General features: G+C 72.4%; 59 protein-coding genes, 1 rRNA gene and 1 other RNA gene (1 of these 61 running past the window's edge). 27 read left to right on the forward strand and 34 right to left on the reverse strand.

Annotated elements, in window-relative coordinates; translation table 11 throughout:
• The 6 genes from ACFYP4_RS07930 to ACFYP4_RS07955 form a co-directional block, all read right to left on the reverse strand.
• Positions 1-59, reverse strand: partial view of an HU family DNA-binding protein gene (locus tag ACFYP4_RS07930; protein WP_007382399.1) — the start only. It extends 223 nt beyond the left edge of the window; the window shows 59 of its 282 coding nt (coding positions 1-59); its start codon is at positions 57-59; the stop codon falls past the left edge of the window.
• A 412-nt stretch (positions 60-471) separates the two neighbouring features.
• Complete coding sequence (locus ACFYP4_RS07935) at positions 472-1,905, reverse strand: NAD-dependent malic enzyme (protein WP_358853141.1); 1,434 nt, start codon at positions 1,903-1,905, stop codon at positions 472-474.
• 459 nt (positions 1,906-2,364) lie between these two features.
• On the reverse strand, positions 2,365-4,761 hold the full coding sequence (locus ACFYP4_RS07940; RefSeq protein WP_358853140.1) for a UvrD-helicase domain-containing protein: 2,397 nt from the start codon (positions 4,759-4,761) through the stop codon (positions 2,365-2,367).
• A gap of 105 nt (positions 4,762-4,866) precedes the next feature.
• On the reverse strand, positions 4,867-5,682 hold the full coding sequence (locus ACFYP4_RS07945) for a zf-HC2 domain-containing protein (protein WP_358853139.1): 816 nt from the start codon (positions 5,680-5,682) through the stop codon (positions 4,867-4,869).
• Entirely contained in the window at positions 5,679-6,299 is a 621-nt protein-coding gene (locus ACFYP4_RS07950) for a sigma-70 family RNA polymerase sigma factor (protein WP_358853138.1), read from the reverse strand. The genes ACFYP4_RS07945 and ACFYP4_RS07950 overlap by 4 nt, the downstream gene beginning before the upstream one ends.
• Positions 6,300-6,385: 86 nt before the next feature.
• Positions 6,386-6,973 (reverse strand): CGNR zinc finger domain-containing protein, encoded by a 588-nt coding sequence (locus ACFYP4_RS07955; RefSeq protein ID WP_388783718.1) that lies wholly within the window; start codon positions 6,971-6,973, stop codon positions 6,386-6,388.
• A 163-nt stretch (positions 6,974-7,136) separates the two neighbouring features.
• Here ACFYP4_RS07955 and ACFYP4_RS07960 point away from each other — a divergent pair, with 163 nt between their 5' ends.
• Positions 7,137-7,712 carry an anthrone oxygenase family protein gene (locus ACFYP4_RS07960; RefSeq protein WP_358853136.1) on the forward strand — a complete coding sequence of 192 codons (576 nt, stop codon included), beginning with the start codon at positions 7,137-7,139 and terminating at the stop codon, positions 7,710-7,712.
• Here the strand turns inward: ACFYP4_RS07960 and ACFYP4_RS07965 are convergent.
• The 3 genes from ACFYP4_RS07965 to ACFYP4_RS07975 form a co-directional block, all read right to left on the reverse strand.
• Entirely contained in the window at positions 7,661-8,812 is a 1,152-nt protein-coding gene (locus ACFYP4_RS07965) for a uroporphyrinogen-III synthase (RefSeq protein ID WP_358853135.1), read from the reverse strand. The genes ACFYP4_RS07960 and ACFYP4_RS07965 overlap by 52 nt on opposite strands.
• Before the next feature lie 114 nt (positions 8,813-8,926).
• Positions 8,927-10,309, reverse strand: coding sequence for a nitrate/nitrite transporter (locus tag ACFYP4_RS07970; protein ID WP_358853134.1), 1,383 nt, complete (start codon positions 10,307-10,309; stop codon positions 8,927-8,929).
• A 492-nt stretch (positions 10,310-10,801) separates the two neighbouring features.
• Complete coding sequence (locus ACFYP4_RS07975) at positions 10,802-11,785, reverse strand: LysR family transcriptional regulator (RefSeq protein ID WP_388783722.1); 984 nt, start codon at positions 11,783-11,785, stop codon at positions 10,802-10,804.
• Between the two features lie 84 nt (positions 11,786-11,869).
• Here ACFYP4_RS07975 and ACFYP4_RS07980 point away from each other — a divergent pair, with 84 nt between their 5' ends.
• Both ACFYP4_RS07980 and ACFYP4_RS07985 read left to right on the forward strand, forming a co-directional pair.
• Complete coding sequence (locus tag ACFYP4_RS07980; RefSeq protein WP_358853132.1) at positions 11,870-13,201, forward strand: MFS transporter; 1,332 nt, start codon at positions 11,870-11,872, stop codon at positions 13,199-13,201.
• A gap of 240 nt (positions 13,202-13,441) precedes the next feature.
• Complete coding sequence (locus ACFYP4_RS07985; protein ID WP_358853131.1) at positions 13,442-14,449, forward strand: LacI family DNA-binding transcriptional regulator; 1,008 nt, start codon at positions 13,442-13,444, stop codon at positions 14,447-14,449.
• 256 nt (positions 14,450-14,705) lie between these two features.
• Here the strand turns inward: ACFYP4_RS07985 and ACFYP4_RS07990 are convergent, their stop codons facing one another.
• From ACFYP4_RS07990 to ftsE, 6 genes are all read right to left on the reverse strand, one after another.
• The gene (locus ACFYP4_RS07990; protein WP_358853130.1) at positions 14,706-15,686 is read right to left on the reverse strand and encodes a PHB depolymerase family esterase; all 981 of its coding nucleotides are present in this window, start codon (positions 15,684-15,686) and stop codon (positions 14,706-14,708) included.
• Positions 15,687-15,839: 153 nt separating this feature from the next.
• Positions 15,840-16,228, reverse strand: a transfer-messenger RNA (tmRNA) gene (ssrA, locus tag ACFYP4_RS07995).
• A gap of 112 nt (positions 16,229-16,340) precedes the next feature.
• Positions 16,341-16,877, reverse strand: coding sequence for an SsrA-binding protein SmpB (gene smpB, locus ACFYP4_RS08000; RefSeq protein ID WP_358853129.1), 537 nt, complete (start codon positions 16,875-16,877; stop codon positions 16,341-16,343).
• An 82-nt stretch (positions 16,878-16,959) separates the two neighbouring features.
• Positions 16,960-18,126 carry a S41 family peptidase gene (locus ACFYP4_RS08005; RefSeq protein ID WP_388783726.1) on the reverse strand — a complete coding sequence of 389 codons (1,167 nt, stop codon included), beginning with the start codon at positions 18,124-18,126 and terminating at the stop codon, positions 16,960-16,962.
• A 68-nt stretch (positions 18,127-18,194) separates the two neighbouring features.
• Positions 18,195-19,115 carry a permease-like cell division protein FtsX gene (gene ftsX / locus ACFYP4_RS08010; protein ID WP_358853127.1) on the reverse strand — a complete coding sequence of 307 codons (921 nt, stop codon included), beginning with the start codon at positions 19,113-19,115 and terminating at the stop codon, positions 18,195-18,197.
• 29 nt (positions 19,116-19,144) lie between these two features.
• A complete protein-coding gene (gene ftsE / locus ACFYP4_RS08015) occupies positions 19,145-19,834 on the reverse strand; it encodes a cell division ATP-binding protein FtsE (protein ID WP_358853126.1) in 690 nt (229 codons plus the stop codon).
• A 283-nt stretch (positions 19,835-20,117) separates the two neighbouring features.
• Here ftsE and ACFYP4_RS08020 point away from each other — a divergent pair, with 283 nt between their 5' ends.
• A complete protein-coding gene (locus tag ACFYP4_RS08020) occupies positions 20,118-20,300 on the forward strand; it encodes a hypothetical protein (protein ID WP_358853125.1) in 183 nt (60 codons plus the stop codon).
• A gap of 101 nt (positions 20,301-20,401) precedes the next feature.
• Here ACFYP4_RS08020 and ACFYP4_RS08025 read toward each other — a convergent pair whose 3' ends face one another.
• From ACFYP4_RS08025 to ACFYP4_RS08040, 4 genes are all read right to left on the reverse strand, one after another.
• On the reverse strand, positions 20,402-21,064 hold the full coding sequence (locus tag ACFYP4_RS08025; RefSeq protein ID WP_358853124.1) for a hypothetical protein: 663 nt from the start codon (positions 21,062-21,064) through the stop codon (positions 20,402-20,404).
• A 303-nt stretch (positions 21,065-21,367) separates the two neighbouring features.
• The gene (prfB, locus tag ACFYP4_RS08030; RefSeq protein ID WP_358853123.1) at positions 21,368-22,474 is read right to left on the reverse strand and encodes a peptide chain release factor 2; all 1,107 of its coding nucleotides are present in this window, start codon (positions 22,472-22,474) and stop codon (positions 21,368-21,370) included.
• Between the two features lie 396 nt (positions 22,475-22,870).
• Entirely contained in the window at positions 22,871-24,169 is a 1,299-nt protein-coding gene (locus ACFYP4_RS08035) for a serine/threonine-protein kinase (RefSeq protein ID WP_358853122.1), read from the reverse strand.
• Positions 24,170-24,286: 117 nt separating this feature from the next.
• Positions 24,287-25,984 carry a serine/threonine-protein kinase gene (locus ACFYP4_RS08040; protein ID WP_388783732.1) on the reverse strand — a complete coding sequence of 566 codons (1,698 nt, stop codon included), beginning with the start codon at positions 25,982-25,984 and terminating at the stop codon, positions 24,287-24,289.
• A 459-nt stretch (positions 25,985-26,443) separates the two neighbouring features.
• On the opposite strand from ACFYP4_RS08040, the gene ACFYP4_RS08045 reads away from it, so the two are divergent.
• From ACFYP4_RS08045 to ACFYP4_RS08085, 9 genes are all read left to right on the forward strand, one after another.
• Entirely contained in the window at positions 26,444-29,956 is a 3,513-nt protein-coding gene (locus ACFYP4_RS08045) for an FHA domain-containing protein (protein ID WP_388783735.1), read from the forward strand.
• A gap of 450 nt (positions 29,957-30,406) precedes the next feature.
• Complete coding sequence (locus ACFYP4_RS08050; protein ID WP_358853706.1) at positions 30,407-31,798, forward strand: extracellular solute-binding protein; 1,392 nt, start codon at positions 30,407-30,409, stop codon at positions 31,796-31,798.
• Positions 31,799-31,868: 70 nt separating this feature from the next.
• A complete protein-coding gene (locus ACFYP4_RS08055; protein ID WP_358853705.1) occupies positions 31,869-33,149 on the forward strand; it encodes a sugar ABC transporter permease in 1,281 nt (426 codons plus the stop codon).
• Positions 33,146-34,054: a carbohydrate ABC transporter permease gene (locus tag ACFYP4_RS08060; RefSeq protein WP_388783740.1), complete on the forward strand. Its 909-nt coding sequence runs from the start codon at positions 33,146-33,148 to the stop codon at positions 34,052-34,054. The genes ACFYP4_RS08055 and ACFYP4_RS08060 overlap by 4 nt, the downstream gene beginning before the upstream one ends.
• Before the next feature lie 242 nt (positions 34,055-34,296).
• Positions 34,297-36,621: a CDP-glycerol glycerophosphotransferase family protein gene (locus ACFYP4_RS08065; RefSeq protein WP_388783743.1), complete on the forward strand. Its 2,325-nt coding sequence runs from the start codon at positions 34,297-34,299 to the stop codon at positions 36,619-36,621.
• A 123-nt stretch (positions 36,622-36,744) separates the two neighbouring features.
• Positions 36,745-38,928 (forward strand): CDP-glycerol glycerophosphotransferase family protein, encoded by a 2,184-nt coding sequence (locus tag ACFYP4_RS08070; RefSeq protein WP_388783745.1) that lies wholly within the window; start codon positions 36,745-36,747, stop codon positions 38,926-38,928.
• A gap of 1 nt (position 38,929) precedes the next feature.
• Entirely contained in the window at positions 38,930-41,131 is a 2,202-nt protein-coding gene (locus ACFYP4_RS08075; protein WP_388783748.1) for a CDP-glycerol glycerophosphotransferase family protein, read from the forward strand.
• 104 nt (positions 41,132-41,235) lie between these two features.
• Positions 41,236-42,531, forward strand: a complete 1,296-nt coding sequence (locus ACFYP4_RS08080) for a hypothetical protein (protein ID WP_388783867.1) — start codon at positions 41,236-41,238, stop codon at positions 42,529-42,531.
• Positions 42,532-42,696: 165 nt separating this feature from the next.
• On the forward strand, positions 42,697-44,283 hold the full coding sequence (locus ACFYP4_RS08085; protein ID WP_388783751.1) for a hypothetical protein: 1,587 nt from the start codon (positions 42,697-42,699) through the stop codon (positions 44,281-44,283).
• Between the two features lie 46 nt (positions 44,284-44,329).
• On the opposite strand, the gene ACFYP4_RS08090 is transcribed toward ACFYP4_RS08085, so the two are convergent.
• Positions 44,330-44,743 carry an organic hydroperoxide resistance protein gene (locus tag ACFYP4_RS08090; RefSeq protein WP_358853699.1) on the reverse strand — a complete coding sequence of 138 codons (414 nt, stop codon included), beginning with the start codon at positions 44,741-44,743 and terminating at the stop codon, positions 44,330-44,332.
• A 124-nt stretch (positions 44,744-44,867) separates the two neighbouring features.
• Here ACFYP4_RS08090 and ACFYP4_RS08095 point away from each other — a divergent pair, with 124 nt between their 5' ends.
• The 4 genes from ACFYP4_RS08095 to galE all read left to right on the forward strand — a co-directional run bounded on the left by ACFYP4_RS08095 (position 44,868) and on the right by galE (position 49,491).
• Positions 44,868-45,380, forward strand: coding sequence for a MarR family transcriptional regulator (locus tag ACFYP4_RS08095; protein ID WP_358853698.1), 513 nt, complete (start codon positions 44,868-44,870; stop codon positions 45,378-45,380).
• A 130-nt stretch (positions 45,381-45,510) separates the two neighbouring features.
• Positions 45,511-46,776, forward strand: coding sequence for a glycosyltransferase 87 family protein (locus tag ACFYP4_RS08100; RefSeq protein WP_388783755.1), 1,266 nt, complete (start codon positions 45,511-45,513; stop codon positions 46,774-46,776).
• A gap of 55 nt (positions 46,777-46,831) precedes the next feature.
• On the forward strand, positions 46,832-48,424 hold the full coding sequence (locus tag ACFYP4_RS08105; RefSeq protein ID WP_388783758.1) for a glycosyltransferase family 2 protein: 1,593 nt from the start codon (positions 46,832-46,834) through the stop codon (positions 48,422-48,424).
• An 86-nt stretch (positions 48,425-48,510) separates the two neighbouring features.
• Entirely contained in the window at positions 48,511-49,491 is a 981-nt protein-coding gene (gene galE, locus ACFYP4_RS08110) for a UDP-glucose 4-epimerase GalE (RefSeq protein WP_358853695.1), read from the forward strand.
• Positions 49,492-49,597: 106 nt separating this feature from the next.
• Here the strand turns inward: galE and ACFYP4_RS08115 are convergent, their stop codons facing one another.
• The gene (locus tag ACFYP4_RS08115; protein ID WP_388783762.1) at positions 49,598-50,236 is read right to left on the reverse strand and encodes a TetR/AcrR family transcriptional regulator; all 639 of its coding nucleotides are present in this window, start codon (positions 50,234-50,236) and stop codon (positions 49,598-49,600) included.
• 161 nt (positions 50,237-50,397) lie between these two features.
• Here ACFYP4_RS08115 and ACFYP4_RS08120 point away from each other — a divergent pair, with 161 nt between their 5' ends.
• On the forward strand, positions 50,398-51,318 hold the full coding sequence (locus ACFYP4_RS08120) for an ABC transporter permease (protein WP_358853693.1): 921 nt from the start codon (positions 50,398-50,400) through the stop codon (positions 51,316-51,318).
• A gap of 4 nt (positions 51,319-51,322) precedes the next feature.
• Positions 51,323-52,144, forward strand: a complete 822-nt coding sequence (locus tag ACFYP4_RS08125) for an ABC transporter ATP-binding protein (RefSeq protein WP_388783870.1) — start codon at positions 51,323-51,325, stop codon at positions 52,142-52,144.
• Between the two features lie 33 nt (positions 52,145-52,177).
• Here ACFYP4_RS08125 and ACFYP4_RS08130 read toward each other — a convergent pair whose 3' ends face one another.
• The 4 genes from ACFYP4_RS08130 to ACFYP4_RS08145 all read right to left on the reverse strand — a co-directional run bounded on the left by ACFYP4_RS08130 (position 52,178) and on the right by ACFYP4_RS08145 (position 62,063).
• The gene (locus tag ACFYP4_RS08130; protein ID WP_388783766.1) at positions 52,178-55,054 is read right to left on the reverse strand and encodes a CDP-glycerol glycerophosphotransferase family protein; all 2,877 of its coding nucleotides are present in this window, start codon (positions 55,052-55,054) and stop codon (positions 52,178-52,180) included.
• A gap of 223 nt (positions 55,055-55,277) precedes the next feature.
• The gene (locus ACFYP4_RS08135) at positions 55,278-60,224 is read right to left on the reverse strand and encodes an NAD-glutamate dehydrogenase (protein WP_358853691.1); all 4,947 of its coding nucleotides are present in this window, start codon (positions 60,222-60,224) and stop codon (positions 55,278-55,280) included.
• 592 nt (positions 60,225-60,816) lie between these two features.
• A complete protein-coding gene (locus ACFYP4_RS08140; RefSeq protein ID WP_388783769.1) occupies positions 60,817-61,482 on the reverse strand; it encodes an HAD family hydrolase in 666 nt (221 codons plus the stop codon).
• Positions 61,483-61,547: 65 nt separating this feature from the next.
• On the reverse strand, positions 61,548-62,063 hold the full coding sequence (locus ACFYP4_RS08145; RefSeq protein WP_388783772.1) for a DUF6912 family protein: 516 nt from the start codon (positions 62,061-62,063) through the stop codon (positions 61,548-61,550).
• Positions 62,064-62,410: 347 nt separating this feature from the next.
• On the opposite strand from ACFYP4_RS08145, the gene ACFYP4_RS08150 reads away from it, so the two are divergent.
• A complete protein-coding gene (locus ACFYP4_RS08150) occupies positions 62,411-63,034 on the forward strand; it encodes an Rv3235 family protein (RefSeq protein ID WP_388783775.1) in 624 nt (207 codons plus the stop codon).
• Between the two features lie 269 nt (positions 63,035-63,303).
• Here ACFYP4_RS08150 and secA read toward each other — a convergent pair whose 3' ends face one another.
• Positions 63,304-66,111, reverse strand: a complete 2,808-nt coding sequence (secA, locus tag ACFYP4_RS08155) for a preprotein translocase subunit SecA (RefSeq protein ID WP_358853687.1) — start codon at positions 66,109-66,111, stop codon at positions 63,304-63,306.
• A gap of 422 nt (positions 66,112-66,533) precedes the next feature.
• Here secA and ACFYP4_RS08160 point away from each other — a divergent pair, with 422 nt between their 5' ends.
• Complete coding sequence (locus ACFYP4_RS08160; protein WP_388783778.1) at positions 66,534-67,103, forward strand: GNAT family N-acetyltransferase; 570 nt, start codon at positions 66,534-66,536, stop codon at positions 67,101-67,103.
• A 71-nt stretch (positions 67,104-67,174) separates the two neighbouring features.
• Positions 67,175-68,350, forward strand: coding sequence for a DNA glycosylase AlkZ-like family protein (locus ACFYP4_RS08165; protein WP_358853685.1), 1,176 nt, complete (start codon positions 67,175-67,177; stop codon positions 68,348-68,350).
• Positions 68,351-68,432: 82 nt separating this feature from the next.
• Here the strand turns inward: ACFYP4_RS08165 and ACFYP4_RS08170 are convergent, their stop codons facing one another.
• The 7 genes from ACFYP4_RS08170 to mtnA all read right to left on the reverse strand — a co-directional run bounded on the left by ACFYP4_RS08170 (position 68,433) and on the right by mtnA (position 77,274).
• The gene (locus tag ACFYP4_RS08170) at positions 68,433-69,179 is read right to left on the reverse strand and encodes a response regulator transcription factor (RefSeq protein ID WP_358853684.1); all 747 of its coding nucleotides are present in this window, start codon (positions 69,177-69,179) and stop codon (positions 68,433-68,435) included.
• Between the two features lie 205 nt (positions 69,180-69,384).
• On the reverse strand, positions 69,385-70,077 hold the full coding sequence (gene hpf / locus ACFYP4_RS08175; protein ID WP_358853683.1) for a ribosome hibernation-promoting factor, HPF/YfiA family: 693 nt from the start codon (positions 70,075-70,077) through the stop codon (positions 69,385-69,387).
• A gap of 315 nt (positions 70,078-70,392) precedes the next feature.
• On the reverse strand, positions 70,393-71,337 hold the full coding sequence (locus tag ACFYP4_RS08180; protein WP_388783783.1) for a ComF family protein: 945 nt from the start codon (positions 71,335-71,337) through the stop codon (positions 70,393-70,395).
• Positions 71,338-71,529: 192 nt separating this feature from the next.
• Positions 71,530-73,356, reverse strand: coding sequence for an LpqB family beta-propeller domain-containing protein (locus ACFYP4_RS08185; RefSeq protein ID WP_358853681.1), 1,827 nt, complete (start codon positions 73,354-73,356; stop codon positions 71,530-71,532).
• Positions 73,346-75,430: an MtrAB system histidine kinase MtrB gene (gene mtrB / locus ACFYP4_RS08190; RefSeq protein ID WP_358853680.1), complete on the reverse strand. Its 2,085-nt coding sequence runs from the start codon at positions 75,428-75,430 to the stop codon at positions 73,346-73,348. The genes ACFYP4_RS08185 and mtrB overlap by 11 nt, the downstream gene beginning before the upstream one ends.
• A gap of 1 nt (position 75,431) precedes the next feature.
• Positions 75,432-76,121 (reverse strand): two-component system response regulator MtrA, encoded by a 690-nt coding sequence (gene mtrA, locus ACFYP4_RS08195; protein ID WP_199210776.1) that lies wholly within the window; start codon positions 76,119-76,121, stop codon positions 75,432-75,434.
• Positions 76,122-76,125: 4 nt separating this feature from the next.
• Complete coding sequence (gene mtnA / locus ACFYP4_RS08200; RefSeq protein WP_388783788.1) at positions 76,126-77,274, reverse strand: S-methyl-5-thioribose-1-phosphate isomerase; 1,149 nt, start codon at positions 77,272-77,274, stop codon at positions 76,126-76,128.
• 140 nt (positions 77,275-77,414) lie between these two features.
• Here mtnA and ACFYP4_RS08205 point away from each other — a divergent pair, with 140 nt between their 5' ends.
• The 5 genes from ACFYP4_RS08205 to ACFYP4_RS08225 are packed head-to-tail and all read left to right on the forward strand — an operon-like array spanning position 77,415 to position 83,106.
• Positions 77,415-78,809, forward strand: a complete 1,395-nt coding sequence (locus ACFYP4_RS08205) for a glycerophosphoryl diester phosphodiesterase membrane domain-containing protein (protein ID WP_388783791.1) — start codon at positions 77,415-77,417, stop codon at positions 78,807-78,809.
• Between the two features lie 4 nt (positions 78,810-78,813).
• Positions 78,814-79,620: a DUF4129 domain-containing protein gene (locus tag ACFYP4_RS08210; protein WP_358853677.1), complete on the forward strand. Its 807-nt coding sequence runs from the start codon at positions 78,814-78,816 to the stop codon at positions 79,618-79,620.
• A complete protein-coding gene (locus ACFYP4_RS08215; protein WP_388783794.1) occupies positions 79,617-80,807 on the forward strand; it encodes a DUF4350 domain-containing protein in 1,191 nt (396 codons plus the stop codon). Before ACFYP4_RS08210 ends, ACFYP4_RS08215 begins: the two co-directional genes overlap by 4 nt.
• Complete coding sequence (locus tag ACFYP4_RS08220) at positions 80,807-81,796, forward strand: AAA family ATPase (protein WP_388783872.1); 990 nt, start codon at positions 80,807-80,809, stop codon at positions 81,794-81,796. The genes ACFYP4_RS08215 and ACFYP4_RS08220 overlap by 1 nt, the downstream gene beginning before the upstream one ends.
• Entirely contained in the window at positions 81,796-83,106 is a 1,311-nt protein-coding gene (locus ACFYP4_RS08225; RefSeq protein ID WP_388783797.1) for a DUF58 domain-containing protein, read from the forward strand. The genes ACFYP4_RS08220 and ACFYP4_RS08225 overlap by 1 nt, the downstream gene beginning before the upstream one ends.
• A gap of 116 nt (positions 83,107-83,222) precedes the next feature.
• On the opposite strand, the gene rrf is transcribed toward ACFYP4_RS08225, so the two are convergent.
• Positions 83,223-83,339: ribosomal RNA gene (gene rrf, locus ACFYP4_RS08230) — 5S ribosomal RNA — on the reverse strand.
• Positions 83,340-83,505: the final 166 nt, after the last annotated feature.

Genomic DNA, 83,505 nt, shown 5'->3' on the forward strand with positions numbered 1-83,505 from the left:
TCCTTGCGGGTCACCTCGGCACGGTCGGCCAGCGCGGCCACCAGCTCACTGCGGTTCATGTTGTTACTCCCGTGTTCTTCTTGCCGTTGAGGCGTGCCACGCGGCGGTGCCGCACGTTCATGCGGCGTAGCCGATGCTGCCAGGGTCCTCGGTCGGTCCCCGGACCCGGGTCCGTCGCCAGACCCTCGCGCCCGAAGACGCATCCTGCCCCCACCTGCGGCGGGAAAGCCAATCCGGCACCCCTGGGAGTCACACGAACACCCTTGGGAGTCACGAAGAGCGCCACTGCCTCGGAGTGGTGACGCTCCGTCCGCTCCCGGCAGCGGACCGCAGGACCTGGGGAGGCCCGAGCCTGGCCGCCACCCTAAAGGCGGCCAGAGGCCGCGGGTTCCGCGACGCGCCGGGCCTCAGACGGTCGTGGTACCCGTCACAGCCGGTCTCACACAGTTGTGTTGCCCCGAAACGCGCGGTTCAGACGCTCGTGTTGTCCGTCACGGTCACCCCGGCCGCCTTCGCGGCGTTGCGGACCGCTCCGGCGACGGCGCCCGCGACCTTGTCGTTGAAGACGCTCGGGATGATGTAGTTCGGGTTGAGTTCGTCCTCGGTCACGACGTCCGCCAGGGCGGTCGCGGCGGCCAGCATCATCTCCGTGTTGACGGTGCGCGACTGGGCGTCGAGCAGGCCGCGGAAGACACCGGGGAAGACCAGGACGTTGTTGATCTGGTTGGGGAAGTCGGAGCGGCCGGTGGCCACAACTGCCGCGGTCAGCCGGGCGATTGCCGGGTCGACCTCGGGGTCGGGGTTCGCGAGCGCGAACACGATGGCGCCCTCTGCCATGGCGGCCACGTCGTCGCCGTCGATCACGTTCGGGGCGGAGACGCCGATGAAGACGTCGGCGCCGCGCACGGCCTCCTTCAGCGTGCCGGTGAGGCCCTCGGGGTTGGTGTTGTCGGCGATCCAGCGCAGCGGCGAGTCGGCGTGGGCGTCCACCAGGTCCGAGCGGTCCGCGTGCACGACGCCGTGGATGTCGGCGACGACCGCGTTCTTGACGCCGGCGGCGAGCAGCAGCTTGAGGATGGCCGTGCCGGCCGCGCCCGCGCCGGACATCACGACGCGGATGTCGCCGATCGCCTTGTGGGCCACCCGCAGGGCGTTCGTCAGGGCGGCGAGGACGACGATCGCCGTGCCGTGCTGGTCGTCGTGGAAGACGGGGATGTCCAGGGCCTCGCGCAGCCGGGCCTCGATCTCGAAGCAGCGGGGCGCGGAGATGTCCTCCAGGTTGATGCCCGCGAAGCCGGGGGCGATGGCCTTGACGATCTCCACGATCGCGTCGGTGTCCTGGGTGTCCAGGCACAGCGGCCAGGCGTCGATGCCGGCGAACCGCTTGAAGAGGGCGGCCTTGCCCTCCATGACCGGCAGGGCGGCCTTGGGGCCGATGTTGCCGAGGCCCAGCACGGCGGAGCCGTCCGTCACGACCGCGACGGAGTTGCGCTTGATGGTGAGGCGGCGGGCGTCCTCGGGGTTCTCGGCGATCGCCATGCACACGCGGGCCACGCCCGGCGTATAGATCATCGAGAGGTCGTCGCGGTTGCGGATCGGGTGCTTGGACTGCATCTCGATCTTGCCGCCGAGGTGCATCAGGAACGTACGGTCGGAGACCTTGCCCAGAGTGACGCCCTCGATGGTGCGCAGCTGCTCGACGATCTCGTCGGCGTGGGAGGTCGAGGTGGCCGCGATGGTGACGTCGATGCGGAGTTTCTCGTGCCCGGACGCCGTGACGTCGAGGCCGGTCACCGAGCCTCCGTGGGACTCGACGGCTCCGGTGAGCTGGGAGACCGCCGTTCCGCTGGCGGGCACCTCCAGCCGGACCGTCATCGAGTAGGAGACGCTGGGCGCCGTTGCCATGGCCGACTTCCTCTGCTTTCACCGTGTTCGCTGCGTACGCCGCGGACGAGCTGTCGTCCCGGCGGCGTCGTCCGATCGTCGCACCTACCGCGGAGTACGTGGTAGCCACCCCGGGTTGCGAACGTTTTGTTCGCAACGACCGAAGACTTTCGGAAAACTAATTCCACCATACGAGAAGCAGGAGACGGGAGGGAAGAGCGGAGCGGAACGCGCGGTGGCCGGGACGTGCGAGAGGCCCACGTCACCAGGTGACGTGGGCCTCTCGGACGTTCAATGACACCGGCCCGCCATGCTCGCCTCGCGGCAAGTGGTCGCTCGTAGCGACGAAGGTTGGGCCCGGGGGCTTGGATCGGGCCGGTGTCACGTCCAAGGTAACAAACGATCCCCGCAAGGCAATTCCCGTCCCGGAAGTTCCTTACCGGGTCACCGGGTCGGCCTCACGCGAGAACCCCTCGCTCCTCAGTCCCGCAGCAGGTCGGGCACCCCCTGGGCGTCCGGCTCGTCCCGGTCCGCCGAGACGATGGTGAGCTGCTGGGTCGCGCGGGTCAGGGCCACGTACAGGACCCGCAGACCGGCGGGCGACTCGTCCGCGATCTCCGCGGGCGACACCACGACCGTCGCGTCGTACTCCAGTCCCTTGGCCTCCAGGCTGCCGAGCGCCACGACCCGGCCGCCGAGCCCGGCGAGCCAGCGGGCCGCCTCCTCGCGCCGGTTCATGGCGACCACGACGCCGACCGTGCCGTCGACCCGCTCCAGCAGCCGGGCCGCCTCCGCCCGGACGCTCTGGGCGAGCGAGTCCCCCGCGACGGCGAAGCGCGGCTCGACGCCCGTGGACCGTACGGCCGACGGGGACTGCGAGCCGGGCATGGCGAGGGCGAGGACCCGGGCGGCCAGCTCGGCGATCTCGGCGGGGTTGCGGTAGTTCACCGTCAGGGTGAACCGGCGCCGGGGACGGGACCCCAGGGCCTCGTCGCGGGCCTGCGCGGCCTCCTCGGGGTCGGACCACGAGGACTGGGCGGGGTCGCCGACGACCGTCCATGTGGCGTGCCTGCCCCGGCGCCCGACCATGCGCCACTGCATGGGCGTGAGGTCCTGCGCCTCGTCGACGATGACGTGCGCGTACTCGGTGCGTTCCTGGGCGAGCCGCTCGGCCCGCTCGCGCTGGGACTCCTCGCGCGTCGGCATCAGCTCCTCCAGGCCGGTGAGCTGGTCCAGCGGGTCGAGGTCGCGTCTCCTGCGGGGCCGGGCGGGCGTCCCGAGGATCGCCTGGAGCTCGTCCAGCATGGCCACGTCGTGCACCGAGAGCCCGTCCCGCCGGAGCGAGCGGGCCACCTTGCGCACCTCGCCCGGATTGAGGATCCGCCGGGCCCAGCGGTTGAGGCGCTTCTCGTCGGCCATGGCGGCCAGCACGCCCCGCGGGGTCAGCTCGGGCCACCAGGCGTCCAGGAACTCGATGAAGCTGTCCTCGGACGTGATGTCCTCGTCGAACGACGACCGCAGTTCCGCGGCCAGCTCGGGGTCCGTGTGCCGTGTGCCCGCACCGGACCTGGCCCACAGGGCGTCCAGGAGCAGCTTGCGCGCCCGCGGGCGCAGCAGGTTCACGGGTGCCGTTCCGCTGAGCGCGTTCTGCCGGATGCGGTCCAGTTCGGCGGCCTCCAGCTCGACCCGCCGCCCGAAGGCGACGACCCGCAGCCGGACGGGCGCCCCCTGCGGCCGGCCGGGCTCCTCGCCGAACGCGAGCTGCTCCCCGCCGGCCGACTTCCCGGCGTCGCCCCCGAAGGACGTCTCCAGGGCGCCCCTGGCCGCCTTCCGCAGCACTTTCAGCATGCGGTGGGAGCCCTTGGCGCGGGCGACCGCCGGGGAGTCGTACTGGGTGGCCTCGGCGCCGTCGACCAGGGAGCCGATGGCGCGGATGGCGACCTGGCCCTCCTCGCCGAGCGAGGGCAGCACACCCTCCGTGTAGGCGACGAGCAGCGGGGTCGGGGAGACGATCAGGATGCCGCCGGCGTATCTGCGGCGGTCCTGGTAGAGGAGGTAGGCGGCGCGGTGCAGGGCCACCGCGGTCTTGCCGGTGCCCGGGCCGCCCTCGACGTACGTCACGGAGGCGGCGGGCGCCCGGATCACCAGGTCCTGCTCCGCCTGGATCGATGCCACGATGTCGCGCATGGAGTGGCTGCGGGCCTGGCCGAGGGCGGCCATGAGGGCGCCGTCGCCGATCACCGCGAGTTCCCGGCCGTCCAGGGTCGCGGTCAGCTCCGGCCGCATCAGGTCGTCCTCGACGCCGAGGACCCGGCGGCCCTTGGAACGGATGACCCGGCGGCGGACCACCCGGCCCGGCTCGACCGGGGTCGAGCGGTAGAAGGGCGCCGCCGCGGGGGCGCGCCAGTCGATGACCAGCGGCGCGTAGTCGGCGTCCAGGACGCCGATACGGCCGATGTGCAGCGTCTCCGCGATCTCCGCGGTGTTGTCCTCGCGGACGGCGCCCTCGGCCGGGTCCACCGCCGTGTACGCGCCGTCCGGGCCCTTCTGGCCGTCCTTGCCGAGGAGCAGGTCGATCCGGCCGAAGAGGAAGTCCTCGAACTCGTTGTTGAGGCGGTTGAGGTGAATTCCCGCGCGGAACACCTGGGCGTCGCGCTCGGCGAGCGCCCCAGGCGTGCCGACCTGACCGCGCTGGGCGGCGTCGTTCATCAGGAACTCGGCCTCGTGGATCTTCTCCTCGAGCCGCTGGTACACCCGGTCCAGGTGTTCCTGTTCCACGCCGATCTCCCGGTCGCGTACGGAATCCGCGGCCGAGTCGAGCGCGGCGGAACCCCCGACCGGACCGAGCGCGGCCTGCTGTTGAACCTGAGCGGCCACCGGGCCCCCTTCTGACGTGCTGGGCAGCCGTCAACCGTACGCGAAGGGGGGCCCGCCGGGCTACGTCCCGCCGCGGGTTCGCTCACGCGTCCCGTGGCGGGAGGGTCACACGCCCACTTCCACGAGCCGCTTGCCGTCGAAGGTCATGACCTCGAAGTGGTCGATCTCGTCCGGGGCGAAGGCGGCGCCGCCGTGCACGTAGAGCGGCTGCTGGGCCTGCTCCGTCTTGGCGTCGTCGATGCCGTACCCCCACTTCGGGACCGACCAGGAGGTGACGGTCTCGCGCTCGCCGTTCTTGCCGACGGCGATGAGGGAGCACTTGAGCGGGCCCTTGACGTTCTTGAGTTCCAGGACCGCGTGCGTGCCCCAGGGCTTCGGCTCCGTCGCGACCACGGCGTTGACCTTGGTGCCGGGGTCGGTGGCCTGGGACTTGTCCTTCATGACCTGGAAGGCCGCCTTGGCGGGGCTGGTCGGGTGCGCCATCCCGGCCTGGTTCCCCGTGGCGTCGTTGCCCCCGCTGACCGCCATCACGGTCAGCGGACCGCCGATGATCAGCGCGGCCGCGGCCGCCACCAGGTACATCCCCCGCCGGCGCTTGCGGGCGCGCCGCTCCGCGACCTCGTCGACCAGCCGCTCCGCGAGCCGCGGGCCGGGGCGGGCGGACAGGGACTCGCCGATGGACGGCGTGCCCTGGGAGCCGGGCAGGTCGGCCAGGGCCGCCAGCATCGGTTCCATCCCGGCCAGCTCGTCGAGCTGCTGGGCGCACCATTCGCAGGTGGCGAGGTGCGCCTCGAAGGCGGTCGCCTCCGCGTCGTCGAGGATGCCGAGCGCGTAGGCGCCGACGGTCTCGTGCTCGTTAGGGCCTTGTGATCCCTGCATGGATCCAGGACTACCCGTTCCGAATCCCCCGTAAATGCTCATGCCGTCACCCCCCGCTCCTCCAGTGCCAGCTTCATCGACCGCAGTGCGTAGAAAACTCTGGAGCGCACGGTGCCGCTGGGGATGCCGAGCGTCTCGGCCGCCTCATTGACCGTACGCCCTTTGAAGTACGTCTCGACCAGGACTTCCCTGTGGGCAGGGGTCAGGTCGTCCAGCGCGTCAGACAGTGTCATCAGCCACAACGCCTTGTCGATCTCGTCCTCCGCGGGGATGACCTCCAGCGGCGACGGGTCGACCTCCTGCGGCCGGGCCTGCCGGCTGCGGTGGCCGTCGATGACGATGCGCCGGGCGACCGTCACCAGCCAGGGGCGTACCGAACCGGTCGCTCGATTGAGCTGACCGGCGTTCTTCCAGGCACGGATGAGCGTCTCCTGCACGACGTCCTCGGCCCGTTGCCGGTCACCGGCCACCAGCCTCAGCACGTATGCGAGCAGGGGGCCCGCGTGTTCCCGGTACAGCGCACGCATCAGGTCCTCGTCCGGTTCCGAGGGCTGGGACGCACGATGTCGTGCCCTTGGCGGGCGTTCATCAGCCACTGCGGAATCCTTACGCACGCCTACCTCCGGTGTCCCCGATTCGACCGGGGTCCCCCAGTCCATCGCTCACCACCGGGTACGGACGCGGATACGCCTGTGTTCAAAGTGGTCGCACAAATTTCTTGGCAGGGATGTGACAGGAGGGTAGTTCACGTCCGGGCGAGCGCCGCCCGGCGCCGGTGGCGGGCCACTCTCTCCCGGTTGCCGCACACCTCGCTGGAGCACCACCGGCGCCGGCGCCCCCGCGACGTGTCCAGGTACACGATCCGGCAGTTGTCGCCCTCGCAGCGCCGCAGACCCGCCCGGGCGGCGGGGTCGGTGAGCAGCTCCAGCGCGTCACGGGACAGCGCCGACAGCACACCGGCGCGCAGCAGGGGTCCACGCAGCCGGCGCAGCAGCGTCCCGTCCTCCGCGCGCACGGCGCGCGGTACGGGCGGCGGGTGCTCGGCGCGCGCGTTGACCCGGGCGAGGGCCGCGTCGGCGGGGCGGCCGTCCAGCTCCGCGCCCACCAACCGCTCGATGTCGGCCCGCAGTTCGCGGCAGGCGGCGAGCCAGGCCTCGTCGACCGCCGCCAGCGGTGTGCCGGCCGGCACCAGGCCCGACCCGGCGATCCAGGCACGCAACCGCTCGGCCGAGCAGAGCCGTTCCCCGGGATGGGTGGTCGCCACCAGGTCCAGGCAGATCCGCCCGGAGTCGAACCGCATCTCGTACGAGGCCGTGGCCGTGCCCGATGCCATGTGCCTGTCACCGCCTTGGGTTACCGCGAGGGTCGGTGCGGGGTCCGTACCCCTACAGTGCCTCTCCCCGGCCGCCGCGGGAACCCCCGCGCTGGACGTCCGCTTATGCGCCCGCGCGCCTTGGCCATGGGCGCGGGCCGGCCGCGCCGGTTGACTGGCCGTCATGACACGAAACAACGGGGGGCGGCACACGGCCGCCGCAGGAGTGCTGGGTGCGGCCGCGGTCGCGACGGGCCTGAGCGCCGGAGTCTTCTACATATTCGCCTGCGCCGTGATGCCGGCGCTGGCCCGCAGCGACGACCGCGTCTTCATCGAGGTCATGCAGAACATCAACGAGGTGATCCAGAACCCCGTGTTCTTCCTGAGCTTCCTGGGCGCGCCGCTGCTCACCGCGGTGTCCGCGTGGCAGTCGCGCGGCAGGCCGGGACTCCGCGTGTGGGTGGCGGCGGCGCTGCTCGCCGTGGTCCTCGCCCTCGTCGTGACCGTGGCCGCGAACATCCCGCTCAACAACGGTCTCGCGGACGCCGGCGAACCGGCGCGGATCGCCGATCCGGCCGCCGTGCGCGAGGAGTTTGAGGACCCCTGGGTGGCGTGGAACGTCGTACGGGCGCTGCTGTCCACCCTCGCGCTGGGCTGCCTGGTCCGGGCGCTCGTCGTGTGCGGGCGGACCGGGCGGCCCCGGGAACCTCAGGAGTCGGCGTACTTGGCGTCCGCGGCCGGGTCGAGCGCGAGCCGGTAGCCGCGCTTGACCACCGTCTGGATCAGCTTGGGCGCGCCGAGCGCGGTCCGCAGCCGGGCCATCGCCGTCTCCACGGCGTGTTCGTCACGGCCCGTGCCGGGCAGGGCGCGCAGCAGGTCGGCCCGCGCGACCACCCAGCCGGGCCGCCGGGCGAGCGCCCGCAGCAGGGACATCCCGGCGGGCGGCACGGGCCGCAGCTCATCGTCGACCAGCACCGCGTGCCCGCGGATCTCCACCCGGTGGCCCGCGACCGGCAACGTACGGGCGCGAGCCGGGAGTTCCTGGCACAGCAGCTGGACGAGGGGCCCGAGCCGGAAGCGCTCGGGCTGGACGGTGTCGATGCCGTGGGCCTGCAACGGCAGGGCGGTGACGGGGCCCACGCAGGCGGGCAGGACGTCGTGGTGGAGGGCGGCGAGGAGTTCGGGCAGCAGGTTGCGGTCCTCGGCGCGGGAGAGCAGGGACGCGGCGGCGGGCGCGCTGGTGAAGGTGAGCGCGTCCACACCGCGGGTGACGGTCGCGTCGAGCAGCCGGTCGACGGGCCCGATGTCCTCCGGCGGCATCCACCGGTACACCGGGACGCCCACCACCTCGGCTCCCGCGGCCCGCAGTGACTCCACGAACCCGGGCAGCGGCTCGCCGTGCAGCTGGATCGCGATACGGCGCCCGTCCACGCCCTCGTCGAGGAGCCGGTCGAGCACCTCCGCCATGGACTCGGAGGACGGCGACCACGCCTCGGTCAGTCCCTGGGCCCGGATCGCGCCCTTGACCTTGGGACCGCGGGCGAGCAGCTCCACCCCGCGCAGCCGCGCCAGCAGGTCCTCGCCGAGTCCCCATCCGTCGGCGGCCTCGACCCACCCCCGGAATCCGATGGCGGTGGTGGCGACCACGACGTCCGGCGCCTCGTCGAGCAGTTCCTTGGTGGCGGTGAGCAGTTCGCTGTCGTCGGCGAGCGGCACGATGCGCAGGGCGGGCGCGTGCACCACGAGGGCGCCGCGGCGCTGGAGCAGGGCCCCCAGTTCGTCGGCCCGACGTGCGGCCGTCACGCCCACGGTGAACCCGGCGAGGGGGCCGTGGTCTGGTCGCTGCTGTTCGTCGTACATGGCTTTCGTCCCGGCTCTCGTCGTGCGCTCGAGTCGTCGTGCGGTTCGCGGCTGGCCCGAGCCTGTCAACGCCCCGTGACAGGCTCGGATCAGCCGCGTGTCGCGCGTGTAACGTCACACTTCGGCGTAGCTGAGCTGCGCGTTCGTGTCCGAGGCCGCCGCCGTGGAGGTCCGGGTGCCGGCCGGACGTCGAAGGTATACGGCCCAGGTGACCGCGAAGCAGACCCCGTAGAAGGCCAGGAAGGAGACGAACGCGCCCGTTCCTGAGCCGTAGGAGAGGAAGGACTGGCGGAAGGCGAGGTTGATGGCGACGCCGCCGAGCGCGCCGACCGCGCCGATGAGCCCCATGGAGGCCCCGGACAGCCGCCGGCCGTACGCGGCGGCCGCCTCACCGGTCAGGCCCCGGGCGAGGGCCTTGTTCTGGAAGATGCCGGGGATCATCTTGTACGTCGACCCGTTGCCGAGGCCGCTGAGCACGAACAGCGCGATGAAGGCGACGGTGAACAGCGGCAGCGACTTCTGCATCGAGGCGACGATGATGACGGAGGTCGCGGCGGCCATCGCGACGAAGTTCCACAGCGTGATCTTCGAGCCGCCGTACCGGTCGGCGAGCCAGCCGCCGACGGGCCGGATCAGCGAGCCGAGCAGCGGGCCGATGAAGGTGACGTAGGCCGCCTCCAGCGGAGTGCGCCCGAACTGGTTCTGCAGCACCTGGCCGAACGCGAAGCTGTAGCCGATGAACGAGCCGAACGTCCCGATGTAGAGGAACGCCATGATCCAGGTGTGGCGGTCCTTCGCGGCGTCCCTGGCGGCGCCGGTGTCGTTCTTCACCGACGAGATGTTGTCCATGTAGACGGCGGCGAGGGCGGCGGCGACGAGGATGAGCGGGATGTAGATGCCGAGCAGGACCCGCGGCCCGCCGCCCGCCCCGATGATCGCGAGGGCCACGAGCTGGATCACCGGCACGCCGATGTTGCCGCCGCCGGCGTTGAGGCCGAGCGCCCAGCCCTTCTTCCGCAGCGGGAAGAACGCGTTGATGTTGGTCATGCTGGAGGCGAAGTTGCCGCCGCCGATGCCCGCGAGCAGGCCGATGAGCAGGAAGGTGGAGAAGGAGGTCCCCGGTTCCATGACGACGAACGCGGCGATCGTCGGGATGAGCAGCAGGCTCGCCGACACGATCGTCCAGTTCCGTCCGCCGAAGATCGCCACCGCGAAGGTGTACGGCACCCGGACGACGGCACCGACCAGGGTCACCACCGACGTGAGCAGGAACTTGTCGGCGGGGGTCAGGCCGTACTCCGGGCCCATGAACAGCACCAGCACGGACCACATGGTCCAGATCGAGAACCCGATGTGCTCGGACAGCACGGAGAAGAGCAGGTTCCGCCGGGCGACCTTCTCACCCGTCTCCTTCCAGAAGGTCTCGTCCTCGGGGTCCCACTCGTCGATCCAGCGGCCTCCCCTGCTCAGTGCGGGGGCTGTGCTCGGGGCTGTCATGACGCCTCCACGGTTCTCCGGTGCTCAGGTGTCGTACGGGTGACGACTCCTGAAGGTAGGGATAGCGCGTTTCCGGACTGTGGCTGTGGGTGACCGGAAGGGAACGTTGCTCTCACGCACGGCCGGACACGGCGGTGAGGCCCGGCGGCACGGCCGGGCGGGTGGCTTACGGCGGGCCCGGGCCTGCCGTCACGGCGGGCCTGGCCGTCGTCACGGCGGGCCTGGCCGTCGGTGCGGCGGGCCTGACCCTCGGTGCGGCGGGCCTGACCCTCGGTGCGGCGGGCCTGACCCTCGGTGCGGCGGGAGCTGTAGTCAGCCGCGGTGGCTTCCGGCCCGCTTGCGCGGGGAGCCGTCCGGCCGGAGCCGGGGTGCGCGACCGGCCGCCAGGTCCTCCACCCACCCGAAGCACGCGAGGCAGCCGCCGACCGCGTGTCACACGGCGCCCGGGCCATGACTCAGCGCACACGGGTGACACCCGTGAGCGCTGAGTCATCAATGGCACTTCATGATGAGCGCATCGGTGGCCGGAATCCATCCATGAGCCGGGCGGTGCAACCACCCTTTCTCGCCGGCCAGTTCGCGGGCCGCGCGACGCAGCGCGTCGAGCCCCGAATGCACCAGCCCCTTTCGCCACACGAGCGATACGGGTGACAGCGGCACGGGATCGACGAGCGGCCGCAGCACCGACTCCGGCATGGCCGGAAAGTCCACCACGGCGAGAACGGGGGTCCGGGTCCTGGCCATCACCCGCCGGAACTCCTCGGCGCCGATGGCCACCGGCGCGGGCGACGCCACCTCGATCCCGCGTCCGTCGAACAGCCGGACGGCGAGGTCGGTCCACTCCAGCGTCCTGGGGTTGCCCGCGCCCGCGTACACCGTCTCGCCCGCGAGTGCGTCCAGCGGCACCGCGTCCAGAGCGGCGAGGCGGTGGTCCGCGGGCAGGACGACGGCCATCGGCTCGTACCGGACGGGCTGCTGTTCCAGGCGCGCCCGTACCGCCGGGTCGAGGCCGGCGAAGCGCCCGAACGACGCGTCGAGCCGCCCGGCGAGCATCTCCTGGGCCGCGCCCGTCAGACCGCTCTCGAAACGGGCCATCAGCTCACTGTCCGGGGCGAGTTCGCGGGCACGGTCGAGGACGAGGCCGGAGATGAGACCCGCCGAGTTGATGTCGACGAGCAGGGGTGCTTCCGGCGCGGACCGCTGCCGCGCGGGACCGCCCCGGCCGAAGGCGGACAGCAGCGCGTCCTGCGCCTCGACGACCCGGCGCGCGTACGGCAGCAGCCGGACCCCGTCGGACGTCAGGGTCACCTGCCGGGTCGTCCGGGCGAACAGCTCCGACCCCAGCTCGCGCTCCAGGCGGCGGACGTCGCGGCTCAGCGCCTGCTGGGCGACGTGGAGGCGGGACGCGGCGCGGGTGAAGTGGAGTTCTTCGGCGACGGCCAGGAAGGCGCGCAGCAGGCGGGGGTCGGCGGGCATCGGGTGAACTTACAACCGGGGTGCGTCAATCACCACCGAAATAGGTGTTGGACCGCCGCCGGCCCCGCGGGCGACCGTTGATCCATGCCGCAACCGCCCTCCGAGGGGCCTCCCCCGCTCCTGTTCACCGTCACCGGGGACACCCTGGTCGTCGCCGACTTCGGCCCGCGCCGCCGGCGTTCCGCGCGGCCGGAGGACGGCCCGGGGCGGAAGATCCCCCCGCGCAACCCCTACCGCCGGCTCCTCGCCGTGCCCGGCGCCCGCGCCTTCACGGCGGGGAACCTGCTCGCCCGCCTGCCCATGGGCATGTTCAGCGTCAGCGCGGTCGTCATGATCGCCGGCTCGCGCGGGTCGTACGCGCTGGCCGGTGCCGTCACGGCCACCGGTCTGGCCGCGACGGCGGTGGTCGCCCCGTGGACGGCGCGGCTCGTGGACCGGTACGGGCAGGCCCGGGTCGCCGTCCCCGCGACGGTGTTCGCCGCGCTCGGCTCACTCGTGCTGCTGCTCTGCGTCCGACTGGACGCGCCGGCCTGGACCCTGTTCGCCGCGTACGCCGCCACCGCCACGACACCCAACACCGGCGGCATGTCGCGCGCTCGCTGGGCCCACCTCCTCGACGGCGACGCCGCGGCGCTGCACACCGCGAACTCCTTCGAACAGGCCGCGGACGAGCTGTGTTTCATGCTCGGCCCGGTGCTCGCGGCCTTGCTGTGCGGGACGTTCTTCCCGGAGGCCGGCACGCTGACCGGCGCCGTCCTGCTGGTGACCGGCGTCCTGATCTTCGCCGCCCAGCGCTCCACCGAGCCGCCGCCGCGACGGGGTGCGGGCACGGGTGGCGTGTCTTTGCTGCGTGCGCCCGGCATGGTCCCGCTGCTTCTCACGTTCCTGGCCGTCGGTGCCGTCTTCGGCTCGATGGAGATCGTCACGATCGCGTTCGCGGAGGCACGCGGTCACCGGTCCGCCGCCGGGGTGATCCTCGCCCTGCAGGCGGCCGGTTCCTGCGCCGCCGGCCTGCTGTACGGGGCGCTGAAGCCGGGCGGTCCTGCCGGGCGCCGGTACCCGTGGTGCCTGGCCGCCATGACCGCGCTGCTCACCCTGCCGCCGGCCGCCGCGTCCCTGACCGGCTCCCTCCCGGTCCTCGCCGCCGCCCTGTTCGTCGCCGGGCAGGCCACCGCTCCGACGATGATCACCGGCATGGCCCTCGTCCAGGGCCGCACGCCCGGGGGACGGCTGAACGAGGGCATGACGCTGGCGGTGACGGGCCTTCTCGGAGGCATCGCGTGCGGCTCGGCCGCGGGAGGCTGGGCGGTGGAGCACGCGTCGGCCACGGCGGCCTTCGGAGTGCCGGTCGCCGGGGCCGCCCTCGCGCTGCTGATCGCGACGACGGGGGCGGTACGAGAGGGAGACGGCCTCTGACAGCACGGCCGGCCGGGACCCAACCGCCCGGACGCCGTCCGGCCCGTCGGACCGCCGGGCGAATCCCGCCCATCCCATTGACGTGCCCACGCCCCCCACATACCTTCCCCCGTCGAAGCGCTTCGACAGGGTCCCGTCCCCCGGAACGGCGGGGACGGACGCGCGATGCGGGCGAGGACGGGGGCGGGACCCCCCGTTCCCGCGGCCGGCCGGAGCAGGAGCGGAAACGGGGACCCACCGATGGTCAGGATCACCGATGTGGCGCGGCACGCCGGCGTGTCCGCCAGCACCGTCTCGTACGCCCTGAGCGGCAAGCGCCCGATCTCCGCGGCGACCCGGCAGCGCGTCGAGGCGTCCGTACGCGAGTTGGGTTACCGCCCGCACGCGGGCGCCCGCGTGCTCGGCAGCCCGTGCAAGGTGCTTGCGCTGGTGGTGCCGCTGCGGCCCGGCGTTCAGGTGCCCGCGGTGATGCGGTTCGCGGGGGCGGTGGTGACGGCCGCGCGCCGGCACGACCACGACGTGCTGCTGGTGACGCGGGAGGAGGGTGAGGAGGGCCTGCGGCGGGTCGCGGACACCGCACTGGTGGACGCACTGATCGTGATGGACGTCCAGCTGCGCGACGGACGGCTGCCGCTGCTGCGGACCCTGGACCGGCCCTCGGTACTGATCGGATTTCCGGCCGCGGCCGACGGCTTCACCTGCGTCGACCTGGACTTCCGAGCGGCCGGCGAGATCTGCGTCGAGCATCTGGCAGGGCTCGGGCACCGGGTCGTGGCACTGGTCGGGCCCCCGCCCGAGGTGTACGCGCGGGAGACGGGGTTCGCGCGGCGCGTCGTATCGGGTTTCACCGCCGCGGCCGACCGGCACGGGCTGTCGTCCTCGGTGCACCCGTGCGAGGCAGCGCCCGCCGCCGCCCGCGCCCTGGCGGAGCGGCTGCTGCGGGAACGGCCCTCCCTCACCGGCGTGGTGGTGCACAACGAGGCGGTCCTGGAGCCCCTGACCGACGCCTTCGAGACGCTCGGGCTGCGGATCCCAGGCGATCTCTCGGTGACCGCGATCTGCCCGGACGAGGCGGCCGAGCGGACCCGGGTGCCCCTCACCTGCGTACCCGTCCCGGTGGCCGAGGTGGCCACCGGCGCCGTGGACCTGCTGATGAGAAAGCTGCGCGGCGCGGCCGTCCCGGCGGCAACCCTGCTGGCGCCCCGGCTGACGGAACGCTCCAGTACGGCCCGCCGGGCGGCCCCGTGACGCGGCTGTCGCCCGGCCCGCCGCGCTCATTGCGGCGCGGGGAGGATCAGCGGGGGGGGCTCGCGCCACGGGCACCGCCGCGTTCCTGGAGCGCGCCCGTGGGTGCGCTCCAGCCGAGGCCGCCACCGCCAGGACCGGCACGGCGCCCCGACTCCACAGCCGTGCGCGGGAAGCGACGCGTCTCGCGCATGTGTCTACGGGTCTCCTCCCGCCTCGGCAGCACCCCGAAGGCGGTAGCCCGACGGGGTGCCGCGTCTCAGCCGAGCCCCCACGCGTGCCCGAGCGCATGGGCGGCACACAGGTTCACATCGAGGAGGTACGCCCCCGCCGTCCCGCACTGCGCGCTCCCGGTGCCCGGGTCGACGGGCTGCCCGTGTCCCATCCCGGTGATGCCGTACGTCTCCACGACCGTGCGGCCCGCGCCGTCGCGGAAGACCTGGTGCGGGTAGCCGGCGACGGTGTCGGCGGCGTCCGCCGTCTGGTCGGCGCCGTGGACGTCGGTCCACTGCTTCATCAGGTCGGTCATGTTGACGGGCTTCACCGTGTAGTCGGCGGTGCCCTGGAGCACGGTCAGCGCCGGCCAGGGCCCGCTGTGGCCGGGCCGCGCGGCCCGCACCCGGTCGCCCCACTGCCGCGCGGTCTGGGTGGCACCGACGTACATGCACACGTACGGCGAACCGGCGGCCTGCGCGCAGCCGTACGGCAGGCCCGCGACGACGCCGCCCGCGGCGAACTTCTCGGGATACGCCGCCATCATCACGGTGGTCATCCCGCCGCCCGCGGACAGTCCGGTGACGTACACGCGCGCGGCGTCGCCCGACACGTCGGCGAGCTGCCGGTCCACCATCTGCGCGACGGACGCGGCCTCGCCCTGACCGCGCCCGATGTCACCGCTCTGGAACCAGTCGAAGCAGGACGAGGGGTTGTTGGCGCTCTGCTGCTGCGGCAGCACGACGGAGAAGCCCCAGCGGTCGGCGAGCCGGAGCCAGCCGCTGCCGGTGCCGTACCCGGCGGCGTTCTGCGTGCAGCCGTGCATGGCGACGACGACGGGCCGACCGGCGGGCAGGCCTTCGGGAACGTAGCGGTACATCTTCAGCGCTCCGGGATTCGACCCGAAGCCCGTAACTTCCTGGAGGGAGGCCGCCGAGGCTTTCACGGGCGCCAGCAGGACGGAGAGGAGGGCGGCCAGCACGGCCACTAGGACGAGAGGGGGTGATGCGGCTCTGGTCTGCGTCATGGAGAGGGACGGTAGAAGCGTGAACGACCCTCGGATATGGGGTGCGACACCACAACCAAGGCCCCGCGACTGGTGCCCGGCCCCGGGAAAGCGGCATGACGAAGGCCCGCTGCCGGGGCAACGGGCCTTCGTCACTGTGTCACAAACATGGGGTGGTGGAGATGGCGGGAATCGAACCCGCGTCCAACGGTGCAGAATCAGGGCTTCTCCGAGCGCAGTTCGCTGCGATTTTCTCAGCCCCGGAGATCACGCGAACAAGTCTCCGACGGGCTCAGTCACTGTTTGATTTCCCATCGGACCCCGTGACCGGGCCCGATGGTTTAGTTCCCTAGATTATGCCAGGATCCGGGTCGGGAACACTCCCGGGCTGACACCCATTAAGGGTCCTTCACTCACTGCTTATTAGGCAGCGAGGGCGAAGGACTGGGAATCGCTCTTGGAATTGGCGATTATTTGTTGCGACATATGGTTAACGAGATCATTGCCGCTTCCTCGGCTCGCTTCCCCTGCTTCGACAGCCGCTGTCGAAACCGATCATCCCCATGTTGATTTTTCAAAGCCGGACCTCGCGGTCCACGCACCCGCTGTGAGGTGCAGTGCCATCGTACGTGACCGACGCACCGCGATGCCAGCGCATTCCCCGCGGCGGGCCCGTTACTGGGCGCGCTGCTTGCGCTTGGCCGCCGCGATCGCCCGGTCCGACTCCCGCCGGTCCTGCTTCTCCCGCAGCGTCTGGCGCTTGTCGTACTCCTTCTTGCCGCGGGCCAGCGCGATCTCGGCCTTCGCGCGCCCGTCCTTGAAGTACAACGCCAGGGGCACGATCGTGTGACCCGTCTCCTGCGACTTCGACTCCAGCTTGTCGATCTCCTCGCGGTGCAGCAGCAGCTTGCGCTTGCGGCGCACCGTGTGGTTGGTCCAGGTGCCCTGGCTGTACTCCGGGATGTGGGCGTTGTGCAGCCACGCCTCGTTGCCGTCGATCTGGACGAAGCCGTCGGTGAGCGACGCCCGCCCCTGCCGCAGCGACTTCACCTCGGTGCCGGTCAGCACGAGGCCCGCCTCGTAGGTGTCGACGATCGCGTAGTCGTGCCGCGCCTTCTTGTTCTGCGCGACGATCTTCTTCTTGCCGTCCTTGGGCCTGCCGGCCGCTCCCTGGCTGCCCTGCTTCTGCTGGGACTCTTTCGGTACGTACATTCCCTTGGCCATAGTGCTGGCCATTTTCGCACTACAGGGGGGCTGCGGGGGAACCGGATTTCGGCGGCCGTCCCCCGCCCCGCTACGAAGGGTCGCCGAGCCCGCTCAGTACGGTCACCGCGCGGCGGACGGCCTCGTCGTCCGCCTCCAGGTCAGGGGTGATGCCGCGACCGTCGACGGTGCGTCCCGCGGGGGTCCGGTAGTGCCCGACGGTCAGCTCGGCGACCGAGCCGTCGGGGAGCCGGCTCGGCAACTGGACCGAGCCCTTGCCGAAGGTCCTTGAGCCCACGACGACCGCCCGGCCGCGGTCCTGGAGGGCGCCCGTGAGGAGTTCCGCGGCGCTCATCGTGCCGCCGTCGACGAGTGTCACCAGGGGCCGGTCGGTGTCGCCGCCCGGATCGGCGTGCAGGGCGCGCTGCGCGCCGCGCACGTCGTACGTCGCGACCAGGCCGCCGTCGAGGAAGGCGGAGGCGGCGGTGACGGCCTCGGTGACCAGGCCTCCGGAGTTGCCCCGCAGGTCGAGGACGGCGCCGGCCCGCCGCGGCGCCGCGGCGACCGCGGAGCGCACCCGCTCTCCCGAGCCCTTGGTGAAGGCGGCGACCTTGATCACGGTGACACCGCCGGAGAGCCGGTGCACCGTCACGGAGTCCGTGGACAGCCGGGCCCGGCGCAGCGTCTCGCTCCACGCGCGCGTGCCGCGTTCGAGGCCCACGGAGACCTCGGTGCCCGCGGAGGCGTCCTCGGTGTCCCCGCGCAGCAGCGAGACGACCTCCGTCACCGGGCGGCCCTCGACCGCGCGGCCGTCCACGCTGCGCAGCCGGTCGCCCTTGCGGATCCCGGCGGTGGCGGCGGGCGAGCCGCTGCGCACGCGGGACACCTGGATACGGCCGTCCCGCTCGCGCCTGGCCCACAGCCCGACGCCGGTGTACTCGCCGTCGAGGGCCTCTTCGAACTCCTCGTACTCCCCCTGGGAGTAGACGGCGCTCCAGCGGTCCCCGCTGCGGCTGACCGCGCGTTCGGCGGCCTCCTTGGGCGACTTGCCGTCGGCCATGGCCTCGGCGGCGGCCCGGGTGACGTCCTCGCGGTGGCCGGCCGGCTGCGGCCGCGCCGCGGCGGACGGAGTTTTCCGGCCGTGCTCGGGGAGGGATCCGGTCGCGGCGCCGGCGGCGAGGACTCCGGCGAAGACCAACGTCAGGGCGGCCCCGCGGCCGATGCGGCGGGGCTGACAGAACAGGTCACGACCTGACATGCCGGTGAGTCTAGGACAACGCGAGAGGGCCGTACCGCCCGTTGGCAGCACGGCCCTCTTGGCATGTGTCACACCTTCAGGTACTTGCGCAACGCGAAGAACGCGGCCAACGCGGGCATCACCAGACTCGTCGCGAGGATGAGCGGCAGTTTGGTGAACACCGCGTCCCAGCCGATGAAGTCGATCAGATTCAGCTTCTCCGACAGGGCCACGCCGTGGTCGATGATGAAGTACCGGGCGACCACGAGGAAGCCGCACGCCACACCGCCGCCGATGAGCCCGGCGACCGCGGCCTCCATGATGAACGGCGCCTGGATGTAGAAGCCGGACGCGCCCACCAGCCGCATGATGCCGGTCTCTCGGCGGCGGCTGAACGCCGAGACGCGCACCGTGTTGACGATCAGCATCAGGGCGACGACGAGCATCATCGCCATGACCGCGCGGGCGGCCCAGTTCATGCCGTTCAGCAGCTCGAAGAGGTTGTCGAGGGTGCTCTTCTGGTCCTGGACGGACTGCACTCCGGCACGGCCGTCGAAGGCGGTCGCGATGACCTGGTACTTCTCCGGGTCCTTCAGCTTGATGCGGTACGACTCCTGCATCTGGTCCGGCGTGAGGGAAGCGGCCAGCGGGGAGTCGCTGAACTGCTCCTTGTAGTGCTTGTAGGCCTCGTCCTTGGACTCGTAGGTGACCTTCTCCACGAGGGTCGACATCTTGTCCAGGTCGGCCTTGACCTGTTCCTTCTGCTCAGCGGTGACCGCACCCTTGGCGCAGTGGGGGTCGGACTCCGCGTCGCTCTTGTTGCAGAAGTAGATGGAGACGTTGACCTTGTCGTACCAGTAGCCCTTCATCGTGTTCACCTGATCGCTCATCAGGAGCGAACCGCCGAACAGGGCGAGGGAGAGGGCGACCGAGACGATGACCGCGAAGGTCATCGTCAGATTGCGACGGAGACCGACACCGATCTCCGACAGAACGAACTGGGCGCGCATGGCGTTCGTTTGAGCCTTTCCGTGGATCGTCAGTGCTGGTAGCCGTAGACGCCGCGCGCCTGGTCGCGGACGAGACGGCCCTGCTCCAGCTCGATGACGCGCTTGCGCATCTGGTCCACGATGTTCTGGTCGTGGGTCGCCATCACCACGGTCGTGCCCGTGCGGTTGATGCGGTCGAGCAGTTTCATGATGCCGACGGAGGTCTGCGGGTCGAGGTTTCCGGTCGGCTCGTCGGCGATGAGGAGCTTCGGCCGGTTGACGAAGGCGCGCGCGATGGCCACACGCTGCTGCTCACCGCCCGAGAGCTCGCCGGGCCTGCGGTCCTCCTTGCCGCCCAGTCCGACGAGGTCGAGCACCTGGGGCACGGACTTGCGGATCTCGCCGCGCGACTTGCCGATGACCTCCTGCGCGAAGGCGACGTTCTCGGCGACCGTCTTGTTCGGCAGGAGACGGAAGTCCTGGAAGACGGTCCCCAGCTGGCGCCGCATGTGCGGCACTTTCCAGTTGGAGAGGCGCGCGAGGTCCTTGCCCAGGACGTGCACCTGACCGTGGCTGGCCCGCTCCTCGCGGAGCACCAGCCGAAGGAAGGTGGACTTCCCGGAGCCGGAGGACCCCACGAGGAACACGAACTCGCCGCGTTCGACCTCCAGGGAGACATCCCTGAGAGCGGGCCGGGTCTGCTTGGGGTAGACCTTGGAGACGTTGTCGAATCGGATCACGGATGCACCACGGGTCGCCGGGGGTAGGTGTGCGTGACCATACGCGAACCGGGTGCGCGAGCGCAGTCGGCGAACACGGTTGCGCGAAGCTTGCACTTTTTGTCCCGGATCTGATGGTCCGGAGGGGCAGCTTCAGGCCGGGAACGGGCTTCGATCCCGCCAGGACCGGGCAGGACAGGGCGAGCCGCGCCGAAATCCCCGGAACCTGGCACAGTGGAGGGGGAACGGTCGCGTTCCCCGCAGCGTTATACACGCGGAGAGACAGCGCAAGGAGGGCCGGCGCATGACGTACGACCGATTGGTGTGCGCGAACTGCGCGTCGCCCGTGAGCGAGGGCCGCTGCCACGTCTGCCGCGCGAACCGGGAGCGTCTCCAGCAGGAGAGCCCCTTCGCCGGAATGAACCCGATGGCACTGATCGCACTGCTTGCCGTGCTGATCGCCGCGGTGGCGCTGCTGACCCACTAGGGCTCGCAGGACCGGGGACGACGTTCCCGGCACCGTGACACGGGAGGGCCCGGAGCCGTTGGCTCCGGGCCCTTCTCACGCGTGTCCCACGCGGTCGTGCGTCAGGCTGCGGCACCGCCGCGGCCGCCCGCGAGGCGCGGGAGCATCCGGAAGCCGATACCGCCGGCGATCATCGTGGCGGCGCCGACCAGCAGGAACGCGGTCTGTCCCGCGCCCGTCTCGGCCAGCTCGCCGTCGCTCTCGCCCTGCGCCGAGGTGTCGGAGGAGGTGTCCGAGCCGGTGTCGGTCAGGGCAGAGGAGCCCTCACCCTGCTCGACGGGCCTGGAGCCGCCGTCCGGGTCGGTGTCGTTGCCGCCGGTGCTGTCGCCGCCGCCGCCGTTGCCGCCGTTGCCGCCGCCGTTGCCGTTACCGCCACCGTTGCCGTTACCGCCGCCGTTGCCGTTGCCCGGCTCGGTGGGGTCGGTCGGCTCGGTGGGCTCGGTGGAGGGCTCCGGCGGTTCCTCGGTGGGCGGCACGACCGTCGGAGTCGGGTCGACGGTCGGAAGCCCTGTGTCGGACGGCGTCGGGACCGGCGGCGTCGGGTCGTCGCCGTCGACGTTCACGCCGACACCGTCGCCGTCGGCCGAGGCGCCCACGTTCAGGCCGGCGACGTTCACGCCGACGTCGAGGGCCGAGGCGGCCCCCGCGGCGGTCAGCGAAGCACCGGCTGCGATCACCGCACCGGCGGCTATCCGCGCCACGCGGATCCGCGTCTTCTTGGTCATCTGCCTGCTACCCCCAGTAGCTCATCGTCAGTGGAGCAGCGCACGGGGCCACGGCGTCACAGGCGGCCTTTCGAAGCCCCCCGGTTCACATGCACCCCGAACATACGCATGCCACGCGTCACCATTCCCACTTTTCATAGCAACGTCAAGGTCGTTGCGTACGCGATGTCCGGATGAACGGCATTTGCCTGCCGTGCGGACATGTGACTGTGACGTAAAACCCAGACAACCCACACACACAAGGCAACTGCCGTCCGGAGAACGGCAGTTGCCTTGTCGACAAAGCAGCGTGAATTCGCCCGCTTACTTCTCCTGCTGCTTGCGCCAGCGAATTCCGGCCTCGAGGAATCCGTCGATCTCACCGTTGAACACGGCCTCGGGATTGCCTACTTCGTGCTCGGTCCGCAGGTCCTTGACCATCTGGTACGGGTGCAGGACGTACGAACGCATCTGGTTGCCCCAGGAGTTGCCGCCGTCGCCCTTGAGGGCGTCCATCTTGGCCTGCTCCTCCTGCCGGCGCCGCTCGAGCAGCTTGGCCTGCAGGACGTTCATCGCGGACGCCTTGTTCTGGATCTGCGAGCGCTCGTTCTGGCAGGAGACCACGATGCCGGTGGGGAGGTGGGTCAGGCGGACCGCGGAGTCGGTCGTGTTGACGCCCTGGCCGCCGGGACCCGACGACCGGTACACGTCCACCCGGAGCTCGGACTCGTCGATCTCGATGTGGTCGGTCTGCTCGACCACCGGCAGGATCTCGACACCGGCGAACGAGGTCTGCCGGCGTCCCTGGTTGTCGAAGGGCGAGATCCGCACCAGGCGGTGCGTGCCCTGCTCCACGGACAGCGTGCCGTAGGCGTACGGCACGTGGACGGCGAAGGTGGTCGACTTGATGCCGGCCTCTTCCGCGTACGAGGTCTCGTAGAGCTCCGTCTTGTAGCCGTGCCGCTCCGCCCAGCGCAGGTACATGCGCTGGAGCTTCTCGGTGAAGTCGGAGGCGTCGACGCCGCCGGCCTCGGCGCGGATGGTGACGACGGCCTCACGGGAGTCGTACTCGCCCGAGAGCAGCGTACGGACCTCCATCTCGTCCAGCGCCTTCTTGACCGCGGTGAGCTCGGTCTCCGCCTCGGCGCGGGTGTCCGAGTCGTCCTCCTCCTCCGCCATCTGGAAGAGGATGCTCAGGTCGTCGATCCTGCTGCGCAGGGCCTCCGCCTTGCGGACCTCCGCCTGGAGGTGGCTCAGCTTGCTGGTGATCTTCTGCGCCGCGTCCGGGTCGTCCCACAGGGACGGCGCGGCCGCCTGCTCCTCGAGCACGGCGACATCTGCCCTCATCTTGTCGAGGTCCAGGACGGCCTCGATCGACTCCATGGTCGAGGAGAGGGACTTGAGCTCTTCGGATACATCGACGACTGCCACGCCTCCAGCGTAACGGCTACGCCAACCGACCCCATCGCCTCGACCCCCCGGACGCCGGGGAGCACCGCCCGACCAGGGCGGCCCGCCCCGGTTCCCCGGGCACCCGGCGCTGCCAGGAGCCGCCCGCGCCGCAGCCGGAACGACCCGCACCCGCCCTCGCACGGAAGGGGCCGTGCCGGTACATCAAATGCCCGTTGCTGGCCGGGCAGAGAACCCCGTCCACCCCGTGACCCACGAGCACGCCCGGCCTGCGACGGGCGGATGTACCGGCACGGCCCCGACCCACCCACCGCGGAATGGCGCCCCACCGGAGCGAGCCCGGCCCACCGGACCCAAGACGCCCCACCGGAGCGAGCGCGACCTACCCGGTCATGGCACGCCCGACGCCCAGGACAGTCACGGCGAAGCCGGAGCCGACGTCTCCTTGTCGTCGCGGGGCGTGGCTCCCGCGCCGTCATCCGACGTGGCGACCCACGTCCCCACTCCCACCGCGGCGAGCAACGCGACCGCCGCCACCCCCAGGGTGATCCTCCGCCGCCGGGCGGACGCCCGATGCCGGGCCGACCCCGGCCGCGGCGCCCCCGCGGCCCGCGGCGCCCGCGCCGTCCCCCGCGCGCCCCCCGCCAGTTCGTCCGGCCCCGGCACCCGCATCGACGTGTGCGTATCCCGGTTCGAGTCCGGCGCGGCCCCCGGCACCAGCGGCACCGCCCCCCGCCGTACCCGGCCTCGCCCCCGCTCGCTCTCGCGTCCCACGACGGCCTCGGCCGTCTCCCCGTATCCGGGCCGCCGGGAGCCCTCGCCGCCCTCCGCCTCGGACTCCGCCTCCGCCTCCGACTCCGCGTCGGGCTCGTCGACGTCCAGCGGCGGCATCCCGGCCAGCAGCGGCAGCTGCTCCCGCAGCCGCGCCCCCAGCTCGGACGCCCGCAACCGGGACGCCGGAGCCTTGGCCAGACACTGCACGATCAGCTGCCACAGCTCGTCGGGGATACCGGGCAGCGGCACCACCCGCTCCGTGACGTGCCGCCGCAGCACCGCGCCCGGATGCCCGCCCCCGAAGGGGGTGAAGCCGGCCAGCAGCTCGTACAGCACCGTCGCGAGCGCGTAGATGTCGACGGCGGCCCGCGGCGGCAGCCCCTCGATGATCTCCGGGGCGAGATAGTCCGGCGTGCCGATGATCTTCGTCGCCCGGGTCCGCCGCGGTGAGTCGATGAGCTTGGCCACCCCGAAGTCCGTCAGCAGCGCGGGATGGGCACCGCCGGGCCCGAGGGGCCCCTGCATGTCGAGCAGGACGTTCTCCGGCTTGACGTCCCGGTGGACGACACCGGCCGCGTGCGCGGCGGCGAGCCCGTCCGCGACGTCCGCGACGATGGCGACCGCGGCCTCCGGGGCCAGCCGCCGCTCGCGGTCGAGCCGGGTCCGCAGATCGGTGCCGCGGACGAGGTCCATGACGAGCGCGAGGTCGTTGCCGTCCACGACGAGGTCGCGCACCGCGACCACGTGGGGATGGTCGAGCCCCAGGAGCGCCGTGCGCTCCTGGACGAAGCGCCCCACCAGCTCCTGGTCGGACGCGAGGTCCTCGCGCAGCAGCTTGATGGCGACGGGCCCTTCGGGACCCTCACCCAGCCACACCGTGCCGGCGCTTCCCCGCCCCAGAATCTGGTTCGCGGTGTACCGGCTCCCGATCTTCCGTGCCAAGGCTGCTCCTACAGACGCGTGTTGTCGTTAAAACTACGCGCCGGAAGAGCCAACCTTCACCGCGGAGACGGAAATCACCCCTCAGGTGTCGACAAATCCCCAGAGTGGCCGCCCGGGCTACTGCCCGGTCTTGGCTCCCAGGTCCCCGATCCACCCGCTCACGGTGTCGAACCAGTCGCTCAGCTGCTCCCAGTAGCCCTTCGTCGTCCCGATCCACTCCTGAAGGGGGCTCAGCTCCCAGACCAGCCACCCGGCGACGAACAGGATGACGACCGTGAACAGGCACCCCTTGAGGCAACCGAGCCCGGGGATCTTCATCGGGTTGGCGCTGCGCGGCCGTGGCTCGCGCGGCTGCCGGGGCGCGGGCTGCTGCGGCTGCTGCGGCTGCTGAGGCGCGGGCGCGTACCGCTGCGGCTGCTGCTGTCGCTGCGGCGCGTACTGCTGGGGCTGCTGCTGCGGATACCCGTACCCGGGCTGCTGCTGCGCCTGCCGGCCCCGATGCCCCTGCTGCCCCTGGGGTGGCTGCTGGGGGCGCTGCTGCTGGGGCTGCTGCTGCGGCCGGGCGACCTGCCGCTGGGGGCGCCGGCGCAGCGGGTCCTCGTTCGGGTCGAGATACGACTGGACCTGCGTCTGTTCGTTGCGGTCGCGGGCGGCGCGCAGCTGGCTCTGCCAGGGATGCGGGTCCTGGGGCCCGCCGGGCCCTCCCTGCTGGTGCGGCGGCACGGGCGGCAGCACGGCGGTGGGATCGGCGGCGCCGCGGTGGGGCAGCACGGACGTCGGGTCGGCGTCGCCCGAGGTGTGCGGCAGGACGCTGGTCGCGCCGTTCGGGTCGTAGGCGCCGGCGCCGTGCGGCAGCACCTGTGTCGCGTCGGCGGCTCCGGGGGTGTCCGGTACCGGCGCGGGGGCCGGATCCGGCGCGAGCAGCGCGCCGACCCCGTCGGCGGCGGCGATCTGCGCGGCGCTCGCGTGCACGCCGACGCCGTGGGCGACCGTGCGCAGCCCGTGGGCCAGGTTCTCGGCGCTCGGCCGCTCGTCCGGGTTCTTGCGCAGGCAGCGCTCGATGACGGTCCACAGCGGGTCCGGGACGGTCGACGGCCGGCGGGGCTCGGCGCTGAGGTGCTGGTGCAGCACTTCGAGGGCGGACCCCCCGGAGAAGGGCGGGCGCCCGGTCACCAGCTCGTAGAGCAGGATCCCGGCGCCGTAGATGTCGACGGCGGACGTCTGGGGGCGGCCCTCCGCGGACTCGGGCGCGACGTACGCGGGCGTGCCGACGAATTCGTGCGTGCGGGTGAGGCCGGGCGAATCGGCCAGCCGGGCGATGCCGAAGTCGGTGAGCATCGGGTGCATCCCGCCCCCGTCCTGCTTGAGCAGGACGTTCGCGGGCTTGAGGTCGCGGTGCACGACGCCGTCGGCGTGGCTGGCGGCGAGCGCGTCGGCCACCTGTGCGGTGAGGAGGGCGGCGGCGACCGGCGAGAAGGGTCCGTTCTCGCGGAGGTAGCGGTGCAGGTCGGGGCCGTCGACGAGGTCCATGACCAGCGCCAGCAGTTCGCCCTCGACGACCAGGTCGCGGACCCGGACGATGTTCGGGTGGGTGAGGCGGAGCAGGACGGAGCGCTCCCGCAGGAACCGCATCACGATGTCCGGGTCGCCGGCGAGCTCCTCCTTGAGGACCTTGATCGCGACGGTCTCGCCGGGCTGCCCGGCGACCGCCGCCTCCGCACCCGCGGTCTCCCTCTGGCGGGCGCGCCAGACGGTGCCTGTGGCGCCGCGTCCCAGCGGCTCCTCAAGGAGGTACTTGCTCCCTACCGGCCGCACGTCATGCGCTCCCTGCTGCTTGCTTGACTGGTCCGTCCACCGTCGACCACCGTGCTCGGGGTGTTCCGACCCACTGTAGTGCCGTGGAACGTGGGACCGGGCTGTCGTCATGCTGTGCTTCGCGTCCCGCGCGGACGCCGTTCCGGGCGTGCGGCGGGCACTCCTGCTCGTGTCCGGAGGGAAGACGCTCACTTCGGTCCATTGGTTGCCGCCCCCCGGACGTGACCGATCTCAAAGCGGGTTCCGGCCGCGCACTGGTCAGGCACTTTTGCGGGCAGAGCCGACCAATCAAGATCACTTGTTCGTGGGTACCGGGCGTGTTGTCGGCGGCAGGTGCGAGGATGCCTCCAGTACTGGCCGACGCGCCCGTGCGCGGTGGGGGAGTCTGCGGTGGGGGACCGCAGCGCAGTCTCGTCCTTCTCGTCGCGGGTGCTTGCGCGGAAGGGACCCCGGACGGCGATGCAGATCCGGCTGACCGTCGTAGACCCGCTGGGCCCGCCCTCGGAGCCGCGGGGGCGAGCCGCCGCCTGCGATGTGCTGGTCACCGCGCCCGCCGGGACGGCGCTGGCCGCGGTGCAGTCCGGACTGGCCTCGGCTCTCGCGGGAGGGGACGCTCCGCTCGTCCTGTACGCCGGTTCCGAGCGGCTCGACGCGCAGCGCTGCACGCTGGGCGAGCCGCCGCTGACCGACGGCGCCGTGCTGTCGCTGGGCGCTCCCGCCGAGCCCGGGCCCGACGAGACCGACGTCGCGGCCCAGCTGCACGTGGTCGCGGGTCCCGACGCGGGCGGTGTCCACCTGCTGCACGGCGGCCGGATCCACATCGGCCGTTCGGCCGACGCGGACGTCCCGCTGGACGACCCGGACGTCTCCCGCCTGCACTGCGCGGTGACGGTCTCGCCGGACGGCCGTGTCGCGGTCGCCGACCTCGGCTCCACGAACGGCACGACGCTGGACGGCACCCGGGTGGGCGAGCGTCCGGTGCGGTTCGGGGCCGGGGCCCTGCTGCGGGTCGGCGAGTCGGCGCTGCGGCTGGCCCCGGCCGCCGGGGTGGGTGCCGTCCCGACGGCTCCCGACGGCGAGGGGCACGTGCGGGTGAGCGCCGCCGGGGCGAGCGGCCCGCCCGGTGCCGCGGGCCGGACCCAGGGGCCGGGACCGACGGCCGCCGTGCCCCACGCGCGCGTGGGCGGCGGCACCGAGACCGCCGCCACGGGCACCCGCACGGACGCGGGCACCGGCCGGTTCGCCCCCGCGGGAGACACCCATCACGGCTACGGCTCCGCGGGATGGGGATCGGCCGGCGGCCTCCCGGGCGCCCAGGAGCACGCGTCCGCCGCACCGCCCGTCGTCCCCGGCCAGGGGCGGGCACCCCGGACGGAGAGCAGGCGTCCGGACTCCCCCGGCGGGCCGGTGCCCGACCGGGACGGCGACACCCGCGGACGCGGCGAGGCGGCCCCGGGACGGGCGACGGCCGCCGGTGCGGGCGGTCCTGAGGACGGCGCGCCGGACCCGGGCACGCGCAAGGGCACGCCCACCCGTGGCACCGACGTACCGCCCGGCATCCGCAGGCGCGGCCTCTCCGCCTGGGCACGCAGGCTGACCGGCGCCCGCGACGAGCCGTGGGAGCCCGGCCGGGACGCGTACGGCGCTCAGGACGCCGAGCCGGCCGGCCTTCTCCCGGCCCCCGCGCAGCTGCCGGACACGTGGCCGGATCCCGCGACGCTGCTGCTCACGGCGCTCGGCCCGGGGCTGCGGCTGTGGGAGCGCGAGCCGGGACACCCGGAGATGCTCACGGTCCGGCTGGGGACGGCCGACCGCGCCGCACCGGGCGGCTCCGGCCTGCTGCCCGCGGTGCCCGTGACGGCCGGGCTGCGCGAGGTCGGCTCGCTGGGCCTGGCCGGTCCCCGGGCGCGGCTGGCGGGGCTGGCCCGCGCGGTCGTCGCCCAGCTCGCCGCGCTGCACTCCCCCGACGCTCTGGAGATCGTCCTGCTCAGCACGGACCGTGCGCGGACCGTGGAGGAACGTACCTCCGAGTGGTCCTGGCTCGGCTGGCTGCCGCATGTCCGCCCCACCCACGGCCAGGACTGCCGTCTCCTCCTCGCCTACGACCGCGACCAGGCGATCGCGCGCGCGGACGAACTGCTGCGCCGCCTGGAGGACCATCTGACGGAGGCCGGGAGCACGGCCGCGGGCGGCGGCCGCGGCCGGGGCGCGGCGGCGCCCGGCCCCGTCCGCGGAGGGGCCCGGCGTCCCTCGTGGGCCCGGGAGGACCCGGAGGAGGGCTTCCCGGGGCCGTACACGGTCCTCGTGGTGGACGGCGACCCGGGCGGCGCGGGGGTGCGGGACGCCGTGGTGCGGCTGGCGCGGGAGGGCGCGCAGGCCGGGATCCACGTGGTGTGCCTCGCCGAGACCGCGGCGGCGTCGCCGGCCTCACCGGTGACGGAGACGTACGAGGCGGCCTGCGAGGCGGCGCCCGGTTTCCGGGAGTGCGGTGCCGTCGCCCTGCTCAGCGGCGACGTGGCCACGGCCCTGCGGCTGATGCGGGTGGCCCCGGCCGGCCCGCCCCCGGAGCTCCGCGCGAGCGCGCCCGACACGTCCCGGACGGCGCCCGCCCGGGACGGCCGCCCCGCCGACGGCGGGCGCGAGCGCCCGTCCGCTTCCGGCGGCGGCCGGTCCCGCCCGCAGGGCGCTCCGGGCCCTGACTTCGTCGGACACGGGACGGTGGCCGCGGTGGACGCGGTGTCGGCGGCGTGGGCCGAGCGGTTCGCACGGGCGCTGGCGCCGTTGCGCACGGACGGCACCGGGGACCGGCACGCGCGCGTGTCCGCTCCGCTGCCCCAGGCGGCCCGTCTGCTGGACGAGTTGGGGCTCGCTCGGGCCACGCCCGCCTCCCTGCTGGCGCGTTGGGCGGACGCGGCGGACGACACGCAGGCGCTCGGCGGCCGCGCGCGTGCGGTGCTCGGAGCCGGCCCGCGCGGACCGGTCTGCGTCGACCTCGCCGCCGAGGGCCCGCACCTGCTGATCGAGGGCCCCCCGGGCAGCGGCCGTACGGAACTGCTGCGGTCGATCGCCGCGTCGCTCGCCGCGGCGGAGCGGCCCGACCGGCTGGGCATCGTCCTGATGGACGGGCGGGACCACACGGGCGGCAAGGGCGGCAGCGGGCCCGCCGAAGGTCTCGCCGCCTGTACGGACCTTCCGCACGTCTCCACCCACCTGACCGCCAACGACCCGGTGCGGATGCGGGAGTTCGCCCAGTCGCTGAGCGCCGAGCTGAAGCGGCGGGCCGAGCTGCTCGGCCGGCAGGACTTCGCCGAGTGGCACACGAACCGCGAGGTGTCCGGCCGTCTGGTCGCCCAGCGCTCGGCGGACGGTTCGTCCGGCACCGGGGATCTCGACAGTCCCACCACGTCGACGATCCGGCTGCGCCCGGCGGCGGCGCGGCGGCGTACGGAGCCGGGGCCGCCGCTGGCCCGGCTCGTGGTGCTGGTCGACGACCTGGACTCCCTGCTGTCGCCCGCGCTGGGTTCGCCGGGCCGGCCCTCGGCGGGTTCCGTCGTACGGGCGTTGGAGGCCGTGGCCCGGGAGGGCGAGCGGCTCGGGGTGCACCTCGTGGCGACGACCGGGATGTGCGGGCGGGTGACGGACACGGAGCTGGCGCGTACGGCGGCGCTGCGCGTCACGCTGGACGTGCCCACGCCGGGGCCGGACGAACCGGCGCCGGGGCGGGGCCGGGTGTCCGGGGCGGACGGGAGGGTCACGCCCTTCCAGGGCGGGCGGGTGACGGGGCGGATTCCCCGTACGGCGACGCTTCGGCCGACGGTGGTGCCGCTGGAGTGGCAGCGGATGGGGGATCCGCCGGCGCGGCGGCCCGTGCGGGAGCTGGGCAACGGTCCCACCGACCTCGCGCTGCTCGCCAGTGCGCTGGAGCGGGCGGCGCGTTCGGTCTCCGCCACGGAGGTCCCCTCGCTCCTGTGACGGGGTCCCCGGGCCCACGCGCCCGGGGACAGGCGTTTCCTCCCCCTGCCCGTCCCCGGGCCCCCTATCGGCCTGCGGCCTCGTCCCCCGCGCCGCGGGGGCTGAAATCACCCCCGGCCGGACTGAAGTGCCGTAACCGCCATCCGGCCGAAGAGGACGTGCCGGTACGTCAGATGCCTCTCGCGGACCGGGCGTTGAGTGTCGTCCGCCCGTGTGACGGGGTCTCACGCCCGGCCGGCGAAGGGCGGACGCACCGGCGCGGCCCCGACCCAACCCCCGCACGGGGCGCCCCGTCGGCCCCCGCACGTCACGACGCGGTCACGATCACTCCTCGGACACGGTATGCGCTCTTGCCGCCCTCAAGCACCCGGGCGTACACCAGACCGCACGGGACAGGTTCCAGAGGGACAGCGCTCAGACGTTCGATGACGAACGAAGAACGGGGCACAGATGCACAGCACTGCTCAGTCACGCCAGGCACGCCGACCGGGCACGGCCGCCGCGCGGGCCGCGGCCGCGGCGCTCACGGCCGGCGCCCTCGCCCTCACGCTCACCGCGTGCGGTGGCGACGACGACGGCGACGGTGACGGCGGCAAGAAGAAGGAAAGCAGCGGAGCGACCGTCACGCTCCCCAAGCTGGACGGCGAGAGTCTGGAGGTCGCCGCCGTCTGGACCGGCCCCGAGCAGGCCAACTTCAAGAAGGTGCTCGCCGAGTTCGAGAAGCGGACCGGCGCCAAGGTCACCTTCGTACCCGCGCAGGACCCGATCATCAACTTCCTGGGATCGAAGATCGCGGGCGGTGAGCCGCCGGACATCGCGATGCTCCCCCAGGTCGGCGCCATCAAGCAGGCCGTCGAGAAGAACTGGGCCAAGCCCGTCGGCAAGGACGCCGAGGAGCAGCTGCGGAAGAACTACTCGCAGGGCTGGCAGGACCTCGGCAAGGTCGACGGCAAGCAGTACGGCGTCTACTACAAGGCGGCCAACAAGTCCCTGATCTGGTACAACGCGAAGGTCTTCGAGAACGCGGGTGCCAAGGAGCCCAAGACCTGGGACGAGCTCCTCAGCACCGCCCAGACCGTCTACGACTCGGGCGTCACGCCCGTCTCCGTCGGCGGCGCGGACGGCTGGACCCTCACGGACTGGTTCGAGAACATCTACCTCTCCCAGGCCGGCCCGGAGAAGTACGACCAGCTGGCCCAGCACAAGATCAAGTGGACGGACCCGTCCGTGAAGGACGCGCTCACCACGCTCGCCCAGCTGTGGGGCAAGAAGGACTACCTCGCGGGCGGTGCGAGCGGCGCGCTGCAGACGGAGTTCCCGGCGTCCGTGACACAGACGTTCACCGGCGGGGACCAGCCGAAGGCGGGCATGGTCTTCGAGGGCGACTTCGTCCAGGTCAACATCACGGAGACCAAGGCGAAGGTGGGCACGGACGCGAAGGTGTTCCCGTTCCCGGCGGTCGGTGACGAGGCGCCGGTCGTCAGCGGCGGCGACGCGGCCGTCATCCTGAAGGACTCCAAGGCGGCCCAGGCACTCGCCACGTTCCTCGCCTCGCCCGACGCGGCGAGCATCCAGGCGAAGCTCGGCGGCTACCTGTCGCCGAACAAGAACGTCGACGCGTCGGACTATCCGAACGCGGTGCAGCGCAAGATGGCGCAGGCCCTGATCTCGGCCGGCGACGACTTCCGGTTCGACATGTCGGACCAGGCCCCGCAGGCCTTCGGCGGCACGCCCGGCAAGGGCGAGTGGAAGGAGCTCCAGGACTTCCTGAAGAATCCCAAGGACATCGCGGGGACGCAGCAAAAGCTGGAGTCGGACGCCGCCAAGGCGTACAAGGACTGATCCGGGGATGACGTCGGTATCGGCGGGAGGGGCCGCTCCGGCCCCTCCCGCGGCTCACTCACGCAAGAGCGTGACCGGCACCCGCAAGGCCGTGGCAGCGCTGTTCCTGCTGCCCGCCCTGGTGCTGCTCGGCGCGCTCGTGGTCTACCCGATCGGGTACTCGCTGGTCCGGAGTTTCTTCGACCAGTCCGGCGACGGCTTCGCCGGCGTCGACAACTACCGGGCGCTGTTCACCGACGACGGCATCCGCACGGCCCTGAAGAACAACGTGCTGTGGGTGGTGTTCGCGCCGACGATCTCGACCGCCCTCGGTCTGGTCTTCGCGGTGCTCACCGAACGGGTGCGCTTCGGGACCGCGTTCAAGCTGGTCGTCTTCATGCCGATGGCGATCTCGATGCTCGCGGCGGGCATCATCTTCCGTCTGGTGTACGACCAGGACCCGGAGAAGGGTGTCGCCAACGCGGTCTGGGTGGGGGTGCACGACACCTTCGCGGAGTCGTCCGCGTTCCCGAAGGCCCACCCGGGCCGGGAGTCGCCCCTCAAGCCGGACGGCGGCGGCTTCGTCACCCGCACGACGGTCAGCGCGGGGCAGCCCGTCACGCTGCCCCTGGTGGGGGTCGCCCCCGACCAGATGCCCGGCAGCGCGGAGAAGGCCGCACCGGCGAAGGCCGAGCCCGGCAAGGTCACCGGCACGGCCTGGCAGGACTTCACCCGCGGCAAGGGCGTCGGCGAACTGGGCGGCGTCGACAGCTCGGAACTCGGCTACGCGGGCATGCGGATCGAGGCCGTGAAGGACGGCGAGGTCGTCGACTCCACGAAGGTCGCGGGCGACGGCACGTTCACCCTGTCCGGCAAGGCGGACGGGGCGGTGCTGCGGCTCCCGGCGAGCAACTTCCGCGAGGCGTACAACGGCGTCGACTGGCTCGGTCCGTCGCTGGTCACCCCCGCCGTCATCGGCTCGTACGTGTGGATGTGGGCGGGCTTCGCGATGGTGCTCATCGCGGCGGGGCTCGCGAGCGTGCCGCGCGAGCTGCTGGAGGCGGCGCGGGTGGACGGCGCGAGTGAGTGGCAGGTGTTCCGCAGGGTCACCGTGCCGCTGCTCGCCCCGGTCCTCGCGGTCGTCACGGTCACGCTGATGATCAACGTGCTGAAGGTGTTCGACCTGGTCTTCATCATTCCGCCGGGCTCGTCCCAGGACGACGCGAACGTGCTGGCCCTGGAGCTGTACCGCAAGGGCTTCTCGGAGGACCAGCCGGGCATCGCGAGCGCGATCGCCGTGTTCCTGCTGCTGCTGGTCATCCCCGTGATGCTGTTCAACGTCCGCAGGCTGCGGCGGGAGGTACGACGATGACCACGCAGGCCGACAGTCCTGTGAAGACGGCGCCCGTCGAGGTCGTCCGGCCGAAGCGGTCGCTCGGCTCGCGCCTCGCGAGCGGCGTCAGCGGGGGCGTGCTGCGGCTCTTCCTCATCCTGGTCGGCCTGTTCTGGCTGGTGCCGACCATCGGGCTGCTGCTGTCGTCGCTGCGCAGGCCCGAGGACATGAGCGCGAGCGGCTGGTGGAAGGTCTTCAGCGAACCCTCGCAGCTGACCGTGGACAGCTATCAGAAGCTGCTGGAGAACAGCGACATCACCAGTTCCCTGGTGAACACGGTGCTGATCACCGTCCCGGCGACGGTGCTGGTGGTGGTGATCGGCTCGCTCGCCGGATACGCCTTCGCCTGGATGGAGTTCCCGGGCCGCGACTGGTGGTTCCTGGGCGTGGTCAGCCTGCTGGTCGTGCCCGTGCAGGTGGCGCTCATCCCGATCGCCGAACTCTTCGGCAAACTCGGTCTCTTCGGGACGATCCTCGGGGTGATCCTTTTCCATGTCGGCTTCGGACTGCCCTTCGCGGTGTTCCTGCTGCGGAACTTCTTCGCGGAGATCCCGAGGGAACTCCTGGAGGCCGCCCGTCTCGACGGCGCGGGTGAACTGCGCCTGTTCCTGCGCGTCGTGATGCCCCTGGGCGGACCCGCGATCGCCTCGCTGGGCATCTTCCAGTTCCTGTGGGTGTGGAACGACATGCTGGTCGCGCTGGTGTTCACCAAGTCCGGCACCCAGCCGATCACGGTGGCGCTGCAGACGCAGGTACGCCAGTTCGGCAACAACATCGACGTGCTGGCGCCGGGTGCCTTCATCTCGATGGTGGTCCCGATGGCCGTGTTCTTCGCGTTCCAGCGGCAGTTCGTGTCCGGTGTGATGGCGGGCGCCGTGAAGTAGGCGCACCCGGTACGGCGGCGCGTGCAGCGGGCGCCGCGGTACGGCAGTCGAGGGGCGGGCCCGGGCGGTCCGCCCCTCGGCGTGTGCGCACCCCTCCCGCGGGAGCGCGCACCCGGCGTCCCGGGCGCGTGGACGCCCGCACGTCCTCGCGCCCGCGTCCCCCGGATGCCGCATGTGGCGTAACCAGGTCACCCCTTCGGCCGTTCCCGGGCAGTGTGCCCGCGCCGACCCATGGATGTCCCTTGCCCAGGTTCAGTGTCATCGTCCCCGCGTACAAGGTTCAGGCATACCTGCACGAGTGCCTCGAATCCGTGCTTGAGCAGTCCTGCCCGGATCTCGAACTCATCGCGGTCGACGACTGCTCACCCGACGCCTGCGGCGCGATCATCGACGAGTTCGCGGCCCGCGACGCCCGCGTACGCCCGCTGCACCTGCCCGAGAACGTGGGCCTCGGCCGGGCCCGCAACGCGGGCCTCCAGTGCGCCACCGGGGACTACCTGATCTTCCTGGACAGCGACGACACCCTCACCCCCGACGCCCTGCGGTCGATCGCGGACCGGCTGAAGGAGACCTCCGAGCCGGACGTCCTGGTCTACGACTACGCGCGCACGTACTGGTCGGGCGAGATCGTCCGCAACCAGCTGGCGGGCCAGCTCACCGAGGAGGGGCCCGCGCCGTTCCGGCTGGCGGACCGGCCGGGGCTGCTGAAGGTCCTGATGGTGGTCTGGAACAAGGCCTACCGGCGGGAGTTCGCCGAGCGGGAGGGCCTCACGTTCCCGCCGGGGCTCTACGAGGACACCCCCTGGACCTACCCGGCGCTGATGTCCGCGGCGACGATCGCCACCCTGGACCGGGTCTGCGTGCACTACCGGCAGCGCCGCCGGGGCAGCATCCTCGGCACGACCTGCCGGGGGCACTTCGACATCTTCGACCAGTACGACCGGGTCTTCGCGTACCTCGACGCGCGCCCGGAGCTGGCGCACTGGCGTCCGGTCCTGTTCCACCGGATGGTCGACCACATCGCGACGGTGTTCACCCGGCGCGGGCGGCTGCCGCGCGGCTCCCGCGCCGAGTTCCTGCGCCGGGCCCGCGCCCACTACGCGCGGTACCGCACGCCGGGCGCCCCGGTGCGCCCGCGCGTCCGGCTCCGGCACACGATGATCCGCCTCGGCAGCCACCGCACCTACCGGCTGCTGTCGCTGGCGTCCCGCCTCCGGCGGCGGGCACGGCGGCTGGCCGCGCGCGTGGGACACCGGACGCGCGAGGCGGCGCTCCAGGTCCACTACCGCGTCCAGCGCCGGCTGCCGCTGCGCGCCGACCGCGCCGTGTTCGCCAGTCACGGAGGCCTCGGGTACGGCTGCAACCCGGGCGCCCTGGAATCCGCGTTCCGCACGCTCGCCCCGCAGATCCGCACCACGTGGATCGCGCACGCCGAGCACCACCACACCGTGCCGCCGGCGACCCGCCGGGTGCGGCCCGGCTCGGCCGCGTACTGGACGGCACTCGCCCGCTCCGCCTACCTGGTCGACAACACCGGCTTCGACCGCCGTCTGGTCAAACGCCGCGGCCAGGTCGTCATCCAGACGCAGCACGGCACCCCGCTCAAACGGATGGGACTCGACCTCCAGGACCGGCCGGCGGCCGCCCGCGGCACGGACTTCGCCGCGCTGCTGCGCACGGCCGACACCTGGGACTACTGCCTCTCCGCCAACCGCCACTCCACCCTGGTGTGGGAGCGCGTCTTCCCCTGCGCCTACACGACGCTGGAGTACGGCCAGCCCCGCAACGACGTGTTCCAGCGGGCGACTTCCGCGGACGTGGCCCGGGTGCGGGAGTCCCTCGGCATTCCGGAGACGTCCGTCGCCGTCCTGTACGCGCCGACGTACCGCGACTACCGCCGCGGCCCGCTCCACACCCTCGACCCGGAGCGCGTGCTGCGCCGGCTCGGCCCGCGCTTCGTGCTGCTGACCCGCGCGCACCCCTCCCACGGCGGCCCGCTCACCCCGGGCTCGGGGGGCCGCCTCATCGACGTCAGCGACCACCCGAGCGTCGAGTCCCTGTGCCTGGCCGCGGACGTGCTGGTCACCGACTACTCGTCCCTGATGTTCGACTACGCCAACCTGGACCGGCCGATCGTCGTGTACGCCGACGACTGGGAGGCGTACGAGGCGGCCCGCGGCACCTACTTCGACGTGCGGTCGTGTCCGCCGGGCGCGGTCGCGCGCAGCGAGGACGAGCTGGTCGACGTCTTCGCGAGCGGCCTCTGGCGCGGTGCGCGCTCGGCCCGGCTGCGGGCCGCGTTCCGCGAGCGGTTCTGCCCGCACGACGACGGACGTGCCGCCGAGCGGGTGGTGCGCCGGATCGTGCTGGGCGAGCGGGCCGGGCTGCCCGCGGTGGTGCCGCTCGCCGAGCGCCGCCCGGTGCCGTCGGCCGCGGCGAGCCGTCCCGCCGCCGCGCTCACCACGTCACCGTCCGGACCGGCCGGTGCCACGCAGGTCCCGCCCCTGCCGTCCGTGCCGGCGCCCGGAGCGGGGGTCGCCGCGCCCGTCGCCCCCGACAGCCTCTGAACCGGAGTACGCATGCCCCGCAGTTCGTCGCGGCCCACGCCGACCCGGCCCGCCACCTGGCGCCCCGCCGGCCGGCCGGGGCGATGACCCACCGGCTCCGCGTCCCTCGAGAGAAAGAGCAGCATGCCCCGCTTCAGCATCGTCGTCCCCACGCACGAAGTCGCCGGGCGCCTGTCCCAGGCGCTGGATTCGGTCCTCGCCCAGTCCTTCGGCGACTTCGAGCTGATCCCCGTCTGCGACGCGCCCCACTCCCCCGCGGGCGCCGTCGCCGCCGCGTACGCCGGACGGGACCCCCGGGTCACCCCGGTCCACTCCCCGCCGTCGGCGGGGCTGGGTGCGGCCCGCAACTCCGGGGCGGCGGCGGCCACCGGCACGTATCTGCTCTTCCTCGACGGCGACGACGAACTGGCACCGGGCGCGCTGGCCGCCCTGGACGCGGGGCTGCGGGACGAGGAGGTGGACGTCCTCCACTTCGCGCACGAGCGGGTCCACTGGTGGGACGCGGAGACGGCGACGCCCCCGCTGCCCCGGACGCCAGCGGGTGCCTTCGACCCCGGCCGGGCGCCGGGACTCACCGGCGTCACGCTGCCCGCCTGGAGCGCGGCCTACCGCCGCGCCTTCCTCACCGAGCACGGCCTCGCCTTCCCGGGCAGGCACTTCACGGACCTCGGCTGGGGCGGCCTGGTGACCCTCGCCGCCCGCCGGGTCGCGGTGCTGCGCACGGTCGTCGTACGGCATCTGCTGCGCCGGCAGGGCAGCCGGCTGAACGCGCCGGGCGAGCATCAGCTGGACCTCCTCGACCAGGTGGAGCTGGTACTCACCCGGGCCGCCGGGCAGGGGCTCTCGGCCGACCGGACGAAGCCGCTGTTCGAGCAGCTCTTCACCGTGGTGCTGAAGACGGCCGCCCACCCCGAGCGGCTGCCCGCGCACCGGCGCCGCGCCTTCTTCCGCCGGGCGGCCCGGCTCCACCGGTACCACCGCCCGGCCGGCTTCCGGCCGCCACCGGGCAGCCTCGGCGTGCAGCACCGGCTGCTGGCGGCCGGCGCGTACAGCGCGTTCCGGGCGCTGCGCGGCGCCAACCGGCTGGCGGCCGCGGTGAACCGGCGGCTGCCCCGGCCGCGGATGCTGCGCACCCGGGCGCTGTACGCGCTGAACCTGCGGCGCTCCCTCGACGAGAACCTGGCCGTGTACTGCGCGTACTGGGGGCGCGGCTACGCCTGCAACCCGGCGGCGATCCACGCCAAGGCCCGCGAACTCGCCCCGCACATCCGCTCGGTGTTCCTGGTCGAGGCGGACGCGGTGGACGCGGTGCCAAAGGGGCTGGACCACGCGGTGATCGGCAGCCACCGCGCCTGGGAGGTGCTGGCCCGCGCCAAGTACCTGATCAACAACGCCAACTTCGCGGACGGCGTCGTCAAGCGTCCCGGCAGCGTGCACCTGCAGACCCAGCACGGCACCCCGCTGAAGAAGATGGGCGTCGACCAGTCGACGTATCCGGTGGTGGCCGCGGCGACCGGCAGCTTCGCCAAGCTGCTGGCCCGGGTGGACCGCTGGGACTACAACCTGTCCGCGAACCCGCACTCCACCCAGATGTGGGAGCGCGCCTTCCCCGGCTCGTACGAGACCCTCGAGTACGGCTATCCGCGCAACGACGTCTACTACACGGCGACCGCCGAACACGTCGCCCGGGTCCGGCGCACGCTCGGCGTCCCGGAGGGGAAGACGGCCCTGCTGTACGCGCCCACGCACCGCGACCACAGCACCGGCTTCGACACCCGGCTGGACCTGGAGGCGTTCTGTGCGGCGGCCGGGGACGACTTCGTCGTGCTGCTGCGCGCCCACTACTTCTACGACGAGGGCCGGCCGAGGGGCGGCGGGCGGATCATCGACGTGACCCGGCACCGCTCCTCCGAGGACGTCTGCCTGGCCGCGGACGCGCTGATCACGGACTACTCGTCGATCATGTTCGACTACGCCAACCTCGACCGCCCGATCGTCGTGTACGCCGACGACTGGGAGGTCTACCAGGAGACGCGGGGCAGCTACTTCGACCTGATGAAGAGCCCGCCGGGCCGGGTGGCCCGCACCCCGGACGAGTTGACGCGCCTGTTCCTGGACGGCTCCTACGCGGACGCCGAGTCGGCCGCGCGGCGGGCCGCGTTCCGGGAGCGCTTCTGCCGGTTCGACGACGGGCGGGCCGCCGAGCGGGTCGTGCGGCGGGTGCTCCTCGGCGAACCGCCGGAGGCGATCCCGCCCGTGGTCCCGCTCAACCGGCGCACCCCGGCCCCCACCCTCGTAAGGAGCTGACGTGCCCCGCTTCAGCGTCATCGTCCCGGTCTTCAAGGTGCAGGGCTTCCTGCGCGAGTGCCTCGACTCCGTCCTGGAGCAGTCGTACCCGGACCTGGAGGTGATCGCCGTCGACGACTGCTCCCCCGACGGCTGCGGCGCGATCCTCGACGAGTACGCCGACCGTGATCCGCGGGTGACGGTGCTGCACCTGCCGCGGAACGTGGGGCTGGGCCGGGCCCGCAACGCCGGAATGCCGCACGCCACCGGGGACTTCCTGTTCTTCCTCGACAGCGACGACACGCTCACGCCGGGCGCGCTGCGCGCCATGGCCGACCGGCTCGACGAGACCGCCGACCCGGACGTGCTGGTCTTCGACTACGCGCGCACCTACTGGTGGGGCGGCACCCGCCGCAACGTACTGGCGCGGGTGCTCGCCGAGGGCGGCGACGGCACCTTCACCGCCGCCGAACACCCGGAGATCCTCGAACTGCTGATGGTGGTGTGGAACAAGGTCTACCGCCGCGACTTCGTCGAGGGGCACGGCTTCCGGTTCCCGCCCGGCTACTACGAGGACACGCCGTGGACGTTCCCGGTGCTGCTCAGCGCGGAGCGGATCGCCACGCTGGACCGGATCTGCCTCGCCTACCGGCAGCGCCGCCAGGGCAACATCCTGTCCACGACCAGCCGCAAGCACTTCGACATCCACGAGCAGTACGAGCGGGTGTTCGCGTATGTCGACTCCCGTCCCGAGCTGTCCGGCTGGCGCCCGTATCTGCACCGCAAGATGGGTGAGCACTGCCTGGACATCCTGGCCAAGCCGGACCGGCTGCCCGAGGCGGACAAGGGTGAGTTCTTCCGGCGTACGGCCGCCCTGTTCCGCACGCACGGCGGCGGCCCGATGCCGCCCGAACTGCGCGTCCTGGACGGCGGTTACACCCGCTACCGGGTCCGCCGGCAGGCCGCGCGCGCCGCGAAGGCGCTCGACGAGCGCGGGCAGCGGATGCGGGCGGCGGCCGCCGGACGGATCCGGCACGGCTGGTCCGCCGTGCAGGAACTGCGGCCGCTGGACCCGGACCTGGCCGTCTACTCGGCGTTCTCGCACCGCGGGGTGCTCGGCGATCCGGCCGCCGTCCACCGCGCCGCCCGTGAACTCGCCCCGCACATCAGGGCGGTGTGGGTGGTGCGCGAGGACCAGGTGCCGCTGCTGCCGCCCGGCATCGAGCACGTCACGCCCGACTCATCGCGCTACCACCAGGTCACCGCACGGGCCACGTACTTCGTCAACAACGTCAACTGGCCCGGCACACTGGCCAAGCGGCCCGGAAGCGTCCACATCCACACCCACCAGGGCACCCCGCTGAAGTACATGGCGGCCGACCTGCTCGGCAAGCCGGGCGCCCGGCACGGCTTCGACGTGCCGCAGATGCTGCGCCGCGCCGACCGCTGGGACTACAGCCTGGTCGCCAACCGGCACTCGGAGCTGGTCTGGGACCGCGCCTACCCGTGCCACTTCACCTCGCTGCGCACCGGCAGTCCCCGCAACGACGTCCTCGTCCGGGCGCGGCCCGAGGAGGGCGCCGCCGTCCGCGCCAGGCTCGGCATCCCGGCCGGCCGGACGGTGGTGCTGTACGCGCCGACGCGCCGCGACTACGTCCGGGGCGGACACGTCGACCGCGTCGACCTGGCCCGGTTCGCGGACGACCTCGGCGCGGACCACACCCTGGTCGTACGGCTGCACCCGTCGCTCGCGGACGGGCCCGCGCGCGGTCTCGGCCTCGCCGAGCTGCACCGGCGCGGGGTGCTGGTCGACGGGACGGACGAGCCGCACGTCGAGGAGCTGATGCTCGCCTCCGACGTGCTGGTCACGGACTACTCGGCCCTGCTCTTCGACTACGCCAACCTGGACCGGCCGATCGTGGTCCACGCGGACGACTGGGGCGCCTACCGGGCGAGCCGGGGCACCTACTTCGACATCACGGCAGATCCGCCCGGCCATGTGTCGTCCTCCTACCGGGAGCTGGCGTGGCTGTTCGCGTCCGGGGCGTGGCGGGACGGGGAGTCGGCGCGGCTGCGGGCCGGGTTCCGGTCGCGGTTCTGCGAGTTCGACGACGGCCGGGCGGCCGAGCGGGTGGTCCGGACCCTGATGCTGGGCGAGCGGGACGCCCCGGCGCCGGTCCGGGTGCCCGCGCCCGCGGGGCACGACGTCCGGGTGTCCTCGTGACGTCCGACGCCCCGGCCGGCCCCGGCGGGCCGCCGCGTCCGCGGCTCCGCGGCGGGCGGGCCCTTCGCGCCCGGCTCCGGGACCGGGCTGGGCCCCGGCACTGGGTGGTCCTGGTCGCGGTGGTCTTCGCGGTGCTCCAGCTCGCCAACGTCACCGGCCGGGACACCCCCGACACCAAGAACTACCTCTCGTACGCCCTGGGCCTGCGCGGCGAGGACAAGCGCGGGGCGGCGGCGACGACCATCGACTACGTGTGCGCGGGGAAGGCGTCCATCGCGCGCCGCAACCAGAGCGTCGACGTGATCCGCTTCCACCTGCCGAGCCCCACCCGGCGGGTCACCGAGGAGTGCCGGCGCGAACAGTGGCGGCAGGTCGACGGGCGGCTGCGGGCCGGGCAGACGGCGGGCCACACGGTGCCGTTCATGCCCTCCCGGTTCATGCGGATCTTCGAGGCGCGCCCCGGATATCCGGTGCTGCTGGTGCCCTTCGTCACGGTGCTCGGCGTGACGTGGGGGCTGTGGGCGGCGGGCGTCCTCGTCACCGTCGTGGGCGGCGTCTTCGCCTTCCTGGTCCTGCGCACCGTGCGCGCCCCCGCCCGGGTGGCCCTGACCGGGCAGGTGCTGTTCCTCGTCCTGCCGTGCGGCACGACCGCCATGCGGCCCATGACCGAGGGCCTGCTCCTCGCACTGACCCTGGCGGCGCTCTGGGGCTGTGCGCTGGCGCTGGAAGGCCGGGTGCGGACCGGCGCCGCCCTGGTGGGCGGCTCACTGCTGCTGCTGTTCACGGTGAAGCACTCGCAGGCGCTGTTCCTCGGGGTCTGTCTGGCGGGCGCGTGCGTGGTGATCGGCGGACGGCGGGCCCGGCGGCGGGGGGCGCGGCCGGTGCTCAGGGGGGTGTGGCAGGAGCTCGGGCGGCCGTTGCGGACGGTCGCGGCGGTGGCGGGCTGTGCGGTCCTGGCGACCGTGCTGGCGGCGCGGGTGCTGCGCTACCCCTCGGAGTCGGAGAGCCTTCAGGACCTGCTCACCGGCCACTTCGGGCGCCCCGACCGGAGCCGGCCGTGGCGGGAGTTCCTCCACCTGGAGGCGAACTTCTGGGTGGAGTGGCTGCGCCGCCGGCTGTGGGACCCGCTGTTCCTCGCGGCGCTGGCCGCCGGTGCGTGGGGGGCGCTCAGGCAGCGCCCCGCCTTCGGTGTCCTCGTCCTCGCGGCCGCTTTCACCGGCGTCCTCAACCAGGCCGGGCACCCGGACATCAACATCTACGGGGACCGGCTGATCGTGCTGGCGTGGCTGCTGCCGGTGCTGGGGCTTCCGCTGCTGCTCGAGCGGGCCGCGGGGCCCCGGGCGCAGCTCTCCGGCACGGTCCCCGGACCAGTGCGCAGGGACGCGTCCGTGTCCCGGTAGGCCTTGTCCGGCGGCGGGAAAGCGGCGGGAAAGGGGAAAGAGCGCATCCCCCGATGAGGTGACTCGCCGCTAGGGCGTTGACGCCAGCGGGAACGTACGTCAAATGCCCCGAATCGCTCCGCCCCGCTCGCTGCCCGCTCCGCCCCGCCCGACCCCTTCCGCCCGGTGAGCGCCGGCCTTCTCGTCCGGCGCGCCGTGCACGGCGCCACGGCGCTGCGCGGCGGCCCGTCCTGGCGCCCGACCCCGTACCAGGTCGTCGGAGGCCTGTTCTGGCTGGTGATGTCGCTCGCCTACTGGCGGGTCCCGATGTGCTGCGACTTCGGCCAGCACGCGGCGGTCGTGGAGCGGCTCAGGGCGCGGCTGCTGCACCCGCGGCACCCGATGGCCGACCTGCCGGGCGCGGGCAGCCCGTACTACTCGCCGTACGCCGTCGTGCAGGGGGCCTTCGCCCGGGTGACGGGGCTCCCGGGCTGGGAGGTCGTGCGGCTGTCCGCGCCGGTCAACCTGCTGGTGCTGCTGACCGGCATCGGGCGTTTCGTGCGGGTACTGGCGCCGGGCCGCCCCTGGGCGCCCGTGTCGGCGCTGCTCGCGATGGTGCTGCTGTGGGGCACCGAGCGGGCCTGGTGGAGCGGCTACCTCGGGCTGATGTCGATGACGGGCAACCTCGGCTACCCGTCGACGTTCGCCATCGGTCTCGCGTTCTGGGCGTGGGCGCTCACGGGGTCGCGCGCGGCCGGCCTCGGCGGACCCGTCCGGTACGTCGGGCCGAGCGGCCTCAGGAGCTTCTCCGGGTACGCCGGGGTCGGTGTCCTGTACGGCCTGATCCTGCTCGTCCACCCGATCACGTCGGTGGCGGCGGTGCTCGGCGCGGTGGCGTTCGTGGCGGCCTGGCAGCGCGGGTGGCGCGGGGCGGTCGTGGGCCGGTGGGCCGTGGCGGGCGGCGCGGCTCTGCTGGTCGCCGCGTGCTGGCCGTACTTCGACGTCTTCGCGCTGGCCGGCGACACCAGCGTGGACGCGATGCACCGGCGGCTGTACCAGGGGGTGCCCGACCAGTTCTGGCTGGCGCTGATCGGGGTGCCCGCGCTGTGGGTGCGGGGCCTGCGGGCGCGGGGCGGCGGGCGCTGGTGGCGGGCCGGCCGGGATCCGCTGGTGCTGATGTTCGTCCTGGAGTGCCTGGCCGTGGCGTACGGCTGGGTCAGCGGGCACTACACGTACGGCAGGATCCTCGGGCTGACGCTGGTGCCGCCGCAGTTCGCCCTGGCGGTGGAGCTCGCGGCGCCGCGGCCCTGGCCGTTCTGGCGGCGCGCGCTCGGCGGGACGGCCGCCGTCGGAGCCTGCGTGGGGTTCCTCACCGTGCAGGCCGGGGCGGTCGTGCCGCGCTCGGTCGACCCGGTCGGCTTCGCGCAGCCGCCGCACTGGCCGACGTACGAGTGGGCGGCGCGGCACATCGGTCCCGGCGAGGTCGTCATCACCGACGGGTACTACGCCGTCCACTCCATCGCCGGGTACGGGCCGAACCTCGCGGCGCCCGCCTGGCCCGACGCCTCCCTCGACGAGGGGGCCCGGCTGCGGCGGCTGGCCGCGGTCCGCGCCTACCTCGACCCGGCGTCGACGCGCGCCGAACGCGCGGCCGTCGTGCGGCGCTACCACGTGCGCTGGCTGCTGCTGACCCGCTGGAAGCGGGTGCCGCGGGAGGCGGTGGTGGTGGCGTGGAGCCGGACGACGGGCGAGGTGCTGGCGCGGGTCGCGTGAGCGCCCGGGGCCGAGGGCCCCGGGCGCTCACGGTGTCGCGGATCCGTTACTCGACGACGATCTCGACCGGGATGTTGCCGCGGGTGGCGTTGGAGTAGGGGCAGACCTGGTGAGCCTGGTCGACGAGCTTGCGGCCCGTCGCGGCGTCCACGGAGTCGGGCAGCTCCACGCGCAGGGTGACGGCCAGGCCGAAGCCCTCGCCCTGCTTGCCGATGCCGACCTCGCCGGTCACCGCGGCGTCCGTGACGTCTACCTTCGCCTGCCGACCGACGAGGCCGAGGGCGCTGGCGAAGCAGGCGGCGTAACCGGCCGCGAAGAGCTGCTCCGGGTTGGTGCCCTCGCCGTTGCCGCCCATCTGCACCGGTATGGCCAGCTGGAGGTCCAGGCGCCCGTCGGAGCTGACGGCGCGGCCCTCACGGCCGTGGGTGGCGGTGGCGACAGCGGTGTAGAGCGTGTCCATGGAAGACCGTCCCTCTCACATCGTGGTGGTGACGGGCGGCCGGTCCGGCCGCCGCACAGCCACTATTAGAGCACGCAATTTAGTTGTGCACAACTTAATGATGGGCAAGAGCTATCCTGGAGGCATGACCGCCACGCCCTCCCCGGCCCCTCAGACGTCGCCCGACGGGGACTTCCTCCGCCTCGAACAGCAGATCTGCTTCTCCCTGAACGCCGCCTCGCGCGCGTTCGGCGGGGTCTACCGCGTGCTCCTGAAGGACCTCGGGCTCACCTACCCCCAGTACCTGGTGATGCTGGTGCTGTGGGAGCACGGCGAGCTGCCCGTGAAGAAGGTGGGCGAGCATCTGCGCCTCGACTCCGGGACGCTGTCCCCGCTGCTCAAGCGGCTGGAGGCGGCGGGTCTCGTACGGCGTGAGCGCAGCGCCCGCGACGAGCGGTCGGTGCACGTCCACCTCACCGGCGAGGGCACGGCCCTGCGCGAGCGCGCGCTGCTCGTGCCGCGCCGGATCGCCGCCGCGACCGGCTTCGAGCTCGGCGAGATCAACGAGCTGCGCTCCCGTCTGGACCGGCTGACGTCGGCGCTGGACGAGGCGGCGCTGACGGTACCGGCCTCCGGGGAGACACCGGGCTGCTTCTAGAAGCCCCCGCGCCGGTATGGCCAGCGCGAGCGGCAGCAGGGCCGAGCTCGTGGTGTTCCCTCAGCATCCGTGCGCATTGCCCACGTATCGGACGGTAATTCCCATCCGTGCGGCTTACGATCCCGTCCTGATGAGCGCCTCGACGAAACTCCGCCGCCTGGTCCCGCTCGCCGTCGCCTGGTCGGCCGCCCGCGCCCTGATGCTGTGGATGCTGGCCCACGACCACCTCGCCCCGCTCGGCAGGGGCGGCGTCTCGCGCGAGGTGGAGAACCTGTACTTCCGGTGGTACGGCGTCCTGTCGCACGGCTCGTACCCCTCGGGCGACCACCTGTGGCAGTACCCGCCCGGCGCGGGCCCGGTACTGCTGTCGCCCGCGCTGCTGCCGGCGCTGACGTACCTTCAGGCGTTCGTCACCCTCACGCTCCTCACGGACGCGGTGATCACGGCGGCTCTCGCGCGCGCGGGCACCCGGCCGGGCCGCAGCACGGCCGGCGCGTGGCTGTGGACGGCGAGCCTGCCGCTGCTGCTGCACATCCCGCTGGCCCGCTACGACGTGCAGGTCACGGCGTTCGCCGTCATCTCCCTGTTGACCGTGTCGCGGTCCACGCGGGTGTGCGGCGCGTTCGCCGCCCTGGGCGCCCTGGTGAAGGTCTGGCCGGCCCTGGCGCTCATCGGTCTCCCGCGGGGCCGCACGACCCGGGAGGCGTGGACGTCGGCCGCCGTCACGGCGGTCGCCCTGCTCGCCGTGCTCGCCGCCCTGTTCGACCACCCCTTCGACTTCCTGCGCCAGCAGGGTGGCCGCGGGGTGCAGATCGAGTCGCTCGGCGGCACGGTCCTCGGCCTCGCGCGCCACGCCGGCTGGCCGGGGCGGGTGCGGTACCGGTACGGCGCGATGGAGTTCGTCGGTCCGTACGTGCCGCTGGTCGCCGCCGCCTCGCTCGCGCTCACGGTGGCCGCCTTCGGCCTGCTGCTGCTGTGGCGGGTGCGGGCCCGGCGCTGGACGCCGTCGACGCCGTACGACGCCGCGCTCGGTGCCGTCCTGCTGTTCACGGTCACCAGCCGGGTGATCAGCCCCCAGTACATGGTGTGGCTGCTCGGCCTGTCCGCCGTGTGCCTGACGGCCCGGCACACCACCCAGCGGCCCGTCGCCGCGCTGATCGTGGCGGCGACCGCCGTCAGCTCGGTCGCGTACCCCGGTCTGTACGGGGAGGTCGTCGACAGCACCTGGACGGGCTGCCTGCTGATGGTCGTACGCAACGGACTGCTGGCCGGCGCCGCGGTGCTGTCCTTCCGGCGCCTGTGGCGGTCCGGGCTCCCGGCACCGGACCGGGCGACGCCCGACACGCCCCCGCGGAACCTCCGGCAGGTTCCGCTCGTCTTCCGCACAAGACACTAAACGGCTACAAACGGTACATTGCCCACAACTCCTACCGTTCCGGTCGTGGACTGCCATGCACCCTCATCCCGCCCAGGTCTGTGTCGTCGTCATCGGCTACGACGACGCCCCGCACGTGACGGACGCCGTGCGCTCGGCCCTCGCCCAGGGTCCGGCCGTCCGCGAGGTGATCGCCGTCGACGACTGCTCCACGGACGGCAGCGCGGAGCTCCTCGACGCCCTGGCCGCCGGTGAGCCGCGGCTGACGGTGCTGCGCCGCGCCGTCAACAGCGGCGGCTGCGGCACCCCCCGCAACGACGGGATCGACGCGGCGACGGCGCCGTACGTGATGTTCCTGGACAGCGACGACGTACTGCCGCCCGGCGCGGCCGACGCGCTGCTGACGGCCGCCGCCGAGCACGGCGCCGAGGTCGCGGCGGGCCTGTGCGTGCGGCGCGAGCTGCCGTCGGGCCGCGAGACCCGGTGGCAGCCCGAGCTGTACGCGAAGCCGGCGGTGGTCGCCCGCCCCGCGCGGCGGCTCCGTCTCGTCCACGACACGCTCTGCGTCAACAAGCTCTACCGCACCGGTTTCCTGCGCGAGCACGGCATCCGCTTCCCCGACGGCCGCTGCACCTACGAGGACTTCGTGTTCAGCGCGCGCGTCCTGGCCGCCGCACCGCGCGTCGCGCTCGTCCCCGACCGGGTGTACGTGTGGCACGTCCGCAGGTCGGCGGCGCACCTGTCCATCTCGCTCGACCGCGCCGGCATCGACAACTGGCACGCGCGCACGGAGGCGAACCGCGCCGCGTACGAGATCCTCCTCGGGGCCGGCGAGAAACGGCTCGCGCGGGCGGTGCGCGCCAAGTTCCTCGACCACGAACTGCGGATGTACGCGCGCGAACTGGAGCTGCGCGCCCCCGAGTACCGGCACGCGTGGTGGGAGAGCACGCGCGCGTACCTCGCGGACTTCGACGCGGCCGACTTCGCGCGGGCACGGGCACCGGGCCGGGTGATCGCCCGGGTCGTCCGGGCCGCCGCCGAACCGCGCGACCTGGCCCGCCTGAAGGAGCTGGCGGCCCGCCCGGCGCGGCTGTGCCCTCCGTACGCGCGCGCCGCCGACGGCACACCCGTCTGGTCGGCGGACCTTCCCGAGGTGGAGCTGGAACACCTGCTGGAGCGGCCGGTGCGGCTGCTTCCCGCCGCTGTGGACGCGGAGCTGCGTCCCCGCGCGCGCGGCACGCGCCTGCGGCTGCGCCTGCACGAGCTGTACGGGCGGATGGCGGAGGCGGGCCCCCGCTCGGTGGACGTCGAGTTCGTGCGCCGGGAGGACGGGCGGGCGGGGCCGCGCCGCACGGCCTTCCTCGCGGCGGACCCCGGCGCCGGCACCTGGTCCGCCGAGACTGCGGTGGACCTGCCGTCGCTGGGCTCGGGCACCTGGGACCTGCGCCTGCGGCTGCGGTTCGCCGACGGGACGAGCCGCGACACCACCGCCCACGCGGTCGCGGGGCCGGGGCTGCTGCGCCGCTCGGCCGTCCCGAGCGCCCGGCACGGCGTCCTGCTCGTCCAGCCGTACGCCACGCACTCGGGCGCGCTCGCGGTGCGACTCGCGCCGGGCCCGCGAGGCACGGCGGCAGTCGTCCGCCGCAGGCTGGCGCGCCTGCTTCACTGATACGCGACCGACCACCGGCCGGGCACCGGCCGGGCACCGGCCGGGCACGCACTCACCCGGAGCTCACCGACGAGGGGACGACCGACATGACCTGGCTGATCACCGGCGGCGCCGGTTACATCGGGGCGCACGTGGTGCGTGCGATGACCGAGGCGGGCGAACGGGCCGTGGTCTACGACGACCTGTCGACCGGCATCGCCGACCGGGTCCCCGCGGACGTCCCGCTGGTCGTGGGCTCGACCCTGGACGGGGAGTTGCTGGCCCGCACCTGCACGGAGCACCGGGTCACCGGCGTCGTCCACCTGGCGGCGAAGAAGCAGGTCGGCGAGTCGGTGGAGCTTCCGCTGCACTACTACCGCGAGAACGTCGAAGGTCTGCGGGTGCTGCTGGAGACGGTCACGGCCGCCGCCGTCCCCTCCTTCGTGTTCTCCTCCTCCGCCGCGGTGTACGGCATGCCCGGCGTCGACATGGTCACGGAGGAGACCCCGTGCGCGCCGATGAGCCCGTACGGCGAGACGAAGCTGGCAGGCGAATGGCTGGTCCGCGCGACCGGCCGCGCCACAGGGCTGTCCACGGCTTCGCTGCGCTACTTCAACGTGGCGGGAGCGGCGGCTCCCGAGCTGGCCGACGTCGGCGTCTTCAACCTGGTCCCCATGGTGTTCGAACGGCTGACGGACGACGCGCCGCCGCGGATCTTCGGCGACGACTACCCGACCCCGGACGGGACGTGCGTCCGCGACTACATCCACGTGGTGGACCTCGCGGAGGCCCATGTGGCCGCGGCCCGGGCGCTGGAGGTGTCGCCCGGCAGGGACCTGACCCTCAACATCGGCCGGGGCGAAGGCGTATCGGTACGCGAGATGGTCGACCGCATCAACGCGATCACCGGCTACGACACTCCCCCGACGGTCACCCCGCGCCGCCCCGGCGACCCGGCCCGGGTCGTCGCCTCCGCGGACCGCATCGCCACGGAGCTGGGCTGGAAGGCGAAGTACGACGTCCAGGACATGATCACCTCCGCCTGGGACGGCTGGGTCCGCCTGCACCCCGCCGCCGCCCGCAGCTGAGCACCGGCTCCTCGCGCGGTCGGATCCTGCGGGCGGTGGACCCGGCCGCACCGGCCCGCCGGCGGGACCGGACGAGATAGGGCCCGGACGTCACAGGGCCCGGACGTCACAGGGCCCGGAGCGCCGCCGCCGTGGCCCTCGCCAGACCGGCCAGGTGGTTCTCGGGCGGTTCCGGGTCGCGGACCACGACCGTGCGCCAGTAGAGCGGGCCGGACATGAGGTCGAGCGCGAGGTCCTCGTCGGCGTCCTCGCGGATCTCGCCGCGGGCGACGGCCGCCGCCACGATGCCGCTCGCGACGCCCTGCTGACCCTCGCGCAGCGCCTTCTGCATGGCCTCCGCGATGTCGGGGTTGCGGGCCGCCTCGGCCTGGAGGTCGGGGATGATCTGGCCGGCGACGGGGTGGCGCAGCGCGCGGGAGGCGACCTCGTACAGCAGGCGCAGGTCGCCTTCGAGGGTGCCCGTGTCGGGGGCGGGCAGGCCCTGGACCGCGACCGCCGAGACCAGGTCGAGCACGAGGTGGAGCTTGGAGCGCCAGCGCCGGTACACCGCCGTCTTGCCGACACCGGCGCGACGGGCGATGCCCTCGATGGACATCCGGGCGTAGCCGACGGCGGCGAGTTCCCCGAAGACGGCGGAGCGGATGGCCTCGGTGACGTCCTCGCGGAGCACGGCGGCCCCGGCGGGGGGCCTGCGGCGCGGCGCCGTGCCCGTGCCCGGTCCGGTGGAGTCGGCGTTCGTCGTCATGCCGACCAGCATAGGCCGTGACGACGAAACGGTTGCGTTCCGACGTCGAATCGCTCTACGCTCGCGTTGCGACGATACGGTCCCGTCCCGACGTGAACAGCCGGCAGCGCGCGGGTGACGGGGGCCTTCGCGTACCCCTCCCCCGAGCGAAAGCAGCGGATGTGAGCCAGGTCCTCCACGCACCGCCCCCCGCGACCGTGACCACCCCGGCGGCCGAGACCCCGGCGCAGCTCGCCGCGCGTCACGGCCTCACGGTCAGCGGCGCCCGCCCCACGCTGCCCGCGTACGTGCGCCGGCTGTGGGAGCGGCGGCACTTCATCACCGCCTTCGCCACCGCCAAACTCACCGCCCAGTACAGCCAGGCGAAGCTCGGCCAGGTCTGGCAGGTGGCGACCCCGCTGCTGAACGCGGCGGTGTACTACTTCATCTTCGGCATCCTGATGGGCACCAAGCACGGCGTGCCGGACTTCGTGCCGTTCCTGGTGACCGGCGTCTTCGTGTGGACGTTCACCCAGAGCTCGATCATGGCGGGCACCCGCGCGATCTCCGGCAGCCTCGGGCTCGTGCGGGCCCTGCACTTCCCGCGGGCCGCCCTGCCGGTGTCGTACTGCCTGCAACAGCTCCAGCAGCTGCTGTTCTCGATGGCCGCCCTGCTGGTGATCCTGCTCGGCTTCGGGGTGCCGGTCCGGGCCTCCTGGCTGCTCGCCGTGCCGGCACTCGCGCTGCAGTTCGTCTTCAACGCGGGCGTGGCGATGACCGTCGCCCGGATGGGCGCGAAGACGCCCGACATCGCGCAGCTGATGCCGTTCCTGCTGCGCACCTGGATGTACGCCTCCGGTGTGATGTGGAGCATCGACCGGATGCTGCACGACCGGGACGTCCCGCACGCGGTGCTGGTCGCCCTGCAGAGCAACCCGGCCGCCGTGTACATCGACCTCATGCGGTTCGCGCTGATCGACAGCTTCTCCGGGAGCCGGCTCCCGGCCCACGTGTGGGCGCTGGCGGCGGGCTGGGCGCTGGTCGCCGGTGTCGGCGGCTTCATCTACTTCTGGAAGGCTGAGGAGACCTACGGCCGTGGCTGACATCGTGACGAAGGAAGCCGAACTCCCGCACGGGGCCGGAGCCGCCGCGAGCGACTCCGCCCCCGTCCCCACCGTCATCGCCGACGGCGTCGACATCGTCTACCGGGTCAACGGCACGGGCGCCGGCCGCGGCACCGCCACCGCCGCGCTCAACCGGATGCTGCGGCGCGGGAAGAGCGAGCAGGCGGCGGGCGTCCGCAGGGTGCACGCCGTCAGGAACGTCTCCTTCACGGCGTACCGCGGCGAGGCCATCGGTCTGATCGGCACCAACGGTTCCGGCAAGTCCACACTGCTCAAGGCAGTCGCGGGCCTGCTCCCGGTGGAGAACGGCAGGATCTACACCGACGGCCAGCCGTCCCTCCTCGGCGTCAACGCGGCCCTGATGAACGACCTCACCGGCGAGCGCAACGTGTTCCTCGGCGGCCTCGCGATGGGCATGTCCAAGGAGCAGGTGCGGGAGCGGTACCGGCAGATCGTCGACTTCTCCGGCATCAACGAGAAGGGCGATTTCATCACCCTCCCGATGCGCACGTACTCCTCCGGCATGGCGGCACGCCTGCGCTTCTCCATCGCGGCCGCCAAGGACCACGACGTCCTGATGATCGACGAGGCGCTGGCGACGGGCGACCGCTCCTTCCAGAAGCGCTCCGAGGCGCGCATCCGCGAGCTGCGCAAGCACGCGGGCACGGTCTTCCTGGTCAGCCACAACAACAAGTCGATCCGCGACACCTGCGACCGCGTGCTCTGGCTGGAACGCGGCGAGCTGCGGATGGACGGACCGACGGCGGAGGTGCTCGGGGAGTACGAGAGGTTCACCGCGAAGTAGCGGACCGGGGGGCGGCGGCGCGGACGCGCACGGTCACCCGCGCCGCCACCCGGCGAAGAACTGGTCGACGACGCTGCGCGCGGCGGTCCCCCGGTCGTACTCGCCGAACGCGGCGACGAACCGCTCCCGCGCGGCCGCGTACTTCACGGTCTGCTCGTCCAGCGAACCGAGGGCGGCGTGCAGTTCGTCCTCGGTGCGCACGACGGGACCCGGCGCCCGCTCCAGCAGGTCGAAGTAGGTGCCGCGGCCCTCGTGCACGTACTCCTCGTAGTCGTGGACGAGGAAGAACATGGGCCGGTCCAGGAGGGCGTAGTCGAACATCACGGACGAGTAGTCGGTGATCAGGGCGTCGGCGAGCGCCAGCAGCGGCGTCATGTCGTGGTGCGCCGTGACGTCGACGACCCGGCCCCGCACGGACGGCGGGAGCACGACGTGGTTGAGGTAGTGCGAGCGGACGAGGAGGACGTACCGGTCGCCGAACGCGTCGGCGAAGCGCTCCACGTCGAAGGGCAGCTCGAACCGCTGCCGCCCGCCACCGCGCCGGCGGAACGTCGGGGCGTAGAGCAGCACCGTCCGGTCGTCCGGGATGCCCAGCTCGGCGGCGAGCGGGCCGCGTTCACGCACCCCGCCGGACGCCTCCTCACGCTGTCTGGCGTGCACGAGCGCGTCGTTGCGCGGGTAGCCGACCCGCAGGAGCGTCTTCTCCTGGAGCCGGAAGGCGCGCGCGAGGGTGCGGACGTCGTGTTCGGAGCGGATCAGGAACCGGTCGAAGCGGTCCAGGGTGCGCTGCTGCGCCTCCTGTTCGGCACGGGACCTGAGCTTCCACTCGGCGTCGTCGAAACCCATCCGCTTGAGCGCCGAGCCGTGCCAGGTCTGGAGGTACGTGGTGCCCGGCCGCTTGGTGAGCTTCAGCGGGTAGCTCTGGTTGTCGATCCAGAATTCGGCCTGTGCGAGGGCCCTGAGGTAGGGCAGCGACCAGCGGCGCAGCAGGGTCGCGTCGGCGGGGAATCCGTCCGGGCGGCCCGCGTACGACCACACCGCCTCGAACCGCAGGCCCTGGCGGCGCATCTCCTCGTAGACGGCCCGGGGGCTGTCGCTGTACTGGCGGCCCAGGTGGCTCTCGAAGACGACGAGGCCCTTCCTGACGGGCAGGCGGCTGAACACCTCGTGGTAGATCCGGAGTTTGGTCTCGCCCGAGGCGAGCTTCTTCCGGAGTGACCTGGACCTGCGGTACCCGGACTTGGCGAGCCGGCCGGCCGGTCCGTGCACGCCCCGCAGGACGAGCGCGGCGGCCTTCTTGTCCGGCACGAGCCGGAAGGCGAGGTGACCGCGCGCGGAGACCACCGGTTCGATGCGGTCGGCGACCAGCCGGGTGAGGCGGGGCCGCACGGGCAGCGCCCCCGAGCCCAGGTCCACGTCGGCCGCCGTGAGCCTGGTCGAGGTGCGCTTCCCGTCCACGTCGAGGTGGAGCCGGACGTCCCAGACGGCGTCCACGATGCCGAGGGGCCGGACGGCACCGAGGTCGGCCCTGGCCTCCCAGGCGAGAAAGCCGCCCTCGTGCCGCAGGGTCGTCACCGGGAAGCGGTGGGTGCGCAGACGGACGCCCTTGCGGCGGGCGTAGAACTCCAGCTCCCCGGCGAGCCGGGCGCCGGGCGGGACGACGCCGAGGGGGTTGACGATCCGCCCGCTGAGCCGGAGGGTGCGGCCGGACCGCGCGTACCCGGTCAGCGCGTTGCGCAGGAACATCCGCTCGACGGGCCGGGCGTGGCAGCCGAGCTCGGTGACGTCCAGGACGTGCCGGCCGAAGTCGTCGTCGAGGTGCTCGGCGCACCAGTACACGCGCCCGTCGCGCTCCACGAGCGAGGAGGAGATCTTGTCGCGGTTGGTGAGCGTGTCCACGGCGGGCAGCAGGTTGTCCCAGTCGCTCATTTGGAGGAGGTAGGCGCAGATGGCGTGGACGGGCTCGGTCCGGTCGAAGGCGGCGCGGTCGATGGACTCCAGGTACTCCCGGGCGATCGCGGCGAACTCCTGCCGGTAGGCGGCGTCCCGGAAGGGCAGGTCACGCAGGTGCAGCACGAGGTCGTGCTTGAGGAACTTGACGTCCTTGTGGAACTTCAGCTCCAGCAGGCCGCTGTCCGCGAGGAGCCGGTCGACGCGGCGGTGGATCTCCATGCGGTGGGCGAAGTTGGCGATCTCGTGACGCCGGTTGCTGATCGACTTCACGCCGGTCGGGGCCGGCTTCTCCGTGACGTGCCAGTCGTAGACGCGGTCGGGGATCAGGGTGATGCGGCGGGCGGCGACGTACGCCCGGGCGGAGAAGAGCAGGTCCTCGTAGTGGATCCCGACCGGGAAGCGGAGCCCCTCGTCGAGCAGGAACCGCCGCCGGTAGCACTTGTTCGTCGAGAGGGTGTCGTAGACGAGCAGGTCGGGCAGCTCGGAGATCGATTCCAGGGTGCGGGTGCGCTCGTACAGCCAGGGGTACCACTTGCCCTCCTTGCCCGTGCGCGAGTCGACGTGCACGCGCACGCACAGGCCGCAGACGAGGTCGGCGCCGGTGGTCTCGGCCGCCTCCAGCAGGTTGCGGCAGGCGTTGCGCTCCAGCACGTCGTCGCTGTCGAGGAAGACGACGTGCTCGCCGCGAGCCTCCTCGATGCCGCGGTTGCGCGGGGCGCCGCAGCCGCCGCTGTTCTCCGGCAGCCGCAGGACGCGGATGCGCCCGGGGTCCCCGGCGGCCATCTCCCGCGCCACCTCGTACGAACCGTCCGTGCTCCGGTCGTCGACGATGACGATCTCGATGTCGCGCAGGGTCTGGTCCAGGACGGAACGTACGGCCGTGGGCAGTCTGGCCGCGTCGTTGTAGACGATCACGATCACGGACACGGCGGGCGCACGGAGCTGATCCCTGTTCATCCCATTGATCCTAAATAGTCCCGCCGCCAATGGCCCGGCGGACTGGGCCGGTGGTGTGCCGCCCGGGCCGGCCACCGGGACCGGGGCAGGCAAAAGGGGGCGCCCCGGACCGGCCGGCCCGGGGCGCCCCCTTCGACGTGCGCGGGGACTACGTGCGCGGGGACTACGTGCGCAGGGACTACGTGCGCGGGGACTACGTGCGCAGGGACTACGTGCGCGGGGACTACGAGTGCGTGCGCAGCAGCGTCCTCATCGTCCGCATCGCCACCGACAGGTTCGCCAGGTCGAAGGAGTCCGAGCCCCGGATCTCCTCCAGGGTCGTGCGGGCCCGGCCGAGGATCGCGGCGTTCTTCTCCTCCCACGCCTTGAAGCGCTGCTCGGGGGTCGACGTGCCGTTGCCAACGGCGAGGACGTCCGCGGTGAGCGCCGCGTGGGCCGCGTACAGGTCCTCGCGGATGGAGGCGCGGGCCATGGACTGCCAGCGGTCCGCACGCGGGAGCTCGATGATGCGGTCCATGAGCTGGGTGATGCTCAGCCGGTCGGCGAGGTCGTAGTACACCTCTGCGACGGCCATCGGGTCCTTGCCCGTGCGGTCGGCCACCGCGACGATGTCCAGCGTCGGGAAGGCCGAGGAGAACCCGGCCACCCGCGAGGCGAGCCCGTCCGGGACACCGGCGCCCGACAGCTCGTCGTAGATCTGCTGGTACCACTCGAGGTCCGCGCCGCGCACCAGCTTGGGCAGCTCGCCCCAGACCTGCTGGACGCCCTCGCTGAAGAAGGAGATCGTCTCGGCGAGCTGCAACGGCTGCGGACGGTTGTTGAGCAGCCAGCGGGTGCCCCGCTCGACGAGCCGGCGGGAGTGCAGGCGGATACGGGTCTGCACGTCCGCGTCCACGACGTTGTCGAGCGCCTCGACCGCGTCCCACACGGCGCTCGAGTCGAAGATCGCACGTGCCGCGGTCTGCGCCCGGACGATCTCCTCCAGGGAGGCGCCCGTCTCCTCGCGCAACCGGTGCAGGAAGCTGGTGCCGCCGGTATTGACGGTGTCGTTGACCAGCACCGTCGTGACGATCTCGCGGCGCAGCGCGTGCGCGTCGATCTGCTCGCGGAACCGCTCGCGCAGCGCCGTCGGGAAGTACGCGTGCGCCAGCTTCTGCAGATACGGGTCGTCGGGCAGCGAGGTGGCGAGCAGCTCGTCGGACACGGTGATCTTCGTGTACGCGAGGAGGACGGCCGTCTCGGGGCCGGTGAGCCCCTGCGCGCTGTTCAGGCGCTCGCGGATCTGCCGGTCGGTGGGCAGGAACTCCAGGGCCCGGTTCAGATGGCCCTCGCGCACCAGGTGGCGGATGAACCGCTGCTGGGCGTGGAGCATGCTGCCGGACTGGGCGAGCGCGTTGGAGATGGCCGTGTTCTGCGCGTAGTTGTTGCGCAGGACCAGGTGGCCGACCTCGTCGGTCATCTCGGCGAGCAGCTTGTTGCGCTGCTTGACGGTCAGATCGCCGTTCGCCACCACCGCGTTGAGCAGGATCTTGATGTTCACCTCGTGGTCGGAGGTGTCCACGCCCGCGCTGTTGTCGATGGCGTCGGTGTTGATCCTGCCGCCGGACTGCGCGAACTCGATCCGGCCGAGCTGCGTCAGGCCGAGGTTGCCGCCCTCGCCGACGACCTTGACCCGCAGGTCGGCGCCGTCGACGCGGATGGCGTCGTTGGCCTTGTCGCCGACGTCGGCGTGCGACTCGGCGGAGGACTTCACGTATGTGCCGATGCCGCCGTTCCACAGCAGGTCGACCGGCGCCGTGAGGATCGCCTTCATCAGGTCGGCCGGGGTCATCTTGGTGATGCCGGCCTCGATGCCGAGGGCCTCGCGGATGTGCGCGTTGACCGGGATGGCCTTGGCGGTGCGCGGGAAGACGCCGCCGCCGGCCGAGATCAGCTCGCTGTTGTAGTCGGCCCAGCTGGAGCGCGGCAGCTCGAAGAGGCGGCGGCGCTCCGCGTAGGACGTGGCGGCGTCCGGCTTGGGGTCGATGAAGATGTGCCGGTGGTCGAAGGCCGCGACGAGGCAGATGTGCTCGGAGAGCAGCATGCCGTTGCCGAACACGTCGCCCGACATGTCGCCGACGCCGACCGCCGTGAAGTCCTCGGTCTGGGTGTCGTGCCGCAGCTCCCGGAAGTGCCGCTTCACGGACTCCCAGGCGCCGCGGGCGGTGATGCCCATCTTCTTGTGGTCGTACCCGGCGGAGCCGCCGGAGGCGAAGGCGTCGCCCAGCCAGAAGTCGTACGACTCGGCGACCTCGTTGGCGATGTCCGAGAAGGTGGCGGTGCCCTTGTCGGCGGCGACGACGAGGTAGGTGTCCTCGCCGTCGTGCCGGACCACGTCGGCCGGGGGCACGACCTCGCCGGCGACCATGTTGTCGGTGATGTCGAGCAGCGCCGAGATGAAGGTCCGGTAGCTGCGGACGCCCTCGGCCATCCAGGCGTCGCGGTCCACGGCCGGGTCCGGCAGCTGCTTGGCGACGAAGCCGCCCTTGGCGCCGACGGGCACGATGACGGTGTTCTTCACCATCTGCGCCTTGACCAGGCCGAGGATCTCGGTACGGAAGTCCTCACGCCGGTCGGACCAGCGCAGACCGCCGCGCGCGACCTTGCCGAACCTGAGGTGCACACCCTCGACGCGCGGCGAGTACACCCAGATCTCGTACGCCGGGCGCGGCGCCGGGAGGTCCGGGATGGCCTGCGGGTCGAACTTCATGGAGACGTACCCGTGCGGCTCGCCCTCCTCCGTCCGCTGGAAGAAGTTGGTGCGCAGGGTCGCCTTGATGAGGTTCAGGAAGGACCGCAGGATCCGGTCCTCGTCGAGCGAGGCGACCTGGTCGAGGGCGGCGTCCAGCTCCTCCATCAGCGCGTCGGTCAGCTCGACACCGGCCCGCTGCCGCTCCGGCGACATGCGCGCCTCGAAGAGGGAGACGAGCAGCCGGGTGGTGTGGACGTTGTTGCGGAGGGTGTCCTCCATGTAGTCCTGGCTGAACGTGGAGCCGGCCTGGCGCAGGTACTTGGCGTAGGCGCGGAGCACCATCGCCTGACGCCAGTTGAGCCCGGCGCTCAGCACGAGGGCGTTGAACCCGTCGTTCTCGGCCTGGCCGGTCCAGGTGGCGGCGAAGGCCTCCTGGAACCGCTCGCGGCCGTCGTCACCGAGGTAGTCCCCGCTGCCGCTCTGCGACTTGGGCAGGCGCAGTCCGAAGTCGTAGATCCACGCGTTCGTGCGGTCCGAGCAGCGCAGCTCGTAGGGGCGCTCGTCGGTGACCTCGACGCCCATGCGGTTCAGCGCCGGGAGCACGGCGGAGAGCGAGACCTGCTCGCCGGTGCGGTAGATCTTGAAGCGGCGCTCGCCGGGGGCGGCGCCCACCGGCTCGTACAGGCTGAGCGCGAAGTCCTTGGGCTGGTCGCGCTGCTCACGGGCGAGCTGCTGGAGGTGGACCAGGTCGGCGACGGCGGCGCGCGGGGTGTGGTCGGCCTTGTAGCCCTCGGGGAAGGCGTTGCCGTACCGGCGCAGCAGTTCGGCGGCGCGCTCCTCGCCGCACTCGGCGGTCAGCGCCTCCGCGAAGCCGTCGGCCCAGGAGCGGGCGGCGTCGACGAGCCGCGCCTCGATGCGCTCCTTGTCGCTGTCGGACAGCTGCGGCAGCTCGGTGCCCTGCGGGACCCGGACCACGAAGTGCAGACGGGAGAGGATCGACTCGGTGTTCCAGGCGGTGAAGTCGACGCTGATGCCGCCGAGTTCCTCCTTGAGGATGTCGATGATCCGCAGCCGGACGCCGGTGGTGTAGCGGTCGCGCGGCAGGTAGACGAGCGCGGAGTAGTAACGGCCGTACTCGTCCTGGCGCAGGTAGAGCCGCAGCCGGCGCCGCTCCTGGAGGTAGAGGACGCTGGTGGCGATGGCCCGCAGCTCGTCGACCGGGGTCTGGAACAGCTCGTCGCGCGGGTACGTCTCCAGGATCTGGAGCAGGTCGCGTCCGTCGTGGCTGTTGGGCGAGAAGCCGGCGCCCCTGAGGACCTCTTCGACCTTGCGGCGGATGACGGGCACCCGGCGCACGGACTCGGTGTACGCGGCGGAGGAGAAGAGGCCGAGGAAGCGCCGCTCACCGACGACGTTCCCGTTCGCGTCGAACTTCTTGACGCCGACGTAGTCGAGGTACGAGGGGCGGTGCACGGTGGCCCGGCTGTTGGCCTTGGTCAGCACGAGGAGCTTGTGCTCGCGGGCCTTGGCGCGGGCGTCGGCGGGCAGCCGCTCGAAGGACGGGCTGACGGGGTGGCTCTCGTCGTCGCCGTGCTGCGGGTCGGAGCGCAGGATGCCGAGGCCGGTGCCGGGCACGGCGGCCAGGGAGTCGTCGTCCCGCAGCTGGTACTCGCGGTAGCCGAGGAAGGTGAAGTGGTCGTCGGCGAGCCAGCGCAGCAGCTCCCGGGCCTCCTCCACCTCCTGGTCGCGCAGGTCGTCGGCGGTCGGCTCCCTGGGCAGCTCGTCGGCGATGCGCAGCGCCGAGTCGCGCATCTTCTCCCAGTCCTCGACCGACTCCCGCACGTCGGACAGGACGCGCAGCAGGTCGGCGGTGATCTGCTTCAGGTCGGCCCGGTCGGTCTCGCGGTCGATCTCGACGTGGATCCAGGACTCGACGAACGCGTCGTGGGGGAGCTCGGCGCCCGGCCGGTCCGGCAGCACCTCGATCAGCCTGCCGGTCAGATCGCGCCGTACGACGAACTGCGGGTGGATCACGACGTGGATACCGCGTCCCTGCCGCGACAGTTCGTTGGTCACGGAGTCGACGAGGAAGGGCATGTCGTCGGTGACGACCTCGACGACCGAGTGGGTGCAGGTCCAGCCGTTCTCCTCCACGGTCGGCGTGTGGACCCGTACGTTGGCCGTGCCCTGCGGGCGGTTCTCCGCCAGCCGGTAGTGCGAGAAGGCGGCTCCGAAGATGTCGACCGGGTCGCGGTCGGTGAGGTCCTCCGGGGCGGTGTGCAGGTAGTAGCGCTGGAGGAACGCGAGCACGGTGTCCCGGTCGGGGGTGCCCTCGCCCGTCGTCCCGGTCGGTAGGTGCCCCCCGACCGGGCTGTTCTCAGCTACCCGGGCGGCCCGTTCGAGCAGCTCGGCCTTTGCTTCGTCCAGCTTGGTCTGCATTGTCCTCTGGCTCCTGTCGCGCGCCGTTGCGTGACGTTGAAGGAAGTTCGGTTGCTTCTGTGACGTGACGCCGAGACGCGGGGTGTCCGGTCTGCTCCGACGCTATGCCGCATGAAGACACGGGCGAGGGCTTATCGTCCAATTTCGGCGCCCCCGCCGACTGTGACGCTGCTCTCGGCAGCGCCGGTACACCACGGGTACCGGGGGCACGGGAGGCGCTGGGCGCCATGGGCGTACCGGCTGTCGGTGCCGCCGGGGACCGTCCGACCCGCCCGCGAGGACCAGCGAGCGCCGCCCGGACACGGATGTCGTCCGTGCTCTCCGGGCGCAGGGCAGGGGCGACGACGCCCCCGCGAGATATCGCGCTGATCACGCCACCAGGCTATCGCCCCGCCCCGGGGCTTAGTCATGAGCCGTATGTGTACAAAAGCAGGGGTCGAACTTTGACACTCTGCACAGGGACGAGAGTCGTGGATGTGCGCATGCGGTCAGCGGGAGGGCGGCGGGTGCCCGCGCCGGTGCGGGGCCGGGCACGGGCGCGGGCACCCTGCCCCGCCCTCGCGCTGAGCGGTCGCCACGATGTCACCGCACGTCAGGCCGCCAGCCGCTGGGCCTCCTCGACGGCCTCCGCCAGCGTGTCCACCACCGGCACGCCCACCACTTCGAGACTGGCCCGGTTGTGGGAACCGCCGGTGTAGAGGACCGCCTTCGCTCCGACGTGCAGGGCGGCGAACGCGTCGTCGGCGGCGTCCCCGATCACCACCGTGCGCGCGGGGTCCACCCCCGCGAGCGCCCCGATGTGCCGCACCATGTGTTCGGCCTTGCTGCCGCCGGACGGCCCGGTCCGCCCGTCGACCCGGAGGAAGTGCGGCTCGATGCCGAAGCCGCGCACCAGCGGGACCAGCTCCTCGTGCCCGTACATGCTGAGGATGGACTGGCTGCGGCCCGTGGACCGCCAGCCCGCGAGCAGGTCCGGCACCCCTTCGGTGAGCGCGCACGCCGTCCGGTGCTCCGCGTAGTACCGGTGGAAGGCCTCGTCCATGACCAGCCACTCGGCTTCGGTCGGCAGCCGGCCCATCAGCCGCTCGTAGAACTTCGGCACCGGTACGCAGTACAGCGACCGGTAGCGCTCGATGGTGATCGGCGGAATCCCCAGCTCGGCGAACGCGGCGTTCGTCGCCGCGATGATCGCGGCGTTGTCGTGGAAGAGCGTCCCGTTCCAGTCCCACACGATGTGCGCTGCTTCGTGCTTCCCCATGGACAGAAAATACCCGGCCCCACCGACAGCCGACCGCTCGCGGTCCGACTTCGCCGGCGACCTCGTCAGTCGCCGAGTCCCACCAGACCGGGGATCTCCTGCGTCGCGTACCAGAGCAGCTCGTGGTCCTCGGCGCCGTCGACGGTGAACCGGGCGTCGTCGTCCCCGAGGTCCGCCGCGCCCAGCGCCTCGGCGGCGGCGACGACATCCGTCTGCGCCTCGTCCGAGTCGACGTGCACCGCGGCCGCGTCGGCGAGCCGGACGGGTCCCGCGACCCGCACCTCGCCGAGCGCCGACGCGTCGAGCCCCCGGTCGGGGTCGGCCTGCGCGGCGCCGTCGGCCACGTCGACGGCGACGACGACCCGCCGGCGGGGAGCGGCCGGGTCGACCGCGATCAGGCGCAGCGAGGCGAGGGCGGCCCGGTTCAGCGCCGCGTACTCCAGCTCCTCCATGTCGTCCGAGACGTACCACTCGCGCAACGCGGGCGTGACGGCGTAGGCGACGAGCGGTCCCGCCCCCAGCTCTCCCGTCCTGTACGCCTCGGCGAGACCGGAGAGGGTCAGGGGGACGTAGACGCGCATGGCTGGCCGCTTTCGTAGTCGGAGGGCCCCCGGGCGAGAGCGGTTTCCCGCACCTTCGGGAGGGCCTTCAGGATACGTGCGGGCGTCCCCTTTCGGGTTCCGGCCCGTACGCCGCCGGACGTCCACCCCGGTCCCGGATGTCACCCGGTGCACCCCTGCCGCGCCTTGCCCCGGCGCCCGGCCGCTCACACTGATAGGTGAACCCGCCTGCCCGCTCCGACGCGCGCCACGGTCCTTGCCGCGGTCCCGTACCGCCCCGTACAAGATCCCCACCAGCAAGTTACCGCCCGGTATTCATCGGGCTCCGGCAGACGGGGACGGCACATGACCAGGAACGGGGACGGCGCATGAACAAGGTGATGACCAGGGCCGGGCGCAGTCCGGGCGGCCGCCCGCCGGTCCGCCACGACACGCGCCGGCCGGGCGGCACCCCGCCCCGCGCCCCGGGCGGCGGCGCACCGCGCTCCCAGCCCCGGGGCAACCGCTCGCCGTCCCCGGCCCCCGTCCGCACGGCCCCGACGCCGGCGGTCCCGAGGCGGGCGGCTTCCACGGCAGCGGTCCCGTCCACGACGGCGCCGGCCTCCCCGGGGCGCACCGGCTCCCCCGCAGCGACGCCTGCCCCCGCTCCCCGGTCCCGCCCGACGGATGTCTTCGCCGAGCGCCTCCTCGCCGTGCTGAGCGGCTGCCGCCCCGTCCACTCCATGCTGCGCCACACCGCGGGCCGCGCCTACGACGAGCTGGCATGGCTGGCCGAGCACAACCCGCTGCGCACCCGCGGGGCACGTCCCGTCGTCCGCGACATCGGGTACTACGTCCCGCGCGCCGGTGCCGTCGAGGTCTTCGCCCGGATCGGCGCGGGCGAGCGGCTGCGCGCCATGGCCTTCCGCCTGGAACAGGGGCCCGACCTGCGCTGGCGCTGCACGGCCGTGGAACTCGGCGGCCCCCGCATGCCCCGCCCGGACGACGACTGAGGGCCCACGACGGCCGAGGGCCGGACAACGGCCAAGGGCCGCACAACGGCCAAGGGCCGGACAACGGCCAAGGGCCGCACAACGGCCAAGGGCCGCACAACGGCCAAGGGCCGCACAACGGCCAAGGGCCGCACAACGGCCAAGGGCCGCACAACGGCCGAGGGCCGGACACCCCGAAAGGTGCCCGGCCCTCGAAGACCACTCCCGCCCGCCCGCCCGCAGCGGCGCACCGGCGGCGCCTGCTGCCGACGGCGGACTGCCGACGGCGCCTACTTCTTGCGGCGCCGCCCGCCCTTCTGCTGCTGCTTGCGGCGCTCGGCGCGCGTGAGGCCGTCCGCCTCGGAGCGCACCGGCTCGTCGTCGACGAAGTCGCCCTCGACGATGCCGCCCTCGCCGTCCACGGTGGGCGCGGAGAAGTGCAGCCGGTCCGGCCGCTGCGGCGCTTCGAGCCCCTTGGCGCGGATCTCGGGACGCGCGCCCGCGGGGACGGCGTCCTCCTTCCGCAGCGACGCCGCGGCATCCTGGACCGGGACCTCCTCGACCTGCTGCTCGACCTGGACCTCCAGGTTGAACAGGTAGCCGACGGACTCCTCCTTGATGCCGTCCATCATGGCGTTGAACATGTCGAAGCCCTCGCGCTGGTACTCGACCAGCGGGTCCTTCTGCGCCATGGCCCGCAGGCCGATGCCCTCCTGGAGGTAGTCCATCTCGTAGAGGTGCTCGCGCCACTTGCGGTCGAGGACCGACAGCACGACCCGTCGCTCCAGCTCACGCATGATCTCGGAGCCGAGCTGCTCCTCGCGGGCCGCGTACTGCTCGTGGATGTCGTCCTTGATGGACTCGGAGATGAACTCGGCGGTGAGACCGGCCCGGTCGCCTGCCGCGTCCTCCAGCTCGTCGACGGTGACCTTCACCGGGTAGAGCTGCCTGAAGGCGCCCCACAGCCGGTCCAGGTCCCACTCCTCGGCGAAGCCCTCGGCGGTCTCGGCCGCGATGTAAGCGTCGATCGTGTCGTCCATGAAGTGCTGGATCTGCTCCTGCAGGTCCTCGCCCTCCAGGACGCGGCGGCGCTCGCCGTAGATGACCTCACGCTGGCGGTTGAGGACCTCGTCGTACTTCAGGACGTTCTTGCGGGTCTCGAAGTTCTGCTGCTCGACCTGCGACTGCGCGGAGGCGATGGCGCGGGTGACCATCTTGTTCTCGATCGGCACGTCGTCGGGGACGTTCGCCATCGACATGACGCGCTCGACCATCTGGGCCTTGAACAGACGCATCAGGTCGTCGCCGAGGGAGAGGTAGAAGCGGGACTCGCCGGGGTCGCCCTGACGGCCGGAACGACCGCGCAGCTGGTTGTCGATACGACGCGACTCGTGCCGCTCGGTGCCCAGCACGTACAGCCCGCCGAGGTCCTTGACCTCCTCGAACTCCGCCTTCACGGCCTTCTCGGCCCGCTCCAGGGCGGCGGGCAGCGCGGCGGCCCACTCCTCGATGTGCTCCTCGGGGTCGAGGCCGCGCTGGCGCAGCTCGGCCTCGGCGAGGTCGTCGGGGTTGCCGCCGAGCTTGATGTCCGTACCGCGTCCGGCCATGTTCGTGGCGACGGTCACGGCGCCCTTGCGGCCGGCCTGGGCGATGATCGGCGCCTCACGGTCGTGCTGCTTGGCGTTCAGCACCTCGTGCTGGATGCCCCGCTTGCTGAGCTGCTGCGAGAGGTACTCGGACTTCTCGACCGACGTCGTACCGACGAGGATCGGCTGGCCCTTCTCGTGCTTCTCGGCGATGTCGTCGACCACCGCGTCGAACTTGGCCACCTCGGTGCGGTAGATCAGGTCGGACTGGTCCTTGCGGACCATCGGCCTGTTCGTCGGGATCGGGACGACACCGAGCTTGTAGATCTGGTGGAACTCGGCGGCCTCGGTCATCGCCGTACCGGTCATGCCGGAGAGCTTGTCGTAGAGGCGGAAGAAGTTCTGCAGGGTGATCGTGGCGAGGGTCTGGTTCTCGTCCTTGATGTCCACCCCTTCCTTCGCCTCGATCGCCTGGTGCATGCCCTCGTTGTAGCGGCGGCCGGCGAGGATGCGGCCGGTGTGCTCGTCGACGATCATGACTTCGCCGTCGATGACGACGTAGTCCTTGTCCTTCTTGAAGAGCTCCTTGGCCTTGATGGCGTTGTTCAGGTAGCCCACCAGCGGGGTGTTCACCGACTCGTACAGGTTGTCGATGCCCAGCCAGTCCTCGACCTTGGAGACACCGGGCTCGTGGATGGCGACGGTGCGCTTCTTCTCGTCGACCTCGTAGTCGCCGGTCTCCTCGATGCCCTTGAGCGGGTTGCCCGGCTCGCCCCTCTTGAGGCGCGTGACCAACTTGGCGAAGTCGCCGTACCACTTGGTGGCCTGGTCGGCGGGGCCCGAGATGATCAGCGGCGTACGCGCCTCGTCGACGAGGATGGAGTCGACCTCGTCGACGATGGCGAAGTTGTGGCCGCGCTGGACGAGCTCGTCCTTGGACCAGGCCATGTTGTCGCGCAGGTAGTCGAAGCCGAACTCGTTGTTCGTGCCGTAGGTGATGTCACACGCGTACTGCTCGCGGCGCTGGGCCGGCGTCATGTTGGCGAGGATGCAGCCGACGTCCAGGCCCAGGAACTTGTGGACGCGGCCCATCATCTCGGAGTCGCGCTCGGCCAGGTAGTCGTTGACCGTGATGAGGTGGACGCCCTTCCCGGAAAGGGCGTTCAGGTACGCGGGCAGCGTGCCGACCAGGGTCTTGCCCTCACCGGTCTTCATCTCGGCGACATAGCCGAGGTGGAGCGCGGCGCCACCCATCATCTGCACGTCGTAGTGACGCTGGCCGAGGACGCGCTTGGCGGCCTCGCGGACGGTGGCGAACGCCTCGGGAAGCAGGTCGTCGAGGCTCTCGCCGTCGGCGTACCGCTGCTTGTACTCATCGGTGAGGGCCCGCAGCTCGGCGTCGGAGAGGTCGACGAAGTCCTCTTCGATGGAGTTGACCTGGTCCGCGATGCGGTGCAGCTTGCGCAGGATCTTGCCTTCGCCTGCACGCATGATCTTCGAGAGGACGGACACGGGGGTTGGTCTCCTTGCCGGTCGGGCCTGGGACGGTCGGTTTTCCCTTGATGCAACTGAGCAACGGCCATCGTATGCGAGGACCCCGCCACGCCGGGAGGTCTGCTCTCGTGACAGCTACAGGGACAACGGGCGGGGGCCGCGGATGGTGCCGCGTCCGCTCGCGAAATGAACCGGATGTGGTCGCCCGCTCACGTACAGTCCCCACCTTCCGGTCCACTACTTCCGGTCCACTACTCCCGGTCCCCGCACCTTCCGGTCCCGTGCCTTCCGGTCCCGTGCCCCCGGGCGCACCGGCGCCGCGCCCGGCCGTCCCCGGGCGCCCCCGGCCGGGCCCACCGAGCCCGTACCCACGGCGCACATTCGGCTGGGCGCCGCCCAAAGGAATGGCGCCCCTGCACGCGCCCGAGCAGAATCGGCCGATGGAACCCGTCACGCTGACCACCCGCCGTCTTCTTCTGCGCGCCGTGGGCCCGCACGACACCGACCCCGTGTACGCGGCCGTGCAGGACGCCGACATCCAGCGCTGGACGACGATCCCCTCGCCCTATCTCCGTGAGCACGCCGAGGCGTTCGTCGCGCAGATCTCCCCGGACGGGTGGACGCACGGTTCGATGTTCACCTTCGGCGTCTTCCTCCCCGCCGGTGACCTCGCCGGCATGCTCAGCCTCACGGTGCGCTCGCCGGGAGTGGCCGAGGTCGGCTTCTGGACCGCCAAGGAGCACCGGGGCAACGGGTACATCACCGAGGCCGTCCTCGCCGCGTCCCGCTGGGCCTTCACCCAGGGGAGCGTCGACCGCGTGGAGTGGCGCGCCGAGGTCGGCAACGCCGGGTCCCGCGCGGTGGCCGAACGGGCCGGCTTCACCGTGGAGGGCACCCTCCGGTCGGCCATCAACAACAAGGGCGTGCGCCGCGACTGCTGGGTGGCGTCCTTGCTCCCCTCCGACCTCGGCCTGCCCTCCACGGCGCCGTACCTGCCCGGCCCGTCGTGACCACCGCGACCGGCGCGGCAGGTCCTTTCGGCGCACGACCGGATGTCAGTGGCACCGCCTACCGTGTGGGCATGACGAGTCTTCCGCGTCCCGCCGCCGCACTCTCCGCCGACGAGGCCCGCCGGATCGCCCTGCGCGCCCAGGGGTTCCTCGGCGCCCCCGACCGCAGGGGCGGAGTGCGGGGCGTCCTGCGGCACCTGGGCGCGGTCCAGCTCGACACGATCTCGGTCCTGGCCCGCTCCCACGAACTCGTCCCGTACGCCCGCCTGGGAGCCGTCGGCCGCAGGACCGTGGACGCGGCCTACTGGACCGACACGCACGCCTTCGAGTACTGGTCCCACGCGGCCTGCATCCTGCCCATCGAGGAGTGGCCGCACTTCGCCTTCCGCCGCCGCGCCTATCGCGCCCGCCCGCACTGGAACCACGCGCTGCCGGACGGCACCTACGAACAGGTCATCAAGCAGCTGCGCACCGAAGGACCGCTCACGGCCACCGAGTTGGGCGGTGCGAAGAAGACCAGCGAGTGGTGGGACTGGTCGGGCACGAAGGTCGCCGTGGAGCGCGCGCTGATGCACGGCGAGGTGGTGTGCACCGAGCGCCGCGGCTGGAAGCGGGTGTACGACCTCGCCGAGCGCGCCGTCCCCGAGGCCCTGCTCCACGACGAGTTGGACGACGCCGAGTGCCTGCGCCGCCTCGTCCGCCTGGCCGGGCGCTCCCTGGGCGTCGGCACGCGCGCGGACATCGCCGACTACCACCGCCTGAAGGGCGAGCAGGTCGACGCGGTGATCGCGGATTCGGGCCTGGTGCCGGTGACGGTGGAGGGCTGGGGCAAGCCGGCCTGGGCCGATCCGGCGGCCCTGGAGACGGCTCCGCGGGGCCGGCACCGTACGACACTGCTGTCCCCGTTCGACTCCCTCATCTGGGAGCGGGCCCGCACGGAGCGGATCTTCGGCTTCACCCACCGCCTGGAGGCGTACGTCCCCAAGCCCAAGCGGGTGTACGGCTATTTCGCGATGCCGGTGCTGGCGGGCGGCCGTCTCGTCGGCCGCGTGGACCCCGCCCGCGAGGGCGCCACCCTCGTCGCCAAGCACGTCACACTGGACGGTCCGAAGGCAGTGCCGGCCGTCGCGCAGGCTCTGGTGGAGGCCGCGAGCTGGGTGGACTGCACGGACGTGCGCGTGGAGCGGGTCGACGCGCCGGAGCTGCGCGGGCCGCTCGCGGCGGAGCTGGCACGGGCAGTCGCCTGAGCATCCGGCCCGGGCTCGGCACGGGCAGTCGCCTGAGCACCTTGCCCCGGGCTCGGCGCCTCCGGGCCCGAAGGCCCTCGGGTCAGCGGATTTCGAGGATCTTCTCGCGCATCGCGTACACGACAGCTTCCATCCTGGAGTGCAGCTGCAGCTTCTCCAGGATGTTGCGCACGTGGTTCTTCACGGTGTTCTCGGAGATGAACAACTGCTTGGCGATGTCGCGGTTGTTCATGCCCGTGGCGACCAGCTTGAGGACCTCGAGCTCGCGGTCCGTGAGCCGGGGGGCGGGCACCAGTCGCCGCTCGTCCGTCCGCTGGATCATCGACTTGAACTCGGTGAGCAGCTTCGACGCCATGGACGGGCTGATCTGCGACTGTCCGTCGGCGACCGCGCGAATGGCGGTGGCCACCTCGTCCGTGGAGATCTCCTTGAGGAGATAGCCGGTGGCCCCGGCCTTGATCGCGTCGTAGAGGTCGGCCTCCTCGTCGCTGATCGTCAGCATGATGATCTTCGCGCTGGGGGCCACCTCCTTGATGGAGGTGCACGCCTCGATGCCGCCGCGCTTGGGCATCCGGACGTCCATCAGCACGATGTCGGGCAGCAGGTCGGCGGCCTTGTCGACCGCCTCGGCCCCGTCACCGGCCTCACCGACGACCTGGATGTCCTCCTCGGCCGCGAGCACGATCTCCAGACCGCGGCGGAAAAGTGCGTGGTCGTCCACGACCAGAACCCGGATGGGCTCCTTGCGCGGAGGACCCGCGTCCGGGCCCATGCCGACGACGCCGTCGTCGGCGCCCTCGTCACGCATCGGTCCGAAGCTGTCCGGCATCGTTCCTCCCCCTGAAGGCCGTGGCCTGCGTTCCTGTGCCATCGCCAACCCAAGGCTACGGCCCACGGGTTGAGCCGGTGCGGCCATGATTCCATGCCCGGACGGCACTGCGGTGACAGAGCGGGGCGTGAAGTGGTCGCACACCGGTGCCCCTGGGGGCGCACGCGCTCACCAGGGGCACCGGTCGGCCTGTCAGCGGAAGGGGTCAGCCGCCGAGCGCACCACCCGGCGCGGCCGAATCGGCCTGGGCGACCATCGGGTCCGTGTTCAGGTGGATGACGCCGTAGTCGTACGCGTGCCGCCGGTAGACGACACTCGGCTCCTTCGTCTCGGAGTCGACGAACAGGTAGAAGTCGTGTCCGACCAGCTCCATCTCGTAGAGCGCCTGGTCGAGCGTCATCGGGGCGGCCACGTGGGTCTTCTCGCGGACGACGAGGGGGCCTTCGCCCACGACCTCCAGCGAGCCGATCTTCTTGGTGGGCACGGCGTCCGACGGCTCGTCATGGACGATGCTGCCGTCGACGTTCAACGTCGCCGCGTCCGGCACCGCGTCGGCGACCTCGGCCGCCGGGATCCGGCCGGCGCCACGGCGCGTGTGGCGCTTGTCGTGCTGCTTGCGCAGCCGGGCCTCCAGCTTGTCCGCCGCCAGGTCGAGAGCCGCATACGGATCGCTTGCCGCTGCCTCCGCCCGAATGACCGGACCACGCGAGCGGAGTGTGATCTCCACTCGGTCACATCGGTCCGCCTGTCGAGGATTGGGCTCCTTGGACACCTCCACGTCGAGGCTGATCACCTTGCCGTCGAGCTTCTGGATCTTCTCCAGCTTCAGCTTCTCGGCCACGTGCTTGCGGAACCGCTCGGGCACCTCGGTCTTGCGGCCCTTGACGACGATGTCCACGCAGAACTCCGTTCCCGGATCGCTCCGCGCGTCGGCGGAGCATCTCCCTCTTGCACCAGACTCCGGTAAGTGCCGGAACCTCGGACTCGGTGACTGTCACCTCCTCCTCCCCCGCGGACAAGATCTCCACCCCACCGGTGCGGGTGATTGAGGAGAAACCCGCGACACGGCATTCGGATCCGCGAGGTACGGCCTGCGCCATTGCCTCACAACCGAACATATCTCGCCCGGACGGATGTCGTCACCCTCTACTGCGGTACACCTCCGTTCAGGTGAAGTACCTGTCTCATTACCTGCAACGATGCAACTTCTTGCTCAGTTCCGGTTTATTTCGAAAGCGTCCGGTGAGGCCGCGACCACCGCTGCACGAATCCGGTCTCTGCCGAGATCCGTGCCTGCCATGTCCGGCCGGGTCCTGGTTCGATTTTCCCTCTCATCGGCCGTCACCGCCCTTTCGTCGATCATTGGTACTTCCGCTCGTGCCCATGTTCGCGAGACGTACGCGCGTGTGTCCGCAGGCGGTGCCGCGCACGCCTCCCGGACCGCCCGCGCCGCCTCCGCCAGCGAGGCACCGGTGGTCATCAGGTCGTCGACCAGGACCACCCGCCCGGCACCGGCCAGCAGCCGGCGGCCCCCGGCGGCCACCTCCAGGGCACCCGCGAGATTGTCCAGCCGCTGCCGGGAGTTGAGTCCCGACTGGTCGGCCACCGGACGGCGCTGGCGCAGGACGCCGAGCACCCGGGCCGCCGTCCCGCCGCGCCGCAGCTCCCCCGCCGCCGCGAGCGCGATCCGCCGCGCGGGATCGTGCCCCCGGGCCCGCACCGCCCCGCGCGCGGACGGCACGGGAACGAGCAGCACGGGCTCTGGGACAGCCCCGGCGCACCCGGCGGGCGCCAGTGCCCGCTTGCCCGGCGGAAGGCCGCCCGGCCCGGTCACAGGCCCCGCAGCACCCGCCTCAGGCGTCCGCTCCCCCAGCCCCGCCCGCACGGCTCCGGCCAGAGCCGCCCCCAGCGGGCCCGCGAGGGCCAGCGCGCCCCGTTCCTTGTGGGCGAGGAGCACCGCCCGCACCTCGTCCTCGTAGGGAGCCGCCGCTTGCACCACGGGCAGCCCCGCCGGCTCCGGCACCGGACGCACCCGGCACGGCACGGTGTCGCAGAGAACCGCACGGCACTCGGGACAGAGCACCGTACGAAGTCGTCCGCAGCCTCCGCACTCGGCCGGCAGCACCAGGTCGGTGAGGTCCTGCCACCACCCCCGCATGGCCACCACTGTGCCAACGCCCGGGCCGGCCTGCCACCCCTGTGGACAACTCCCTGTGGACAACGTCCTCCGTCCGTCCACAGGCGTCACCCGTCCGGTGCCCGCCCACGGGGACAAGGCGCTCGCGGCCACGCCTCGACCGCCCGCACCGCCCTCCCGGAGAAGGCCTCCCGGCTACCCGGGGCCTCCCGGCTACCCGGGATAGATGGGCGCCGTCCCCTCCTTGACCACCTTCTGCCACTGCGAGGCCGCCGACTGGCGCACGATCCCGTCCACCGAGTACGCCACCAGCGGCAGCCGCTCGTCCTCGGACGCGGCGATCTCCTTCACGCCGGTGAGCGCCGACGGGGGCGTACGGGGCGGAGTGGAACCGTCGACCTGGACGTACTGCATCTGCTGCACACCGCCCGACTCACGGCCGACCACGACCAGTTGGCTGTCCGCGGCCCACGACATGGCCGTGACCTCCTCCAGCTGCGGGCTCGCGGAGCGCAGTTCGAGGATGGAGACGCCGGGCCGCCCACCGCTCCCGCTCTCGCGCTCGATCCGCCCGATCTGCAGGGACGTCCTGCCGTCCTTCTCCACGATCAGGGCGATCCGCACCCCGTCGGCGGCCACCCGCACCGCCTTGATACGGCCGTCGAGCTGCGGCGTCCTGACCGTGACCGGGTCGCCCGCGCCCTTCTCCAGCAGCAGCAGCCGGGAGTTCTCCGGGTCGCGGTCGGCCACCCACAGGTCACCCGAACCGTCCCAGCTGGGCCTCGTCAGCCGCTCGTCCTCGGTCTTGCCCCGGCTGCGCAGCACCGCCGGGCCGAGCGAACTGCCCGACACCAGCGACCCCACGTAGAGCGAACGCCCGTCGAGGGAAACCCCGGCCGCGCTGTCCTCACCGCGTGAGACCGCGGCGGTACGCAGTGCCTTGCCGCCCTCGCCCAGCGCCCCGGGCACCGGTTCGGGATCCTTGCCGCTGCCGGTGGCCAGCAGCCGCACCAGCCGCTGCTTCTCGTCGATGAAGTACTGGTACTCGGGCGGCTTTCCCGCGCCGTGCGAGGCGACGGTCCCCGACCTGTCCTGGCCGAGCACGCACAGCTGCGAGCCGTCGGAGCGCTCGAGCTTCACCTCCTCCACCCCGGTGGGGGTCAGATCCTTGAGCGTGAGGAGGAGTTGGGCCGCCATCCTGGTGCACTGGGACTGCCCGACGTGGTCCGCCTTCGCGTTCAGCGGCACCGTGAGCCTGTTCTGGTCGTCGGGTGCCAGCGAACCGACACCGCTCCTGAGAGCCGTGCGCGAGGGGAAGCTCGACCTCACCACCGGATCCAGCCAGCGTGTGGGCCCCCTCAGGAGTGCCCGGACCGTCTCGGTCATCGGGTCGACCTCCTTGCGCACGTAGATCGGGTCGGCGACGGCTCCCGGCCGCCCGCCCGAGCCGGTGGGCACGGTCGAGGCGAAGTAGTACTTGTTCACGGACAGGTAGTTGCGCTGGAAGTCGGACTTGCCCATCAGCACGCCCTGCGGCAGCCCGTCGATGCGCCACTGCCTGTCCTTCTGCTGCGTGAGGTACACCGACTTCTTGTACGCGCCGTCGTCGGGCGCGTACGCGTGCTGCGCGTCCACGGTGGCGACCTTGAGCCCGGACAGCGTGTAGACGTAGTCGTCGCCGCTCTCCCGGTCCCCGTGCTGCGGCACGGTGTTCGGCCCGTCCGCGAGCACGGTCGTGGACTCGTACGGCTTCCACTTCCGCCGGGCGCCCTCGGTCAGGTACTTGCGAGCCGTCTCGTACTGCGGGTCGTCACTGGTCAGCGCCTCCAGGAAGCCCTGCACGATCTCCTCCGGCCGGGCGTCCTCCCGCGGCGGCATCGCGAACACCCGCACCTGCGCCTCCTGCCGCGGCGTCGACTCCACGTCGCGCAGATCCCCGCCGTCCGGCATCGAGGCGCACCCCGCGAGCAGTACGGCACCACAGCCGACGTACACCCCGAGACGCACCGGGCGCCGGCGGCCTCCCCCCTCAGCGCCCACGAAATGCCTTCCCTTCCTTCGCCTCGTCCGTCCTGCCGCCCCCGTCGGACGGCCGCTGCGCGCCGTCCCCGGGCGCCGCCGCGGGCGGCGGATCGTCCTGCCGCCGGGCGGGCTGGGCGGGCCGCGGCACCACGCGTGCCCCGTTGCCGGGCAGTGCCGTCGGGTCCGCCGTGGGGGGCGCGCCGGCCGGCCGGGCCGCCATGGGCACCCGCGCCGCCGCGTGCTCGCCGGACGGCTGGACGGGGACCGTGGCGAGCTTGCCACCGCCGGCGTGCGGCAGACCGGCGTCGTGGAGTCCTCGGTTGCGCCGGGAGTCCTTGGGTTCCAGGGGTATCGGCGATCCCCTCAGCGGTTCGTCCGCCGTCCGCGGCAGCGTCAGCCGGAACTGCGAACCGCCGCCCGGCTCGCCCCACGCCTGGAGCCAGCCGCCGTGCAGCCGCGCGTCCTCCAGGGCGATGGACAGGCCGAGCCCGGTACCGCCGGTGGTCCGCGCGCGTGCCGGGTCGGCCCGCCAGAAACGGCTGAAGACGCGGGTCGCCTCACCGGGCTTGAGGCCCACGCCGTAGTCACGGACCGCGATGGCGACCGCCCCGCCCGCCACGGCGAGCCTGACCACGACGTCCTTGCCGTCGCCGTGCTCCACGGCGTTGACGACGAGATTGCGCAGCACCCGCTCCACGCGCCGGGCGTCCGCCTCCGCGACCACGGGCTGCTGGTCGCCGACGACGCGTATGCGCGTGCCCTTCCGCTCGGCGAGCGGCTCGGCCCCGCTGATGACTCTGCGGACGACTTCCCGCAGGTCTATCGGCTCGGCCTCCAGGGCCGCCGCTCCGGCGTCGAAGCGGCTGATCTCCAGCAGATCCGCCAGGAGCGTCTCGAACCGGTCCAGCTGGTCGGCGAGCAGCTCGGCCGACCTGGCGGTCATCGGATCGAAGTCCACGCGCGCGTCGTGGATGACGTCGGCGGCCATCCGCACGGTCGTCAGCGGCGTACGCAGCTCGTGCGACACGTCGGACACGAACCGCCGCTGCATCCGGGACAGGTCCTCCAGCTGCTGGATCTTCAGCTGCAGGCTCTGCGCCATCTTGTTGAACGCCTCGCCGAGCCGGGCGATGTCGTCCTCGCCGGTGACCTTCATCCGCTCCTGCAGGCGGCCGGCGGAGAGCCGCTCGGCGATGCCCGCCGCCATCCGTACCGGCGTGACCACCTGGCGCACCACGAGCCAGGCGATGGCGCCGAGCAGCACCACGACGAACAGCCCGGCGGTCGCGAGCGTCCCCTTGACCAGGCTCAGCGACTTCTCCTCCTGCGTCAGCGGGAAGAGGTAGTACAGCTGGTACGGGTTGCCCTTGGGGTCGTTGACCTGCTTGCCGATGACCAGCGCCGGCTGGGACTCCTTCTCGTCCGTGTAGACGACACGGGTGTAGCTCTGGGCGGCGGCCGTGCTGGTGTCGACGCGGCGCCGCAGGTCCTCGGGCACACTGGCCGCCGGGTCGACGTTGCCGGAGGCACGCGGGCCGCGCCCGCCGCTCTCGTCGCCGACCGGGGCGGACGTGCTGAGCGTCACCACGTCGAAGGCGCCCTGCCCGCCGCTGGACAGCGACCAGACCAGGTCGCTCATCCACTGGGGGCTGACGCTCTGCGGCGATCGGCCCTCCGTGTCCGAACCGCCGTCGCCGCTCGAAGCCGCGGCCGTGTCCGCCTTCTGCTTGGCCACGGCGAACCCGCCGGTGGCCTGACTCTGCGAGGCCCTCACCTTGGCGTCCAGCAAGCCGTTGCGCACCTGCCCGATGACGACGAAGCCGAGCAGCAGCACCACACCGAGCGACATCAACAGGGTCGTCACGACGATCTTGAGCTGGATGTTGCGCCGCCACAGCCGCATGACGGGCAGCAGCGGGCGGCGCACCCAGCGCGTGAACAGCCGCAGGACCGGGCTGCCCTGGACTCCGCCCTGGAGCAGCCCGCCCGGGACGAAGCGTCCCCAGCGGGAGCCCGTCATCGTCCGACCGACAGGCCGCTCCGCGCGAGCCCCCGGCTGCCCGGGCGCCGAAGCGGCACTGTCCCTGGACATGTCAGCTCGGTCCGGCCTTGTAACCGACACCACGTACGGTCACCACGATCTCCGGCCGCTCCGGGTCCTTCTCGACCTTGGAGCGAAGCCGCTGGACATGGACATTGACCAGGCGGGTGTCCGCCGCGTGCCGGTAGCCCCACACCTGCTCCAGGAGCACCTCACGCGTGAACACCTGCCACGGCTTGCGGGCCAGCGCCACCAGCAGATCGAACTCAAGCGGCGTCAGTGCGATGGACTGCCCCTCCCGCTTCACAGAGTGACCGGCGACGTCGATGACCAGATCACCGATGGTGAGCTGCTCGGGCGCCGGCTCCTCGGACCGCCGCAGCCGCGCCCTGATCCGCGCCACCAGCTCCTTTGGCTTGAACGGCTTCACGATGTAGTCGTCGGCGCCCGACTCGAGGCCGACCACGACGTCGACGGTGTCGCTCTTCGCCGTGAGCATCACGATCGGCACCCCGGACTCCGCCCTGATCAGGCGGCACACCTCGATACCGTCCCGTCCGGGCAGCATCAGGTCCAGGAGCACCAGATCGGGCTTGCTCTCACGGAAAGCGGCCAGCGCCTTGTCGCCGTCGGCTACGAAAGACGGCTCAAAACCTTCACCACGCAACACAATGCCGAGCATCTCGGCCAGTGCGGTGTCGTCATCGACGACAAGGACTCGTCCCTTCATAAACGACATCATCCCATTAGCTAATCGTTACTTGGCGTGACCTGGCACACAGCTCGGCTAGCGCCTCCGCCGTGACGGGCGACACGGCGCCCTCTTCGGTGACGATCGCCGTCACCAACTCGTGCGGCGTCACATCGAATGCCGGGTTGTACGCCTGGGTGCCCAGGGGTGCCACCGGTATCCCGCCTCCCGCTCCCACTCCCGCCACCGGCACCTGAGGTGCTGTGATCTCCGTCACTTCATGACCGCCCCGCTGCTCGACCTCGATGGAAGCGCCGTCGGGAGTGCCCGGATCCACCGTCGTCACCGGCGCCACCACGATGAACGGCACGTGGTGGTAGCGGGCCAGCACGGCGAGCGGATAGCTCCCCACCTTGTTCGCCACCGAACCGTCGGCGGCGATCCGGTCGGCACCGACGAGCACCGCGTCCACCTCTCCCGCGGCGAACAGGGAGCCCGCCGCACTGTCCGTGAGCAAGGTGTACGCCATTCCGTTGCGCGCCGCCTCGTACGCGGTCAGCCTCGCACCCTGCAGCAAAGGCCGCGTCTCGTCCACCCACAGCCGCCGCAGCCGCCCCACCCGGTGTGCCGCCAGGGCCACCGCGAACGCCGTGCCCTCCCCGCCGGACACCAGCGCTCCGGTGTTGCAGTGGGTCAGGATCCGGTGGCCGCCGCCCGGCAGCAGCTCATCCAGCAGGGCCAGGCCGTGCTCCGCCATACGTGCGCTGGCCTGGGCGTCCTCCCGGTGGAGGGCCCGCGCCGCGGTGAGCGCCGCCGCGGCGGCCTGCCCCTGGCCGCCACCGCCGGCGAGCGCGGCGCGGTACGCGGCCAGGGCCCTGTTCACCCCGACGGCGAGGTTCACCGCGGTCGGCCGGGCGCCGGCCAGCTCCACGGCGGCGTCCTCCACCTCGAAGCCGCGCACGGCGGCGAGCGCGACCCCGTACGCCCCGGCGATGCCGAGCAGCGGCGCCCCGCGCACCGCGAGCGTGCGGATCGCCTCCACCAGCGCGGGGGCGTCCGTGCACACCAGCTCGACCTCCTCGGCCGGCAGCCGCGTCTGGTCGAGGAGAACCAGTACGGGGCCTTCGGGTGGTTCCTCCCAGCGGATCGCCGGTATCTCCGTGGGCCGGTTGTCTTCGCGGACCTGCGCGTACTGATCAGCCATCCGCTCAGTCTGCCCCGTACCGGGCGGACAATTGAAGGTGTGCAGCCCGGACGACCCCCGGTCCCCGGACACGCACGCCGTGGCACGATGGCTGCCAACCTGCCGCCGCGCCCGCGGAAGGGCACCGTGAAGGAGCGACGATGAACGACACTCCGGGCTGGGCCTCGCCCGGATCCGCCCCCTCCGACGGGCAGGAACCGGACCGCACCGGCCCTGCACAGCCCACGGACCCGCACGGCACGGACCCGGCCGACCCCCCGTCGAAGTGGTCCAAGGAGCAGCCCCCGCCCGGCCGGTGGACCGCTCCGGCCCCCCAGGCACCGCCGCAGGCCCCGCCGCCTCCGCCACAGCCCGGCCAGGGCTGGGGCGCCCCGCCGTCTGCGGGCCCCGGCGGCCCCGGCTACGGGGCACCCGGCTACGGGGCACCCGGCTACGGCGTCCCCGGGCCCGGGCCCGGCGCCGGTTACGGCGGACCCGGTTACGGCGGACCCGGTGGATACGCCGGACCCGGCGGCTGGGGAGGCAACTGGGGCGGCCCGCCGCCCGCGGCCAAGCCCGGCGTGATCCCGCTGCGCCCGCTCGGCGTCGGCGAGATCCTCGACGGCGCGGTCTCCACCATGCGCACGTACTGGCGCACGGTCCTCGGAATCTCCCTGACCGTCGCCGTCGTCACGGAGGTGATCGTCGTCCTGCTCCGGGGCCTGGTCCTGGACGACAGGGCCGGCTCCGACGTCCTCGACGACCCCAGCGCCACGGCAGGAGAGCTCGGCCGCGCCTTCGGCGACCTGATGCTGAGCTCCGGAGCCGTCGCTCTGGTCAGCATGATCGGCACCGTCTTCGCCACGGCCCTGCTCACGAGCGTGACCAGCCGTGCCGTACTCGGCAAGCCGGTGACCACGGCGGAGGCCTGGCGCGACGCCCGTCCCCGGCTGCCCAAGCTCTTCGGACTGGTCTTCCTGCTGATGCTGACCGGGGCCGCGATCCTCGCCGTAGGCGTGCTGCCCGGCGTCCTGGTCGCCGTCGCCGGATCCGCCGCGGGCGGTGCGGCGCTCGGCCTCATCGGCGGCTTCGGCGCGAGCCTCGTCGCGATCTGGGTACTGGTCCGCTTCTCGCTCGCCTCGCCCGCCCTGATGCTGGAGAAGCAGGGCGTCAGGAAGTCGCTGAAGCGCTCCGTGAAGCTGGTGCACGGCTCCTGGTGGCGCATCTTCGGCATCCAGCTGCTCGCCACCGTCATCGCCAACGTCGTGGCGTCGATCATCGTGATCCCGTTCGCCCTCGTCGCCGCCGCGCTGAGCGGCGACGGCATCGGCGCCTTCGTCAACGGCACCGGGGGCCTCGGCTGGACGTTCCTCGTCGTCAGCGGTGTCGGCGCGGTGATCGGATCCATGCTCACCCTCCCGATCAACGCCGGTGTGACGGTGCTGCTCTACATCGACCAGCGCATCCGCCGCGAGGCCCTCGACCTCGACCTGGCCCGCGCGGCCGGTGTCCAGGGCTACGGCGCAGGCACCACCGGCGCCATGCCGGGGAGCTGATGCGGTGAGCCTGGCGGGGGGATTCCTCACGGCGGGACCGGCGCTGCCCCGCGTCGCCGGAACGGCCCTGCGGTGGCTGTCGCACACCGGCGACACCGCCCTGCTCACGCTGCCGCACGCCGGGGCCGGGGGCCTGCTGTCCCTGGCCCGCTCCGGCGGCGAACCGCCGGTGACCACCGAGCGCGCCCCCGCCCGGGAGGCCGCCCGGCGCGAACTGTCCAAGCGGATGTACCACGAGAACGACCCCGGCCTCCTCCAGCGCGCACTGGACGCCTTCTGGGAGTGGCTGGGCAAGCTGCTCGGCGCCACCTCCGACGCCACCCCCGGGGGCGCGCTCGGCCTCGTCGTCATCGTGCTCGCAGTGCTGGCCGTGCTAGGCGCGCTGTGGTGGCGCCTCGGCACCCCGCGTCGCGCCCCCGCCTCGTCCGCCACGCTGTTCGACGACCGTCCCCGCAGCGCCGCCGAACACCGCGCGGCCGCCGAGGCACACGCCGCCCAGGGCCACTGGAACCAGGCCGTCCAGGAACGCATGCGCGCCGTCGTCCGCTCCCTGGAGGAACGCGCTTTGCTCGACCCCCGCCCCGGCCGCACCGCCGACGAGGCCGCCGCGGAGGCGGGCCGCACCCTGCCCTCGCACACGGACCGGCTGCGCACCGCCGCCCGGGACTTCGACGACGTCACATACGGCGGACGCGCGGCTTCCGAAGCGACGTACCGCAGGCTCGCGGACCTGGACAGCGACCTGGAACGCACCAGGCCCGTACTCGCGGCCGGCGCGGCCCACCGGGCCGGCCCGGGAGCCGCCCGGTGAGCACCGAGGCCACGCTCCCGTCCACCTCGGCCTCGCCCACCGGCCGCCAGGTGTGGACCCGCTCGCGCGGCGTCCTGCTCGCCCTCGTGGCGCTCCTGGTGGCGGCCGTCGTGATCGCCGCGGTGCGCTCCGACGCCCGGCACGGCCGTCTCGACCCGCGCTCCGCCGACCCGAGCGGCAGCCGTGCCGTCGCCGAACTCCTCGCCAACCGCGGGGTGTCCACGCGTGTGGTCACGACCACCGACGCGGCCCGCGACGCCGCCGGCCCCGACACCACCCTGCTGGTGGCCGCCCCCGACCTGCTGACCTCCCGTCAGCAGACCCTGCTGCACACGGCGTCCGAGCACTCCGGCGGCCGCACGATCCTGCTCGCCCCCGGGTCGCCGTCCCTCGGCAGCCTCGTCCCCGGAGTCAGCGCCGACCCCGCGACCAGCTTCGACTCGACGCTCTCCCCCCACTGCGACCTGCCCGCCGCCCGCCGCGCGGGCACCGCGGACACCGGCGGCATCCGCTACCGCACCGACCTCGAAGCCGACTCCTGCTACCCCAGCGACGGCCTGCCCACCCTGCTGCGCGTCCCGGCGGCCTCCGGAGACGGCGACACCGTCCTGCTGGGCGCCCCCGACATCCTCTGCAACGACCGCCTCGACGAGCAGGGCAACGCCTCCCTCGCCCTGCAACTGCTCGGTTCCCGCCCCCATGTGGTGTGGTACCTCCCCTCCCTCTCGGACACCTCCGCCGACGACGAGGGCGAGCAGAGCTTCCTCGACCTGCTCCCCTCGGGCTGGCTCTGGGGCACACTGCAGCTCTTCGTCGCGGCATGCCTGGCCGCCCTGTGGCGAGCCCGCCGCCTCGGCCCCCTCGTCCCCGAGCGCCTTCCCGTCGCGGTCCGCGCCTCCGAGACCGTCGAAGGCCGCGCCCGCCTCTACCGCAAGGCCAACGCCCGTGACCGCGCGGCGGGCGCTCTGCGCTCCACCACCCGCACCCGCCTCGCCCCCCTCATCGGCGTCTCCCCGGCCCAGGCGCACGCGCCCGAGGCCCTGCTCCCTGCCCTGTCCGCCCACCTCTCGCACGACGGACAGACCCTGCACTCCCTGCTCTTCGGCCCGCCGCCCGGCGACGACGCGGCCCTCATCGCACTCGCCGACCAACTCGACGCCCTCGAAAGAGAGGTACGCCGTTCATGATGGACCCGACCACTGACAACGCCGGGTACACCGGGGACGCGGGCGCCGCCCGCGCCTCCCTGGAAGCCCTGCGTGCCGAGATCGCCAAAGCCGTGGTCGGCCAGGATCCCGCCGTGACCGGTCTCGTCGTCGCCCTCCTCTGCCGCGGACACGTACTCCTCGAAGGAGTCCCCGGAGTCGCCAAGACGCTGCTCGTCCGCGCCCTCGCATCGGCGCTCGAACTCGACACCAAGCGCGTGCAGTTCACTCCCGACCTGATGCCGAGCGACATCACCGGCTCCCTCGTCTTCGACGCCCGCACCGCCGAGTTCTCCTTCCAGCCCGGCCCGGTCTTCACGAACCTCCTCCTCGCGGACGAGATCAACCGCACCCCGCCCAAGACCCAGTCGTCCCTCCTCGAAGCGATGGAGGAACGCCAGGTCACGGTGGACGGCACCGCCCGCCCGCTCCCGGAACCGTTCCTGGTCGCCGCGACCCAGAACCCGGTCGAGTACGAGGGCACGTACCCCCTCCCCGAAGCCCAGCTGGACCGCTTCCTCCTCAAGCTGACGATCCCGCTGCCCTCCCGCGAGGACGAGATCAACGTCCTCACCAGGCACTCCGAGGGCTTCAACCCACGCGACCTGCGCGCCGCCGGCATACGGCCCGTGGCGGGACCGGCCGACCTCGAGGCAGCCCGCGACGCCGTCACGAAGACAGCCGTCTCCCCCGAGATCACCGGCTACGTGGTCGACATCTGCCGCGCCACCCGTGAATCGCCGTCACTCACCCTCGGCGTGTCCCCGCGAGGCGCGACGGCCCTCCTCGCCACGGCCCGCGCCTGGGCCTGGCTGACGTGCCGCGACTACGTCATCCCCGACGACGTGAAGGCACTCGCCCTGCCCACCCTGCGCCACCGGATCCAGCTGCGGCCCGAGGCCGAGATGGAAGGCGTGACGGCCGACTCCGTCATCAACGCGATCCTGGCCCACGTCCCCGTTCCCCGCTGATGGCTCTCACCGGACGTGCCGCGCTGATCGCGGCCCTCGGCTCGCTGCCCGTCGGCATCTGGGAACCCGGCTGGACGGGCATCCTCGCCGTGAACGCCCCTCTGGCCCTGGCGTGCGCCTGCGACTTCGCCCTGGCCGCCCCGGTGCGCCGGCTGGGCCTGGCGCGCTCCGGTGACACCTCGGTACGCCTCGGTGAGAGCGCCGAGGTCACCCTGACGGTCACCAACCCGTCCGGCCGTCCTCTGCGCGCCCGGCTGCGGGACGCCTGGCCGCCCAGCAGCTGGGAGCCCGGCACGGAGGTGGCCGCGTCCCGTCACCGCCTGACCGTCCCCGCGGGGGAACGCCGGCGCGTCACCACCCGGCTGCGCCCCACCCGGCGCGGCGACCGCCAGGCGGACCGCGTCACAGTCCGCTCGTTCGGTCCTCTCGGCCTCTTCTCCCGCCAGGGCAGCCACCGCGTTCCCTGGACGGTACGCGTCCTGCCCCCGTTCACCAGCAGGAAGCACCTGCCCTCCAGGCTGGCCCGCCTCCGCGAACTGGACGGCCGCACGAGCGTGCTGACGCGTGGTGAAGGCACGGAGTTCGACAGCCTTCGCGAGTACGTTCCCGGGGACGACACCCGTTCCATCGACTGGCGCGCCACGGCTCGGCAGACCACGGTCGCCGTCCGCACCTGGCGCCCCGAGCGCGACCGGCACATCCTGCTCGTCCTCGACACGGGCCGCACCTCGGCCGGCCGCGTCGGCGACGCCCCGAAGCTCGATGCCTCGATGGACGCGGCCCTCCTGCTGGCCGCCCTCGCCTCCCGGGCCGGCGACCGGGTGGACCTCCTGGCGTACGACCGCCGGGTACGTGCCCTGGTCCAGGGCCGCTCGGCAGTCGACGTCCTGCCTTCCCTGGTCAACGCGATGGCGACCGTGGAACCGGAACTCGTCGAGACCGATGCCCGCGGTCTGACCGCCATGGCACTCCGTACGGCTCCCCGCCGCTCCCTGATCGTCCTGCTGACGAGCCTCGACGCGGCCCCCGTCGAGGAGGGCCTGCTCCCTGTACTGTCCCGGCTCACCCGGCGTCATACGCTGCTGGTGGCCTCCGTGGCCGATCCGCACGTCGCGCGCATGGCGACCGCCAGGGGCACAACGAAAGCCGTGTACGAAGCAGCAGCCGCGGCACAGGCCCAAACGGAACGCCATCGCACGGCCGGACAGCTGCGTCGCCACGGCGTCACGGTCGTCGACGCCACTCCGGACGAACTGGCACCTGCTCTTGCCGACGCATACCTCGCCCTGAAAGCTGCCGGCCGCTTGTAGCCGGGGAACACAAAAAGGGGGGCCTCTCCGAAAGAGGCCCCCAGTGATGCAGCGGAACGACAAACGCAGAAAACCCCCGTACCGGTATCCCGGTACGGGGGTTTTCTCCAAAGATTGTTCGGCGGCGTCCTACTCTCCCACAGGGTCCCCCCTGCAGTACCATCGGCGCTGTAAGGCTTAGCTTCCGGGTTCGGAATGTAACCGGGCGTTTCCCTCACGCTATGACCACCGAAACACTATGAAACTGTCAACCGCACCGTACCCAGTGGCCCTGGGTACGGGGTTGTTCGTGGTTTCAGAACCAACACAGTGGACGCGAGCAACTGAGGACAAGCCCTCGGCCTATTAGTACCAGTCACCTCCACACCTTGCGGTGCTTCCAGATCTGGCCTATCAACC

Source organism: Streptomyces sp. NPDC005551 (assembly GCF_042871785.1).
Classification (GTDB): Bacteria; Actinomycetota; Actinomycetes; order Streptomycetales; family Streptomycetaceae; genus Streptomyces.

Bases quoted from the DNA above. Each gene is read 5' to 3' on its own strand.
- ACFYP4_RS07990 (WP_358853130.1), bottom strand. From the start codon at position 15,686: ATGACGCAGACCAGAGCCGCATCACCCCCTCTCGTCCTAGTGGCCGTG.
- mtnA (WP_388783788.1), bottom strand. From the start codon at position 77,274: ATGGCTGATCAGTACGCGCAGGTCCGCGAAGACAACCGGCCCACGGAG.
- ACFYP4_RS08130 (WP_388783766.1), bottom strand. From the start codon at position 55,054: ATGAACAGGGATCAGCTCCGTGCGCCCGCCGTGTCCGTGATCGTGATC.
- ACFYP4_RS08135 (WP_358853691.1), bottom strand. From the start codon at position 60,224: ATGCAGACCAAGCTGGACGAAGCAAAGGCCGAGCTGCTCGAACGGGCC.
- ACFYP4_RS07935 (WP_358853141.1), bottom strand. From the start codon at position 1,905: ATGGCAACGGCGCCCAGCGTCTCCTACTCGATGACGGTCCGGCTGGAG.
- ACFYP4_RS08180 (WP_388783783.1), bottom strand. From the start codon at position 71,337: ATGCGGGGGTGGTGGCAGGACCTCACCGACCTGGTGCTGCCGGCCGAG.
- ACFYP4_RS08160 (WP_388783778.1), top strand. From the start codon at position 66,534: ATGGAACCCGTCACGCTGACCACCCGCCGTCTTCTTCTGCGCGCCGTG.
- ACFYP4_RS07950 (WP_358853138.1), bottom strand. From the start codon at position 6,299: ATGGACTGGGGGACCCCGGTCGAATCGGGGACACCGGAGGTAGGCGTG.
- ACFYP4_RS08225 (WP_388783797.1), top strand. From the start codon at position 81,796: ATGGCTCTCACCGGACGTGCCGCGCTGATCGCGGCCCTCGGCTCGCTG.
- ACFYP4_RS08145 (WP_388783772.1), bottom strand. From the start codon at position 62,063: ATGCGCGTCTACGTCCCCCTGACCCTCTCCGGTCTCGCCGAGGCGTAC.
- ACFYP4_RS07945 (WP_358853139.1), bottom strand. From the start codon at position 5,682: ATGAGCATTTACGGGGGATTCGGAACGGGTAGTCCTGGATCCATGCAG.
- ACFYP4_RS08105 (WP_388783758.1), top strand. From the start codon at position 46,832: ATGCACCCTCATCCCGCCCAGGTCTGTGTCGTCGTCATCGGCTACGAC.
- ACFYP4_RS08205 (WP_388783791.1), top strand. From the start codon at position 77,415: ATGAACGACACTCCGGGCTGGGCCTCGCCCGGATCCGCCCCCTCCGAC.
- ACFYP4_RS07975 (WP_388783722.1), bottom strand. From the start codon at position 11,785: ATGCCCGCCGACCCCCGCCTGCTGCGCGCCTTCCTGGCCGTCGCCGAA.
- ACFYP4_RS08170 (WP_358853684.1), bottom strand. From the start codon at position 69,179: ATGCCGGACAGCTTCGGACCGATGCGTGACGAGGGCGCCGACGACGGC.
- smpB (WP_358853129.1), bottom strand. From the start codon at position 16,877: ATGTACGTACCGAAAGAGTCCCAGCAGAAGCAGGGCAGCCAGGGAGCG.
- ACFYP4_RS08095 (WP_358853698.1), top strand. From the start codon at position 44,868: ATGACCGCCACGCCCTCCCCGGCCCCTCAGACGTCGCCCGACGGGGAC.
- ACFYP4_RS08165 (WP_358853685.1), top strand. From the start codon at position 67,175: ATGACGAGTCTTCCGCGTCCCGCCGCCGCACTCTCCGCCGACGAGGCC.
- ACFYP4_RS08025 (WP_358853124.1), bottom strand. From the start codon at position 21,064: ATGACCAAGAAGACGCGGATCCGCGTGGCGCGGATAGCCGCCGGTGCG.
- ACFYP4_RS08045 (WP_388783735.1), top strand. From the start codon at position 26,444: ATGCAGATCCGGCTGACCGTCGTAGACCCGCTGGGCCCGCCCTCGGAG.
- ACFYP4_RS08140 (WP_388783769.1), bottom strand. From the start codon at position 61,482: ATGGGGAAGCACGAAGCAGCGCACATCGTGTGGGACTGGAACGGGACG.
- ACFYP4_RS07980 (WP_358853132.1), top strand. From the start codon at position 11,870: ATGCCGCAACCGCCCTCCGAGGGGCCTCCCCCGCTCCTGTTCACCGTC.
- ACFYP4_RS08220 (WP_388783872.1), top strand. From the start codon at position 80,807: ATGGACCCGACCACTGACAACGCCGGGTACACCGGGGACGCGGGCGCC.
- galE (WP_358853695.1), top strand. From the start codon at position 48,511: ATGACCTGGCTGATCACCGGCGGCGCCGGTTACATCGGGGCGCACGTG.
- ACFYP4_RS08060 (WP_388783740.1), top strand. From the start codon at position 33,146: ATGACCACGCAGGCCGACAGTCCTGTGAAGACGGCGCCCGTCGAGGTC.
- ACFYP4_RS07970 (WP_358853134.1), bottom strand. From the start codon at position 10,309: ATGACAGCCCCGAGCACAGCCCCCGCACTGAGCAGGGGAGGCCGCTGG.
- ACFYP4_RS08005 (WP_388783726.1), bottom strand. From the start codon at position 18,126: ATGTCAGGTCGTGACCTGTTCTGTCAGCCCCGCCGCATCGGCCGCGGG.
- ACFYP4_RS07965 (WP_358853135.1), bottom strand. From the start codon at position 8,812: ATGTACGACGAACAGCAGCGACCAGACCACGGCCCCCTCGCCGGGTTC.
- mtrB (WP_358853680.1), bottom strand. From the start codon at position 75,430: ATGTCCAGGGACAGTGCCGCTTCGGCGCCCGGGCAGCCGGGGGCTCGC.
- ACFYP4_RS08090 (WP_358853699.1), bottom strand. From the start codon at position 44,743: ATGGACACGCTCTACACCGCTGTCGCCACCGCCACCCACGGCCGTGAG.
- ACFYP4_RS07955 (WP_388783718.1), bottom strand. From the start codon at position 6,973: ATGGCATCGGGCACGGCCACGGCCTCGTACGAGATGCGGTTCGACTCC.
- ACFYP4_RS08115 (WP_388783762.1), bottom strand. From the start codon at position 50,236: ATGACGACGAACGCCGACTCCACCGGACCGGGCACGGGCACGGCGCCG.
- ACFYP4_RS08150 (WP_388783775.1), top strand. From the start codon at position 62,411: ATGAACAAGGTGATGACCAGGGCCGGGCGCAGTCCGGGCGGCCGCCCG.
- ACFYP4_RS08050 (WP_358853706.1), top strand. From the start codon at position 30,407: ATGCACAGCACTGCTCAGTCACGCCAGGCACGCCGACCGGGCACGGCC.
- ftsX (WP_358853127.1), bottom strand. From the start codon at position 19,115: ATGCGCGCCCAGTTCGTTCTGTCGGAGATCGGTGTCGGTCTCCGTCGC.
- ACFYP4_RS07985 (WP_358853131.1), top strand. From the start codon at position 13,442: ATGGTCAGGATCACCGATGTGGCGCGGCACGCCGGCGTGTCCGCCAGC.
- mtrA (WP_199210776.1), bottom strand. From the start codon at position 76,121: ATGATGTCGTTTATGAAGGGACGAGTCCTTGTCGTCGATGACGACACC.
- ACFYP4_RS07960 (WP_358853136.1), top strand. From the start codon at position 7,137: ATGACACGAAACAACGGGGGGCGGCACACGGCCGCCGCAGGAGTGCTG.
- ACFYP4_RS08100 (WP_388783755.1), top strand. From the start codon at position 45,511: ATGAGCGCCTCGACGAAACTCCGCCGCCTGGTCCCGCTCGCCGTCGCC.
- ACFYP4_RS08020 (WP_358853125.1), top strand. From the start codon at position 20,118: ATGACGTACGACCGATTGGTGTGCGCGAACTGCGCGTCGCCCGTGAGC.
- ACFYP4_RS08070 (WP_388783745.1), top strand. From the start codon at position 36,745: ATGCCCCGCTTCAGCATCGTCGTCCCCACGCACGAAGTCGCCGGGCGC.